General features: G+C 42.0%; 123 protein-coding genes, 11 tRNA genes, 3 rRNA genes, 1 pseudogene and 1 riboswitch (2 of these 139 cut by a window edge). Of the genes and pseudogenes, 35 read left to right on the top strand and 103 right to left on the bottom strand.

Going from position 1 to position 113,777, the window contains the following annotated elements; genetic code table 11:
* The 4 genes from MHH26_RS01045 to MHH26_RS01030 all read right to left on the bottom strand — a co-directional run.
* Positions 1-1,919 carry the 5' portion of a DUF4129 domain-containing transglutaminase family protein gene (locus MHH26_RS01045; RefSeq protein WP_340971836.1) on the bottom strand. 283 nt of this gene lie to the left of the window's left edge, so 1,919 of the gene's 2,202 nt are visible here — the first part of the coding sequence; the start codon lies at positions 1,917-1,919; the stop codon falls past the left edge of the window.
* Positions 1,920-1,928: 9 nt separating this feature from the next.
* Positions 1,929-3,119 (bottom strand): DUF58 domain-containing protein, encoded by a 1,191-nt coding sequence (locus MHH26_RS01040; RefSeq protein ID WP_060595664.1) that lies wholly within the window; start codon positions 3,117-3,119, stop codon positions 1,929-1,931.
* Positions 3,116-4,078 carry an AAA family ATPase gene (locus MHH26_RS01035; RefSeq protein ID WP_106048634.1) on the bottom strand — a complete coding sequence of 321 codons (963 nt, stop codon included), beginning with the start codon at positions 4,076-4,078 and terminating at the stop codon, positions 3,116-3,118. The genes MHH26_RS01040 and MHH26_RS01035 overlap by 4 nt, the downstream gene beginning before the upstream one ends.
* Positions 4,079-4,180: 102 nt before the next feature.
* Positions 4,181-5,080, bottom strand: coding sequence for a cation diffusion facilitator family transporter (locus MHH26_RS01030; RefSeq protein ID WP_060595662.1), 900 nt, complete (start codon positions 5,078-5,080; stop codon positions 4,181-4,183).
* A 481-nt stretch (positions 5,081-5,561) separates the two neighbouring features.
* On the opposite strand from MHH26_RS01030, the gene gabP reads away from it, so the two are divergent.
* The 3 genes from gabP to MHH26_RS01015 all read left to right on the top strand — a co-directional run bounded on the left by gabP (position 5,562) and on the right by MHH26_RS01015 (position 9,218).
* Positions 5,562-6,950, top strand: coding sequence for a GABA permease (gene gabP / locus MHH26_RS01025; protein ID WP_034664831.1), 1,389 nt, complete (start codon positions 5,562-5,564; stop codon positions 6,948-6,950).
* Positions 6,951-7,048: 98 nt separating this feature from the next.
* Positions 7,049-8,578, top strand: a complete 1,530-nt coding sequence (locus tag MHH26_RS01020; protein ID WP_340971829.1) for a multicopper oxidase family protein — start codon at positions 7,049-7,051, stop codon at positions 8,576-8,578.
* A gap of 265 nt (positions 8,579-8,843) precedes the next feature.
* Positions 8,844-9,218: a carboxymuconolactone decarboxylase family protein gene (locus MHH26_RS01015; RefSeq protein ID WP_034664837.1), complete on the top strand. Its 375-nt coding sequence runs from the start codon at positions 8,844-8,846 to the stop codon at positions 9,216-9,218.
* An 18-nt stretch (positions 9,219-9,236) separates the two neighbouring features.
* Here the strand turns inward: MHH26_RS01015 and MHH26_RS01010 are convergent, their stop codons facing one another.
* The 3 genes from MHH26_RS01010 to MHH26_RS01000 all read right to left on the bottom strand — a co-directional run bounded on the left by MHH26_RS01010 (position 9,237) and on the right by MHH26_RS01000 (position 10,924).
* The gene (locus tag MHH26_RS01010) at positions 9,237-9,461 is read right to left on the bottom strand and encodes a hypothetical protein (protein ID WP_034664841.1); all 225 of its coding nucleotides are present in this window, start codon (positions 9,459-9,461) and stop codon (positions 9,237-9,239) included.
* Complete coding sequence (locus tag MHH26_RS01005; RefSeq protein WP_066031250.1) at positions 9,433-10,482, bottom strand: hypothetical protein; 1,050 nt, start codon at positions 10,480-10,482, stop codon at positions 9,433-9,435. The genes MHH26_RS01010 and MHH26_RS01005 overlap by 29 nt, the downstream gene beginning before the upstream one ends.
* Positions 10,483-10,555: 73 nt before the next feature.
* Positions 10,556-10,924: an RlpA-like double-psi beta-barrel domain-containing protein gene (locus MHH26_RS01000; RefSeq protein WP_003213878.1), complete on the bottom strand. Its 369-nt coding sequence runs from the start codon at positions 10,922-10,924 to the stop codon at positions 10,556-10,558.
* A gap of 209 nt (positions 10,925-11,133) precedes the next feature.
* Here MHH26_RS01000 and MHH26_RS00995 point away from each other — a divergent pair, with 209 nt between their 5' ends.
* Both MHH26_RS00995 and MHH26_RS00990 read left to right on the top strand, forming a co-directional pair.
* Complete coding sequence (locus tag MHH26_RS00995) at positions 11,134-11,808, top strand: hypothetical protein (protein WP_034664848.1); 675 nt, start codon at positions 11,134-11,136, stop codon at positions 11,806-11,808.
* A gap of 124 nt (positions 11,809-11,932) precedes the next feature.
* Positions 11,933-12,397 (top strand): hypothetical protein, encoded by a 465-nt coding sequence (locus MHH26_RS00990; protein WP_340971827.1) that lies wholly within the window; start codon positions 11,933-11,935, stop codon positions 12,395-12,397.
* Between the two features lie 62 nt (positions 12,398-12,459).
* Here the strand turns inward: MHH26_RS00990 and MHH26_RS00985 are convergent, their stop codons facing one another.
* From MHH26_RS00985 to MHH26_RS00970, 4 genes are all read right to left on the bottom strand, one after another.
* Positions 12,460-12,876, bottom strand: a complete 417-nt coding sequence (locus MHH26_RS00985; RefSeq protein ID WP_106043807.1) for a hypothetical protein — start codon at positions 12,874-12,876, stop codon at positions 12,460-12,462.
* A gap of 170 nt (positions 12,877-13,046) precedes the next feature.
* Complete coding sequence (locus MHH26_RS00980; RefSeq protein WP_106037234.1) at positions 13,047-13,658, bottom strand: FMN-binding negative transcriptional regulator; 612 nt, start codon at positions 13,656-13,658, stop codon at positions 13,047-13,049.
* 21 nt (positions 13,659-13,679) lie between these two features.
* A complete protein-coding gene (locus MHH26_RS00975) occupies positions 13,680-14,198 on the bottom strand; it encodes a GNAT family N-acetyltransferase (RefSeq protein WP_340971823.1) in 519 nt (172 codons plus the stop codon).
* A gap of 22 nt (positions 14,199-14,220) precedes the next feature.
* Positions 14,221-14,673: a MarR family winged helix-turn-helix transcriptional regulator gene (locus MHH26_RS00970; protein WP_034664870.1), complete on the bottom strand. Its 453-nt coding sequence runs from the start codon at positions 14,671-14,673 to the stop codon at positions 14,221-14,223.
* A 493-nt stretch (positions 14,674-15,166) separates the two neighbouring features.
* Here MHH26_RS00970 and MHH26_RS00965 point away from each other — a divergent pair, with 493 nt between their 5' ends.
* Entirely contained in the window at positions 15,167-15,679 is a 513-nt protein-coding gene (locus MHH26_RS00965) for a DUF3231 family protein (RefSeq protein ID WP_034664874.1), read from the top strand.
* Between the two features lie 634 nt (positions 15,680-16,313).
* On the opposite strand, the gene groL is transcribed toward MHH26_RS00965, so the two are convergent.
* Both groL and groES read right to left on the bottom strand, forming a co-directional pair.
* Entirely contained in the window at positions 16,314-17,948 is a 1,635-nt protein-coding gene (gene groL / locus MHH26_RS00960) for a chaperonin GroEL (RefSeq protein ID WP_034320371.1), read from the bottom strand.
* Positions 17,949-18,004: 56 nt separating this feature from the next.
* Positions 18,005-18,289, bottom strand: a complete 285-nt coding sequence (groES, locus tag MHH26_RS00955; RefSeq protein WP_003214120.1) for a co-chaperone GroES — start codon at positions 18,287-18,289, stop codon at positions 18,005-18,007.
* A gap of 229 nt (positions 18,290-18,518) precedes the next feature.
* Here groES and MHH26_RS00950 point away from each other — a divergent pair, with 229 nt between their 5' ends.
* The 3 genes from MHH26_RS00950 to MHH26_RS00940 are packed head-to-tail and all read left to right on the top strand — an operon-like array spanning position 18,519 to position 20,044.
* Positions 18,519-19,253, top strand: coding sequence for a CPBP family intramembrane glutamic endopeptidase (locus MHH26_RS00950; RefSeq protein WP_034664883.1), 735 nt, complete (start codon positions 18,519-18,521; stop codon positions 19,251-19,253).
* On the top strand, positions 19,250-19,444 hold the full coding sequence (locus MHH26_RS00945) for a YdiK family protein (protein ID WP_034664886.1): 195 nt from the start codon (positions 19,250-19,252) through the stop codon (positions 19,442-19,444). Before MHH26_RS00950 ends, MHH26_RS00945 begins: the two co-directional genes overlap by 4 nt.
* Positions 19,445-19,501: 57 nt before the next feature.
* A complete protein-coding gene (locus MHH26_RS00940; protein ID WP_340971821.1) occupies positions 19,502-20,044 on the top strand; it encodes an NUDIX hydrolase in 543 nt (180 codons plus the stop codon).
* A gap of 122 nt (positions 20,045-20,166) precedes the next feature.
* Here the strand turns inward: MHH26_RS00940 and tatC are convergent, their stop codons facing one another.
* From tatC to moaC, 4 genes are read right to left on the bottom strand one after another with little or no spacing between them, the layout of a single operon-like run.
* On the bottom strand, positions 20,167-20,931 hold the full coding sequence (gene tatC / locus MHH26_RS00935) for a twin-arginine translocase subunit TatC (protein WP_034666769.1): 765 nt from the start codon (positions 20,929-20,931) through the stop codon (positions 20,167-20,169).
* 6 nt (positions 20,932-20,937) lie between these two features.
* Positions 20,938-21,117 carry a twin-arginine translocase TatA/TatE family subunit gene (locus MHH26_RS00930; protein WP_003214302.1) on the bottom strand — a complete coding sequence of 60 codons (180 nt, stop codon included), beginning with the start codon at positions 21,115-21,117 and terminating at the stop codon, positions 20,938-20,940.
* 27 nt (positions 21,118-21,144) lie between these two features.
* Positions 21,145-21,798, bottom strand: a complete 654-nt coding sequence (locus MHH26_RS00925; RefSeq protein WP_008355687.1) for a redox-sensing transcriptional repressor Rex — start codon at positions 21,796-21,798, stop codon at positions 21,145-21,147.
* A gap of 15 nt (positions 21,799-21,813) precedes the next feature.
* Positions 21,814-22,305 (bottom strand): cyclic pyranopterin monophosphate synthase MoaC, encoded by a 492-nt coding sequence (moaC, locus tag MHH26_RS00920; protein ID WP_340971818.1) that lies wholly within the window; start codon positions 22,303-22,305, stop codon positions 21,814-21,816.
* Positions 22,306-22,443: 138 nt separating this feature from the next.
* On the opposite strand from moaC, the gene MHH26_RS00915 reads away from it, so the two are divergent.
* Positions 22,444-24,366, top strand: coding sequence for an ABC transporter ATP-binding protein (locus tag MHH26_RS00915; RefSeq protein WP_340971816.1), 1,923 nt, complete (start codon positions 22,444-22,446; stop codon positions 24,364-24,366).
* A gap of 271 nt (positions 24,367-24,637) precedes the next feature.
* On the opposite strand, the gene tsaD is transcribed toward MHH26_RS00915, so the two are convergent.
* From tsaD to MHH26_RS00855, 12 genes are all read right to left on the bottom strand, one after another.
* Complete coding sequence (gene tsaD / locus MHH26_RS00910; RefSeq protein ID WP_034664904.1) at positions 24,638-25,666, bottom strand: tRNA (adenosine(37)-N6)-threonylcarbamoyltransferase complex transferase subunit TsaD; 1,029 nt, start codon at positions 25,664-25,666, stop codon at positions 24,638-24,640.
* Entirely contained in the window at positions 25,659-26,087 is a 429-nt protein-coding gene (gene rimI / locus MHH26_RS00905; protein ID WP_024424460.1) for a ribosomal protein S18-alanine N-acetyltransferase, read from the bottom strand. Before rimI ends, tsaD begins: the two co-directional genes overlap by 8 nt.
* 25 nt (positions 26,088-26,112) lie before the next feature.
* A complete protein-coding gene (tsaB, locus tag MHH26_RS00900; RefSeq protein ID WP_334750959.1) occupies positions 26,113-26,802 on the bottom strand; it encodes a tRNA (adenosine(37)-N6)-threonylcarbamoyltransferase complex dimerization subunit type 1 TsaB in 690 nt (229 codons plus the stop codon).
* A complete protein-coding gene (tsaE, locus tag MHH26_RS00895; RefSeq protein ID WP_106031432.1) occupies positions 26,783-27,259 on the bottom strand; it encodes a tRNA (adenosine(37)-N6)-threonylcarbamoyltransferase complex ATPase subunit type 1 TsaE in 477 nt (158 codons plus the stop codon). Before tsaE ends, tsaB begins: the two co-directional genes overlap by 20 nt.
* A gap of 12 nt (positions 27,260-27,271) precedes the next feature.
* On the bottom strand, positions 27,272-28,249 hold the full coding sequence (gene thiL, locus MHH26_RS00890; protein WP_340971813.1) for a thiamine-phosphate kinase: 978 nt from the start codon (positions 28,247-28,249) through the stop codon (positions 27,272-27,274).
* Positions 28,250-28,526: 277 nt separating this feature from the next.
* Positions 28,527-28,603 (bottom strand) — tRNA-Asp (locus MHH26_RS00885).
* Between the two features lie 4 nt (positions 28,604-28,607).
* Positions 28,608-28,684, bottom strand: a tRNA-Met gene (locus MHH26_RS00880).
* A gap of 18 nt (positions 28,685-28,702) precedes the next feature.
* Positions 28,703-28,818: ribosomal RNA gene (gene rrf, locus MHH26_RS00875) — 5S ribosomal RNA — on the bottom strand.
* Positions 28,819-28,879: 61 nt separating this feature from the next.
* Positions 28,880-31,810, bottom strand: a 23S ribosomal RNA gene (locus MHH26_RS00870).
* 182 nt (positions 31,811-31,992) lie between these two features.
* Positions 31,993-33,541 (bottom strand): 16S ribosomal RNA (locus MHH26_RS00865).
* The 16S, 23S and 5S rRNA genes sit together here with 4 tRNA genes alongside, the layout of an rRNA operon.
* A 177-nt stretch (positions 33,542-33,718) precedes the next feature.
* Positions 33,719-33,792, bottom strand: a tRNA-Gly gene (locus MHH26_RS00860).
* A gap of 11 nt (positions 33,793-33,803) precedes the next feature.
* Positions 33,804-33,880: transfer RNA gene (locus MHH26_RS00855), tRNA-Arg, on the bottom strand.
* A gap of 369 nt (positions 33,881-34,249) precedes the next feature.
* On the opposite strand from MHH26_RS00855, the gene gltP reads away from it, so the two are divergent.
* Positions 34,250-35,500, top strand: a complete 1,251-nt coding sequence (gene gltP / locus MHH26_RS00850) for a glutamate-aspartate/proton symporter GltP (RefSeq protein ID WP_034666069.1) — start codon at positions 34,250-34,252, stop codon at positions 35,498-35,500.
* Positions 35,501-35,536: 36 nt separating this feature from the next.
* Here gltP and MHH26_RS00845 read toward each other — a convergent pair whose 3' ends face one another.
* Both MHH26_RS00845 and MHH26_RS00840 read right to left on the bottom strand, forming a co-directional pair.
* The gene (locus tag MHH26_RS00845; protein ID WP_307499142.1) at positions 35,537-36,556 is read right to left on the bottom strand and encodes a S66 family peptidase; all 1,020 of its coding nucleotides are present in this window, start codon (positions 36,554-36,556) and stop codon (positions 35,537-35,539) included.
* An 80-nt stretch (positions 36,557-36,636) separates the two neighbouring features.
* Entirely contained in the window at positions 36,637-37,512 is an 876-nt protein-coding gene (locus MHH26_RS00840) for a DMT family transporter (protein WP_307499140.1), read from the bottom strand.
* Positions 37,513-37,808: 296 nt separating this feature from the next.
* Here MHH26_RS00840 and MHH26_RS00835 point away from each other — a divergent pair, with 296 nt between their 5' ends.
* Complete coding sequence (locus MHH26_RS00835) at positions 37,809-38,534, top strand: AzlC family ABC transporter permease (RefSeq protein ID WP_307499139.1); 726 nt, start codon at positions 37,809-37,811, stop codon at positions 38,532-38,534.
* Positions 38,531-38,851 (top strand): AzlD domain-containing protein, encoded by a 321-nt coding sequence (locus MHH26_RS00830; protein WP_034665961.1) that lies wholly within the window; start codon positions 38,531-38,533, stop codon positions 38,849-38,851. Before MHH26_RS00835 ends, MHH26_RS00830 begins: the two co-directional genes overlap by 4 nt.
* Before the next feature lie 94 nt (positions 38,852-38,945).
* Here the strand turns inward: MHH26_RS00830 and MHH26_RS00825 are convergent, their stop codons facing one another.
* Both MHH26_RS00825 and MHH26_RS00820 read right to left on the bottom strand, forming a co-directional pair.
* Positions 38,946-39,131, bottom strand: coding sequence for a CsbD family protein (locus MHH26_RS00825; protein WP_034665964.1), 186 nt, complete (start codon positions 39,129-39,131; stop codon positions 38,946-38,948).
* 152 nt (positions 39,132-39,283) lie between these two features.
* A complete protein-coding gene (locus MHH26_RS00820) occupies positions 39,284-40,273 on the bottom strand; it encodes an aldo/keto reductase family protein (RefSeq protein ID WP_340971807.1) in 990 nt (329 codons plus the stop codon).
* 203 nt (positions 40,274-40,476) lie between these two features.
* Here MHH26_RS00820 and MHH26_RS00815 point away from each other — a divergent pair, with 203 nt between their 5' ends.
* The gene (locus tag MHH26_RS00815; RefSeq protein WP_340971805.1) at positions 40,477-41,370 is read left to right on the top strand and encodes a LysR substrate-binding domain-containing protein; all 894 of its coding nucleotides are present in this window, start codon (positions 40,477-40,479) and stop codon (positions 41,368-41,370) included.
* Positions 41,371-41,497: 127 nt separating this feature from the next.
* Complete coding sequence (locus MHH26_RS00810; RefSeq protein WP_340971802.1) at positions 41,498-42,049, top strand: GNAT family N-acetyltransferase; 552 nt, start codon at positions 41,498-41,500, stop codon at positions 42,047-42,049.
* Positions 42,050-42,053: 4 nt separating this feature from the next.
* Here MHH26_RS00810 and MHH26_RS00805 read toward each other — a convergent pair whose 3' ends face one another.
* Positions 42,054-42,641, bottom strand: a complete 588-nt coding sequence (locus tag MHH26_RS00805) for a LysE family transporter (protein WP_095286277.1) — start codon at positions 42,639-42,641, stop codon at positions 42,054-42,056.
* 109 nt (positions 42,642-42,750) lie between these two features.
* Between MHH26_RS00805 and MHH26_RS00800 the strand changes: the two genes are divergently transcribed.
* Entirely contained in the window at positions 42,751-43,305 is a 555-nt protein-coding gene (locus MHH26_RS00800; protein ID WP_340971798.1) for a helix-turn-helix domain-containing protein, read from the top strand.
* 41 nt (positions 43,306-43,346) lie between these two features.
* On the opposite strand, the gene MHH26_RS00795 is transcribed toward MHH26_RS00800, so the two are convergent.
* The 5 genes from MHH26_RS00795 to MHH26_RS00775 form a co-directional block, all read right to left on the bottom strand.
* Positions 43,347-43,640: a hypothetical protein gene (locus MHH26_RS00795; RefSeq protein ID WP_307499131.1), complete on the bottom strand. Its 294-nt coding sequence runs from the start codon at positions 43,638-43,640 to the stop codon at positions 43,347-43,349.
* A gap of 348 nt (positions 43,641-43,988) precedes the next feature.
* The gene (locus tag MHH26_RS00790) at positions 43,989-45,041 is read right to left on the bottom strand and encodes an LLM class flavin-dependent oxidoreductase (protein WP_095286274.1); all 1,053 of its coding nucleotides are present in this window, start codon (positions 45,039-45,041) and stop codon (positions 43,989-43,991) included.
* Between the two features lie 17 nt (positions 45,042-45,058).
* A complete protein-coding gene (locus MHH26_RS00785) occupies positions 45,059-45,682 on the bottom strand; it encodes a nitroreductase family protein (protein WP_340971794.1) in 624 nt (207 codons plus the stop codon).
* Positions 45,666-46,139 carry a MarR family winged helix-turn-helix transcriptional regulator gene (locus MHH26_RS00780; RefSeq protein WP_034665998.1) on the bottom strand — a complete coding sequence of 158 codons (474 nt, stop codon included), beginning with the start codon at positions 46,137-46,139 and terminating at the stop codon, positions 45,666-45,668. Before MHH26_RS00780 ends, MHH26_RS00785 begins: the two co-directional genes overlap by 17 nt.
* A 109-nt stretch (positions 46,140-46,248) precedes the next feature.
* Positions 46,249-46,791 (bottom strand): dihydrofolate reductase family protein, encoded by a 543-nt coding sequence (locus tag MHH26_RS00775; protein WP_052004395.1) that lies wholly within the window; start codon positions 46,789-46,791, stop codon positions 46,249-46,251.
* Positions 46,792-46,983: 192 nt separating this feature from the next.
* Between MHH26_RS00775 and MHH26_RS00770 the strand changes: the two genes are divergently transcribed.
* Both MHH26_RS00770 and MHH26_RS00765 read left to right on the top strand, forming a co-directional pair.
* Positions 46,984-47,379, top strand: coding sequence for a VOC family protein (locus MHH26_RS00770; RefSeq protein WP_034666005.1), 396 nt, complete (start codon positions 46,984-46,986; stop codon positions 47,377-47,379).
* A complete protein-coding gene (locus MHH26_RS00765; RefSeq protein ID WP_034666010.1) occupies positions 47,376-47,915 on the top strand; it encodes a GNAT family N-acetyltransferase in 540 nt (179 codons plus the stop codon). The genes MHH26_RS00770 and MHH26_RS00765 overlap by 4 nt, the downstream gene beginning before the upstream one ends.
* Here MHH26_RS00765 and MHH26_RS00760 read toward each other — a convergent pair.
* Complete coding sequence (locus tag MHH26_RS00760) at positions 47,912-48,181, bottom strand: YesK-like family protein (protein ID WP_060595619.1); 270 nt, start codon at positions 48,179-48,181, stop codon at positions 47,912-47,914. The two genes, MHH26_RS00765 and MHH26_RS00760, sit on opposite strands and share 4 nt — an antisense overlap.
* 52 nt (positions 48,182-48,233) lie before the next feature.
* Between MHH26_RS00760 and MHH26_RS00755 the strand changes: the two genes are divergently transcribed.
* On the top strand, positions 48,234-48,707 hold the full coding sequence (locus MHH26_RS00755; protein ID WP_034666017.1) for a GNAT family N-acetyltransferase: 474 nt from the start codon (positions 48,234-48,236) through the stop codon (positions 48,705-48,707).
* Positions 48,708-48,789: 82 nt separating this feature from the next.
* Here the strand turns inward: MHH26_RS00755 and MHH26_RS00750 are convergent, their stop codons facing one another.
* The 4 genes from MHH26_RS00750 to MHH26_RS00735 all read right to left on the bottom strand — a co-directional run bounded on the left by MHH26_RS00750 (position 48,790) and on the right by MHH26_RS00735 (position 51,695).
* Positions 48,790-49,182, bottom strand: coding sequence for a GNAT family N-acetyltransferase (locus MHH26_RS00750; RefSeq protein WP_340971789.1), 393 nt, complete (start codon positions 49,180-49,182; stop codon positions 48,790-48,792).
* Between the two features lie 51 nt (positions 49,183-49,233).
* Positions 49,234-49,488: a hypothetical protein gene (locus MHH26_RS00745; protein WP_340971786.1), complete on the bottom strand. Its 255-nt coding sequence runs from the start codon at positions 49,486-49,488 to the stop codon at positions 49,234-49,236.
* A 370-nt stretch (positions 49,489-49,858) separates the two neighbouring features.
* Complete coding sequence (locus MHH26_RS00740) at positions 49,859-51,058, bottom strand: MFS transporter (protein ID WP_060595617.1); 1,200 nt, start codon at positions 51,056-51,058, stop codon at positions 49,859-49,861.
* Positions 51,059-51,089: 31 nt separating this feature from the next.
* Positions 51,090-51,695, bottom strand: coding sequence for a TetR/AcrR family transcriptional regulator (locus MHH26_RS00735; RefSeq protein WP_060595616.1), 606 nt, complete (start codon positions 51,693-51,695; stop codon positions 51,090-51,092).
* 223 nt (positions 51,696-51,918) lie between these two features.
* Here MHH26_RS00735 and MHH26_RS00730 point away from each other — a divergent pair, with 223 nt between their 5' ends.
* Complete coding sequence (locus MHH26_RS00730) at positions 51,919-52,371, top strand: MarR family winged helix-turn-helix transcriptional regulator (RefSeq protein WP_034666030.1); 453 nt, start codon at positions 51,919-51,921, stop codon at positions 52,369-52,371.
* Positions 52,372-52,425: 54 nt separating this feature from the next.
* Entirely contained in the window at positions 52,426-53,325 is a 900-nt protein-coding gene (locus tag MHH26_RS00725; RefSeq protein ID WP_334750840.1) for an alpha/beta fold hydrolase, read from the top strand.
* Between the two features lie 33 nt (positions 53,326-53,358).
* Here the strand turns inward: MHH26_RS00725 and MHH26_RS00720 are convergent, their stop codons facing one another.
* On the bottom strand, positions 53,359-54,507 hold the full coding sequence (locus MHH26_RS00720) for a type II asparaginase (protein WP_034666034.1): 1,149 nt from the start codon (positions 54,505-54,507) through the stop codon (positions 53,359-53,361).
* A gap of 460 nt (positions 54,508-54,967) precedes the next feature.
* On the opposite strand from MHH26_RS00720, the gene MHH26_RS19185 reads away from it, so the two are divergent.
* Positions 54,968-55,153, top strand: coding sequence for a hypothetical protein (locus MHH26_RS19185; protein WP_370876205.1), 186 nt, complete (start codon positions 54,968-54,970; stop codon positions 55,151-55,153).
* Positions 55,154-55,410: 257 nt separating this feature from the next.
* On the opposite strand, the gene MHH26_RS00710 is transcribed toward MHH26_RS19185, so the two are convergent.
* The 5 genes from MHH26_RS00710 to MHH26_RS00690 form a co-directional block, all read right to left on the bottom strand.
* Positions 55,411-56,172 (bottom strand): SDR family NAD(P)-dependent oxidoreductase, encoded by a 762-nt coding sequence (locus tag MHH26_RS00710; RefSeq protein WP_340971774.1) that lies wholly within the window; start codon positions 56,170-56,172, stop codon positions 55,411-55,413.
* Between the two features lie 104 nt (positions 56,173-56,276).
* Positions 56,277-56,642 carry an MmcQ/YjbR family DNA-binding protein gene (locus tag MHH26_RS00705; protein ID WP_106043511.1) on the bottom strand — a complete coding sequence of 122 codons (366 nt, stop codon included), beginning with the start codon at positions 56,640-56,642 and terminating at the stop codon, positions 56,277-56,279.
* 152 nt (positions 56,643-56,794) lie between these two features.
* Entirely contained in the window at positions 56,795-57,688 is an 894-nt protein-coding gene (locus MHH26_RS00700) for an alpha/beta hydrolase (RefSeq protein WP_340971770.1), read from the bottom strand.
* Positions 57,689-57,882: 194 nt separating this feature from the next.
* Complete coding sequence (locus tag MHH26_RS00695; protein ID WP_034666046.1) at positions 57,883-59,322, bottom strand: DHA2 family efflux MFS transporter permease subunit; 1,440 nt, start codon at positions 59,320-59,322, stop codon at positions 57,883-57,885.
* A 72-nt stretch (positions 59,323-59,394) separates the two neighbouring features.
* Entirely contained in the window at positions 59,395-59,973 is a 579-nt protein-coding gene (locus tag MHH26_RS00690) for a TetR/AcrR family transcriptional regulator (RefSeq protein ID WP_034666049.1), read from the bottom strand.
* Between the two features lie 358 nt (positions 59,974-60,331).
* Here MHH26_RS00690 and bglS point away from each other — a divergent pair, with 358 nt between their 5' ends.
* Positions 60,332-61,063: a beta-glucanase gene (gene bglS / locus MHH26_RS00685; RefSeq protein WP_066031276.1), complete on the top strand. Its 732-nt coding sequence runs from the start codon at positions 60,332-60,334 to the stop codon at positions 61,061-61,063.
* 42 nt (positions 61,064-61,105) lie between these two features.
* Here the strand turns inward: bglS and MHH26_RS00680 are convergent, their stop codons facing one another.
* A complete protein-coding gene (locus MHH26_RS00680) occupies positions 61,106-61,507 on the bottom strand; it encodes a MerR family transcriptional regulator (protein ID WP_060595605.1) in 402 nt (133 codons plus the stop codon).
* A gap of 214 nt (positions 61,508-61,721) precedes the next feature.
* Between MHH26_RS00680 and MHH26_RS00675 the strand changes: the two genes are divergently transcribed.
* Together MHH26_RS00675 and MHH26_RS00670 are read left to right on the top strand one after the other, a co-directional pair.
* Entirely contained in the window at positions 61,722-62,771 is a 1,050-nt protein-coding gene (locus tag MHH26_RS00675; RefSeq protein WP_307499114.1) for an NAD(P)-dependent alcohol dehydrogenase, read from the top strand.
* A gap of 271 nt (positions 62,772-63,042) precedes the next feature.
* Positions 63,043-63,504, top strand: a complete 462-nt coding sequence (locus MHH26_RS00670; protein ID WP_095286254.1) for a CarD family transcriptional regulator — start codon at positions 63,043-63,045, stop codon at positions 63,502-63,504.
* 287 nt (positions 63,505-63,791) lie between these two features.
* On the opposite strand, the gene MHH26_RS00665 is transcribed toward MHH26_RS00670, so the two are convergent.
* The 4 genes and pseudogenes from MHH26_RS00665 to MHH26_RS00650 form a co-directional block, all read right to left on the bottom strand.
* Positions 63,792-63,995, bottom strand: a complete 204-nt coding sequence (locus tag MHH26_RS00665; RefSeq protein ID WP_003214229.1) for a cold-shock protein — start codon at positions 63,993-63,995, stop codon at positions 63,792-63,794.
* A 369-nt stretch (positions 63,996-64,364) separates the two neighbouring features.
* Positions 64,365-64,871 carry a GrpB family protein gene (locus tag MHH26_RS00660; RefSeq protein ID WP_066031278.1) on the bottom strand — a complete coding sequence of 169 codons (507 nt, stop codon included), beginning with the start codon at positions 64,869-64,871 and terminating at the stop codon, positions 64,365-64,367.
* A 218-nt stretch (positions 64,872-65,089) separates the two neighbouring features.
* Positions 65,090-65,218 (bottom strand): annotated as a pseudogene (locus MHH26_RS00655) (alpha/beta fold hydrolase); the annotation flags it as partial.
* A 25-nt stretch (positions 65,219-65,243) separates the two neighbouring features.
* Positions 65,244-65,579 carry a winged helix-turn-helix transcriptional regulator gene (locus tag MHH26_RS00650; RefSeq protein WP_095286249.1) on the bottom strand — a complete coding sequence of 112 codons (336 nt, stop codon included), beginning with the start codon at positions 65,577-65,579 and terminating at the stop codon, positions 65,244-65,246.
* A 177-nt stretch (positions 65,580-65,756) separates the two neighbouring features.
* On the opposite strand from MHH26_RS00650, the gene MHH26_RS00645 reads away from it, so the two are divergent.
* On the top strand, positions 65,757-66,731 hold the full coding sequence (locus MHH26_RS00645; RefSeq protein ID WP_340971765.1) for an NAD(P)-dependent alcohol dehydrogenase: 975 nt from the start codon (positions 65,757-65,759) through the stop codon (positions 66,729-66,731).
* Positions 66,732-67,166: 435 nt separating this feature from the next.
* Here MHH26_RS00645 and MHH26_RS00640 read toward each other — a convergent pair.
* From MHH26_RS00640 to MHH26_RS00580, 13 genes are all read right to left on the bottom strand, one after another.
* Positions 67,167-67,250: transfer RNA gene (locus tag MHH26_RS00640), tRNA-Leu, on the bottom strand.
* A 48-nt stretch (positions 67,251-67,298) separates the two neighbouring features.
* Positions 67,299-67,381: transfer RNA gene (locus tag MHH26_RS00635), tRNA-Leu, on the bottom strand.
* Between the two features lie 7 nt (positions 67,382-67,388).
* Positions 67,389-67,464 (bottom strand) — tRNA-Lys (locus MHH26_RS00630).
* Between the two features lie 31 nt (positions 67,465-67,495).
* Positions 67,496-67,570 (bottom strand) — tRNA-Gln (locus MHH26_RS00625).
* Between the two features lie 20 nt (positions 67,571-67,590).
* Positions 67,591-67,662: transfer RNA gene (locus MHH26_RS00620), tRNA-Glu, on the bottom strand.
* Between the two features lie 9 nt (positions 67,663-67,671).
* Positions 67,672-67,762, bottom strand: a tRNA-Ser gene (locus MHH26_RS00615).
* A 4-nt stretch (positions 67,763-67,766) separates the two neighbouring features.
* Positions 67,767-67,841, bottom strand: a tRNA-Asn gene (locus tag MHH26_RS00610).
* A 210-nt stretch (positions 67,842-68,051) separates the two neighbouring features.
* The gene (locus MHH26_RS00605) at positions 68,052-69,899 is read right to left on the bottom strand and encodes a sigma-54-dependent Fis family transcriptional regulator (protein ID WP_307499107.1); all 1,848 of its coding nucleotides are present in this window, start codon (positions 69,897-69,899) and stop codon (positions 68,052-68,054) included.
* A gap of 108 nt (positions 69,900-70,007) precedes the next feature.
* Positions 70,008-71,387, bottom strand: coding sequence for a dihydrolipoyl dehydrogenase (gene lpdA, locus MHH26_RS00600; protein ID WP_334750836.1), 1,380 nt, complete (start codon positions 71,385-71,387; stop codon positions 70,008-70,010).
* A gap of 18 nt (positions 71,388-71,405) precedes the next feature.
* Positions 71,406-72,536, bottom strand: a complete 1,131-nt coding sequence (locus tag MHH26_RS00595; RefSeq protein ID WP_106038582.1) for a dihydrolipoamide acetyltransferase family protein — start codon at positions 72,534-72,536, stop codon at positions 71,406-71,408.
* A gap of 17 nt (positions 72,537-72,553) precedes the next feature.
* Complete coding sequence (locus MHH26_RS00590; protein ID WP_334750834.1) at positions 72,554-73,591, bottom strand: alpha-ketoacid dehydrogenase subunit beta; 1,038 nt, start codon at positions 73,589-73,591, stop codon at positions 72,554-72,556.
* A 20-nt stretch (positions 73,592-73,611) separates the two neighbouring features.
* A complete protein-coding gene (locus tag MHH26_RS00585; protein WP_307499104.1) occupies positions 73,612-74,589 on the bottom strand; it encodes a thiamine pyrophosphate-dependent dehydrogenase E1 component subunit alpha in 978 nt (325 codons plus the stop codon).
* Positions 74,590-74,814: 225 nt separating this feature from the next.
* A complete protein-coding gene (locus MHH26_RS00580; protein WP_307499103.1) occupies positions 74,815-75,288 on the bottom strand; it encodes a SprT family protein in 474 nt (157 codons plus the stop codon).
* 99 nt (positions 75,289-75,387) lie between these two features.
* On the opposite strand from MHH26_RS00580, the gene cmpA reads away from it, so the two are divergent.
* Positions 75,388-75,522, top strand: a complete 135-nt coding sequence (gene cmpA, locus MHH26_RS00575) for a cortex morphogenetic protein CmpA (protein WP_095286213.1) — start codon at positions 75,388-75,390, stop codon at positions 75,520-75,522.
* Between the two features lie 19 nt (positions 75,523-75,541).
* Here cmpA and MHH26_RS00570 read toward each other — a convergent pair whose 3' ends face one another.
* From MHH26_RS00570 to acpS, 14 genes are all read right to left on the bottom strand, one after another.
* Positions 75,542-77,701: a Tex family protein gene (locus tag MHH26_RS00570; protein WP_340971758.1), complete on the bottom strand. Its 2,160-nt coding sequence runs from the start codon at positions 77,699-77,701 to the stop codon at positions 75,542-75,544.
* Positions 77,702-77,777: 76 nt separating this feature from the next.
* Positions 77,778-78,377 (bottom strand): PP2C family serine/threonine-protein phosphatase, encoded by a 600-nt coding sequence (locus MHH26_RS00565; RefSeq protein ID WP_307499100.1) that lies wholly within the window; start codon positions 78,375-78,377, stop codon positions 77,778-77,780.
* On the bottom strand, positions 78,377-79,165 hold the full coding sequence (sigB, locus tag MHH26_RS00560; protein ID WP_340971755.1) for an RNA polymerase sigma factor SigB: 789 nt from the start codon (positions 79,163-79,165) through the stop codon (positions 78,377-78,379). The genes MHH26_RS00565 and sigB overlap by 1 nt, the downstream gene beginning before the upstream one ends.
* On the bottom strand, positions 79,131-79,619 hold the full coding sequence (gene rsbW / locus MHH26_RS00555; protein ID WP_095286217.1) for an anti-sigma B factor RsbW: 489 nt from the start codon (positions 79,617-79,619) through the stop codon (positions 79,131-79,133). Before rsbW ends, sigB begins: the two co-directional genes overlap by 35 nt.
* Positions 79,616-79,945, bottom strand: a complete 330-nt coding sequence (locus MHH26_RS00550; protein ID WP_034663950.1) for an anti-sigma factor antagonist — start codon at positions 79,943-79,945, stop codon at positions 79,616-79,618. Before MHH26_RS00550 ends, rsbW begins: the two co-directional genes overlap by 4 nt.
* A gap of 59 nt (positions 79,946-80,004) precedes the next feature.
* Complete coding sequence (locus MHH26_RS00545; RefSeq protein WP_106056749.1) at positions 80,005-81,012, bottom strand: PP2C family protein-serine/threonine phosphatase; 1,008 nt, start codon at positions 81,010-81,012, stop codon at positions 80,005-80,007.
* 10 nt (positions 81,013-81,022) lie between these two features.
* Positions 81,023-81,424 (bottom strand): anti-sigma regulatory factor, encoded by a 402-nt coding sequence (locus MHH26_RS00540; RefSeq protein ID WP_034663954.1) that lies wholly within the window; start codon positions 81,422-81,424, stop codon positions 81,023-81,025.
* A 2-nt stretch (positions 81,425-81,426) separates the two neighbouring features.
* Entirely contained in the window at positions 81,427-81,795 is a 369-nt protein-coding gene (gene rsbS, locus MHH26_RS00535) for an RsbT antagonist protein RsbS (RefSeq protein ID WP_003214235.1), read from the bottom strand.
* Positions 81,755-82,630: an RsbT co-antagonist protein RsbRA gene (locus MHH26_RS00530; protein WP_045210228.1), complete on the bottom strand. Its 876-nt coding sequence runs from the start codon at positions 82,628-82,630 to the stop codon at positions 81,755-81,757. Before MHH26_RS00530 ends, rsbS begins: the two co-directional genes overlap by 41 nt.
* Positions 82,631-82,747: 117 nt before the next feature.
* Positions 82,748-83,098, bottom strand: a complete 351-nt coding sequence (gene ndoA, locus MHH26_RS00525) for a type II toxin-antitoxin system endoribonuclease NdoA (protein WP_003214169.1) — start codon at positions 83,096-83,098, stop codon at positions 82,748-82,750.
* A 4-nt stretch (positions 83,099-83,102) separates the two neighbouring features.
* Positions 83,103-83,384 carry a hypothetical protein gene (locus MHH26_RS00520; RefSeq protein ID WP_012008995.1) on the bottom strand — a complete coding sequence of 94 codons (282 nt, stop codon included), beginning with the start codon at positions 83,382-83,384 and terminating at the stop codon, positions 83,103-83,105.
* Positions 83,385-83,677: 293 nt separating this feature from the next.
* Complete coding sequence (gene alr, locus MHH26_RS00515; protein WP_340971749.1) at positions 83,678-84,859, bottom strand: alanine racemase; 1,182 nt, start codon at positions 84,857-84,859, stop codon at positions 83,678-83,680.
* A gap of 136 nt (positions 84,860-84,995) precedes the next feature.
* Positions 84,996-86,012, bottom strand: a complete 1,017-nt coding sequence (locus tag MHH26_RS00510; RefSeq protein ID WP_106037124.1) for a LolA family protein — start codon at positions 86,010-86,012, stop codon at positions 84,996-84,998.
* Between the two features lie 160 nt (positions 86,013-86,172).
* Positions 86,173-86,538, bottom strand: coding sequence for a holo-ACP synthase (gene acpS / locus MHH26_RS00505; protein WP_106056745.1), 366 nt, complete (start codon positions 86,536-86,538; stop codon positions 86,173-86,175).
* A 94-nt stretch (positions 86,539-86,632) separates the two neighbouring features.
* Here acpS and MHH26_RS00500 point away from each other — a divergent pair, with 94 nt between their 5' ends.
* On the top strand, positions 86,633-87,238 hold the full coding sequence (locus MHH26_RS00500) for a rhomboid family intramembrane serine protease (RefSeq protein WP_060595589.1): 606 nt from the start codon (positions 86,633-86,635) through the stop codon (positions 87,236-87,238).
* A 56-nt stretch (positions 87,239-87,294) separates the two neighbouring features.
* On the opposite strand, the gene MHH26_RS00495 is transcribed toward MHH26_RS00500, so the two are convergent.
* From MHH26_RS00495 to MHH26_RS00465, 7 genes are all read right to left on the bottom strand, one after another.
* Positions 87,295-88,794 carry a PH domain-containing protein gene (locus tag MHH26_RS00495; protein ID WP_334750828.1) on the bottom strand — a complete coding sequence of 500 codons (1,500 nt, stop codon included), beginning with the start codon at positions 88,792-88,794 and terminating at the stop codon, positions 87,295-87,297.
* Positions 88,784-89,263: a PH domain-containing protein gene (locus MHH26_RS00490; protein WP_106031673.1), complete on the bottom strand. Its 480-nt coding sequence runs from the start codon at positions 89,261-89,263 to the stop codon at positions 88,784-88,786. Before MHH26_RS00490 ends, MHH26_RS00495 begins: the two co-directional genes overlap by 11 nt.
* A 112-nt stretch (positions 89,264-89,375) precedes the next feature.
* On the bottom strand, positions 89,376-90,866 hold the full coding sequence (cshA, locus tag MHH26_RS00485; RefSeq protein ID WP_060595587.1) for a degradosome RNA helicase CshA: 1,491 nt from the start codon (positions 90,864-90,866) through the stop codon (positions 89,376-89,378).
* A 165-nt stretch (positions 90,867-91,031) separates the two neighbouring features.
* Positions 91,032-91,370: a glutamate synthase gene (locus MHH26_RS00480; protein WP_034663966.1), complete on the bottom strand. Its 339-nt coding sequence runs from the start codon at positions 91,368-91,370 to the stop codon at positions 91,032-91,034.
* Between the two features lie 127 nt (positions 91,371-91,497).
* Entirely contained in the window at positions 91,498-92,190 is a 693-nt protein-coding gene (locus MHH26_RS00475; RefSeq protein ID WP_034663968.1) for an alpha/beta hydrolase, read from the bottom strand.
* Between the two features lie 26 nt (positions 92,191-92,216).
* On the bottom strand, positions 92,217-93,581 hold the full coding sequence (locus MHH26_RS00470) for a UDP-N-acetylmuramoyl-tripeptide--D-alanyl-D-alanine ligase (protein WP_106031671.1): 1,365 nt from the start codon (positions 93,579-93,581) through the stop codon (positions 92,217-92,219).
* Between the two features lie 81 nt (positions 93,582-93,662).
* The gene (locus MHH26_RS00465; protein WP_060595585.1) at positions 93,663-94,745 is read right to left on the bottom strand and encodes a D-alanine--D-alanine ligase; all 1,083 of its coding nucleotides are present in this window, start codon (positions 94,743-94,745) and stop codon (positions 93,663-93,665) included.
* A gap of 184 nt (positions 94,746-94,929) precedes the next feature.
* Between MHH26_RS00465 and MHH26_RS00460 the strand changes: the two genes are divergently transcribed.
* Positions 94,930-95,250, top strand: coding sequence for a thioredoxin family protein (locus MHH26_RS00460; protein WP_034663973.1), 321 nt, complete (start codon positions 94,930-94,932; stop codon positions 95,248-95,250).
* Between the two features lie 350 nt (positions 95,251-95,600).
* Positions 95,601-95,750 carry a Fur-regulated basic protein FbpB gene (gene fbpB / locus MHH26_RS00455; protein ID WP_340971741.1) on the top strand — a complete coding sequence of 50 codons (150 nt, stop codon included), beginning with the start codon at positions 95,601-95,603 and terminating at the stop codon, positions 95,748-95,750.
* Between the two features lie 103 nt (positions 95,751-95,853).
* On the opposite strand, the gene MHH26_RS00450 is transcribed toward fbpB, so the two are convergent.
* The 8 genes from MHH26_RS00450 to MHH26_RS00415 all read right to left on the bottom strand — a co-directional run bounded on the left by MHH26_RS00450 (position 95,854) and on the right by MHH26_RS00415 (position 104,548).
* A complete protein-coding gene (locus MHH26_RS00450) occupies positions 95,854-96,189 on the bottom strand; it encodes a hypothetical protein (RefSeq protein WP_008359528.1) in 336 nt (111 codons plus the stop codon).
* Between the two features lie 117 nt (positions 96,190-96,306).
* Entirely contained in the window at positions 96,307-97,074 is a 768-nt protein-coding gene (locus MHH26_RS00445; protein WP_340971738.1) for an ABC transporter permease, read from the bottom strand.
* Complete coding sequence (locus tag MHH26_RS00440) at positions 97,052-97,978, bottom strand: ABC transporter ATP-binding protein (protein WP_307499086.1); 927 nt, start codon at positions 97,976-97,978, stop codon at positions 97,052-97,054. The genes MHH26_RS00445 and MHH26_RS00440 overlap by 23 nt, the downstream gene beginning before the upstream one ends.
* Before the next feature lie 126 nt (positions 97,979-98,104).
* A complete protein-coding gene (locus MHH26_RS00435; protein ID WP_307499085.1) occupies positions 98,105-99,346 on the bottom strand; it encodes a dicarboxylate/amino acid:cation symporter in 1,242 nt (413 codons plus the stop codon).
* A 77-nt stretch (positions 99,347-99,423) separates the two neighbouring features.
* Positions 99,424-99,557, bottom strand: a riboswitch (cyclic di-AMP (ydaO/yuaA leader).
* A gap of 64 nt (positions 99,558-99,621) precedes the next feature.
* Positions 99,622-100,644 carry an AI-2E family transporter gene (locus tag MHH26_RS00430; protein ID WP_034663979.1) on the bottom strand — a complete coding sequence of 341 codons (1,023 nt, stop codon included), beginning with the start codon at positions 100,642-100,644 and terminating at the stop codon, positions 99,622-99,624.
* Between the two features lie 211 nt (positions 100,645-100,855).
* The gene (gene dctP, locus MHH26_RS00425; RefSeq protein ID WP_034666695.1) at positions 100,856-102,124 is read right to left on the bottom strand and encodes a C4-dicarboxylate transporter DctP; all 1,269 of its coding nucleotides are present in this window, start codon (positions 102,122-102,124) and stop codon (positions 100,856-100,858) included.
* 124 nt (positions 102,125-102,248) lie between these two features.
* Complete coding sequence (locus MHH26_RS00420; protein ID WP_060595580.1) at positions 102,249-102,932, bottom strand: response regulator; 684 nt, start codon at positions 102,930-102,932, stop codon at positions 102,249-102,251.
* Complete coding sequence (locus tag MHH26_RS00415) at positions 102,929-104,548, bottom strand: ATP-binding protein (protein WP_427847051.1); 1,620 nt, start codon at positions 104,546-104,548, stop codon at positions 102,929-102,931. The genes MHH26_RS00420 and MHH26_RS00415 overlap by 4 nt, the downstream gene beginning before the upstream one ends.
* 67 nt (positions 104,549-104,615) lie before the next feature.
* Between MHH26_RS00415 and MHH26_RS00410 the strand changes: the two genes are divergently transcribed.
* Positions 104,616-105,713 (top strand): DctP family TRAP transporter solute-binding subunit, encoded by a 1,098-nt coding sequence (locus MHH26_RS00410; RefSeq protein ID WP_034663982.1) that lies wholly within the window; start codon positions 104,616-104,618, stop codon positions 105,711-105,713.
* 25 nt (positions 105,714-105,738) lie between these two features.
* Here the strand turns inward: MHH26_RS00410 and MHH26_RS00405 are convergent, their stop codons facing one another.
* Positions 105,739-106,569, bottom strand: a complete 831-nt coding sequence (locus tag MHH26_RS00405) for an EcsC family protein (RefSeq protein ID WP_106031665.1) — start codon at positions 106,567-106,569, stop codon at positions 105,739-105,741.
* Positions 106,570-106,726: 157 nt separating this feature from the next.
* Here MHH26_RS00405 and MHH26_RS00400 point away from each other — a divergent pair, with 157 nt between their 5' ends.
* The 4 genes from MHH26_RS00400 to MHH26_RS00385 all read left to right on the top strand — a co-directional run bounded on the left by MHH26_RS00400 (position 106,727) and on the right by MHH26_RS00385 (position 109,491).
* The gene (locus tag MHH26_RS00400) at positions 106,727-106,987 is read left to right on the top strand and encodes a GlsB/YeaQ/YmgE family stress response membrane protein (RefSeq protein WP_034663984.1); all 261 of its coding nucleotides are present in this window, start codon (positions 106,727-106,729) and stop codon (positions 106,985-106,987) included.
* 224 nt (positions 106,988-107,211) lie between these two features.
* Positions 107,212-108,489 (top strand): Nramp family divalent metal transporter, encoded by a 1,278-nt coding sequence (locus MHH26_RS00395; RefSeq protein WP_034663985.1) that lies wholly within the window; start codon positions 107,212-107,214, stop codon positions 108,487-108,489.
* A gap of 70 nt (positions 108,490-108,559) precedes the next feature.
* On the top strand, positions 108,560-109,129 hold the full coding sequence (locus tag MHH26_RS00390; protein ID WP_340971731.1) for a GNAT family N-acetyltransferase: 570 nt from the start codon (positions 108,560-108,562) through the stop codon (positions 109,127-109,129).
* Positions 109,130-109,227: 98 nt separating this feature from the next.
* On the top strand, positions 109,228-109,491 hold the full coding sequence (locus MHH26_RS00385) for a hypothetical protein (RefSeq protein WP_034663988.1): 264 nt from the start codon (positions 109,228-109,230) through the stop codon (positions 109,489-109,491).
* A gap of 40 nt (positions 109,492-109,531) precedes the next feature.
* Here the strand turns inward: MHH26_RS00385 and MHH26_RS00380 are convergent, their stop codons facing one another.
* From MHH26_RS00380 to MHH26_RS00360, 5 genes are all read right to left on the bottom strand, one after another.
* A complete protein-coding gene (locus MHH26_RS00380; protein ID WP_003214145.1) occupies positions 109,532-109,756 on the bottom strand; it encodes a hypothetical protein in 225 nt (74 codons plus the stop codon).
* A gap of 135 nt (positions 109,757-109,891) precedes the next feature.
* Positions 109,892-110,038, bottom strand: a complete 147-nt coding sequence (locus MHH26_RS00375; protein WP_334750820.1) for a hypothetical protein — start codon at positions 110,036-110,038, stop codon at positions 109,892-109,894.
* 151 nt (positions 110,039-110,189) lie between these two features.
* Positions 110,190-110,501: a hypothetical protein gene (locus MHH26_RS00370; RefSeq protein ID WP_106043484.1), complete on the bottom strand. Its 312-nt coding sequence runs from the start codon at positions 110,499-110,501 to the stop codon at positions 110,190-110,192.
* Between the two features lie 14 nt (positions 110,502-110,515).
* The gene (locus MHH26_RS00365; protein ID WP_340973773.1) at positions 110,516-112,186 is read right to left on the bottom strand and encodes a T7SS effector LXG polymorphic toxin; all 1,671 of its coding nucleotides are present in this window, start codon (positions 112,184-112,186) and stop codon (positions 110,516-110,518) included.
* A gap of 194 nt (positions 112,187-112,380) precedes the next feature.
* On the bottom strand, positions 112,381-113,777 hold the 3' portion of the coding sequence (locus tag MHH26_RS00360; RefSeq protein WP_340971728.1) for a pyruvate oxidase. 325 nt of this gene lie beyond the right edge of the window; 1,397 of the gene's 1,722 nt are visible here — the last part of the coding sequence; its start codon lies beyond the right edge, outside the window — the gene reads right to left on this strand; it ends in the stop codon at positions 112,381-112,383.

Here is a 113,777-nt window from a genome sequence, read left to right as displayed (position 1 = left end):
CATCTTGCTCTGAATCGATAAAGCAGCCAGCTCATCAATCCAAGAAGGACCATAGCTCCTGCCGCAAAACCCAAGATTGAACCAACATGTACCATACTTGGCTTTGCTTGTGCTGTTTGTTTCTTTGGTTCTGCCGGCTGCTCTGTCTCCTGCTGCTGCGGCTGTTCTGCCGGCTGATCTTCGCGTGCATCAGAGCTAGGCTGATCTTCTTCCTTTTGATCATCCGTTTGATCGCTTGAAACGGCTTCATTCGTAAATGTCTGTGGGTTCGTAAATCCTTTAGTCGGTTCGAAGGTGACCCAGCCTCTGTTTGGAAAATACACCTCTACCCATGAATGCGCATTGTTATTGGTCACTTCATACACATTGTTTCCATCCATCTGTGTTTCATATAACTGACCTGACGTATATCCTTTCACCCATCTCGCCGGAATCCCGATCGAACGAAGCATCACAATCATAGAGGATGAAAAATTATCACAGTAGCCGATCATCGTATCAAACAAAAATTGATCCACATAATCTTCATTACGACTAGGCACTGCGACATTTTGCGTTTCATATGAAAACTTCGCTGACCCTAAGTAGTCCTCAATCGCTTTAGCCTTATCGTACATATTATCCTTCGTTTCCGTTAAGCTGTTTGCCAATGTTTTCACTCGCTCTGGTAATGAGGAAGGAAGCTGCAAGTATTCACGGCCAACCTCCTGATTTACCTGCTTCTTTGTTGGCACTTTAATCCTCTGCAAATCCTCAAGGATAAATGTAGGAGACAAGAAGGTGACTTGGTAGTTCCCTAAATTTTTCGGCGGATTTTGACTGGATGGGACAATTTTTTCCGTTTTCCCCATCATTTGCAGCGGAATATTTTCCATTGGCATCAGTGTGATCGTCCCAATCGGATAGACAGCATGATTAAATCGATAGTCCGTTTCCATATCGACTCTCGTTTCATGCACCTCTGTTTTCACACGCTCGGTAAACCACCGATTTGGCACATCATCGTCCTTTAGCCGAGTAGGCTTTGTATCATTTGAGGCATCCTCCCAGCCCTTTCCTGTGTAGATGCTTTTTGTTTCGACACGAAAGTAAGACGGCTCCTTTCCGCTCCATTTAAAGACCGGTGTGCGGTCCTCACTAAACGGTCCGCCAAGCGCTGAATCATCTGCACTATATCCCACCTTATTCTGCCCGGCTGCGTTATCTTGATTCGTCACCGCCTTAAAAAACGGGACAGGATCAGGCCATTTCGGATCAGACTTTGGCAAAGAAGCGCCGAGTGCCGCTGATAGAAGAACGAGCGCCAGCATGGGCAAAAACCATTTTAGACGCGCCTTCTGTGACACCCGGATGCCTTCAGCCGAACGCAGTCGATCGAAATACAGCAACCCAAGCAAACAAAAACCAAACACCATAATGCGAACGATCGCAAAGGCAGCATCATATGGCGTAAACGTATCCAGAATCGTGACATACACAATCGTCATGAGTAAAAAGAAAAAGATACGCTGCTGATAGACCACCCAATAATGAAGCAAGTAGACAAGCAGCCACAGCAAAATATAAAACAATAATGTGCGGAAAGAGGGGTACATGTCACTCCACATGCCTGTGCTCATGAAGGTGATATTATCTTTGATATCAGCAAATAATGCAGCCGGATAGCTTGGCTCTGCTTGATAAAAGATCAAATATAAGGCGAGCAAGATCATGCCAGTACAAATAGGAAACGTCACATACCACTTCAAACGAAAGAATGTAAACAAACACGTAAGCCCTATAAAAATGATGAAATAAGACGTATGACTCGTCTCTGTAAAATCTTGAAGCGGACGAAGCCACTCCCAAAGCAGCAGAAATGCTACAGCATAATAGATGAACAACTCAAAACGGCTTTGCCGCTGATGCGTATGCAGCATAAATGTTTGTCACCTCACAGTTCTTTCGTGCAGCCGGTCTTCAAATAAAAGGGTCGTGCGTATTCCAGATGCCTTGAGCCGGTCTACAAGCTGTTTTTCTTTTGGCGTGAATCGATCCAAGGCTCTCTTCACTAAAAGAACAGTGATGTTCTTTCTGTTTCGATTTCCAAGCAGGCTCGCAGCAAGCTCTTCTTGCAGCTGACCCGTGACGACATATTTTCCAGAGTGCTGGTACTCACTCGCTGCTAACGCCTTATATTCTTGTGCGCGAGAAGGTTGATGCTGCACCCTTGTTAAATAATAGAGCATGTCCTGTAAATGAAGTTCTCCTTGATCCACTCGAAAGGCACGCTGATCTCCTAGAGGTACAAAACCTGAAGGCACCCCTTTTTTCACTGCCGTTTGGAGAACAGAAGCTGTAATAGACACGACGGTCTCAAAAACCGCTTCATCTGTAAAATCAGCAAACACGACAAGATCCTTTGTTTGATTCTGTTCAAATTCCTTCGTCATCAGCTGATCCCTTCTAGCCGTCGTCTTCCAGTCCACCCAAGCAAAACGGTCTCCTTGCTGGTATTCCCGCACGCCTGTTGTCACATGGGTCGGTTCATTGAACCACGAGTGAACCGCTTTGCCTCCATTTTCATTCGCTGACTCAGCTGACTCCACCTGAAGATCCAGCATTTTCGGATAGACCAGCAGCTTTTTTTCTAACGGAATGATCACTTCTTTCTCCACAAAACCAAACATATCACCCGTTTTGATTCGAACCGCTGACAAATGATGTTCCCCGCGCTTGACATCATTCAATTGAAAGGAAAAACGCCACGTTTTCCGAAACCATGGAAACAGCATTTGCTTCATTTCAATTTGTTCCTGTAAATGAAAGGTGTCCGGCGGATCATCCTCAATCAAGACGTAAACGTATGGAAATGGATTTGTCCGCTTGATTTCAAGGTCAACGGACAGCACGTCTCCCGCCTTCAAGCGGGTTTGCTGTAATGTCCTTTTGGCTGTCGCTCGCAGCGGAATGAGCGCAAACAGCAAAGCATACAAAGTATATGGTAAAAATGCATAAAAAAGGAACCAACTCACAAACCCCCCCTGAAACATGGCATAACAAAAGACTGCCGCAGTGAGGATGATGAGCATCATTACCCGTAACCATAATGAAACAGCGAAACGATGACGTGACTTCATTGAGTCATCGACTTTTGAACTGGCACGCCAATTTGCTCAAGCATTTGTCGCAGCAGCGTCTCCGTCTTCTTCCCTTCATACGTCGCTTCTGATGTCAAAATCATTCGATGCGGCAATGTATATGGCGCCAAATACTGTACATCATCAGGAATCACATAATCTCGCTGATTCAACAGTGCATACGCCTGAGCCGCTTTCATGAGGGCGATCGATCCCCTTGGACTCACACCTAAATAAACAGATGGATGTTGACGCGTCGCTTGAGCGATTTCCACAATATATTCTTTAATGGATGCATCCACATGAATGGTCTGAACAGCTTGCTGCAACGCATGGATATGATCCTTTGTCATCACTGCTTGGAGCGTATTAATCGGGGACTGCTTTTCCTGCAAATTGAGCACCTCTAGCTCCTCCAGCATGGTCGGATATCCCATCTGCAGCTTGAATAAAAACCGGTCCATTTGCGCTTCTGGCAGCGGATAGGTCCCTTCATATTCCACTGGATTCTGCGTCGCCATGACGAAAAAAGGATCCGCAAGCGGCATTGTTTCTCCGTCCACTGTGACACTGCCTTCCTCCATCGCTTCGAGCAATGCCGACTGTGTTTTAGGAGAGGTCCGGTTGATCTCATCAGCCAAAATAATCTGCCCCATAATCGGTCCTTGCCTAAATTCAAATTCATTTGTCTTTTTATTATAAATCGACACACCTGTTACATCTGAAGGCAAAAGGTCAGGAGTGAATTGGATTCGCTTAAACTCACAGCCAATCGATTTTGCCAAAGCACGAACCATCATCGTCTTCCCAACACCAGGCACATCCTCTAGCAGCACATGCCCCTTCGCCAAAATCGCAACAAGGCTTAATATCGCAATGTCTTTTTTCCCAACCATGACTTTATTGATGTTATCTACGATTTTTTGTAAATCTGAATGCATCGGTTCATCAAATGCCATCCTGATCCTCCTATCACGTTTCCGTTAAATTTCATATAGTCTAACTTTACCATACAACGCGCATTTGCATAAAACATCAGCATGTAGAAAAAAGAAGCCTTCTCACGATGGAAAAGACTTCTTCTCTTCTTTTGTCTCACCTGCTGGCTCCATATGAACATGAGAGTGTAAAATATCATGTTCCTTCTTCATTCTACGTTCGATCTCATCTGCAATATCATGGCTTTCTGCAATGTTCAAGTGCGGCTCGACCTCCACTACTACATCCACATGGACCGTACTTCCGAGATACCGTGCCTTAATATCTTTCAAATCGCCCACTCCAGGTGTTGCTTCAATGGTCTCTTTATATTTGGACATATCTTTTATATGAAAACCGTCCGTTAACGAATGAGAAGCATCTCTGAAAATCTCCCACGCCGTTTTACAAATAATGAGGCCAATGACAAACGCTGCAAGCGTATCAATCCATGCCAGCTGAAATTGAGAGGCGATAATCCCTACAAATGTTCCAATACTCACATACGCATCTGATTTATTATCAGCTGCTGCTGCATGAAGAGCCTGGCTATTGATCCGTTTGGACAGATTGCGGTTGTAAATATACACGCCGTACATCACCACAGCACTTCCTGCTGCCGTCCAAGCTGCGATCATATCAGGCGTTTGATGCTCAGATGAGAAGAGCGACCGGCCCGCACTCAGCAGAACCTGAAGTCCAACAAGCATCATAATAAAGGACGCCACAAGAGACGCAATATTCTCTGCTCTAAAATGACCGTATGGATGATCTTCATCAGGCGGCTTTTGAGAAATACGCAGCCCAATCAACACAGCAAGGGATGCAATAATATCCGTCGTATTATTCAATCCATCTGCCGAAAGAGCCTCTGAATGAAACACATACCCAATTAGAAGTTTCACCGCTGATAAGATCACATAGGCAATGATGCTGACCCAAGCACCTGTTTCACCTTGTCTTAATTCGTTATAGCGCTCCATGTCGAACCGCGCCTCCTCACACATCACTTTTCTATTATTTATCTTACAAAGCAAAGCCCGTGTGGGTCTACAGCAACATGATTCGCTTGTGTCAGCAAAATAGGATACATAGAAATGTGTTGACCTAAGTAAACTTATTTTTATAAGGTCAATTGACCTCAAGACCTACTCCCATCAACCTTTTTCCAATTCACTCTGTGATGAACATCTGGCAATATCACTCTTTCTAGAAAATTGTCAGAATAATTTTATTTTGAGAGCCAACTTCTCCCCATCCTATCTTATGCTATTTTTAAGAATGAACAGAGGAAAAAGAGGGAACATAATCTCTCAAATCCTTTATACTTTTTAACATCATGTTAAGAGGTTTGAAATGTCAGTTTGATAACCTGTCCAATGCTGAATGACAATTCAGTATGATAAAATTTAAAATATTCTAAAAACAATTTCTCTATGAAGAGAAATGTTTGGAGGTAAAGACATGTCCAACATGACAAACGGTCTTCAAAAAAATCTGAAAACAAGACATATTTCAATGATCTCCATTGCTGGGGTTATTGGCGCAGGGCTATTTGTTGGTAGCGGCGCTGTCATTCATTCTGCAGGGCCTGGAGCCATTCTTTCCTATTCTTTTGCCGGACTTCTGGTGATCTTTATTATGAGAATGCTTGGAGAAATGGCATGCGCCTATCCGACAAGCGGTTCCTTCTCACAATATGCGAGTGATGCCATCGGTCCATGGGCCGGGTTTACAATCGGCTGGCTTTACTGGTTCTTCTGGGTGATCGTCATCGCCATCGAAGCCATTGCCGGTGCTGCCATTATTCAGTATTGGTATGGAGATGCACCTGTTTGGCTCACAAGTCTTATCCTCACTATCCTCTTAACATTAACGAATATCTTTTCTGTTAAATCTTTTGGCGAATTTGAATACTGGTTCTCATTAATAAAAGTCGTCAGCATTATTCTCTTTCTACTCATCGGTTTTGCATTTATCTTTGGTTTTGGCGGTCATCATACTGCAGGTCTTGCCAATTTAACGGGGAACGGTGGTTTCCTTCCAAATGGATTCAGCTCTGTTTTACTCGGAATTGTCGTCGTCATCTTTTCCTTCATGGGAACCGAGATTGTGGCAATAGCGGCCGGAGAATCAGCAGACCCAGTCAAGTCTGTGACAACAGCTACCCGCTCTGTTGTATGGCGTATCATCGTGTTCTACGTCGGATCCATCGCTGTCGTTGTGACTTTGCTTCCATGGAATTCAGCGAGTATTTTAACAAGCCCGTTCGTTGCGGTATTAGAATACATCGGCGTTCCATCAGCTGCTCAAGTCATGAACGTCATTGTTTTAACAGCCGTTCTATCTTGCTTAAACTCTGGGTTGTACACAACGTCCAGAATGCTTTATTCATTGGCAGAAAGAGGCGAAGCACCGAAACGCTTTATGAAAATCAGCAAACGTGGTGTTCCTGTAGCGGCTACAGTCGCAGGCACCTTCTTTTCCTACATTGCCGTCATGATGAACTACTTTTATCCTGAAACCATCTTTTTGTTCTTAGTCAATGCATCCGGCGCCATTGCCCTTCTTGTCTACTTGGTCATTGCTGTTTCACAATTAAGAATGCGCCGTAAAATCGAAAAAGAAAATCCAGAGCAGCTCAAAATCAAAATGTGGCTGTTCCCATATCTCACGTACTTTACCATTTTGGTCATTTGCGCCATCTTGGCATCGATGCTGTTTATCGAATCAATGAGACCACAGCTCATTTTGACAAGTATCATTACCTTCGGTGTGCTTGCCGCTTATTTCGTCTTTAAACCGAATAAAAAAGTGCCTGCAAATGCAGCGCTTGAAAATAAACACCCGTAATGCTCCCGCTGAAAAGCGGGTTTTTTTATTTTATTCACCTATTTTCATGTCCGCACTTATACTGTATCAAATTGGATTATAAGTGAGGATTAGACGACATGAACCTAGAAAAATTTGTTGACGAGCTTCCAATTCCAGAAGTCGCGAAGCCCGTCAAAAAGAACCCAAGACAAACGTATTATGAAATTGCTATGGAGGAGGTATTCCTAAAAGTTCATAGAGACCTGCCCCCAACCAAGCTATGGACCTATAATGGCAGTTTGCCTGGTCCAACCATTCAAGCGAATCGAAATGAAAAAGTCAAAGTGAAATGGATGAACAAATTGCCGTTGAAGCATTTCCTGCCGGTCGATCACACCATTCATGCCGGCCATCATGATGAACCAGAAGTCAAAACGGTCGTTCATCTGCATGGCGGCGTCACACCAGCAAGCAGTGACGGCTATCCAGAGGCTTGGTTTTCACGAGACTTTGAAGCAACCGGCCCCTTCTTTGAACGAGAGGTATACGTATACCCAAATCATCAGCAAGCCTGCACATTGTGGTATCACGATCATGCGATGGCATTGACACGATTAAATGTGTACGCCGGCTTAGCTGGGTTTTATTTGATCTCTGATGCGTTTGAAAAGTCCTTAGAGCTGCCGAAAGATGACTATGACATTCCTTTAATGATCATGGACCGTACGTTTCAGGAGGATGGCTCACTGTTTTATCCTAGCAGACCAAACGACACGCCAGAAGACAGTGACCTACCAGACCCATCCATCGTGCCCTTTTTTTGTGGAGAAACGATTTTAGTCAATGGAAAAGTATGGCCTTATTTAGAAGTAGAGCCGCGAAAATACCGCTTTCGTATCTTAAATGCGTCCAATACTAGAACTTACGAGCTGCATCTAGATAACGACGCCACAATCTTGCAAATTGGTTCCGATGGGGGCTTTTTGCCAAGACCTGTTCGCCATCAATCCTTTAGCATCGCACCTGCTGAACGTTTCGATGTCATCATCGACTTTTCAGCTTACGAAAACAAAACGATCACTCTCAAAAATACAGCCGGCTGCGGACAGGATGTGAATCCTGAAACAGATGCGAACATTATGCAATTCAAAGTCACACGTCCGCTAAAAGGGAGAGTACCTAAAACATTACGTCCGATTTTCAAACCGCTGCCAACGCTTCGGCCAAGTCAAGCTGATAGAGAGCGTACACTCACACTTAGCGGCACGCAGGATAAATACGGCCGCCCTATCCTATTGTTGGATAATCAATTTTGGAATGACCCTGTCACCGAAAATCCTCGTCTTGGCAGTCTAGAGGTTTGGTCCATCGTCAATCCAACCAGGGGCACACACCCTATTCATTTGCACCTTGTTCAATTTAGGGTTTTAGACAGAAGACCATTTGATACAGAAGTCTATCAATCGACAGGAAAAATCGTGTATACAGGACCAAACGAAGCGCCTCCTTTACATGAACAAGGCTACAAGGACACCATTCAGGCGCATGCTGGTGAAGTCATTCGGATCGTTGCTCGATTTGTTCCATACAGCGGCCGATATGTGTGGCATTGTCATATTTTAGAGCATGAAGATTATGACATGATGAGGCCGATGGATATCATTTAATAAAAATGAAACCACTCTTCCCGTAAATGCGTAGAAACTTGTATAAAACTTCTGATACACCAAAGGGCTAACGGACATCCATTCATTAGCCCTTTCAAAATGGAATAATAAATCGCATGAATGGTTTCTTTGAGCATTCAACACTTAAAATGTTGACGCAGCAAACCGATAATACTACTATATACCCATTGCATCTATCAAAAGGCACATAAGCCACAATGAACGAACAAATGGAAAATTGCGATAAAAAACGGAGGAGTTCAATTTGAATGAAGAAAAAGAGACTTGCCAGGTCACACAAGAAACAGCGGCAGGTAACATAGAAAAGCTTTCAATTCAGGAAAACGAGAGCATTTGGTCAAATATTGAACAGCTAACAATTGAACTCGGTGAACAAAAAGAATTCAACCACTTCATTTTAGATGAAAAACAAAAGGCCATCAGTACATTATCTGCCCTCATTACAAAAGGCGATTGTGATGAAGAATTAAAGACTCATTTTGAACAAGCATTACATATCGGACTTTCTGTCATAGAGATCATGGAGATTATTAAGCACTGTACAAAAGTTGCTGGATTCCCTCACTCCATTAATGCCCTGTTTATCTTTCAAAATTTATTAGACAATAACACCAAATAAATCAGTGAAAACGAGAAGTCATCTGTCCTCTCGTTTTTTATGTACACTCATATTACTCTCTTTCTTTTCCTCTGTCACATAAGCAAAATACGAAAATACCACACGTTTCCTGCTTAAAAATTGCTTTCCCTTCCATGAATTCCTCAATTTCACCATCATTTCAAGCGGCAAAATAAAAAAACGTCCAGTTATATCAAATAACTGAACGTACCCTTTATCGATTGACAGTGAAATTGTTAACAATTCCGCCATCCTTCTCCCAAGCGGCTTCCACTGTTTTCTTCTTGATATTGTATTCAAATATCGTTCTTACCTTTGCTTTTCGTCCGGTGTCATCCTTTAATTCCTTTGCGTTTTTAGCAACACCTAAGAAATAAACAGAAGATCCGTCCGTAGAAAATTGCGGCTGTGCGGCACTTAAAATATGCACATTCTTACTGTTCTTAACGAGTGTCGCCTGTTTTCCTGTTTCTACATCAAGCATTTTAATAGAGGATACTTCTTTTTCGTTTCGCACCTTCACTTCTGTATAAATCAATGTCTTATGATCTGGTGAAAATGAAATATCATTGATCGTTTGCGAGATACGTGTAATACGCTTCCCCTTCGCACCTGTTTGAAGGGTGATCTTCATGGTCGTTGGTTCAGGGTCTCTTCCCTTTTCATTCGCTTCATCGGTTTTCTTGTAATCTTCTTTTAAGGAATAATGCTGGATTGCCAGAAGGTTTGACGCCGGATCATAAGCAAAAGAACTCACCGTATCATCCTTGCTTTTTTCTGGATATAACACCTTCATTTTTTGTGTGTTCAAATCATAAGAAGCGACATAAAATTGTTCGCCAGAATCCTTATTATACCTGAGATATAACTGCTTCCCGTCCCCAGACAGCCTCATACTGTCGATGGAATCATCACTCGTAAACAGCGTTTTTTCTTCATCTGTTTTCACATTCAATTCTCGAATACTCACTTTTTGCGTGTCTTCATCCGTATACGTGTAATATAAAAGCTGTTTCGTAGAATCATAAGCAATCGAAGGATATGCTGTCAGTTTCTCCGTATGAAGCGCCCGGTCATGCAGGTAATACGTATTGTTTAACTGTTGATCTGTAAATGAAACGAGTAATTCGTCTTTTGCATCTTGATTTGTTTTCACTTTTCCTGCATGCTTTGCCTCTTGCCCCGGCTTCATCATGAAGAAAATGACTGCCGCAATCACTGCGACTCCGATGACCGTGATGATCCACCATGTTGATTTTTTCATTGCCTTTCAGACCCTCTCTACAAGAAAAGAAGCCAGAAAATGAACTTTTCCCGCTTCTCTGCATGCCTATGTATTAATAAGTGTAATGCCCTTTTACGACACCTTTACTTGTTTTATACCCTAGTGCTTTGAATGCTTTTGGACTGACGTCTAATACAGCGTTTGGCATTCTGCCTACATCATATTTATATACTGTAATCACTTTATGTGGTTTCGCTTTTGTTGTCACTCTAAGTTTTGTACCTTTTTTCGGTACGTCAAATCCCATTTTAGTTGCTGCATCCCAATGACCGAGTTTTTTTCCATCTGCGCCCTTTTTACCGACACCATTATACCAAGTAATATTGCCGCTTACTTTTTTTGCACTTGCTCCATGTGAGAAACTAAACGCCAAAAATAAACTAGCTACTGTTACGATTGTCGCGATAAGCTTTTTATTCATTAAAAAATCCTCCGTATTTGGTTTCTGCACTTATTATACATGAAGATGCCCCCAGTTATTTTACAGTCACATTACAATTCGGATACAAGTTGACCACTTTATGACCGATTTTGTTCACAAAAAATACCAAAATCGGCCAAAACAATGTAAGTAGCCCCTCTCTTTCATTTTATATAATAAAAGTGAATCCAATTTAAGGAGGAATTTTTATGAAAAAGTGGTTCATCGTTTTGAGTGTAAGTTTGGCCTTCGTTTTGATGCTATCAAGTATCCCTGCCTCAGCAGCTGGTCCCCGTCACGGTGCGATTGTGACACAAACGGATGAAGCCAAATGGTCAGGTATCTCTGCTGATATTGTGCTGCCGAAAACAGCCACTATTAAAAATGGCTATGCGGACTGGTACCTCGGTCTCGGCTCTGCCGTTGTAGAGAGCGGTATTTCAAAAACGTCTTCTGGCTATAAGGTCTTTCTTGGCAGCGGCTCACAAGGCGGCAGTCAATACTGGAACAGTGAGTACGATAAGAGCATTACGGATGGTGCACGTGTCAACTTAAAGCTCATCAACAATGGTGATGGCACAGTGTCACTATACGTCAATGGGAAATTGCGCTATAAGCAGCCTGTTTTCAACCCTAGTCGTCTGAAAAACCTCGATGTCGTCAAAATGGTTCACGGCGTCCAAGATAATGGAACAAACAGCTACTCACAAGCAAGTTTCTCGAATGTACAGCTTCGTGCGAATACTTCAGGAAGTGTCTATAAAAAATGGGATGGAACAATCAAATCATCGCTTTTACGTAAAAATTTAGAGTCTGGTGCTGCGGCTCCTAAATTCACCGTCATTTCTTCTGTTCCATTAAGTACAAGCCTTTCAGCACAATAAGAAAAAAGCGCCCTATTTTGGGTGCTTTTTATTGTTCACAGCTTATCAACACTTCTCTTTTAATCAAAACTAGGATTCGTGGTAACATAAACATACATACTTCGCAGAAAAAAGGAGAACGAACGTGAGAAAAAGTCTACTTGTTTTCATGAGCCTAGTTGCAAGTCTCTTCATACTAGCAGCTTGCTCGAATACGACAAACGAACAAAAAACAGAAACGAAGACACTTCCAACGATTAATGAACGCATTCAAAAAGAAACGAAAGAAGTCATGGAACAGTCTAAACTTATAAAAGACACGGATATCACTGTTGATCAAAAGAAAAAAGTCATTTCTTTAAATGTAACAGCTTCCTCTGATACCAATAGTGATTACGCTGAAGTCATCGGTTTAAACTTTGCCAAGACGCTGGCTATCGGGGCATCAACTGAAAAAGAAAACAATCTGCACAAACCAGAAAATGACAGCCTTGGCGCCCTCTATTCCTTTTACGACCTAAACATCACCGTAAAACAAGAAAACGGCAAAGTACTGGCAAAAGGAAAGAAAAAAACAAATGAAACAAAAATCACGTGGGAAAGAGCTTAATTTATGGTTTTTTACGATGAAAAAAGCTTGTAGAGGACTTCTCTACAAGCCTTTTTTCATGTTTATTCAGTCAAATCGTCTCTCATCGCATCGACTAGTGTGTGAATATCTGAGTGAGTCCTTGATGCTAATCGTACCAACAAATCATCTATACACTCATACAAATGATGTTCCCTCAAAATATACTCCTTATAAAATGGAATGACAAAGAAATAGAGCAAATCAGCCAATTCAAGTGCAACGTTATCGTCATCCTCATCTTCTAACGCCTGTCCAACACTTTCAATCAACCAAATCAAATCTGCTTTCTTTTCAATCGGGACATACATCAGTAAATGAATATCATCCGTATCCTTCGTTTGTAAAATCCGCTCAGCCGCTTCCTTTGACAGCGCCCCAATTTCTGTAGAAGATATATTAACAACCGCTAATTCATCCTCTGATCTCACTTGATTCATTTGCAGCAAGTTTTGGTCCATCTCGACTCACTCCCCATTCTCAGATACCTTTATTATAAGGAATTGATCTAATTTTTTATGGAAATAGTGGATTTTTTATGTAATTTTAAAGAAAATGTGACATTATAAGCCAAGATATCTCATTTCTCTCAAAACAAAAAAAAGCACTCTTGATCATAAGAGTGCTTTTCTCATACATCCTTTACTCTCTTTTTCATCGCCTCAGCCATTTCCACGTCACCCTCTGCTTCCAACTTTTCAATGATGTGAGCATAATCCCTTTCATGGCGATTTTGGCTTAGTTTAAAAGCAGCCTGAACTTCATCAATGATGATTTTAAAGCCCACAATCCCTTTCATTTGTTTCTCTAACAGTTCATCAGACAATGTATCCCATAAAACAGGCTGTTCTCTGTGACTTTCGTATGTTTCCAGCATCGTGGTTAATTCTTTTACCAGTTCCCCTTTTTCTAACAGCACAGCCTTTCCATATACATGGACAGCCTGATAATTCCATGTCGGTACGGCTTCTTTTTCATACCATGAAGAGGATATATAGGCATGTGGTCCTTGAAAGATGACGAGCACCTTCTCATTTTCTTCAAACGTTTTCCACTGTGGATTTCCAATCGCCATATGCCCTGTAATCACATACGAATCTTCAACTTGATGAAAACTCACTGGAATATGTGTCGCAATGGGTTTTTCATCCGTTGTGGTCACAACTGTTGCAAATGAATGTAATTGAATAAATGCTTTTACTTCTTCCATATCTTTCACTTGAAAAAAAGATGGAATATGCATATTCCCTTCCCCCTTATTGATTCAGCTAAGTGTTTTGGTCATAATGAAGTCCAATTGTTCTTCGTCTCCCATAAGGAATGCGTGCACCCCTGTTTGAACAAACCCAAGCTTTTGATAAAATGCGATGGCCGCTTTGTTGTGCTCCCACACCCCAAGCCAAACATCACGTTTATGATATTTCTTCGCGATCTCAAAGGCTTGATTGATTAAATATCGGCCTAACCCTTGTTTTTGAAAGGACTGCTTAATATAAATTCTTTCAATCTCTAACGCTTCACTTCCCATCTCTTCTGACTGCGCATCATCCATATTGAGCTTCAAATAACCAGCAACTTCGCCATTCACTTGAACAAAATAGAACTGTGAAGATGGATGATGTAATTCTTTTAACAGCTGGTTCGGATGAAAGGCTGTCTTTACGTAAACATCGATATGTTCCGCTTTGTTTTGATTCTGAAAGGTTTCTATAAATGTGTCGATACCGACTTTTTGCAGCTCTTCTATATGCTGTTCATTGCATGGAATAAAAGTGACGGTCATTGAAGTCATCACTCCTTATCATTTAGTAGCGTCTCTTATTTCCTTTTTTCACATAATCCCAATCTTTTTCGATATTTTTTCTCACCCTTAGAAGATACTCATATATCTGTTCTGCTTCCTCTTCAGAAAATCCATCCAGCGCTACTTGATTCGAATAATCATTTTCTCGTTTGATCATTGGATATACCGCTTCCCCTTTATCAGTGGGAAACAGCTTTTTGATTTTTTTATTCACTCGATCATCTTTCTTCTCAATAAAACCATGCAGTTCTAATTTTTTGATAGCACGAGCAGCCGTTGTTCGATCCACCTTGATCATTTCCGCCAGCTTTTCCTGAATGATGCCAGGCTCTTCACAGATACGCACAAGATACAAATACTGCCCCTTCGTTAAATCGTACTCTTTAAATTCAATATTACTTATAGAATCAAGCGCCCGAGCGATGACGCCAATCTCTCGCAAAATCTCTCTCATTTATCACGACCCCTTTTGTTGCATTTACAACATAAAACATAACAACATTATAGTTTATTTTTGTTGTAAACACAATAAAAAAACACCTTCATTTAGAAAGTGTTCTTTTCATTTTCTTTATTTCGCTCGTTTCTTTAATAGTGGTAATCGTTACAAAAAATAACGATCTCTGATCATCGCGAACGAAGGTGGTTAGGCAATGGGAAGAAGAAGAAGAGAGCCTCATAATATGCCACTACATTTTATCATATGTATATTCGTTGCTAGAAGATAATTTCCCTTTATGCAGCCGCCTCTTTTTATAACATAATCTCTCCAGTTTTATTAGCCATTATTCGTTAGAGTCCACATAGATTAAAATTAGAATTTTACCTTTAACAACCATCATTAAAATGATGAATATAATGGTTTAATTTAGGAACTATAAAAAGGTGACCAATCGTCAAGAAAGGAAGGTCGCTTAATGAATATTTTACAATTAGGGAGGATGACAATGGGAATTTTAAGTGGAAATCCAACGGATGAACCTATGCACTATGGTGAAGTGTTTGGTACATGGTCTTACTTGATGGTAGCTAAAGGTTTAGTTGCTGGTTATCAAACCCACTTAAACCATGCAGGTGACGAAGACTTACAAAAATTAATTGAAGAAGCTATTCAGGGTGGGCAACAAGAAATCAAAGAAATTGAAACTTTATTAAAAGAAAATGGAATTGGCTTACCTCCAACACCTCCTGAACGACCTAAAGCTTGTATAGACGATATTCCAGTAGGGGCACGTTTTCAAGATCCAGAAATAGCCGCTGGTCTTTCGGCGAACATTGCGGCAGGCTTAGTATCGTGTAGCACAATTATGGGGCAATCCATTCGAGAAGACATAGCTATGATGTTTGGACAGTTTCATGTTCAAAAGACAGCACTTGGAGCAAAAGTCCTTAGACTTAACAAAGAAAAAGGATGGTTAATTCCACCACCTCTTCATCATAGCAAAGCAGAAGATTGCTAATCATAAGATGATTAAACATTAAAGAGTAGACCTTTAGGGTTTACTCTTTTCTTGCTAAGCTTTAAACTTTCTACAAATTGAAAACTCTCCTTCACTCTCTTTACAGTCACTATATTTTGCCATTCCCATCGATTGCCTCTGAGCCAACATCATCAGCACTAGAAGATCAATTCCTTTAATATACCTAAAAATATCTTCCTCAGATTTAAAAGCTCCTATTACTATAGGTTCCTTAAACATTGATAGCAACTAACCAGTGGTAAAAACTTCGAGAGTAACCTTTCTCTATTATAGTCCTTGCAATTGCAGCATAAAGTCGGGCCCGTTCCGAGGTTCCATTTAATCAACAAGGTTGGTCATACCATACTGCTTGAGGTCGAATCGTCATTAATGAAAAACAATAGCATAGTGGACATAAGATTAGTCATACTACAAGGAATATCTATGCTCATATGACTGTTAATATGGAAGAAAAGGCCTCCCAACAGTTTTGCAAACTGATGAAAGGCCTTCTTCTATAGTTAGCTTATTTGTCACAGGTTGCCTTGTGTTTAATAACACAAGGACAAATACGACGACAAGAAAAGCATATTATTATTTCAGACGTTGATATAACAAGGTTTTGAAACCCTGATTACATCATGCCGCCCATACCGCCCATGCCGCCCATGTCTGGCATTCCGCCGCCTGAGCCGCCTTCTTCTGGTTTGTCAGCAACGACTGCTTCAGTTGTTAGAAGCATTGCTGCAACAGAAGCTGCGTTTTGAAGTGCAGAGCGAGTTACTTTTGTTGGGTCAACGATTCCTTTTTCGATCATGTTTACCCATTCGTTTGTTGCTGCGTTGAAGCCTACGCCAATTTCTTCGTTTTTCAAGCGCTCAACGATGACGGATCCTTCAAGACCTGCGTTGTGAGCGATTTGACGGATTGGCTCTTCAAGAGAACGTAGAACGATGTTTACACCTGTTTGAACGTCACCATCTGCTTCGATTGAAGCGACTTTTTTGTATACATTCACAAGTGCTGTACCACCACCGGATACAATACCTTCTTCAACTGCTGCACGAGTTGAGTTCAATGCATCCTCGATGCGCAGTTTACGCTCTTTTAGTTCTGTTTCAGTTGCAGCACCAACTTTGATGACAGCGACGCCGCCAGCTAGTTTTGCAAGACGTTCTTGTAATTTTTCTTTATCGAATTCAGAAGTTGTTTCTTCTACTTGCGCACGGATTTGGTTGACGCGTGCTGCGATTTGAGCAGAATCTCCTGAGCCTTCTACGATGGTTGTGTTTTCTTTTGTCACAACAACTTTAGACGCGCGGCCAAGCTGACCGATTTCAGTTGATTTCAGGTCAAGTCCTAGGTCTTCTGTGATTAACTCTCCGCCAGTTAGAACAGAGATGTCTTCAAGCATTGCTTTACGACGGTCACCGAATCCAGGTGCTTTGACTGCCACTGCGTTGAATGTTCCACGAAGTTTGTTCACAACAAGTGTTGCAAGTGCTTCGCCTTCTACATCTTCAGCAATGATCAATAATGGTTTTCCTTGTTGTACAACTTGCTCAAGTACAGGAAGGATTTCTTGAATGTTCGTGATCTTTTTATCAGTGATTAAGATATAAGGATTTTCAAGAACCGCTTCCATCTTATCAGAATCAGTCACCATGTATGGTGAAGCATATCCGCGGTCAAACTGCATTCCTTCAACCACTTCAAGCTCAGTTGTGAACCCTTTAGATTCTTCGATTGTGATAACGCCGTCGTTACCTACACGCTCCATTGCTTCAGCGATTAGGCTGCCTACTTCTTCATCTGCTGCAGAAATAGACGCAACTTGAGCAATTGATTCTTTGCCTTCGATTGGTTTAGAAATCTCGTGCAAGCCTTCAAGTGCTACTTTCACTGCTTCTTCGATCCCTTTACGAACGCCAACAGGGTTTGCACCAGCTGTTACGTTTTTAAGACCTTCACGGATCATTGCCTGAGCTAGAACCGTTGCAGTTGTTGTACCATCACCAGCTACGTCGTTTGTTTTGCTTGCAACTTCAGCCACAAGTTTTGCACCCATGTTTTCAAATGCATCTTCTAATTCGATTTCTTTTGCAATCGTTACACCATCATTTGTGATAAGTGGAGAACCGAATTTTTTCTCAAGAACCACGTTACGTCCTTTAGGTCCTAAAGTTACTTTTACAGCATCTGCAAGTGCATCTACACCACGTAACATCGCGCGACGTGCTTCTTCACTGAACTTAATATCTTTTGCCATAATAACGAAACCTCCTCAGTCTTTTTAAAAATATATCTCAATGTTTTTTTATGTGATTAACCAATAACAGCTAAAATGTCGCTCTCACGAAGGATTAAATATTCTTTGCCTTCATATTTCACTTCAGTGCCTGCATATTTTGAGAAGATAATGCGGTCGCCTGTGTTTACTTCTAACGCAACGCGCTCACCACTTTCAAGTACACGACCTGAACCTGCTGCAACAATTTTACCTTCTTGCGGTTTTTCTTTTGCAGAATCCGGTAACACAATACCGCTAGCGGTTTTTTCCTCAGATTCAACGAGTTCAATGATTACGCGATCGCCTAATGGCTTTAACATAAGAAACAACCTCCTCAATTTTTATATGTAGTCTTTTTTAGCACTCATCACCAGTGAGTGCTAACACATTTATTATAATAAAGAATGTCTTCTGTAATTTCAAGTAAAAACCTTTAAAAATTTTTACGCTTTCATGATCTTTTTTCAACTCAGATTCTTTCCTTTTCATCGAAAAAGAAGACTTGTGTTACAATAAATCTAGTTCTTTTAGTAAAGGGGTTTTCGTTACTTGAAAAAACAATATTGGTACATCATCTTAACGTATATATTGGTGCAGGTTTCTGCGTTTCCGTATGTGTTCATCATGAAGTGGTTAGGTTATATTCAGACACCGATGACACAAGCAGAGCTATCTAAATTGTCAGGTACATGGACAATCATTAGCTTCTGTATTGGACTAATCATTATTCTGCTCATCCTTCGGACTGTGCCAAAAGCTTCACTTCGAAATGAAGCACCGGCTTCAGTCGGCGCGGCAATCGCTTGGATCATTGGCGGTTTCTTTCTTTCGCTTCTCACCCAATCGATTGTAGGAATGATTGAACAATATGCATTCGGCATTGGACGTGAGTCAGAAAACACGCAAAATATCTTATCTATTATGGATGCTTTTCCTTTTCTGGTTGTTATTATTGCACTAATTGGACCGATACTTGAGGAGATTATTTTCCGAAAAATCGTTTTTGGTGTAATTTATGAAAGGTCGAATTTTTTTATTGCGGCACTTGTTAGTTCAGTATTTTTCGCTGCTGCACACTCTGATTTTGACCACTTCTTTCTCTATACCGCAATGGGCTTTACATTTGCCTTTTTATATGCGAAAACAAAACGTATCATCGTTCCAATCGGTGCACATATGCTGATGAACTCGCTCGTCATTCTTGTGCAGATTGAGCCAGTAAGAAAAATGATTGAAGAACAATCTCAAACAATGCAAATGATTATTGGAGGCTTTTTCTCATGAGAAACCCTGTCGTATGGGGCGTCATTTATTTTGCCGTAGGTGTTGCTTTCACCTATATGGCCATTCAAAATCCAGGTGACATGTGGTCATTTTACAGCATTTTGCTGATGGTGTTTGCGGCCTATAATATCAATATCGCGTTTAAAATGTTTGCCTTCTCTGTCAAACTCAAAAAACAGCAGCAAAAATAAATCAAAAACCATTTTCTAATCTCTGGAAAATGGTTTTTTTATGGAGGACAAGTTTTCATGGAACAAGAAAAACTGAACATCTTAAATGAGCAGCATGAAGCGATTGGAGTTGCACCCCGTTCAGATGTCCACGCGCAAGGCCTTTGGCATGAAACCTTTCATTTCTGGCTTCTCAAAAAGGAACTTGACACCGTGTATCTCTATTTTCAGCTAAGAAGCCCTGCAAAAAAGGATTTTCCTTCTCTGTTTGATATCACCGCAGCTGGTCACCTTCTCGCAAATGAACAGCCTTCTGACGGTGTAAGAGAGGTAGAAGAAGAGCTTGGTCTTACTGTCTCTTTTGAAGATCTAGCCTTTGCAGGTGTTATACAGGATGAAATTCATCTACCCGATTTTACTGATCGTGAATTTTGCCATGTCTATCTTTACGTCCATCAAGAAGAGCAGATGAACATTCAATTACAAAAAGAAGAAGTCGCTGGACTTTACAGAGCAAAGCTAATGGATGCACAGCAGCTTTCACAAGAAAATGTGAAAACATGCAGCTTGATGGCTTTGAAGTTGATGAATCCGGAGAACGATGTGAAGAAAGCAGAGTAGTCTGTATACAAGACTTTGTCCCGCATGAGCCTGCCTATTATCAACATCTATTTCAAGCGATCAATCAATTCCTTTTACAATAGAAAAAGCATCGTGACCCTTATTCGGATCACGATGCTTTTTTATGAGACATCATAATTTTTTTTCTCCTCTGTCTCTGTTTGCTGCATTTTGCGATAGGTCACTCTTGAAATGACAATACTCACTTCATACAAAACGAGCATCGGCAAGGTGACCATGAGGTGAGAAACAAGCTCTGGCGGTGTAATGAGTGCGGCAATGACAAGGAGGACAAAATAGGCATACTTCCGTATTTTTGATAAAAACATCGGTGTGATGATGCCAAGTCTTGTGAGAAACATCAACACAACGGGCATCTGAAACAAAAAGCCAAATGGAAGTGTTAACTGCATCAGAAATGTAAAATACTCATGAATCCCAATGACTTGCTCTACATTTAAATCATTCGACATTCGCATCATAAAATCAACGACAAACGGAAACAAAATAAAATAAGAGAAAGCCACACCGCTCAAAAATAAAAGCAGTGCAATCGGAATATAAGCAAGTGTCACCTTTCTCTCTTTTTCATATAAGCCGGGGCTGACAAACGCCCAAAGCTGATATAAAATCACGGGACACGTCAAAACCAAAGCAATGACAAATGCGAACTGCATAAACACGTACAGCGGATCTGTGAGCTTAAATGCATTCAGTGTCAGTGTGGCCGCTTCATCGGTATTTTGTAAATACACAATGACCGGCTTAGCAAGAAAAAAACCAGCCACCATAAAGGCGACAAAAAACATCGCAATGATCACTAAACGTTTTCGCAGTTCCACAATATGCTCCATAAGCGGCATATCTTTGACATTCATGAAGCTCATCCTATTCTACTGATCTTCTTTTTTCTTTTTTTCTTCCTGATCATCAGCTAAACCTTTTGTGGCATTTTTGAATTCACGTAATGTATCTCCTGCTGCTCTTCCTAATTCAGGAAGCTTTTTCGGCCCAAAAATAATGAGCGCAACAATCGCAATCAGAACCAAGCTTCCAGGACCGATCGGACCCATTTGCTCCACCCCCTTTACCCCTTTTCGTCAATCCTCCTGTGTAACAGAGTAATGCTTTAAGAAATACACAAGAGACTGAAGTTCAACCGCCAAATCTATATGATGAATTCGAATGTGTTCCGGCACATTCAATCGAGCCGGCGTAAAGTTAAGGATTCCTTTGATGCCAAGGGCAATCAAACGATCTGTAATGGATTGAGCTGCTACGGCAGGTACTGTCAAAATGGCAACAGGAATATCTCCTACCTCTTGAACATGCTCTTCAAGCTTATCCAAATCATAGACAGGCACGCCGCCTATCTCACTTCCTATTTTACTCTCATTGACGTCAAAAGCCATTGAAATTTTTGTATTATTATTTTTGATGAAATTATAGTGTAAAAAAGCAGTCCCTAAATTCCCGACACCGATGAGCATGACATTGGTCATTTCATCTTGGTCAAGTGTCTTTCTGAAGAAGGTCAAGAGGTAATCGACATTATAGCCATACCCTTTCTTCCCAAGTGCACCAAAGTACGAAAAATCTCGGCGAATGGTGGCAGAATCCACTTTGACTGCATCACTAAGCTCTGCCGATGACACCCTTTGTTTTCCTGATGCATGCAGATTTTTTAAAAAACGGTAATATAGCGGCAAACGTTTGGCTGTCGCTTGTGGAATTTTTGACTGATCTATATTCATATAAGGTCCTCCAACTTAAATATCAGATGCTCTGTGAAAATCACCGTTTTTCCCGCCTGTCTTTTCAATTAAATAGGTAGGACCGATGATCATGCCTTTATCAATCGCTTTGCACATGTCGTAAACGGTCAGTGCACATACTGAAGCAGAAGTGAGCGCTTCCATCTCCACACCCGTACTTCCTTTTGTTTTCACCTGTACTTGTATGTTCAGAATGTACGCATTTCCGTCTTCCTCCCAATCAAAGGAGATATCCACGCCTTTTAGTGCAAGCGGATGACACATTGGAATGATGGTAGATGTTTGCTTTGCTGCCATGATGCCAGCAACCTGTGCAACAGACAGCACATCCCCTTTTCCAATTTCACGTTGTTGTATTTTATGAAACACTTCTTTTATCATACGAACGCTTGAAGCAGCAACGGCGGTTCTCACTGTAGACGATTTGTTACTAATGTCGACCATCTTTGCTCTTCCCTGTTCGTTAAAGTGGCTAAATTGACTCATCTTTCAACGCTCCCTCACTCAAATGATACACTATTTTTTCCTATCTGTCTTTCATTTGAATATGGCGATTGTATGTAACATTTGCCGGTTTACTGCTGATAAGCTACACTTAACATATTATAGCAGAGGTGAATTTACATGATGATTCTACAAGTGAATCAGCTGTCCAAATCGTTTGGTGCTGATACTGTTTTAACGAATATAAAATTGGAAGTCAAAGCAAGGGATCGGATTGCCATTGTAGGTCGTAACGGCGCAGGCAAATCCACCCTTTTGAAAATCATTGCCGGTCAATTGTCTTACGAGCAAGGTGAGATCATCAAACCGAAAGACCTATCGATCGGCTATTTAGCACAGCATACCGATGTGACATCTACACGTACGTTAAAAGACGAATTATTATCGGTTTTTGATCATTTAAAAGGGATGGAACAAGAGATGAGAATCATTGAGGAGAAAATGGCTTCCTCCACAGGTTCTGAGCTGGATTCCCTCATGAAAACCTATGACAGACTGCAGCAGGAATTTAAAGATCAAGGCGGCTATCAATACGAAGCAGATGTCCGCTCCATTCTTCATGGGCTGGGCTTTAGTCACTTTGAAGATGAGACAACCGTTCAATCCTTAAGCGGCGGCCAGAAAACCCGTCTAGCGCTTGGAAAGCTCTTATTAATGAAACCAGAACTCTTAATTCTGGACGAGCCGACCAACCATTTAGATATTGATACCTTATCATGGCTGGAGCAATATTTGCAAAATTATACAGGCGCCATTCTGATCGTGTCCCATGACCGCTACTTCTTAGACAAAGTGGTAAACCATGTGTATGAAGTCTCAAGAACTGCCATGAAAAAGTTCGCAGGCAACTATAGTAAGTATCTTGAACTGAAAGCTGAGCAGCTAGAGCGTGATATGAAGCTCTACGAAAAGCAGCAAGAAGAAATCTCAAAGCTACAAGACTTCGTAGATCGCAACCTGGCAAGAGCCTCAACCACAAAGCGCGCTCAGAGCAGACGCAAGCAGCTGGAACGGATGGATCGTTTAGATAAGCCATTAGGTGATGAAAAATCCGCAAACTTTCATTTTGATATTACGAGACAAAGCGGCAATGATGTGCTGAAGGTACATGAACTCGACATTCGTTATGATGAAAAAACACCACTCCTATCCTCCCTTTCTTTTCAGATCAAACGTGAGGATAGCGTGGCACTCATTGGTCCTAACGGGATTGGGAAATCAACCCTTTTAAAAACGTTAACGAACACATTAACGCCTGTAAAAGGCGACATCACCTTTGGATCTCATGTCACGATCGGCTACTATGACCAAGAACAAGCCAAACTGACATCATCCAAAAAAGTGCTCAATGAGCTTTGGGATGACTATCCTCATATGAATGAAAAAGAAATTCGGACATGTTTAGGGAATTTCCTTTTTTCTGGTGATGACGTCTTAAAGCCCGTTCATGCATTAAGCGGTGGAGAAAAAGCCCGGCTTGCCCTGGCAAAGCTGATGCTTCAAAAAGCCAATTTCCTAATACTTGATGAGCCTACGAACCATTTGGACTTAGATAGTAAGGAAATTTTAGAGAATGCGCTGATCGATTATCCAGGAACCATCTTATTTGTCTCGCATGACCGTTATTTTATTAATCGACTAGCAACGAAAGTATTCGAGCTGTCGCGAGCGGAAACAAAAGAATACCTTGGTGACTATGACTACTACCTTGAAAAGAAAAATGAACAATTAGAGCTTGAGGCGCTTCAAGAAAATGAACCGCTTAAAAAACAAGCAGCAAAGCCAGTAGAAACAGCAAAGCTTTCTTATGCGGAAGAAAAAGAACTGAAAAAGAAAGAAAGACAAAAGCAGCGCAGAATCGAGGAAATTGAAAAGCGGATTGCTGTCATTGAAGAGAAACTTGGTGAAAATGAAGAGCTTCTATGTGATCCTGCTATTTTCCAAAATCATGAGAAGGTCCAAGACATTCAAACAGAAAATGATACGCTTAATCAAGAGCTTGAATCACTTTTCGCGGAGTGGGAAGAGCTATCCGAATCTTAAAGAGTGCCCAAATGGGTGCTCTTTTTTCTTTCAGTGGAAATTTATTATCCACATTAATATCCACAAAAACTTCTTTGTTATTCTTAAAAATTTTGGACTTATCCACTTTATTCACAGGTTTTTAATCACATATCCACACAAAAATTCTTTTTTATACACATTCTCTTCATTTCAAAACGAAATTTTCAAATAATTGTGGATATATAACGTTTACATGTGAATAAATCGCTTTCATTGAAAATGAAAAAAACCTGTGTATCCACAGGATTTTTCATTCATATGAGACAAGCGGTAAGCCCGGCTGGCCATTCATCGCCATATCGCCTCTTATTCCCTTTTCAAACGCAATGGTTCCAGCAGCAGCGATCATGGCTGCATTGTCTGTGCAAAGAGATAACGGCGGAATAATGACCTTCACGTCAGGTAGCTTTGTGAATGCTGTCGTCAAAGCTTCTCTCAGTCCTTTATTGGCAGCGACTCCACCAGCTAGGACAACCTGCTTTACGCCATAGGCCTCAGCCGCTTTTAATGTTTTCCCAACAAGCACCTCAATGACGCTTGCTTGAAAACTTGCTGCCAAATTCTCTGGAGCAATTGTTTCTCCCTTTTGAGATGCATTGTGTAATGTGTTAATTACAGCTGATTTTAATCCACTAAAGCTAAAGTGATAGGAACCTTCTTCAAGCCATGCACGAGGAAGTTTAATCGTTGGCTCTCCTTCATGTGCTAACCGATCAATATGAGGTCCACCTGGATACGGGAGACCCATCGTCCGAGCCACTTTATCGTAGGCTTCTCCAGCCGCATCATCTAATGTTTCTCCGATGACCTCAAAAGATCCATGCTCCTTCATTAGCACAAGCTCAGTATGTCCACCAGAGACAACAAGAGCCAAACATGGAAACTGTAATTCATCTACAAGCTGGTTTGCATAAATATGCCCAGCAATATGATGTACACCAACAAGAGGAATCTGATGAGCAAAGCTCAGTGCCTTGGCTGCGTTGACACCGATCAGAAGGGCACCGACTAAGCCCGGTCCTTCTGTGACAGCAATGGCATCTAAATCCTGAAAGCTCATATTGGCCTGTGTCATCACTTCTTCCAATACGATGGTAACTTGTTCCACGTGATGTCTTGAAGCGATTTCTGGTACAACACCGCCAAATCGTTTATGACTTTCTATTTGCGAGGCCACAACATTCGCCACAATTTCTTTCCCATTTTTTACAATGGATGCAGCTGTTTCATCACAGCTTGTCTCTATACCTAATATGAATCGATCTGTTTGTTCACTCATTTATATTCACCCACATGACCAATGCATCTTCCCCATTATCCGTATAATAATTCTTTCGAATAGAAGCTGGTCTGAAACCAAGCTTTTCATAAAGGGATTGTGCAGGTGTATTCGAAACCCGCACCTCTAAAGAAAGATGATCTGTCTTTTTTTCTTTGCAAAATTCCATGACATATCGCAGCAATGCTTCCCCGTAGCCCTTTCCTCTATGCTCAGGGAGAATCGCAATGTTCGTAATTTGTGCATCGTCCATGACGATCCAGACCCCGCAATACCCAACAGGCTGTTTATCTTCTTCAATGAGGAAATAATGGCTGTACTGGTTATGGAGAATCTCATAGACAAATGATTCTTTTTTCCAAGGTGCAGTAAACGAATGCACTTCAATCGTATACACCTCTGGAATGTCCGCTACCGTCATTTTTCGAATCTCTGTTATGTTGAGATTATTTTTGTCCTTCAAGCCATTTCACTTCCGCTTCTGCCAAACGAATATAGTTAGGAACAAGCTGATGAACATCTTCAGCAGGACGATCTGTCCCTAAAAACGCAAGCATTGAAGGTCTTGGGTTATGAAAAGCTCCCTCTGCTATCACAGCAGTTTCTCCTAAAATGGAGCGAATGCTCTCTTCATGAAGATGCACATCCTGCCCAAGAAATAGGACAGGCTTTCCTGTCTGCTTCAGCTCATGAAGCCAATCCGTGAGCAAGATATTTTGGTCTGGTTTGATCTCTTTGATTTTTTCTTCTTCAAACGTATATAGCCCAGTATAAACTTGTCCTCTTCTCGCATCAAATAGTGGCGAGATCCATCCATCAAAATATTGACCATTTGCCGCAAGTGTTTCTAAACTTGAAACAGCCGATATCGGGATAGACAGCGTCCACGCGAGTGTTTTTGCAATGGTCACACCAATTCGGACACCAGTGTAGGAACCAGGTCCTTTCGCTACAACGATTTTACTTAGTTCACTTGGCGCTACACCACATTCTTTCATTAATGCCTCAACAGTCGGCATCGCTCGAACGGAATGGTTCTTTTTTAAATACGTGATGCTCTCACCAATCACTGTGGAATCTTTTACAAGGGCAATTCCTAGTGTATGGTTAGACGTATCAATTGCCAGTATGGTCAAATTCTTTCATCTCCTTACAAAGGGTCTTATAGCGTTCCCCTTTTGCACTAAACGTGAGATGACGTTCTTCTTCACGTTCTGTTCTCAGCATTTCTATTTTCAAATAGGTGGAAGGCAATTGAGGTCCAATGAGATGTGCCCACTCAACCAAGCATACACCTTCGCCCTCAAAATATTCTTCGAGCCCAATATCTTCTTCCGCATCTTCCATGCGGTACACATCCATATGATAAAGTGGCAGTCTGCCATCGGTATATTCTTTAATAATCGTAAAGGTAGGGCTGTTGACGATACGGGTAATCCCTAAGCCTTCTGCAAAACCTTTTGAAAAAGTAGTTTTGCCTGCACCTAAATCCCCTTCTAATGTCAAAACATCGCCTGGCATCACAAGTTTGGCCAAAGCAGCGGCAATTCGTTTCGTCTCATCCGCACCTTTTGTCGTCCATGTTAATTTCACAGTTATGTCACCTCATTTCTTAAAATGATTATATCCTTTTTTCATTAACATTGTTTGCTGTTCATTGTCTTTTAATATAACGCTTGCTGCTTGATCACCTTTGACTTGTCCAATGCGTTTGACTTGAATGACTTCTTTTCTACATTGCATTTCAAAGCTTTCCCAATCAGCCTCTGGAATCGTACCAGTTAATACAAAGTCTTCCCCGCCAAATAACACCCATTCCAGCCAGTCTTTACGCAGCACTGGTAAATCTGGATGTGCGGGGAGCTTGTTTGCTTCTATCTCTATCGTCACATGACTCGCTTCGGCTATCTCATTCAGCTCACTCGCTAATCCATCACTCACATCATTCAAGGTGACCCGTGGGAAGCTTGAGCAAATATGTCCAGCAGCAATGTGAGGCTGAGGCTTTTTATGACGCTCAAGAAAAAAGGCTATGTCGACTGCCTTGGTAGGGGTTACTTCGTTCATTAAAAGTGATAAGCCAGCAGCTGATGAACCAAGCTCACCTGTGACAAAGACGACGTCTCCTGTCTGAGCACTGTGACGATAACAAGCTGTTCCCTTGGGAACCTCGCCAATGACCGTCACTGTAATGACAAAGTCACTGCGAGTGGCGACCGTATCTCCACCAATTAAATCCATATGATAGGTGTCAGCCAATGCTTTCATTCCCTCGTAAAGAGCTGAAACGATCGTCTCATCACCATGAGGGGGGATCGCAATCGATACAAGATAATACTTTGGGGTTCCTCCCATTGCGGCAATATCACTGACATTGACCGCTAGTGCTTTAAAGCCAATCTCAAAAGGTGTGGAAAAATCAAAACGAAAATGAACATACTCCACCATTGTATCAACACAAACGACCTCTTCACAATGTGAATGAGGTTGATAAACACTTGCATCATCACCGATGCCCATAACCAAAGAACGCTGATGTGTTTCTTTTGGTGTAATTCGGCGAATAAGATCAAATTCATCCATAAAAAGCAGCCCCTTCATGCAATCAATTGATTGAGTAGACACGATGTCAGACATAATTAGTATTAGTGTAAGCCAATATGAGTTTCAATTCCAATTAAAAATGATATAAAGAAAGCCTGGTATGAAAAAACCAGGCTGGGTTGAAGTGTTCTATCTTTTTCTTTTCACATAACGTGTAGCCAAACACAAACCAATTCATTGCATCTTGGATACGTACGAAAAGAAAAAGACATAAAAAAAAACGAAACTATACGTTTTCGTTTACAAGTCATAAAAATGGCGGTCCGGACGGGACTCGAACCCGCGACCTCCTGCGTGACAGGCAGGCATTCTAACCAACTGAACTACCGGACCATTTTGGTTGCGGGGGCAGGATTTGAACCTGCGACCTTCGGGTTATGAGCCCGACGAGCTACCGAACTGCTCCACCCCGCGATGATATAAATATGACAAGCTTGGCGGCGTCCTACTCTCACAGGGGGAGACCCCCAACTACCATCGGCGCTGAAGAGCTTAACTTCCGTGTTCGGTATGGGAACGGGTGTGACCTCTTCGCTATCGCCACCAAACCTGATGGAGAGAATGTTCTCTCAAAACTAGATAACAATGTTCAAGCTTCACATTAGAATATAGGTTAAGTCCTCGATCTATTAGTATCTGTCAGCTCCACGTGTCACCACGCTTCCACCTCAGACCTATCAACCTGATCATCTTTCAGGGATCTTACTTCCTTGCGGAATGGGAAATCTCATCTTGAGGGGGGCTTCATGCTTAGATGCTTTCAGCACTTATCCCGTCCGCACATAGCTACCCAGCGATGCCCTTGGCAGAACAACTGGTACACCAGCGGTGCGTCCATCCCGGTCCTCTCGTACTAAGGACAGCTCCTCTCAAATTTCCTGCGCCCGCGACGGATAGGGACCGAACTGTCTCACGACGTTCTGAACCCAGCTCGCGTACCGCTTTAATGGGCGAACAGCCCAACCCTTGGGACCGACTACAGCCCCAGGATGCGATGAGCCGACATCGAGGTGCCAAACCTCCCCGTCGATGTGGACTCTTGGGGGAGATAAGCCTGTTATCCCCGGGGTAGCTTTTATCCGTTGAGCGATGGCCCTTCCATGCGGAACCACCGGATCACTAAGCCCGACTTTCGTCCCTGCTCGACTTGTAGGTCTCGCAGTCAAGCTCCCTTGTGCCTTTACACTCTGCGAATGATTTCCAACCATTCTGAGGGAACCTTTGGGCGCCTCCGTTACATTTTAGGAGGCGACCGCCCCAGTCAAACTGCCCACCTGACACTGTCTCCCTGCCCGATAAGGGCAGCGGGTTAGAAGGTCAATACAGCCAGGGTAGTATCCCACCGATGCCTCCACCGAAGCTAGCGCTCCGGTTTCCAAGGCTCCTACCTATCCTGTACAAGCTGTACCAACATTCAATATCAGGCTGCAGTAAAGCTCCACGGGGTCTTTCCGTCCTGTCGCGGGTAACCTGCATCTTCACAGGTACTATAATTTCACCGAGTCTCTCGTTGAGACAGTGCCCAGATCGTTGCGCCTTTCGTGCGGGTCGGAACTTACCCGACAAGGAATTTCGCTACCTTAGGACCGTTATAGTTACGGCCGCCGTTTACTGGGGCTTCAATTCGCACCTTCGCTTACGCTAAGCGCTCCTCTTAACCTTCCAGCACCGGGCAGGCGTCAGCCCCTATACTTCGCCTTACGGCTTCGCAGAGACCTGTGTTTTTGCTAAACAGTCGCCTGGGCCTATTCACTGCGGCTTCTCGGGGCTTTAACACCCTAAGAAGCACCCCTTCTCCCGAAGTTACGGGGTCATTTTGCCGAGTTCCTTAACGAGAGTTCTCTCGATCACCTTAGGATTCTCTCCTCGCCTACCTGTGTCGGTTTGCGGTACGGGCACCTCTCACCTCGCTAGAGGCTTTTCTTGGCAGTGTGGAATCAGGAACTTCGCTACTAAATTTCGCTCGCCATCACAGCTCAGCCTTTACGGGAAACGGATTTGCCTATTTCCCAGCCTAACTGCTTGGACGCGGATATCCAATACCGCGCTTACCCTATCCTCCTGCGTCCCCCCATTGCTCAAATGGTGAGGAGGTGGTACAGGAATATCAACCTGTTGTCCATCGCCTACGCCTTTCGGCCTCGGCTTAGGTCCCGACTAACCCTGAGCGGACGAGCCTTCCTCAGGAAACCTTAGGCATTCGGTGGACGGGATTCTCACCCGTCTTTCGCTACTCATACCGGCATTCTCACTTCTAAGCGCTCCACCAGTCCTTCCGGTCTGACTTCACAGCACTTAGAACGCTCTCCTACCACTGTTCGTAAGAACAGTCCGCAGCTTCGGTGATACGTTTAGCCCCGGTACATTTTCGGCGCAGAGTCACTCGACCAGTGAGCTATTACGCACTCTTTAAATGGTGGCTGCTTCTAAGCCAACATCCTGGTTGTCTAAGCAACTCCACATCCTTTTCCACTTAACGTATACTTTGGGACCTTAGCTGGCGGTCTGGGCTGTTTCCCTTTCGACTACGGATCTTATCACTCGCAGTCTGACTCCCAAGGATAAGTCATCGGCATTCGGAGTTTGACTGAATTCGGTAACCCGGTAGGGGCCCCTAGTCCAATCAGTGCTCTACCTCCGAGACTCTTACCTTGAGGCTAGCCCTAAAGCTATTTCGGAGAGAACCAGCTATCTCCAGGTTCGATTGGCATTTCACCCCTACCCACACCTCATCCCCGCACTTTTCAACGTGCGTGGGTTCGGGCCTCCATTCAGTGTTACCTGAACTTCACCCTGGACATGGGTAGATCACCTGGTTTCGGGTCTACGACCACGTACTCATGCGCCCTATTCAGACTCGCTTTCGCTGCGGCTCCGCATCTTCTGCTTAACCTTGCACGGGATCGTAACTCGCCGGTTCATTCTACAAAAGGCACGCCATCACCCATTAACGGGCTCTGACTACTTGTAGGCACACGGTTTCAGGATCTATTTCACTCCCCTTCCGGGGTGCTTTTCACCTTTCCCTCACGGTACTGGTTCACTATCGGTCACTAGGGAGTATTTAGCCTTGGGAGATGGTCCTCCCGGATTCCGACGGAATTTCACGTGTTCCGCCGTACTCAGGATCCACTCTGGAGAGAACAACATTTCAGTTACAGGGCTGTTACCTTCTTTGGCGGGCCTTTCCAGACCTCTTCGCTTATATCGTTCCTTTGTAACTCCGTATAGAGTGTCCTACAACCCCAAGAGGCAAGCCTCTTGGTTTGGGCTGTTCCCGTTTCGCTCGCCGCTACTCAGGGAATCGCATTTGCTTTCTCTTCCTCCGGGTACTTAGATGTTTCAGTTCCCCGGGTATGCCTTCTCATACTCTATGTATTCAAGTATGGATACTACTCCATTACGAGCAGTGGGTTTCCCCATTCGGAAATCTCCGGATCAAAGCTTGCTTACAGCTCCCCGAAGCATATCGGTGTTCGTCCCGTCCTTCATCGGCTCCTAGTGCCAAGGCATCCACCGTGCGCCCTTTCTAACTTAACCATTTCTTACTTTAGAAAGAATCACTATGTGTGATGAACTTTGCATTGCATTCAATGTGAATGTATTACTTATTGTTATCTAGTTTTCAAAGAACAATCCTGTCTCGCTAGAGACATGTTTTGAAGGAATGATCCTTCAAAACTAAACAAGACGAAAACGTACGCTGCTCCATATATCCTTAGAAAGGAGGTGATCCAGCCGCACCTTCCGATACGGCTACCTTGTTACGACTTCACCCCAATCATCTGCCCCACCTTCGGCGGCTGGCTCCATAAAGGTTACCTCACCGACTTCGGGTGTTGCAAACTCTCGTGGTGTGACGGGCGGTGTGTACAAGGCCCGGGAACGTATTCACCGCGGCATGCTGATCCGCGATTACTAGCGATTCCAGCTTCACGCAGTCGAGTTGCAGACTGCGATCCGAACTGAGAACAGATTTATGGGATTGGCTAAACCTTGCGGTCTCGCAGCCCTTTGTTCTGTCCATTGTAGCACGTGTGTAGCCCAGGTCATAAGGGGCATGATGATTTGACGTCATCCCCACCTTCCTCCGGTTTGTCACCGGCAGTCACCTTAGAGTGCCCAACTAAATGCTGGCAACTAAGATCAAGGGTTGCGCTCGTTGCGGGACTTAACCCAACATCTCACGACACGAGCTGACGACAACCATGCACCACCTGTCACTCTGTCCCCGAAGGGAAAGCCCTATCTCTAGGGTTGTCAGAGGATGTCAAGACCTGGTAAGGTTCTTCGCGTTGCTTCGAATTAAACCACATGCTCCACCGCTTGTGCGGGCCCCCGTCAATTCCTTTGAGTTTCAGTCTTGCGACCGTACTCCCCAGGCGGAGTGCTTAATGCGTTAGCTGCAGCACTAAGGGGCGGAAACCCCCTAACACTTAGCACTCATCGTTTACGGCGTGGACTACCAGGGTATCTAATCCTGTTCGCTCCCCACGCTTTCGCTCCTCAGCGTCAGTTACAGACCAGAGAGTCGCCTTCGCCACTGGTGTTCCTCCACATCTCTACGCATTTCACCGCTACACGTGGAATTCCACTCTCCTCTTCTGCACTCAAGTTTCCCAGTTTCCAATGACCCTCCCCGGTTGAGCCGGGGGCTTTCACATCAGACTTAAGAAACCGCCTGCGAGCCCTTTACGCCCAATAATTCCGGACAACGCTTGCCACCTACGTATTACCGCGGCTGCTGGCACGTAGTTAGCCGTGGCTTTCTGGTTAGGTACCGTCAAGGTGCGAGCAGTTACTCTCGCACTTGTTCTTCCCTAACAACAGAGCTTTACGATCCGAAAACCTTCATCACTCACGCGGCGTTGCTCCGTCAGACTTTCGTCCATTGCGGAAGATTCCCTACTGCTGCCTCCCGTAGGAGTCTGGGCCGTGTCTCAGTCCCAGTGTGGCCGATCACCCTCTCAGGTCGGCTACGCATCGTCGCCTTGGTGAGCCATTACCCCACCAACTAGCTAATGCGCCGCGGGTCCATCTGTAAGTGACAGCCGAAACCGTCTTTCATCCTTGAACCATGCGGTTCAAGGAACTATCCGGTATTAGCTCCGGTTTCCCGGAGTTATCCCAGTCTTACAGGCAGGTTACCCACGTGTTACTCACCCGTCCGCCGCTAACATCCGGGAGCAAGCTCCCTTCTGTCCGCTCGACTTGCATGTATTAGGCACGCCGCCAGCGTTCGTCCTGAGCCAGGATCAAACTCTCCGAGGTATGCAGGATGCATATCACACATGCGTTGCTACACGATGTAGCGAACTTAGCATGTGATCATTTCCTGCCTCGCCAGTTTGACTGACTACCTATGATGTATCATAGGATTTTTTTATAAAAACTCGAATTAACAGGTACGTTTTGTCTTGTTTAGTTTTCAAAGATCACGTTTCAAAATGGAGCGGGTGATGAGAATCGAACTCACGACATCAGCTTGGAAGGCTGAGGTTTTACCACTAAACTACACCCGCGTGATTTGTATTGGCGCGCCCGAGAGGAGTCGAACCCCTAACCTTTTGATCCGTAGTCAAACGCTCTATCCAATTGAGCTACGGGCGCTTAATCAGGCGACTTAATTATCTTAACATATCGTTTTTATCAAGTCAACATCTTTTTAAAATTTGTTTGTCGCATGTGTTTGAATGTCTTTGTTTCAAATACGTCATCAGCGACGAATAAAAATATACCACGGATCACATAAATGGGTCAATACATTTTTCTAAAAAAGTTTCATATTTTTTAAGAAGTGGTTTTTTCTTAGATAAATAGAGATGCAATAGCCCTATTTTCTTCTCTTTCTTCATAATTCTAATGATTCTTAAATAAAATCTTTCTAAATCCAAAGGAGGACAAAACATGGTCACATAGAATTTTTATTTATTGGAAAATTCTTAATATTTTCCAAGCATTTAAAGGAGGTAGGAGATGATGAAAAAGTTCGTCGCTTTTCAAATCATGATCGCTTTGGTGATAGGAGCTCTTATCGGCCATTTCTTTCCTGACTTCGGGATGGCACTGCGGCCAATTGGAGATGGATTCATCAGATTGATTAAAATGATCGTTGTTCCTATCGTTTTCTCTACCATTGTTATTGGTGCAGCTGGCAGTGGCGGTATGAAGAAAATGGGCAGCCTAGGATTAAAGACGATCATTTGGTTTGAGGTCATCACAACCATCGTTCTAGGAATTGGTCTATTGCTGGCTAATGTTCTAAAGCCTGGCGTTGGCCTTGATTTCTCTAAATTAGCTAAGAAAGATATTGGTGAATTAGATGGCTATACGCAGAAAGTCGTCGACTTTAAACAAATGGTACTCGATATCATTCCAACGAATATCGTCGATGTTATGGCTCAGAATGATTTACTTGCTGTCATTTTCTTCGCCATATTATTTGGTGTAGCCGCAAGCGGCATCGGTAAAGCATCCGCTCCTGTTCTCACCTTCTTTGAATCAGTGGCACAAATTATGTTTAAGCTAACGCAGATGGTCATGGTGACAGCACCTATTGGAGTTCTTGCATTAATGGCTGCTTCCGTTGGCCAATATGGCATTGTTTTATTAATCCCAATGATGAAGCTTGTCGGGACTGTATTTTTAGGATTATTCATTATTCTCTTTGCTTTGTTCCCTCTGGTCGCACTGATCTTCCGTTTTAACTACTTCGAAGTTTTAAAAATGATTTGGGATTTGTTCTTGGTTGCCTTCTCTACTACAAGTACAGAAACTGTCCTTCCTCAGCTTATGTCACGAATGGAAAAATACGGGTGTCCAAAAAGAATCGTCTCCTTTGTCATTCCATCTGGTCTTTCTCTCAATTGTGATGGGTCCAGTTTATATTTATCGGTATCCTGTGTGTTTCTTGCACAAGCGTTTGGTGTCGACATGAGTCTGTCACAGCAGCTTTTGATGATGCTTGTTCTTGTGTTAACGAGTAAAGGGATTGCAGCGGTGCCATCTGGTTCACTCGTCGTTCTTTTAGCAACCGCCCATGCAGTAGGTCTTCCAGCAGAAGGCGTCGCCATTATCGCCGGTGTTGATCGAATTATGGATATGGCACGAACAGGTGTGAATGTTCCAGGGCATGCCGTTGCATGTATTGTCGTATCGAAATGGGAAAAAGTATTCCGTGAGTCCGCATGGGAAGTTCCAAAAGCAGGTGAGGAAACAAAAGGGATGTAATGTTATATGAAGGAAAGGGGTTCCCCTTTCCTTTTCTTATGATAAAAATGCTTGCTTTAGGACCGCTTTGCCTTGAGGTTGCAGCTGCACTTCTGCATATGCGCCATTAATCAGCGTCATTTGTGGCGGGACATGCCCACAATCTATATCGTAGAAAATGGGGATTTGTAATTCCTTTTGTAATTCTTCATATACGTCCCGATATTGATACCCTTCTACAGGCACATCAACTGCACTTCGCCCAAACATGATACCTGAACAGTGGTCAAACCACCCTGCTAGTTTTAATTGAACAAGTGATCTCTTCATGCTGGTAGCATTTAATGCGCAGTTTTCGAAGTACCAGAGAATCGGTTCACCTTTTATGAATGTTTCCTGAAAAGCTTTAACGTCTCCAAAAGGTGTCCCCGCTAAGTGACGTATGATATCAATGCAGCCTCCCATCAGTCTCCCCTTCACCGCCTTCTCCTGCGGATGAACAGTGCGCCATCTTGTAGGCTCTGTTAAATGAAAGACATGTTGACTCGGGGTGTCATGCTGCCATTCCTTTTGATACTTATATGAAGAAAACTGAGTAATGTCCATCTCCTCTTCTGTGGAAAGCACTTTTTCCCACATAGCAGTCGTTTGATCAGACTCTTCCCCTCGTAAATCCACTAAGTTTGGGCCATGTGCTGTAGCAATGCCTGTTTTTAATGTAAATGCCAGCAAGAGTGCACTCGTATCTGAGTAACCAAGAATCCACTTTTTGTGCATCGTTGAGAAATCAAGGTGCTCTAGCACTTCCATCAAAAGCTGTCCTCCCCATGGCGGGATGATGTGGTCAATCTCATTGCACGTCATCATATACTGAAGCTCGTTTGCTCGTTCTATGGCAGGCGCTGATTTTGCCTTTTCCTGGTGCCATACCGTCTCTCCACATATGACATCATAGCCTCTTTTTTTCATTCGTTCGCATGAGAGCTGAAACATGTCATGCAAGGATGGCTGTACACCTGAGGAAGGTGCTGTGACACCAATCGTTTGTCCTTTTTGTAAATGCGGAAATTGTATCATTCTGTTTCCCCCATCCTCTCTCAATCTCTCAAGCCTACCCATTTTAAAGAAGATGCCCCTTTTACAAGGGACATCTTCTCTTATTCCTTTTGACGTAGCACAGTATAGACACCTGCAAATATACATAGAATTCCAATGAATGAGCGTAATCCCATTTCTTCTCCCAAAAGCAGCCATCCAAGAATGGCACCTACGATCGGTTGAAAGAAAAAGAATAGACCTCCGCTTGAGGCATCCATCAATTGAAGCCCTCTATTCCACAAAAAGAATGCTAAAGCTGTTGAAATGATGCCTAGATAAAGAATACCGCCCCAAATCTCTGGCCTTGCCATCTGCTCCACATCTAGGTGAGGTAAACGAAATAATACTGGCGGTGTTAAAACAATGAATGCAATGATGATCGCATATGTGGTTGTCACCACCTGAGGGTATTTTCCTGGAACTCGTTTTAGCAAAACAGACATAAGCGCCCATGTTAAAGCAGCGATGACCAATGAAAGACCGCCAACAAATTCATCTGTTTGCACTGCGACTGGTCCAATCATGAGCAATACACCTGCTGTAGCAAGCAGGATGGATGCGCACTTTCGAACAGTCATGGCTTCTTTTAATAGAAAGAACGCAAACAGCACCATAAACGCAGGTGTTGCAGATGTGATAACGGCCCCCATTTGTGCAGACGTATACATCGTCCCGATTTCTTGGGTCACGATTGAAAGAAAATTTCCGGTCAGCCCAATCACCACTATAAGCGGGATATCTTTTTTATCTAATCGAAAGGAATAGCCCAAGCGCCAAATGGTGAACACCAAAACGACTCCTGCTACAGCATATCTCATCCAAACGAGCTCAAGTGGCGGAACAACCGCTACTGTTACTTTGACAACAACGTACATGCCGCCCCAAATACTTGCAGCGATTGCTAGGTAAAGGGCGCCTATATATTTTTCATTCATCTTTTTCCCTCCGTTACTGGATATTTTGATGACCATATCCACAAACGGAGATCACTCTCCGTTATGGACGGAGGGCATTTGGAACATCATGTTCAAACAAAGGCTTCCATAGCATTGCCGTCACTCCAATTATTTTTATTTTCTGATACTTTATAACAAATTCTGGTTGACTTCAATCCTTTTTTGTCACCTTTTTTCTTCATATAATAGAAGATGAGCGGCTATTGACATGCTGAATTCGTTTTCATATAGTAAGTAAAACTATAGGTGGTCACGCAGAAAAGGAGTAGAGGTCGTTGGATATTGAAGCTAGAAAACACATTCCCAGCACGGAGCATGAACCATTTCTCGAGGGAATAAAAGATTGTGTGCCAACCCTGCTTGGTTATATGAGTATTGGGTTTGCCTTCGGAATTGTTGGAATTAGCGCACAGTTGAGCTTATGGGACATTGCGCTTCTATCAATCTTTATTTATGCAGGTGCTTCACAGTTTATTATCTGTGCACTGCTTGTCACTGGAAGTCCCCTTTCCGCTATTATTCTCACTACATTTATTGTGAATCTGCGTCATTTATTGCTCAGCCTGACGCTGGCTCCTCATTTTACACGCTACTCTGTGAAACAAAACATTGGATTCGGTCTATTGCTGACTGATGAATCCTTTGGCGTAGCCATGAATAAATTAGCTCAGCATGGCAAGCTGAATAATCGGTGGATGCATGGGCTAAACATAACGGCTTATTTGTGCTGGATTGCTGCCTGTATACTTGGCGGCATTTTTGGACACTGGATTTCAAATCCTGAAGCCCTTGGTCTTGATTTTGCCCTTTCCGCTATGTTTGCTGCGCTGTTGGTTCTTTCATTGCAAACTGTGCCTAAAAATAAGTTAACCCATCGCCTGTCACTTGTTTTGTATATGGTCGTTGCAATGTTTGTTCTGCTTCATTTTGTTCCCTCACACGTGGCTGTTCTGTTAGCCACCATGATTGTCGCAACCATTGGGGTGGTGACAGATAAATGATCAGCAGTTTTATGATATGGCTGATTCTCGGCTGTATGATTGTAACCGTCATTCCAAGGGTCGTTCCCTTTTTATTTGTACGAAGTATCGAGCTGCCTGAAGTGGTGCTTAAGTGGTTATCGTTTATTCCCATTTGTATCTTTACGGCTTTGATTGCAGAGCATCTGTTCATTCATACCACAACAGGCGTCACCATTCACTGGATGTACCTTGCTGTCTTAGTTCCGACCGTACTGATCGCTATTTGGACAAAAAGCTTGTCACTTACTGTTCTTGTAGGCGTCATGCTGATGGGAACTGCTAGATGGTTTTTCTAAAAGAAAAAGCTTAACCGCATGTGGTTAAGCTTTTTTCTTATCAGGAATTCATCATCAGGGCATGCCTTAGATGGTTTATGTAGCTTTCTGAAAGCTACTCGTTTAGTTTATTCTTCACATCCCCTTTTTTATCTTGAAGCTTTCCTTTGGCTTGATCCTTTTTCCCTTCTGCTTTCAGGTTTTGATGATCTGTTGCTTCGCCAAGCTTTTCTTTCACTTGACCTTTGACTTGATTTGTTTTTCCTTTCGCTTTATCCATATGTCCTTTTTCTTCACTCATTTGTTCCACCTCCACGTTTGATACTATTCATTTAGCCTTTTTGAGAGATACAAAACATCTGAGTGTGCGATCCAAGAAACTACAGCAACATGAAAATCCAGCCAAGGTCGGCTGGATTAAAAATAATGATCTATAAGATAGGCTTAAAAGCTTTAACCTGTTTTACTCTGATCGTATTCAACCAGATCACCTAGAATTTCGTCAATCTGATTCATCATCTCAGTTTCAATTTTCACCTCAGATGCTAAAGCATTCTCCCTCACCTGTTCTGGACTAGAAGCACCGATAATTGCTGCAGAAACGTTCTGGTTTTGCAGTACCCATGCTATCGCAAGCTGAGCGAGAGTAAGATCAACCTCTTGTGCGACGGGCTTAAGCTTTTGGATCGCCTCTAAGGTGTTATTATTCATCCAGCGTTGAGCAAGGTTTTTAAAAAAAGGTTTTCCAGCAGATGAGTTAGCACGCGAATTAGTCGGAAGTAATTTTCCTGGGAGATACTTTCCAGTAAGGATCCCCTGGGCCAAAGGCGACCATACTACCTGGCCAAGTCCTTCACGCTGGCAGGTCGGTATTACATCACTTTCAATGATTCTCCATAACATGGAGTATTGAGGTTGGCTGGCGATAAGGGGGACATTTAGCTCTCGTGCAAGCGCTGCCCCTCGAGTAATTTGTTCTGCTGTCCACTCACTTACACCAATATAGTTCACTTTACCCTGTCTTACTAGATCTGAGAAAGCTAACATCGTTTCTTCCAGAGGTGTAGTTGGATCAAACCTGTGTGCATAGTAAATATCAATATAATCCATTTGTAAACGTCGCAAAGAGGCATGACAGTTTTCCAAAATATGCTTGCGTGATAATCCTCTATCGTTTTTCCCAGTACCAGTTGGATGACATACTTTTGTACAAAGTTCAATACTCTCCCGCCGGATCCCTTTTAAAGACCTGCCTAGTATCTCTTCAGCCTTGGTGTCTGAATAAACATCAGCAGTATCAAACGTCGTAATACCAACATCAAGAGCGGCTTTCACACAATCATGGGCAGTTTCTTCATTTATCTTACCACCATGATTAATCCAGTTTCCGTAAGCAAGTTTACTAATTGTTAATCCACTAGATCCAAGTTTACTATACTCCATAACAATGCCCTCCTTTTAAAAGAATACTTTCATTATAAAAAGAGGTCGTTAATATGTATAATATATATATTCAGATAAATATATATATATTTTATATAATTAAAAATATTTCCATTAAAAAAGCGCAAAACTGTTTAATAACAATCCTTCGGAATCATTTTACACAATAAGCAAGTATGAAATTTATAGGGGGGGCATAAAAAATGGATCTGAGACAAATACGTTATTTTATAATGGTTGCTGAAGAACTAAATTTTAGCCGGGCAGCTGAACGTCTTAAAATGGCACAGCCTCCATTAAGTCAAGAAATTCGTAAATTAGAAGAAGAGTTAGGTGTTACGCTTTTTCATAGAACGAAAAGACAGGTTAAACTTTCAGATACAGGGAGAGTATTTTTAGAAGAAGCCCGCCGTACGCTTCTTCAAGTAGATAGAACGATTAAAGCAACACAACTTGCAGATGATGGAAGGATAGGTCAGTTAACGATCGGTTTCGTAGATTCTACTGATATTGTGATTGATATTATTAAAAGGTTTCGAGAAAATTTCCCTAACATCCATCTTGTCTTATGTGAAATGGCTACAGAACAGCAGTTAAAAGCACTATATAAGAAAGAAATTCAAATAGGATTTATTCGTTCTAACCAAAATAATAAGATACTTACCTCAGAAATTTGTTGTGAGGAATCATTAAGCTTGGTTTTGCCAGAAAATCATCCTTTAGCTTCATTTCCCAAAGTTCCAATTCATTTATTAGCCAATGAACCATTTATCATGTTTCCACGTCATCTAGGTGCAGCATTTTATGATTTAATTATCAGCTACTTTTGGGAAAATAGCATAAGTTTAAACGTAGTTCAGGAAGCTATTCAAATGCATACGATTGTTAATTTAGTTGCTGCAGGAATGGGAATCTCTGTGGTTCCATCTTCAGTAGAAAGCGTAAAACGCGCAGGGGTTGTTTATAGAAAAATCCAAGAAACTACACCAAAAGTAAATTTATATGTTTCATGGAGACAAGATGATACATCAACCGTTGCTGACCACTTTTTAACAGTTGTGAGAGAAGCTTATTTAAGTTCTCAGTCTAAATCATGAAGATCCAGCCAGGGTCAGCTGGATTAAAAAATACTTATCTATAAGACAGGCTTAAAAGCTTTCACCTGCTATGTACACGTTTCAGGTATGATAGACATAATGGAAAGAAAGGTTGGTGCTCTGTTCAATGATCATCTCTGAAAACATATTCACCGTTCGTGGTTTGACCTATCGTATTCGGTCTGCTGCAATTGGCGATGCCAAGCAGTTATCAGCTCTCAGACTGAAAATTGATGGTGAAACAGAATATTTAGACCGTGAACCAGGCGAAGCCTTTCTTCATGAAAAAGATTTTGAGGTTTTGATTCAAGAGGATGCCAAGCAAAGCAGGCATTTATTTTTGGTCGCTGATATTGAAGGAGAGATTGTCGGTTTCTCTAGATGTGAGGGACATTCACTCAAGCGCTCTGCTCACAAAGTGACATTTGGCATCGCCATACAAAAGGATGCCTGGGGCTATCACATTGGCAAAGAGCTTTTAGCCGCTTCTATTGACTGGGCTGATCAGCAAGGCATCCAGAAAATGTCACTTCACGTGCTGGAAACCAACCAAAAAGCCATTCGGTTATATGAGCGCCATGGCTTTCTGGTTGAAGGGGTATTAAAAAATGATAAACGGCTGGCAGATGGACTTTATTACAATACTGTTGTGATGGGCAGGCAGAGGCCAAGCTTCTGACTACTTACATCACATAGCCCCATACCATTGAAATCGCACTGTATATCAGAAGCAGCCCCATGACAAACTGGAACGGTTTTTCGTAAGCAGTCAAAAAGCGCTTATATAAAGAGCCAAATAGGCTCCAGCTGAATGTACCGAGAAAGCCAATAAGTGCGAGAATCAATGTCCATATCACATAATGCATATTAGATTGTCCATATGGCAAAACAAAGGTTGAAATCACGGTCAACCCATACAAGATCGCTTTTGGGTTGATAAATTGCAGCATCATACCAGGAACAAAATGATTGTAGCGGTCAAGGGTTTCGTCATCCCCGCCTTTACTTTTCATGATTTTGACAGCTAAATAAATCATGTATGCGGCTCCGATGAACGCCATGACCCAGCCTATTTTCGGCATCACTTGATAAAGAATGATATTAAAGAAGCAACTCAAACACAAAATGACGAGAAATCCGATACCCACACCTAAACAAAATCGAAATGTTTGCTTGACCCCATACTTATTCGTAAAGACCATGGCCATGATGTTGTTTGGCCCCGGGGTAAAGCTGCTCACAAAAGCATAGATCAACATAGAAAGAATCAAGTTGCCGCCTCCCTCGTGCGTTATTAAGACTTTAATTACTTCATTGCGTATGTTACGTTTTATTGTAACGTTTGGTCTTTATAAAGTAAATAGAGAAAGGAGTTTTTTCATGGAAGATGTACAATCGATTATTTCTAAAAATGTGAGGCTTCTTAGAGATCAAAAAAAATTAAGCCTAGAAAAGATGGCAGAATTAACTGGTGTCAGTAAAACCATGATTGGACAAATTGAAAGAGGAGAATCAACCCCTACCATCACGACTTTGTGGAAAATCGCCAACGGATTAAAGGTATCTTTTAGTGAGCTCATTCACGCACCACAGCCTGAAATCAAAGTAGTACGCAATGAGGATGCACAGATTTTAACGGAAGATGACGGGAGATATCGCGTGTATACGACTTTTCCCTTTGATGACCGGGGAAAATTTGAAGTGTACCGAGTAGAAATTGATCCTGGCGGGTCGCTGCATGCGAATGAACATATTGGCGGAACAGAGGAATTGATCACTGTTTTTGAGGGAGCGCTTGATATATCCATTGGTGATGAGCAATACAGCTTAAAGGCCGGCGACTCCATTCGTTTTAAAGCGGACCGTTCGCATGCATATAAACAAACCGGAGAGCAAATGATCCGGCTGCAAATGATTCTTTATTATCCGCAATAAAAAAGCTGACAGGCTTGTCCACCTGTCAGCTTTTCATTTATTTAATTAAATCCCGGATCACGTACAACCGTTCCAGTAAATGTGACTCTGTATTTTCCTAATCCTAATTCTTCAATAGAGGTTTGTTTTAAAATACCGACCCAGCCATCCTTTGCATAGACAATACTTTCTGGGATGTTCGATGTCGTATACGTTCTTGTTTCTGAGACAGTTCGACTTGCCTGAACCGTTATTTCACTTTTTGTTTGTTCCTTTGCTTCCACCGGAGCGGTTGTGACCCCGGCACCTGTTAAGACAATTGCTCCAACCAAAACAGAAGACATGACCTTTTTCATAAAAAAATCCCTCCCTTTTTTTGTTGAACATATTAACCATACCATAATTTAGTCCTTTTATAAGTTATTTTTTCATTTTTTTGAAAATTATGATATGATTGTCTTATGTTGGATAGAGAGTGTTCTATACTTCTATGCTTTTATCCTCATCTCATTCCGTCAAACAATTGTGAACGGAGGTGATTTCATGAAAAAATGGCTCATCTGTTTTCAACTTGTTTTCCTCTTCACCTTGACGACCACACCACTTGCTTCTGATGCTTCATGCCCTACAGTGAAACCTTGTGTCATTGATCCTTAAGCATAAGAAAGGTCGATCAAGCCTATTCACTTGATCGACCTTTTTCGTTATGCTTGCTCTGCTTCCCAGCGGGCAACCTCTTCTCTTACTTTAGGAGCGACTTCTTTTCCAAATAACTCAATGGCTTTTAATACTTGATCATGCGGCATTGAACCAACCGGTACATGAAGCATAAAGCGCGTGATTCCTACATTTTTTCTAAGGTGAATCACTTTCTCTGCCACTGCATCTGGATCTCCTACATACAGCGCGCCTTCTAACGTTCTCGCTGCATCAAATGTAGAACGAGTATATGGACCCCAGCCTCGCTCTCTTGCTAATGTGTTCATCACATGCTGTGTGGAAGGGAAGAATTGGTCTGCTGCAAGATCTGTTTCTTCCGCAACAAATCCATGCGAATGTGACGCTACGGTTAATTTCTCTGGGTCATGTCCAGCGTGCACTGCCGCTTGCTTATACAGCTGTACAAGCGGTGCGAACTGTCTAGGACTCCCGCCAATGATGGCAAGTACTAGCGGCAGCCCCAATAATCCAGCACGTACAACAGATTCACGGTTTCCCCCACTGCCGATCCAGATTGGAAGCGGATCTTGAACGGGTCTTGGATATACCCCAACATCTTGAATAGATGGGCGATGCTTTCCGCTCCATGTTACACGCTCGGACTGCTGTAATTTGAGCAGCAAATCAAGCTTTTCTTCAAATAATTCTTCATAATCATTCAGGTCATAGCCAAAGAGCGGAAATGATTCAATAAATGAACCACGACCTGCCATGATCTCTGCACGCCCGTTTGATAGTCCATCTAATGTTGCAAAATCCTGAAAGACACGAACAGGATCTGCTGATGAAAGGACTGTCACTGCACTTGTCAGGCGGATATTCTTTGTTTGTGTTGCCGCAGCCGCTAAGACGACAGCTGGATTCGATGCAGCGAAATCTTGTCGATGATGCTCACCCACTCCAAATACATCAAGGCCGACTTGATCTGCTAAAATAATTTCTTCGACTACTTCTCGAATACGCTGTGCGTGACTGACTGTTTTTCCTGTTTGAAAATCAGGTGTTGTTTCTACAAATGTACTTATTCCTAGTTCCATGAGTGGAACCCCCTATCTTATAAGTATGTTACGAATTCAGAGACTGGCTTTCTGTAGCCTCTCGCTTGTCTACTCTCTACTTTTTCTTTTCCGAGTGTGATCATTAACACAGGAACCAAATCCGACTCGATATTTAACACCTTTTTCATGACATCAGGGTCAAAACCGATCATTGGGCACGTGTCCCATCCCTTGTTTTTGGCGGCGAGCATAAACAGCATCGCAGATAATGAAGCATTGCGGATCGCCTCTTCTTTCTGAAAATCCGCTCCTCTCTGTTCATAAAAGGTCATCGTCTCTCTGACCATTTCTTCGTATTGCTGCGTGTTTAAAATGCCAAGCATTTTCAGACCTTCATAGATGTTCCCCGCTTGCTGATAAGCATTTGGGTCTCCAAGTACAATAATTGCTGCTGAGGCGGAATGCACTTTATATTGTCCAAATGCAGCTTCTCTTACTTGTTCTTTGAGACCTTCTGTTTGGACGACGACATATTGTGTGTGCTGTAAGTTAAAAGCAGATGGTGCCATTTTGACTTCTTCAAATATGCTGTTAAGCTCTTCTCTCGAAATCGAGATATTTGGCAAAAAATTTGATGCGGATCGTCTTTCACGTACCAATGTATCAAAGCTGAGTGTCATCTTGTTTCCCCTTTTCGTGAAGTTGTTTTGCACCTAAACCGACTTTTTTTAGTAATTCAATGAGCTGTTCTTTTTCTTCTTTTTCAATAAAGGATAGGTTTTGCGAAATGACATCTGTGTGTTTAGGAAAAATGTCATCAAACAATTGCTTTCCTTTTTCCGTCAGCAATACATGAAATACACGTTTATCAGAGGGTGCACATTGCCTTTTCACCAGCTCTTGTTTTTCTAGTTTGTTCACGACATATGTCATGCTTCCACTTGGGATTGACAGGATGTCGCTGATCTTTTGGACAGGATGCGGCCCCTTACTATAGAGCAATTCAAGGATCTGAAAGTTCTCAAATCCGATATCATACCGTTCAATGTCTTTTTGGATATTTGTAAAAAGAGCTTGATAGGCTTTCATCCACACGCGGAATAGCCTTAAGTCTAATTCATGTTCATGCTGCACCATGGCAACTACTCCTTTTTTCAATAAATCCTAAAAATAGGATAAATTTATCCTAACACTAGGATATTTTATTGTCAACGAGTTTGTTTCATAAAAAAAAGACCACCTCAGGTCAGTGATCCTCTTCTTTTAAGACAAAATGCATTTCAGCTATCTGCTTGTATTGTTGTACTTCTTTTAATGAAAACCTGGATTCCATATCCGCTGGGGAAAACAGAGGAATGCCTCTCCCAATCATGACAGGTGCGATTTGAAGGTAAAGCTCATCAACCAATCCTGCTTTTATGAAAGACTGAAGCAGTTCCCCGCCGCCGACAATCCAGATATGCTGACCTGGTACATCTTTTAATTTTTTCACAAATGATAAGATATCTTCTCGAATGATATGAGTTCCTTTCAGACTGTCTTGTAAAGTTCGTGACATGATATAACAAGTCTTTCCTTCGTAAGGAAACTCATCTGGTGACAGCTGAAGAACCTGCTCATATGTATTTCGCCCCATGATCAGCGTATCAACTGACGCATAAAAGTCATCATAGCTCGTTTCTTCCTCGCCCTCTGTTCCTATTAGCCAATCGAGCCGGTGATCCTCTCTCGCTAAATAGCCATCGATACTCATCGCCCCATAAAAAAGCAGCTTCCTTTTCTGACTCAATCCCATCACTCCTTACCCTAAATAAGAACATATATTCTATCCCCATTGTATCAGAAAGGAAAGACAAAGGATACATGGGTTTGCCATCTTCCATTTTCATGTCTTCAAAACCGTGATTCAATAAGGTATCCTCTTCAGGTAATGATATAATAAAATCAGTTCAATCAATGATCATACTTGGAGGAGAGACTGATGATACGACGACTTGATCATATCGTGTTGACTGTACAACATATGGAGGACACCATTCGCTTTTATACAAACGTATTAGGAATGAAGGAAGAAACCTTTGGAGAAGGCCGTAAAGCGCTTCGTTTTGGTTTACAGAAGATCAACCTTCATGAAGCTGGTCATGAATTTGAACGGGCAGCGGCTCACCCACTTCCTGGCTCTAGTGATTTGTGCTTTATCACCGATTTAGATATGGATAGTCTGCTGCTGCACCTTCGCAAGCAAGTGGTTCCTATTGAAGAAGGGCCAGTCAGGCGCACAGGTACATTAGGTCCGATTGAATCTGTTTATATCCGTGATCCTGATCTGAATTTAATTGAAATTTCTCGATATATAGAGGAGGGTGATCCGTCATGACCCGCTTATTTTTGAGACCGATTGAAGAGCAGGATTATCCTGGTATTCAAAGAGGATGCCAGCATGCAGAAACTCTTTATATGACTGGCACACGCAAAACGTTCACACTAGAAGAGATTCGTTCAGCCTATACCCGATTTTTACAAGATGACAGCAGACGAGATTTCGCCATTTGTCTGCTAGACACGAAAGAAATGATTGGGGATGCGGCGATTGTGGACATTGATCCAATTAATCATACGGCAAGCTTCCGCATTGCGCTTCATGGACCAGAACATTTCCAAAAGGGCTATGGTACAGAAGCTGTCCGGATGGTTCAAGCATTCGCCTTTGATACATTAGAACTCAATCGTCTTGAGCTCGAAGTCTTTTCCCATAATCCAAGAGCCTTCAGAAGCTATGAGAAAGCCGGATTTCAATATGAAGGGAAAAGACGCCAAGCACTCTATTTCAATGGAACCTACTCAGATGTGATCATCATGGGCATCCTTCGTGAAGAATACAATCAGATGAACAGTGGAGATGCCCCCGCTTAAGAAGGGTCATCTTTTTTAAAAAATTGAATCGCTGTGACGATGATCAAACAAATCATGGAAGAGAGAACGATAGAGATGCTTGATATACTAAGCGCCATGCCTTCCCATCTGCCAATGAAGAAACTGGATATCAATAAAACCAATCCAAATAGAATGAAGCATATAGGGAGGATTAGCCCCGCATGACGGTGTCTGCGTCTTTTCCCTGCCCACCATGAGAGACACAATACAACGATTGTAAAAATAGCGGTTTGCAGCCAAAACATGTTATTTCACTCCCATTCTCTTTTTTATCTTATAACAATGGAGGTACTACCAATGAACATTAGACCCATTGAGCAAAAAGACAATCCGTATATCGCAGCGATTATCCGCCAGTCACTAGAATCGGCGAATTTGGCGATTGAAGGAACCGCCTACACTGATCCCCACCTTGACCAGCTTTTCGAATACTATCAATCATTGACTCATGCAGCCTATTGGATTGCTGAAGAGAATGGTGACATTGTAGGCGGCGTAGGCATTGCTCCATTTACAAACGACATCTGTGAATTACAAAAGCTTTATTTAAGTCCAAAGGCACAAGGAAAAGGTGCGGGCAAAAAACTGATGGATACGGCGCTGCAATATGCCTCTACATACTACGAAGCATGTTATTTAGAAACCCGCCAGGAATTAACTGCAGCCACCGGCCTTTATCAGCGATATGGCTTTTCTCTTCTCTCTGAACCGATTGATGGCTCTGAGCATTCTGCGATGGATGCTTGGTATCTCAAAACCTTCTCATCATGAGCCATAAAACACTCGATAGGTTTTTGTCCGCTGAAAGCCTAGCTTCTCTGCCAGTTTGATCGAAGCTAGGTGATGGACATCGTCAATCCCAATGCGGTGTCCTCTTATTTTCAAGACAGCTCCTGATCATATGCTGACCTGCCAGCTGCGCCAAACCTTTCCCCCGGCAGGCTTCTTCTGTCCAAATATCTATCTCCACACGATCTTCACTTGAAAAAATGGAGACACATTCACTCACCACGTTCTCTCCATCTAAGATGGCAACTCCGATTCCTTTTGATAGAAAGCAAGCCGCTTTCCCCCAATAGACTTCGTAATAGCTAGGTGGAAAAACCCTGCTTGCATTGATCACCAGTTCATTTGTCCGCTCTACTCTATAGCCCGGATGAGGCGCATGGACATAAGAATGTGCCTGCAGAAAAACGTACGCATGTCTTTCCATCTCATTCAGATGTGAACCAAGACATTTTTTCATCATCACATCTGTTGATTGATTCGCTGAAAATACGGTAAACCGGCCGTTTTGTCATCTCTGTCTTTCGTAAACATTCACAATGAAGGCCAAGCAGCGTGACAGCTCCGCTTCTCTCTTGCCTGCAACATAATAAATGCCGCATGCAGCTTCAAGAAAAAAAACAAGAGGGTGCTCTACATCATCTACATAAAGTTGTCCTTGTATGAAACCATCCATGACCGCATCTACAAACACTGGATATGCCGGGTCAATCTGGCGAATTCCTTCTTTCATCGATGGTGACCTTTGCTTCTCCAAGAGATGCACAGTGCTCCCTCCTTTCACGAACATGTTCTTTCCTTCCATTATAAATAAAAAGCTGCGCGCATGCAGTGACTCTTTTTACCCTTTACTGTGGAACTACTTTACCATCCCTGCACCTGTCAACATTCTCATCTCCACCGCCATCAATTTAGCCTTTCAATTAGGGGCGGCCGCGTTATATTCGACTGCTTTACTGCAATTGATTATGTTATTTCATCGGCATTGCCTTTCTGACACTGACTGGTCATATCATCGCCTTTCTGTTTTACAAAAAAGCATCAAAATCAAAAAATGGCAGAAGCATTGAATCATTTGAAGCCGCAGTCTTAAAAAAAAGAGACCTCGTTTGAAAGGTCTCTTACTTCTTCATTCATTATTCTGCCGCAGGCTCTTCTGCCTTCCCCTTCCAAATAAGGGTTAAGCCTAACCCAAGAAATAAGACAACACCTGCGAATAGAAATGGGAAATGTATATTTTGATCGAATAAAATGCCGCCAAGTGCTGGGCCGAAAATCGTACCTAGGCTTGTGTAGGTGGAGTTCATCCCTGCGACAAATCCTTGCTGGTTTCCAGCGATTTTGGATAAGAAGGTCGTTAATGCTGGTCGCAATAAATCAAACGCAAGGAAAATGACACATGTGACAATCAGTACAACCAAAAAGCCTGAAACGACTGTCGAAACGAAAGCAAGGACCGCTCCGACAATCAGGCATAGCTGAATGACTCTTTTCTCCCCTAGGGCATTAACCAGTTTACCAAACACAAGTACTTGGATGATGACCGCCACAATCGAGCTGACGGTAATGATGACGGCAATATCTTTTGGTCCAAATCCAAACTTATGATTTGTAAACAAGCTAAAGACTGTTTCATACGCAGATAGTCCAAAAGCGAGGACAAACACAATGATAAAGGCGATGAGATAGCTTGGATGAATCGATTTTTTCAAATCTTTAAAGAAAGTAGATTCCTTCACTTGACCCATTTGTTTCGCTCGCTCTTCTTTTGTTAATGGCTCCTTCAGCATAAACATAGACGAAATGACGGCAATAAACGCAATCCCTGCTGCAAAGAAGAATGGCAGGCGTACGCCATATTCTGCGATAAATCCGCCAATGCCCGGGCCAATAATAAAACCGGTACTAATGGCCGCTGACACATAGCCCATTGCCTTTGATCTTTCTTGAACGGTCGTGATATCTGCGACATAAGCAGTGACAGCCGGCATGATAAATGCCGCACTAATGCCGCCTAGCAGCCTTGCAAAATACAGCACATACACGTGTGTCCCAAGACCGAAGACGAGTTCTGATAACGCAAATAGAAACAGCCCTGACACAATCATAATCTTTCTTCCGTAGCGGTCTACCCATCTCCCTGCAATAGGTGAAGCAATGAGCTGAGCCACGGCAAACGCCGCCACAAGGTATCCCATCGTACTTCCTGTTAGATGCATCACATTCATGAATAGCGGCATGACAGGAATGATGAGGCCGATGCCTAAAAACGCAATAAATATATTACTTAATAAAATAACGAGTACAGCTTTTTGCTCACGAATCGGTTTTTGCATGATGTTTGTTTCTCCTTTACTGACTCACTTGTTACTCATGATGGTTGATTCCGTGAATAAACAATGAGATCGCCTCTTTTTGTAACTCTTTCTTCTGTTGGATGGTGTCACTTTTATATAACACGTCTAATCCGTAAAAAACGGAAAGTAATATTTTCACTTTTGACTCCACATGCTGAATTGACCAGCTGCCATCTTCGTTTCCTTCAAGTAAGATGTCTCTCATCACATCATCAAAGTCGGCATCAATCTTGTTCAGCCGTTCCATGACCTCGTCTGATGTAAAGGCACTTGCACAGAATTCCTCACTCGCTCTCATTAATGGGTAGTTAATCCCCATTTGACTGAGCAGCTCTGCAAATCCGGCGAGCTTATCAATGGCCCGGTGCATCGTTTGTTTCTCCTGATGCCACGTCTCCATCATCAAACGGTGATCCTCTTCCATGATATGAAGGAACAAGAACTCTTTTCCTTTAAAATGGTGATAGAGATTGCCTTTACTAACCTCAGCAGCCTCTAGAATATCCCGCACGGATGTTTCTGAATATCCTTTTTTCGCAAATAAATCACGAGAAGCGGTGACGATTTTTTGCTTCGTCTTCTCGCTCTTTCCAGCCCCGCTTTGTGTACTTGTCATCTTTCACAATCCCTTCTACCTTGCTTTTCTTTGCAAGGACAAATCAAAACCGACCAGTTGGTTTATTTTTTTATTATAAATGGATCTTTTTCAAAATACAATGAAAAAGTCATCGAATTCATAAGAAGTGAATCATGTGAAAACAAACAATACTCATCATTTAACATCTCTTAATATTTAACTTCACTTAACAATAAGGATTGCCTATAATAGAATAGAGGTGATGTCATTGGATGAGGAAATCATTCATTACGGTAAAAAAATCATTGAATATTCGAATGCACTAGGCTCTATCTATGTAGAAGAGTATCAACGATTTTTAAAACATGAGTATGCAGATTTATCAGCCAAACAAGAGCTGACACTTGAATTATTACGGACAAAAACGAGAACAATCAACGAACTAGCTGATTACTTTTCAATTTCGGCAAGTGCCGCTAGCCAGCTTGTCTCAAAGCTTGAGCAGCTTGGCTATGTCAAACGAGAAATTAATCCACATAACCGAAGAGAAATCATTGTTGATTTTGCTCAAAAGGGTCATGACTATCACAAGAATACGGAAGAAATTCAATTGCACCTTATTCAAAAATACTATGCAAAGCTTCCAAAAGAAGATTTAAAAACATTATTATCTCTATACGAAAAAATCTATCAGATTGCGAAAGAAGCGCCTTAATCCGGTGTTTTTCTCCAACATTTAAGTTAGATAAACTATTAAGGGGATGAAAATATGGGTAGGATTCATTTACAAGATGGACGTCATATTGGTTTGTGTGAATACGGTGATCTTGAAGGATTTCCAGTATTCTTTTTTCACGGAACTCCTGGATCAAGAGTCATGTTTTTAGAAGATGACCCAATCTCTAAAGAGCACGGTGTTCGCCTCATCTGTTTAGACAGACCTGGATTTGGTTTATCTACCCCTCAACCTGACCGTACGATTTTAGACTGGGCAAAAGACGTGCTGGAAGTAGCAGATCATCTAGGCATTCACCATTTTTCAGTGATGGGTGTATCTGGAGGCGGCGCATTCGCTGCTGGCTGTGCTTATCAATTGCCGAATCGAGTCCTTTCAGCCGCTCTGATCTCAAGTACAACGCCATTTCAGGACGGAAAACCGCCTAAGAGTATGCTCAAAGAGAACAAATTGGCTTTTTTCCTCAGTAAGAAGTTCCCTTGGCTATTGAAAGCAAGCTATCGTTCCCAGAAAAAAATGATTGAGAAAAAACCAGAGAAATTTAAGAAGCTGGCCAAAAATGGGAACAAACATTTACATCCATGGGACCGTCAATTCCTTCAAACCGATGAGCAGCTCGAGATGATGATGACGCATTTACACGAAGCCACTCGTCAATCGGTGGATGAATGTATTCATGAACCATATTTGCTCTCGCAGCCATGGGCATTCGATATGAAAGATATACAAATCCCTGTTGATGTATGGCATGGAAAAGAGGATACGATGGCTCCATTTGTAGAAATAGAAAAAATGGCTCCTAGTATTCCAAACGTCAAAACCTATTATATAGATCAAGCGGGACATTTTCTTACAGATGTAGACGATATATGGCGAGATATTTTACTCTCTTTAAAAACACGTGCTGAAAAGTATCATCAGGAACATGCATAAAAAAAGACCCGAAGCTTCGGGTCCCTTTCTTCATTAATATTTTTCATAATATGTCTGTACTTTATCTGGATCTTTTGTCTTCGTTAGAGCGAGCATAAGCAGAATGCGCGCTTTTTGTGGATTTAATGAATCCGATGACACAAAGTGATGTTCATCATCCATTTTTTCGTGGGTCACAATTCCATTTCCCGCACGGCTTGATCTCACGAGGACCACATCTTTCTTCACTGCATCTGTTGCCCCTTTGATGGCTTCTGTTGACATCGTTCCATTTCCTGCTGCGGCAACGACAATGCCTTTCGCTCCTGCTTTTACAGCTGCATCATACACATATTTTTGATCATTTTGATAGCCATATAAAATATCGACTTGTGGCAATTCTTTTATTTTCGATACATCAAATTCACTATCAGTTGTATGTTTTCTTGTCGTTTCGTTATAGAAGGAAACCACTTCACCAGCAATTTCTCCAATGTAGCCTTGCTCAAGTGATTTGAAGGAATCGGTTGTGGTCGTGTTTGTCTTTGTAATAAATCGAGCTGAGGCAATTCGGTCATTTAACGTGACCATGACACCTTTGCCCTTTGCTTCTTTTATAGAGGCAATTTTGACAGCATGATACAAGTTCAGCGGACCGTCCGCACTGATAGCAGACGCTGGTCTCATTGAGCCAACGACCACAACTGGCTTATCACTTTTGACAACCAGATGTAGAAAGTAAGCTGTTTCTTCAAGTGTGTCTGTTCCATGCGTGATGACTATGCCATCCACCTGATCATCATTTAAGAGTTGATTCACTCGTTTGGCTAATTTTAAAAGAAGGGCATTATCAACATTTTCACTGCCAACATTCGCTACCTGCTCACCGGTAACGTTTGCAATATCCTTTAGCTGAGGAACTGAAGCAATGACTTTATCGATGCCAAGTGAACCGGATTTATATCCTGTCGTATCTGTATCACTGTCCGAACTGCCAGCAATCGTCCCACCTGTCGCTAATACCTTAATATTAGATAAGGACTTATTCCCTGTTTCTACGGCTGTCGTTTTGTCCTTTGATTCATTAGTTGCGCTTTCTTTTTCGCTTTGATTTTTCTCTTGGGTACTTGTATTGGCACAAGCTGCTGTCGACAGTAATAAAGCAGAAAGAAGGACAGCACCTAACCATTTTGTTACGTTCATTCGATCATCTCTCTTCTTAAATGTGATGGATTCAAAGCTAGATCTCTTTCTATAGGGTTTACTTTATACCATTCCTTCATTCATCGGCATGAGGCGAAAGATACAGAACCAAATAAAGGAAAAAAGATATTATCACAATTACTTCTTTACATCTAAATACCTAACTTTACTTTTAAAAAAGGAGATATTGAGATTGTTCAATCAATAAAAGTAAACAATACTAGATCATCAATTTATGATAAAATATAGTAAATTTTACAAAAAAGGAGTATACGTATTGCAAATGCTTCAATCATTTCACAAAATCCTAATAACACTATTTCTTAGTTCGATTTTACTCAGTCTGTTCGTATGCTTCTATCCACCGATTCAGGGAGAGCCTGCGTTCCTGGTATTTTACATTCCCATCTTTTTTGTTTATTATTTCGTTTTTGCGGTTCCTTTGCAGTTGTTGTTTTCTTTGCAGCCAAAGGCTTTCCATCCTCTTTATTTAGCCGCTTATTTACTGATTGCAATGGTTGTCATGCTTTTTGTCATTGATGGTATTGGGAGCTCGGCATCTGTGCCTATCGTCATCATGAGCAGTCTCATCTACTGGATCTTTGATTCTTTGCTTTATCAAAGAACATATGAAAAAAACACCTAATGTGAAGGTGTTTTTTTCATCAAATAATTGTTATCCATTTTGAGTTTGAGCGGATTTCGCAGGGCGGACGAGTTCCTGTTCTATATAATGACGAGCGTATACTTTGTGATGTTCAATAGCTTACATACTTCTCCACTTGTTACATACGTCACTAGATTCCCTCCTTGTGTACACATTCTAAACCATGTGGTTACCACACAGTCAATCATGCCATAAAAAAATCACCGAGGAAATCTGCCCTCAGTGATGTGTCATTTCTATTTCATACTTGGACCAGCATGTGAAAAAATCGGGTCTTTCAATTCAAAGTCAAATGTCTTGCCGTCAACAATACCGACTGGTTTTTCATGATCATAAAGCTCGAGCAGACAAGCTGCCATTTCATTTGATGTATGATATTTCTTGATATTGCCTTCATATTCAAATTGGTCTACATCTAATGAACGCTTTGCAAATTCTGATTCTGTCGCGGAAGGCGCTAATACTTTTGCCTGTAAGTTAGCTCCTTTTTCTTTCAACTCTAGTGCCAGTCCTTCTGTAAAGGCGCTCACGTAAAACTTCGTGGCTGAATAGGTGACGGCATTGCCGACGACTGTATAGCCCGCTCTTGAAGAAATGTTGATCAGCTGCGCCCCTTCTACTTGCTCATAATCACGAACAAATAAAGTGGATAAAATCGTTAAGGCTTCGATATTCAGATGAAGCATATCTCCAATTTTTCTTACATCCTGTTCTCCTATTGAACCAAAATGGCCGAACCCTGCATTATTAATGAAGGTGTCAAGCTCATATTCAGCCAACGATTCATAAAATGAATACACTTGCTCCATGTCGGTTAAATCGACAGACTGTATGTTTACTTTGATATCGGGATATTGATCAAGAATCTCTTTCTTCAGTTCTTGAAGTTTCTCGAGCCGGCGTGCTGCTAAAATAAGGTTTTTGCCTCGTGCTGCAAAGGCTAGCGCCGCCTCATACCCAATACCTGAACTTGCTCCTGTAATGACTGTATAGCTCATTTATATCCCCCTATTAACGTCTTCTAACTGGTTAAATTATAACGACAGCACTTCGCTCTAGTCAATTTTGAAGAGAATCACAGGGTTTATTAACTTGTCTCACTTCATTCATCATGTTGGAGGATGTCATGTTGAGATTTTTTTGTTAATTTGTGAAAAACCAATTGGTAGGAATGTTCGATTAACTCCTCTACAAATGAAGATGGAATGTCCGCATCAAGGTAAATCGAATTCCAATGAGTCTTATTCATATAATAGCCCGGAATAATCCCCTCATGCGCCTCTCTTAGTTCTTCAGCACGTTGAGGGTCACATTTTAAAGTGATGACAGGTTTTCGATTCGCATCTCCGCCCATCATAGCAAACATCTTTCCACCAATATGATAACGATCTGCCTGCCATTCTGGCTGATAATCATGGGTTACTCCTTTTAAAGAAAGACAAAATGCCTGTAGTTTCTCTTTTTCCATTAGATTCGCTCCTTTTTTAAGTCGTCTTCTATTCTTTCTATTATATCGACAATGAAGGCAGATATCTGATCTTTTGTAACCCACTTCTTTCTCAAGCAACAATAAAAGCACAGTCCCGCTGGGCTCTGTGCTTTAACATCACTGTTCCTTTCTTATTCAAATGCCTTCTTCAATTGATCACTCATCAGATGCCAAGCCTCTTCAGCTATTGCTAAATCTCCGGCATGCGTGAAGGCGTGAGGGACTCCTTTAAACTGTCTGTACGTGACGTCTACCCCTGCTTCTTTTAACTTCTCCGCATATTGTTCGGCTTCTTGAGCTAGCGAATCTCTTTCAGCTGTGATAACGAGAGCTGGTGGCATTTGTGCCAAGGATGAACGATCAGCAAAGATCGGAGAAACGAGCGGATTGTGCGGATCTTGGTCTTGCAGATAGAAGGCATTAAAGAGTCTCGCCATTTCAACTGGGATCGCTTCTTCAAACGCTGGCTTTTGTGCTGGATCAGTGGCTAAATCAAGCGGCGGATAATCAAGCACTTGATAGACAATAGGAAGTTGGTGCCCTTTTTGAATATTTAAGAGACAAGCAGCCGTTGCCAAGTTTCCTCCTGCGCTATGTCCGCCAATGGCTATTGCTTTGGGATCTATTTGAAGCTCATCAGGATGTTCATACAGCCACTTCAGCACATCGTAGCATTCATGAAGGGCGGCCGGGAAAGGGTGCTCTGGGGCAAGCTGATACTCCACATTGACGACGATACATTGCGCTCGGTCTGCAATGACCGGACACCAATGGTTATCCATTTCAGCACTGCCTAGGATAAATCCTCCGCCATGTAAATTCACAAAAACAGGAAGCGGCTGCTTTGATGTGTTGACCGGCTTAAATACCCATACCTTTGTTTCGCCAGCACTTGTTGGAATGTCATATTCCATTTTGTTTACTTCAGGAGGATGGACTGGTTTTAGTTCCGATTGACTCGGTAATGAACCTTCAGCTGGTTGACGTAATGACGCAGCGATTTTGATTTGTTCTTCTAAGTTCATGATCTCAGTCTCCTATCTTATTCATTTCTTCTAACCTCATTCGTTCCTTTTTCCTCTTTTCCTTCTACTGAATCAGCAGCACATTCTCATTGGTTCACTTTTTATCTATCTCCCCATTTTCGCTCTCTTTGAAACAAGCATTGGGCAAATAAAAAAGCACTGCGGCGCTAGGTCCTCAGTGCTTTTCATCTATTTTATGAAACTTGCTGTTCTACTTTCACTCGTTTAATGAAGAAAGCGATGATCAAACCAATGACGGTCATGATCACAGCAAAGATAAATGCATGCTGGACGCCATTTGTAAAGGCGAGCAGCTGGTTCATCGGATTTGCAGGATCAGCCACATTTTCCATAAAGCTGCGGGTCCCTGATGAAAGGATCGAAATACCGACCGCAGTACCAATAGCTCCTGACACCTGCTGCAATGTATTCATAATCGCTGTACCATGCGGATATAGCTCTGGCGGCAGCTGATTTAATCCATTTGTTTGTGCAGGCATCATGATCATCGCGATTCCGACCATTAACGTAATATGAAGGGTCACAATGTATCCAATCGATGTATTCACACTTAAATTCGTGAAGCCAAACATCGTCGCTGCGACAATGACAAGCCCTGGAATCACAAGCCATTTTGGTCCAAACTTATCAAATAGCCCACCCATGATTGGAGATAACAGACCGTTGATAATTCCACCAGGCAATAGCATTAAACCTGCTGTAAATGTCGTTAGTGCCAAGGATGTTTGCAGATACAATGGCAAAATCATCATAGCAGACAGCATCACCATCATACACACTAAGATCAGCAGTAACCCAATGACAAACATCGGATATTTAAACGGGCTTAAGTTCAGCATCGGTTCCTTCATATTCAACTGTCTGAGAGAGAATACAAGAATCCCAATGACACCTACTACAATTGCAACGATAACATGCATACTGCTCCAGCCGCCGCCTTCACCGGCACTGCTAAAGCCATACACAATTCCTCCGAAACCAATGGTTGAAAGCACAATCGATAAAATGTCGATTTTTGGTCTTGTTGGCTCCGTAATATTTTGCATAAAGATAAAACCAAAGACGAGTGCAGCTATTAATAACGGAAGTGAAATCCAGAAAATCCAATGCCAAGTCAGCGATTTCAAAATAAGACCAGAGACTGTTGGACCAACAGCTGGTGCAAACATGATCACAAGACCTATAATCCCCATTGATCTGCCTCGTTTATGAGGCGGGATGATCACCAAAATCGTATTGAACATCAATGGAAGAAGCAATGCTGTACCGACTGCCTGCACGACACGTGCCACCATTAAAATACTAAAGACTGGCGCAACCGCTGCAATAAATGTTCCAATGATCGAAAAGATGAGCGACGTAATGAAAAGCTGTCTTGTTGTAAACCATTGAAGAATGAGTCCTGAAATTGGTACGAGAATACCAAGTGTTAATAAATATCCTGTTGTCAGCCACTGAGCTGTCGTTGCTTCAATACCAAAGTCTAACGTTAAGCTTCTCAGCGCCATATTTAGTGCCGTTTCACTGAACAGGCCAATAAAACCAGCTGTAATAAATGAGATAATAATGGGCAGCGTTCGAATATGAGAAGCTGCTGCTTGCTGTTTGTTCATAGTAGGTTGGCTCCTTTTCTTTTTCAATTTAGATCAATCATAGGAAGTCAGGCTGGTCAGAAATGAGCCACTTCAATGTCTATTGAAAACAGATAAAATCTGTTTCTCTGCAGCGAATTGAGCGATTTTTTCGATTGAATAACCAGATTCACAAATATAAAACATCAGTTCAGGCGTCATCGGAGAGGACATACATAATGTCGTCAGCTCAATATCCTGTATGTTCGCTTCCCCTTTTTCTTCTGCTTCCTCCAGCAAATCACGAATGATTTGTTTAAGCGATTGACTGTAATGACAATCATACACTTTACTTGTCTGTTCTAAATTCCCAGAGATTGTAAGCATCCGAATCCAGTCTAAGTGATGACCGACGATGAGATGAATTTCTTCGAGCACATAACGCAAACGTTCACGAACCGGCTGGTCACTGATTTTGCTCAAGTAAAGATGCAAAGCAGGGATCAGCTGTTCAAATCTTTCTCCAAGGATAGAAAGGCATAAATCACTTTTATTGGCATAGCGGCGGTAAAGAGTGCCCTGCCCAACACCAGCTGTTTTGGCAATTTTATGCATGCTGACATTTTCCACGCCAAATTCCTGAAACAAAGAAAAAGCGACCTCTTCAATTTCCTTTCCAATATCCTTTTCCATGATGCCTCACCTTCTTTACCTTCATCCATATTGCACTTATCTCTATGTGTTAAATCTCATCTCTTTTGATTCTCATTAGGACAATTGTCCCGATATTATCTTACGGACAACTGTCCGCTTTGTCAATCATTCTTTATTAAATGGCATGAAAAATATCAAAAACTCAATTTTAACGAATGAGTTTTTGATGACCTTTTGCTGTTTATACCATTTTCTTTAGTAACTTCCTATGAAATAAGAGAAGAATCTAGCAAAAAATCCTCTTTAATATCATATATTAGACCGATTTTCCATTTTGAGAGAATCATGTATGATCAATTAAGAAAACGCTTTCAAAAAAGGAGAGGGGAATGCCTATATGTCTTACCGTGTGAAACGAATGTTGATGCTGCTTGTCACTGGATTAGTCTTGAGTTTGTCCACATTTACTGCGGGTGCCTCGGCACAAACAGGCGGGTCGTTTTACGAGCCTTTTAACAACTATAATACGGGGTTATGGCAAAAAGCCGATGGGTACTCGAATGGAAACATGTTTAACTGTACGTGGCGTGCAAATAATGTCTCCATGACGTCATTAGGTGAAATGCGATTATCGCTCACAAGTCCCTCCTATAATAAGTTTGACTGCGGAGAAAACCGCTCCACTCAAACATATGGCTACGGGCTTTATGAAGTCAGCATGAAACCAGCCAAAAATGTAGGGATCGTGTCTTCGTTCTTTACTTATACGGGACCGACTGATGGTACGCCTTGGGATGAAATTGATATCGAATTTCTAGGAAAAGATACGACAAAGGTTCAGTTTAACTACTATACCAATGGTGTAGGAAATCATGAAAAAATCGTCAACCTTGGTTTTGATGCAGCAAACTCTTATCACACGTATGCATTTGACTGGCAGCCTAACTCGATTAAATGGTATGTAGATGGACAATTAAAACATACTGCCACTACTCAAATCCCTCAAACTCCAGGAAAGATTATGATGAACCTCTGGAATGGTGCAGGTGTCGATGAATGGCTCGGCTCCTATAACGGTGTTACACCGCTCCACGCACATTATAACTGGGTGCGTTACACAAAAAGATAACCACATCACAAAACCTGTGAAAAGTCACAGGTTTTTCTTCATTTAAATTGAGCTGGTTTTTAGTTGATGAACCAGCTTTTGTTCATAGCTGTGGATAATATCTTCATAACTTTCTATCTTGTAATCTAACCGCTTAATCGTCTCTTCGATTTCCTTTTGTTTTTCTACAAGTCTTTCTCTCTCATTGACCAAAATACTTTTCCGCGAGGACAGGGTACGATCCTCGCCCTCGATAAATAAAGCCGTATATTCTCTAAGTGCATCAATTGAGAGACCCGCATTTCTCATACATTTGATAAATTCAATCCACTGAATATCTTCTTCTGCATAATCACGAACACCGTTTTCATCACGCCGGATCGGTCGAATTAAACCAATATTCTCGTAGTATCTGAGCGTGGCAGTAGATAAATCGAGCTGCTTGGCGGCTTGTGCTATTTTCATTGTTTTCACCCTTCTCTTCTTCTCTCACCTTATGAAAAATGAAATTCCTTCTTCCCATCATCTCCAATTTGATAGAGAACGCAAGATGCTTTTGGCTCAATTCTTTATTTAAGGATGTTGAAAAGCTTGAAGAGGGTTCTCTATTGACTTAGAGTTCACTTTAAGACGTACAGTATAGAAGTAAAGAATCTTACTTTTGAAAGGATGATCAAGAATGTGTCAGACGCACCATTCAAACGTTTTAAGTGTTTCACATGCAAAAGCGAGCTTTGAACGGACAACCATTGAACGAAGAGCGCTTCGTCCACATGATATTTTAATCGATATTCAATTTAGCGGGATATGTCATTCAGATATCCACAGTGCCTTTGATGAATGGGGCGGCGGTATTTTCCCAATGGTTCCGGGTCATGAGATCACTGGAGTCGTTGCCGCTGTTGGTGATGATGTGACGAAATTTCAGATCGGAGACCGTGTAGGTGTTGGCTGCTTTGTTGATTCCTGCGGCACCTGTGAATATTGCCAAAATGGAGACGAGCAATATTGCACGAAAGGGGTCGTCCAAACCTATAATAACCTCGATTATGACGGGGAACCGACTTACGGCGGCTATAGTCAGAAGATTGTCGTGACAGAGCGCTTTGTCGTCAGCATTCCAGATCAACTATCCCTTGATGCCGCAAGTCCTCTTCTCTGCGCTGGAATCACAACTTATTCACCGTTAAAGCACTGGAAAGCAGGGCCAGGTAAAAAAGTTGCCATCGTCGGGATGGGCGGACTCGGTCACGTGGCCATTCAATTCGCACGTGCACTTGGCGCTGAAGTCACGGTATTGAGCCGCTCTTTGAATAAAAAAGAAGAGGCGCTGTCATTTGGTGCAAAAGATTATTTTGCTACAAGTGATCCTCATACCTTTCAGTCACTAGCCGGTCAGTATGACCTCATTCTCAACACAGTTTCTGTCAATATCAATATAGACGCCTATTTGTCCCTACTTCGTGTGGATGGAACCTTGGTGAACGTCGGTGCACCACCTGAGCCAGATCAATTCCACGTCTTTTCATTGATTACTGGCCGCCGCAGCATTGCCGGTTCACTCGTTGGAGGCATACAAGAAACACAAGAAATGCTCGATTTCGCAGCTGCTCACAATATCGCACCACAAATTGAAGTGATCAACGCAAGTCAAGTTGATGAAGCGTATGAACGTGTGCTGAAAAGTGATGTGCGTTATCGGTTTGTCATTGATATTTCGACATTATGATCGGATTCTATTTTGAAAGACTAGCTCAATGGCTGGTCTTTTTTAATGGTGGATATCCTGTTTTTCTTATAGCGAGGATTCTAGAGGATATGTTCAAAAATCATGGATAATAAAAAAAAATCACACCCAAAATTTCTTCAAAATAATCTCTCTTTTTTAGAACTAAATTTATTGACAAAAAATAAATAAACATGTTATTATTAAAAATTTGATTATTTCGGATCGATTTGTGGTACCCTTATAGTAGGTACTTAATATGGAGGTGGATGATATGTTTCAAATTGGTGATAACATTGTGTATCCAATGCATGGAGCAGGTATAATTGAAGCCATAGAAGAAAAAGAATTTTCTGATGAAAAACAACAGTATTATGTGATTAATATGTCAATCAGTCATATGAAAGTGATGATTCCAACACGGAAAATGTCGGGTTCACGTATTAGACCTGTTACAGATATACTGGCATTAAACAGTGTGATACACATTTTCCAGCATGGCAAATCAGATCAAATACTGACATGGAAAGAACGGCATACAATTAATACAAACAAAATAAAAACGGGTAGCATCCAAGACGGTGCTGAAGTTGTACGTGACCTGATGCGTATGAAGAAAGAGAAAGCACTAAATGCAAGTGAAAAGAAAATGCTAGATGATGCCCATGAATTTTTGCTAAGTGAATTAGAAGTCATCAAAGGGATTACAGAAAAGCAAATAAAAAGTTTCTGTTAAGAACTCTGCCGCTCTTTTGGGCATCCCTCACCATTTTTGAATACATGTTCTCTAAGAACCTATCCACCCTTCAACTTATGAAAGAAAAAAGAATTTATTTAGGCAAATTCCGCATATTGTAAATCCAATATGCTATACTGTTGATAAACCTTTGAAGCATGAATTTTTTTACGATTACCTTGTAACATCTCCCTACTTGTACGCTGAGTAGGGTTTTTTATTGAAGAAATAATTGGAAACACAAAAAAACAGGCTCTCTACAGAGAACCTGTTTTTAAAAATGAAGATTAAGCAGTTTTTTGAACGTTAGCAGCTTGAGCTCCACGAGAACCTTGCTCTACGTCAAATGTTACTTTTTGACCTTCGTCTAAAGATTTGAATCCGTCACCTTGGATAGCTGAGAAATGTACGAATACATCGTCGCCTTCTTCACGTTCGATAAATCCAAAACCTTTTTCTGCGTTAAACCATTTTACTGTACCTTGTTCCATGTTTGTTGCCTCCTAGTGCGTTACCACACAATGTATTATACTATCCTTGCCCAAAGTATCCTCAAGACGAAAAGTCTTTCTTCATGCTATCCTTTACGCCGAACAAAAATAATTATTCTTATTGTAACATGAATCGGAAATAATTGCAATTTAGGATTTAAAAGAGCACCAAACGTGATATAGTGACACAAATAAGACAGGGGGTTTAATGATGAAACGAATAAACAAATTTCATATCCCTCACCCTTGTTAATTTAGCTATGTTAAAGAATAATGTTGATTTTGGTTAAAAAGAAGAAACTTCCCTTTGCAGCGAGTCCACTTGTGCATAAAATCAGTTAGTTTGATCACCAAAAGAGAGAATCTTTTCTAAATTCTCTCTAAAATCGACTGAACAAAGTCAGTTTTCCCCTCTGCATATTTGTGTTTTTCATTTTTATTTAAAATTGATAGGTTCAGTTTGAGCTGCTCGTACTCACTTCTTACTAGTTCGTTACTTCTTAAATAATCCCTGAAATTTAACTGTTCGAGTAAATACCTATTGCCTGTTTGATACATATGGATTTGGTGTGTACGTGGTTCTCCTTTGTTGAAATAGTGTCTTTCAGGTAAAACATTGGTTCCTTTATATGAATAACCTAGCCCTTCCAAAGCTGTTACGCACTGTTCTCCGTCAAGAAAATCATCTATTTCAATTGCAATATCAATAATTGGCTTCGCACTTAAACCCTTTACTGCTGTACTTCCAATATGGTGGACATTCACTGTGTACTGACCGATAACCTCTACTATTCGTTTCTTTTCCATTTCAAATTCTTTGACCCATTCAACAGACCAAGGAACTAAAAAAACCTCCCCTCTTGGTAATCCAAGCATTTACTCAACCCGCCTTATGATTGTTTAGTTAGACTTTTTAACATAGGTCAAATCGGTAGAAAACATATAAATCTTACTAATAGTTGAAGCATTTCGATGGATAGCAAAAAAACCTTTCAAACGGTATGGGGATGATTGGACTGCATTATATAAAAATATTATTCTCAAACAAAAACGTCCACTTACTTAAGATGAGTGGACAGTCATTTAGAGAAAAACTACTTAACATTTTCCGACTCAAGTCTGTTTAACCAGTTATGGACTAATGAGTTAAATACATCGGGTTGTTCAATTTGCAGGTTGCGGCCAGACATATCAAGCACTGCAAAAGTTACCCTTGGATAATCTAGTTTTCTTTTTATATTCATTTTATTATGATTTTGATTTTTCTAATTGGTTTTCGCCCCATAAAAGAAGTTGTTCAAATATAGGGATCAGCTCTAGTCCTGCCCCAGTCAATGAATATTCTACTCTTGATGGAACTTCATTATACTGAACTCGTTGAACAATTCCGTTTTCAATCAGATCCTTTAATGATTGATTGAGCATTGTTCCTGTAATTCCATACACTTTACGCTTTAACTCATTATATCGAATATCATTGTAACTACATAGTACAGCTAAGATTTTTAAATTCCATTTTCCCGCTAATATATTTAAGGCATAACTTGCTGGAGCTATCGCTTTATTTAGCTCACTTTCAGTCATATTTTATCCACTCCTTAGTCAGTTTTTCCTTACTTAGTCAGTTTATATTGAGTACTTGTTAAATCAATTCCATTTATTATAATCAAATATGTAAACCATGTCACCCATGTATTAGAGAGCTAAATTGATTTTAAAACCCTTCAAGTTCATACTTTTTCTAGGAGATGGAGTGAGTAAATGAAAAATGAAAAGATGCGTGCTGCACAATATACTAAATATGGATCACCGAATGTTCTTTTTGAAGATTCTATATCAAAACCTGTTATAGAAACTGGAGAAGTACTCATTCGTGTACATGGGTCGAGTGTAAACTCTATGGATACGCTTTTTCGATCAGGCAAGATGAAACTATTAACGGGTAATCGATTCCCTAAAGGAACAGGGGCAGACTTTTCTGGTGAGGTTGTTGAGGTAGGATCGAACGTAAAAAATTATCAATTAGGTGATAGAGTGTGGGGAGTTCTTCCTATGAAATTAAGGAGCCAAATTGGTAGTGCCGCTGAATATGTAGCTATATCACCTGAGAAAATATCTAAAATTCCTACAAAGGTTGATCTCTTACAAGCTGCGGCATTGCCTGGCGTAGGTGCTACTGCAATTATTGCTTTAAAATATAAAACTAAACTTAGAAAAGGCGAAAAGTTACTTGTACGTGGTGCAAGTGGAGGAGTCGGAAGCATTGCGATTCAAATTGGCAAAATGTTGGGTGCTCATGTAACTGCTCTTGCAAACGAAAAACATCTTACTTTTCTTCAAGAGCTAGGTGCAGACGAAGTATTTGATTATAAAAAAACATCTCCTACTGATCTTAAAAAGTTTGATGTAGTCATGGACACAGTGGGAACTGACCTCAAACATTATAGGCGCTTGCTTGCAAAGAACGGTAGAATGGTTACTATTGGATTTCCTAGTTTTTCGTCCTTAATATATATATTAGCTTCAACTACTTTCGGTTCTCGTAGAGTTCGCACATTCAGTGCAAATCCCAAAAATGAACTTCTAAAAGAATTAGCATCTTATGTAGATTCCAACAAGGTCAGACCAGTTATTGATAGCATTTATTTTTTATCTGATGTTGCCAAAGCTCATCATTCCTTAGAAGCTGGAGGTGGACGAGGAAAACGCATCATAAATTTACTTGATAAAAAATAAGCCATCATTTCAGGATAAAATGGACGCTCGTTTCTTGTAAAAGGCGTTGCTCCATTTGCGGCGTTATTAGGCGGGGCTTTAGATGGATTGAGATCAACTCAATTTGCTGATGCATTCAGGACTTTAGCCGCTAAAATATAGATCGTCTTTTCACCAGTACCAAGACTAGCTATTGGAGGTACATATAAGTTTGTTTCCAAATTAATCAGAGACTATAACTCTTTCAGTAGGATATACTAGATCTAAATCCTATGACATAGCGTTTGATTATGCTAAAAGATATTATGAAAAAAAACCGTTACTACTTTACTAGCAATATTCAATATTTCTGCTGTAAAAGGTGCATGGTTTTGGTAAGCAAGTCTTCTCCCATAGCTGTATTTTCCGCACAAAAAAATAATACCAAAGGTGGTTAAACCCTTGGTATTATTGGGATGCGGCCGAGAGGACTTGAACCTCCACGGGTTATTCACCCACTAGGCCCTCAACCTAGCGCGTCTGCCATTCCGCCACGACCGCGTGTATGATGTGCTCTTATATTCATAAGTGCACTGTTTGAAAAAACAATGCGGGTGAAGGGACTTGAACCCCCACGTCATAAAGACACTAGATCCTAAGTCTAGCGCGTCTGCCAATTCCGCCACACCCGCGTGACAATGGTGAGCCATGAAGGACTCGAACCTTCGACCCTCTGATTAAAAGTCAGATGCTCTACCAACTGAGCTAATGGCTCATCTGCTATGCAGAAAAACATATATAAAAAATGGCTGGGCTAGCTGGATTCGAACCAACGCATGACGGAGTCAAAGTCCGTTGCCTTACCGCTTGGCTATAGCCCAACGAATCAAAAAACAAAACATGACCCGTACGGGATTCGAACCCGTGTTACCGCCGTGAAAGGGCGGTGTCTTAACCGCTTGACCAACGGGCCATACAATAATGGCGGAGAAGGAGGGATTTGAACCCTCGCGCCGCTTACGCGACCTACACCCTTAGCAGGGGCGCCTCTTCAGCCACTTGAGTACTTCTCCATTATGGCTCCGCAGGTAGGACTCGAACCTACGACCGATCGGTTAACAGCCGATAGCTCTACCACTGAGCTACTGCGGAATAATAAGACATGTTTCATTATATATATGCCAGAAAAATGTGTCAAGAATTTTTAAGCGTTTCATTCCTGCCCCATTGCGACGGCTTTTATAATTTAACATATACTAATATAACAGTCAAGCCTTTTTCCATGCCATTTGTTTAACTTGGCAGAAAGCCCCCGACCTCTTAACGTAGACCAAGGGCCTTGATGCAGCCTTCCTCAGGAGACTAAGACAGCTTAAACTTTCGCATCCACTTATAAAAAGTACTTCTTGGCACCCCTGCTAACTTCGCTGCTTCTGACACATGACCTTTCGTATTATGCAGTGCTTCTATCACTGTTTGCTTTTGAATGCGCTCCCTAAACGTGAGTTCTTTTGGAATCTCGGTACACTCTTCTGGATGCAGCTTCTGCTTTTTCTGATCAATCGTCTCTAATACTGAAGCATATTGCGATTCACCAATCCATCCGCCTTTAGGAAAGAGGACCCTTAGATGTTCAAACAGATTAAAAAGCTCTCGTATGTTTCCCGGCCAGTGGTATTCCTGCAATGTCTGAAAAAATGATTCAGGAAATACCGCATTCCAGTGGTACTTCTTTTGGTAATAACGATATAAATCATGAATGTCTTCTTTTCTTTCTCTAAGCGGCGGGATGTTGATCGGATAGACATGAAGACGGTAATACAAGTCTTCTCGTATTTTTCCTTCCTTCAGTAGTTCGTTCATATTACGGTGTGTCGCTGTAATGATTCGAATATCCAAAGGAATTTCGTATGTCCCGCCGAGCGGTACGACTTTCCTTTCTTCTATCACCCGAAGAAGTGCTACTTGCATCGCATATGGGATTTCGCCAATTTCGTCTAAAAAGAGTGTTCCTTTATGAGCTTGTTCAAATTTCCCTTTAGCTCCGTGACGTTTTGCCCCTGTAAAAGCCCCTTCAGCATAGCCGAATAATTCGCTTTCTAACAGGCTTTCAGGAATGGCTCCGCAATTAACAGCAATAAACGGTCCTCTATGCCTTTCACTGGCTGAGTGAATAGCTCTAGCGGCCAGTTCCTTCCCTGTACCTGTTTCGCCCCAAATATATACATTGGCATCTGTTTGTGCCGCTCTCTTCATCTCACTGAGCGTCTGTTGAAACACCTTACTTGTTCCAGATTCCCCGGGAAATTGAGCAAAGGAAACGGTGATGCTGCTTTTCGCTGCTTCTTCAAGGGAAAGGGACATGCCCAGCATCTTTCCATCTTGCTCTGATTGAATGATCTGCGTTCCCCGGATAACAAATGGATGACCCTTAAGCCGCTCGACATCCATTCCGTACCAGTCAGAAAATCGTTCTCTAATCGACCGGCTTGCAGAAACAATTTGCTTTTTTTCATTACAGATCACATACGGTTCGTCTGCTTCCACCTGCTGGAGACAATGAGTGATCAGCTCCATCTCTCTCCTTTTTTGCTGGACTTGAATTTCTCTCTCTATGGCATAAGCAACCGTTGAAGCCATTCCAAGCATAAAAGGGTGCTTGTTATCCGCCATACAGGAGATATCAATCACCCCTATGATCGTACCGTCTGCATCACGAATAGGAGCGGCTGAACAACTCCAATGGTGAGAGGCGACAGAAAAATGCTCAGTTCCGTTGATCGTCACAGCTTCCCCGATGACGAGTGCCGTTCCAATAGCGTTCGTGCCTACATCTGTTTCGGTCCAGCGCGACCCCTCCATAAAATTAATTTTTCTTGCTTCCACCATCGTTCTTTGGCTTCCTGTCAGACTTAGCACATAACCGTCTGCATCGATAAGTAAGGCCAGCATGTCAGATTCTTTTAATTGCTGACTGATTTTATTTAAGTAAGGAAGAGCGGCATTTAGGAATAATGAGTATTTCTTTTTTTGGGCACTGAATAATTCCTTTTCTAAGAACGACTGTCCTTTATCTAAATACGGATTAACATTTGCCTGTTTACATCTGTGCCATGATTCCATCACTCTCTTATTCAGACGAGACTTATCAAGCAAACCTTCACGAACAAAACGTTTCCACGTATTTAAATAACAAGGCGTCGGATTCATTCCATCCTCTCCTCTGGGGGCTTTTTATTCATTATAGATAATTATAAAAGCGCTTTCAATTAACATTGGCTAACCCAAGAAGTCAATCGGATAGAAATAGAGTCTTTTTCAGCAGTGCACCGCTCGTCCAATTGTTTGCAGCAAGGCTTCGTGTATCGCCTCTGAAAGTGTCGGATGTGCCGCAATAAACTGCTCTAATGTATCAGCGGTCAGCTCTGTATGCATCATCACCGCCGCTTGTCCAATCAGTTCTGTTGCATTCGGTCCAATGATTGATACACCTAAAATTTCTTGATATTGCGGTTCTACAATGACCTTTACTTGACCGGCTGGTTGATTTAAGATTAATGCTTTTCCATTTGCAGAAAATGCACATGTCCCTATCCGAATCTCCTCATATTGTTTTCTAGCACTCTCTTCATTTAAACCAACACTGGCGATTTCTGGAGAGGTGTAGATGCATCTTGGAATCACTTGTTCATTGACTTTTACATGTTCACCCGATGCATGGGATGCCGCAACCGTTCCTTCATGAAAAGCAGTATGAGCAAGCTGGACCCCACCTGTCACATCACCGCACGCATAAATATGCGGGAGATTGGTTTGCATATGTTCATTGACGTAGATTCCGTTTCTGTCAAATTCAATGCCGACCTGATCAAGATTCAACTCTCCAAGCTGCGGAGTTCTGCCAATTGCCACTAAGCAAAGATCAGACTGGATTTCACACTGCTCTCCTTGATTTTTCTCTACCACTACTTTTCTTGAAGAAGAATCAAGCTGTTTGACTGCAGCGGACGTCAAAATGTCTACACCCGTTTCTTCGAGTTGCTCGTGAAGACATTGTGCTATATCACAATCTTCTTCAGGTAAAATGTGCACTGCCCGCTCAACCATGACAACTTTTGTCCCCATTCTGCTAAATATGCTTGCAAACTCACAACCGATCACCCCTCCCCCAATAATACAAAGCGAATCTGGTATCGAAGAAAGTGACATGGCATCCTTGCTGTGAATGATCCATTCCCCATCAAAAGGTGCAAAAGGTAAAGCAGCAGGCGCTGCCCCTGATGCAATAATGATTTGTTTTGCTTGAATGATTTCAGACTTCCCTTCACTTTCTATCAATAGCTCATGTGCCGATAGAAATGATGCCTTCCCATTCACCACGCTGACTTTGTTTTTATTCATCAAGTAGCGAACGCCATCAGTCAGCTGCTTGACGACAGACTGTTTCCGTTTTTGGACGGCATCCCATTGGATGATAGGCTCATGTTCTGGAAGCTCAATTCCAAAATGTACAGCCGATTTCACATGCTCAAACATATCGGCGCTTTGCAAAAGCGCTTTCGTCGGAATACAGCCTTCATTGAGGCAGGTACCCCCCAGCTGACCTTGGTCAATTAACACAACCTCCCTGCCAAAACGGGCGGCTGTTATGGCCGCCACATAACCTGCTGGTCCGCCTCCTATAATGACCAGTGTCATGATACTTTCACCTTCTTCCTATAAAAGAATGGATATTGGTTCTTCTAAATATGCTTTGACCGTTGATAAAAATGCGGATGCCGGCGCTCCGTCCAGCACGCGGTGATCAAACGTAAGACTGAGTGGCAGGATGGTCCCTTTGCACAATTCATCCTCTCGATAAACAGGGGTTTCATACATTGTTCCGACGCCAAGGATACCGGCTTCCGGCGGATTCAAAATCGGAGTAAAATGCTCTACACCATAGGCACCTAGGTTGGTGATCGTAAAGGTAGAGCCTTCGATTTCATCGTGAAGAAGTTTGCCTTCACGTGCTTTTTTGCCATACAATTTGATGGTCTTCGCTAGCTCAATGAGCGCTAGTCTCTCCGCATGTCGAATAACTGGCACAGCTAAGCCGTTTTCTAAAGCAGCAGCTATCCCAAGATGAACATACTCAAAAGTTTCCACTCTTTCATTTTGATATTGACTGTTCATCGCAGGGTGTTCGAGTAATGAAAGGATCGTTGCTTTGGCCACAAAATCGGTCATGGTCAATTTTGTATCGTGACGGGCTATGGCTGTTTCATTCAGCTGTTGTTGTAAGTTTGTAAGTTTTGTCACGTCCGCTTTCATCGTAATGGTTAATTGTGCACTTGTTTGCAGGCTTTCCATCATTCTTGAGGCAATTGTTTTCCGCATCGTGTTAACAGGTTGATGCTCTGTCTCATTTTGTTTTTTCTCTGCCCGTTCAGGAAGCGCATGAAGCACATCCGCTTTCGTAATTCTTCCCCCCGGTCCTGTCCCCACCAGCGTATCAATGTCTAGGTTTGCGCTATTCGCAATTTTACGAGCAACAGGGGAGATTTTCTTTCTCTCTTTCTTTGGTTTTGACTGGACGTCTCTTTCTTTCTTTTCCTCCACCTGTTCATTTCCTTCACCGATATAGCAAATGACCGTGCCAGGCGGTACACCTTCTCCCTCAGACACTTTTATATCCAATATGGTTCCTTCAGCAGGTGATTCGATCTCCATTTCAATTTTTTCGGAGTTGATGCTTGCAATGCTTTCCCCTTTATTTACGGTCTCACCGACCTCCTTATTCCAGACAGATACCGTTCCTTCTTTCATCGACATACCCAATTTAGGCATCACAACTTCGACAGCCATCTCCCTCTCTCCTTTCTTTAGTTCAAGATCTTGTCATGATTCTTGCCAATCATCTCTAATACGGTGTTCACAACCTTATCAGGTGTCGGCAGATATATATCTTCAAGAGGTGGTGAAAATGGTACTGGTGTATGAGGAGCCGTCACTTTTTTGATTGGAGCATCAAGTAAATCGAATCCTTTATCTGCAATCAAAGAAGAGATATCTGCGGCAATTCCGCACCTTGGATTTGCTTCATCCACAATGACAAGCCGATTTGTTTTTTCTACCGAAGTCAGAATGGCCTCTTCATCGAGCGGCGACAAGCTTCTTGGATCAATCACTTCCGCTTCAATACCTTGAGCAGATAATTGCTCTGCCGCTTCGAGTGCTGTATGCACTTGTTTGCCTACTGCAAAGATGGTTACATCAGAACCCTCTCTCTTCACATCTGCTTTACCAAGCGGCAGTGTGTAATACCTCTCCGGCACATCTCCTGTGATATTGTAAAGCGTCTTGTCTTCAAAAAAGATGACAGGGTCCTGATCCTCGATGGCTGCCAGCAGCAGCCCTTTGGCTTCATAAGGTGAAGAAGGCACAACTACTTTTAATCCAGGAATGCTTGTAAATAACGCATACAAACTTTGCGAATGCTGGGCTGCTGCTCTAAAACCCGCCCCATGTGTCGTTCTAATCGTGATCGGCACCTCTGCTTTTCCGCCAAACATGTATCGAAATTTTGCGCCTTGATTCAGCACTTGGTCCAGACAAGTACCGATAAAATCATTAAACATAAGTTCCGCAATTGGTCTTAGCCCTGTTGAAGCAGCTGCCATAGCCGCGCCTACATAGCCAGCTTCACTAATCGGTGTGTCTAGGACACGCTCACGTCCAAACTCCTGTACGATTCCTTTTGTTACTCCAAGAACTCCGCCCCATGCTTCATCATCCTGTAAGTGATCTACATGAGCGCCTCCCGCAACATCTTCCCCCATTAAAATGACATCTTCGTCTCTTCTCATTGCCAGTTTAATCGCTTCATTCAAAGCACTAGACATGCTGATTTCTCTTGTCATTTTCCTCTCCCCTTTCTGATTTATTGATACGAAACATACACATCGGTCAGTAATTCGGTATGATCTGGATATTCACTTTCTTCACTGAATCTAACGGCTTCATCTATCGCTTCTGCTACAGCCGCTTCAATACTTGATATCTCTTGATTCGTCAGCAGCTGCTTCTTTAATAATTCATTTTTAAAAAGAGCGATGGCATCTTTCTCTTCTTGGTGTTCTGTTTTTTCTTGATTTGTTTTGTAGCGCTGAGCGTCTCCTTCAAAATGACCATAATTCCGATATGTCATGCATTCAATCAATGTCGGACCTTCACCATTTTTTGCTCGTTCTATCGCTTGTTCTGCTGCTTGATAAACGGCTGTCACATCTTTTCCATCTACTTGAATACCCGGAATGCCATAACTGGCGGCTCGATCCACGATCGATTTGCAGCTTGAAGCATAGGAAAATGGCGTCGCTTCCCCGTAACCATTGTTTTCTGCGATGAAAATGACAGGCAGTTTCCAGATGGCGGCGAGATTGATTCCTTCGTGAAAAGTCCCTTGATTGTTTGCACCATCCCCAAAAAAGCAAACGCTTACATTATCTGTCTTTTTATATTTAGCCGTGAGGGCTGCCCCGCACGCAAGTGGAAAGCCGCCTCCAACAATTCCGTTAGCACCGAGCATTCCCTTATCAAAATCTGCAATGTGCATGGATCCACCTTTTCCTTTACAAAGACCTGTGGCTTTTCCATAGATTTCTGCCATCATTCCTTTTAGATCACAGCCCTTAGCGATACAATGGCCGTGGCCGCGGTGTGTACTTGTAATACTGTCTTGTTCATTCAGATGAGCGCAGACTCCTACAGCAACAGCTTCTTCGCCAGCATAAAGATGGACAAAGCCTGGCAAAATCCCTTTTGTAAAAAGCGTGTGTACTTGATCTTCAAATTGGCGGATTTCCTGCATTTTTTGATACATCCAAACGGCTTTTTCTTTTGTGAGTGCCATTTCCATATGGTAAAACCTCCTATCTTTTTTGCTTGCACTTATATACAAGCAAAAAACGTGCCAACATCATGGCACTTGAAAACTTAGGTTTTGAACGATTCACACCGATCAAAAAAGAGACAAAATGAGACTTGCGTCTCTATTTGTCTCAATATGTCTACTTCATCTTCTATATATCACGATGATCAGTTCCATTGGACACAAAAAAAGCATCCCATAAAGGAATGCTTTTCACTCTGAATCGATTGTACGCCGCCATTTTAATTTTCCTTTGCAGACGCCGCACACATAACGAGAGGTATCAAATCGTCTTTTCCTAATAAAATACTGACCGCATCCTGTGCAGACATATTCATGCCATTTCTGTAAACACCGTTTATTTTGTACGGTCTTTAGCGATGTACAAAAACGTGGGGCTCCTACTTGTTTTAATAACTCTTTAAAATCGCGGTCCCGATGCTGATAGCCCTTCCCCTCAAGGTGCAGATGATAATGACACAGTTCATGCTTAATGATACCGATCAATTCGTCTCTTCCATGCTCCTCTAAATATCGGCGATTTAACTCAATATTGTGTGTACCAAGCAAATATCTTCCGCCTGTCGTTTTGAGACGGTCATTAAAAACAGCTTGATGGCGGAATGCCTTACCAAAGAACTGCTCAGAAATATGCTCTGTTAACTGCTGTAACTCTCTCTCCTTCAATCAAGATCGTTCCTTTCTATAAAAACCTCGAACGGGACAATTTCCCCTTTGCATACATTGAAGGTACACCCACTGTTTCGATCAAAGGAGGAATGGGCGATGCCCAACTGGCTGAAAAATCAGATGCAGAAGGCATTTTTTGAAAAAAATCATTACCAAATCAAATTGCTGAATCAATGCTGGTACTTCTACAGAAAAAAACATTCAGTCACATCAAGGCACACCCCATCCTAAGGTGCGCCTCGTTTTTTGTTTACTCTGGTTTCAGCATGGAGAGGGCAACGCGGCCTTTTGCCTGGTCAACGGAGTCCACCCATACAGTTACAATGTCACCAACTGATACAACGTCAAGCGGATGCTTCACAAAACGGTTGCTTAGCTTTGAAATATGTACAAGCCCGTCCTGCTTTACACCAATATCAACGAATGCGCCGAAGTCTACGACGTTTCTCACCGTTCCTTGCAGCTCCATTCCTTGCTTCAAGTCCTCCAATTTCAACACATCTGTTTTCAAAAGAGGTTTTGGGACTTCATCGCGCGGATCACGCTCAGGTCTTGTCAGCTGATCGATGATATCCTGAAGTGTAATGATACCAATATCAAGCTGCTCTGCTGCTTCGTCCAGTTTGACCTCTGCGATTTTCTCCTTTAACTGCTCTGTGCCAAGATCGTCTGGCGTCATCGTGATCATGCGTAAGAATTGTTTTGTTTCTTTATAGCTCTCTGGGTGAATGCCTGTACGATCAAGTGGATCTTGTCCGTCTGCGATGCGCAGGAAGCCGATACACTGCTCATAAGTCTTAGCACCAAGTCTTGGAATATCCTTGAGCTCTTTTCTGCTTGTGAATCTCCCAATCTCTTCGCGGCGCTTGATGATATTTCCTGCGACGGCTTTTGAAAGGCCTGACACATATTGCAGCAGCGCCTGTGAGGCCGTATTGACGTTCACACCGACTTGGTTGACGACAGTCTCCACCACGAAGGTTAACGAGCTGTTTAATTGCTTTTGGCTCACGTCATGCTGGTATTGGCCCACCCCGACAGACTTCGGATCAATTTTCACAAGCTCTGCTAAAGGATCTTGTAATCTTCTAGCAATTGATATGGCACTTCGTTCTTCGACTTGCAGGTCTGGAAACTCTTCTCGCGCCAGTGCAGACGCAGAGTATACACTTGCCCCTGCTTCATTCACAATTAAATAGGACACCGGCTGATCCAGCTCTTGAATCAGGTCTGCGATGAATTGTTCGGTCTCTCTTGAGGCTGTTCCATTTCCAATCGCAATGACTTCAATGTTTGATGATTGAATGATCTCTTTCACTTTTTGTTTGGCTTCCGCTTTTTTCTGCACAGGCGGGTGCGGGTAAATGACGCCAATATGATGGACTTTGCCCGTATCATCCACGACGGCTAACTTACAGCCTGTACGAAATGCAGGGTCGACTCCTAGTACACGCTTCCCTTTCATCGGCGGCTGAAGAAGCAGTTTTCTTAAGTTTTCAGCAAAAATATGAATCGCTTGCTCTTCTGCCTTTTCTGTCAGCTCTTTGCGTATTTCTCGTTCGATCGAAGGCTGAATGAGGCGCTTATAGGCATCATCAATTGCCGCTTCAATAAACGGCCTCGCCGTCGTCTGCTTGCCTTTTATGACTTGCTTGTCGAGATAGAAACGAATATTTTCAGCAGGTGGTTCGATGGCTGCCTTTAAGATGCCTTCTTTCTCTCCACGATTGACCGCTAGTACACGGTGGGGCACTATCTTTTTGATGGGCTCTTGATAATCGTAATACATTTCATAGACGTTTTTCTCATCGCTCTCGATGTCTTTTCCTGATGTGACCAGACTGCCCTTTTGGTACGTTTCACTGCGAATCCATTTCCGCATATCAGGATCATCAGCCAGCTGTTCAGCAATGATGTGCTGCGCGCCTTCAAGTGCCTCGTCTACACTTCTTACTTCCTTTTCTTCGTTGATAAAAGAAGCAGCCTTCTTCTCGATCTCATCGCTTGGCAGCGCGAGTACATATTCCGCCAGCGGCTCGAGCCCTTTTGCTTTGGCTACATTCGCCTTTGTTTTACGTTTTTGTTTGAATGGCCGGTATAAATCTTCGACCTCTTGCAGTTTATGAGCTTGTTCAATTTTTTGTTTTAATTCATCCGTCAGTTTGTCTTGTTCAGCGATTAAGCGAATGACTTCTTCTTTTCGGTTCATGACATTTTGGATATATGTATAGCGCTCTGAAATGGTTTGAATTTGCACCTCATCCAGTGAGCCTGTCTGCTCTTTCCGGTAACGGGCAATAAACGGGACGGTGTTGCCATCCTCTAAGAGCTTGATGACACTTTCAATTTGTTTTGTTGAAAGCTTTAATTCTGTTGCAATTTGTTTCAATAAAAAGTCAGATGTCTTCATACTTTGCATCCTCTCACTGTGTCTTCTCTTTTAGTGTATCAAAAAAACCGGCAAAACAGAAAAAAGGTCAGCTATTTTACATGAGCTGACCAAGTACATAGGTGAGATCGTCTTTCTTGTCTTGTGTGTATGCTTCAAGCTGTTTGGCAATGTCAGCAACTGAATGACTATGCTTTAAACACATTCTCATGTTTGGCACATTCAGTCCGTCTGAATACATAATGAATGTCGATCCTTTTTCGTAGGAATAGGTGTAAGTTTTATATTTTCTAGGTTTCCCTGATAAGTATCCTGATGTCGGAAGTGGATAAATATAGTCGCCAGAAGGGGCATTCAAGATAAACCGAATATTACCAACCGAACAATAGGTAAATTGCTGCTGGGAAAAATTCACCTTTAAGATCGCAACTGTGGCCCCGCGTTTATTTTTCATAGCCTGATTGCATCTGTCGATGAGGGTCGTCATATCCTCATGTCCATATTCTTCGACAATTTCGCTGACTAAAGAAGATGATTCATTGGCGAACTGACCGCTGCCTAATCCGTCTGCCACAGCACAAATTAGTTCTTCATCATCTGCTTTAATAAAAAAACTGTCCCCGCAGCATGATTTCCCTTCTTTATTCGATTGATAGATAATAACATTCACATGCTCATGCTGTTCAATCTGCTTCATTAGCCTAGCTCCATAGACGCATCTTCTGATAATGCATCTCGTAGCTTTTTAACTGCCTTCCGTTGCAGTCTCAATACATGCATTTGGGATATCCCGAGTAAATCGCCTGTTTCTTTCTGACTCTTATTTTGTAAATAAGTCAGATTGATAATCTCTTTTTCTCGATCTGTCAGAACATGAAGCACACTCTCAAGCATCATTTTTTGGTTCACGCGTTCGTAGCCTTCTTCCTGTGAGCCGACGACGTCTAAAATGGTAACGGTACTTCCTTCAGAATCAGCCTCAACGCCTTGGTCTACAGACAGCGCTTGATAGCTTTTGCCCATCTCCATTGTTTCAAGTACTTCTTCTTCTGTCACATCTAGATATTCTGCAATTTCTTGTACTTTAGGTGACTTTTGTGTCTCCGTTGTCAGATGGTCAACTGCCATCTTGATTCTTGGGCCAAGCTCTTTTATCCGTCTTGGTACATGGACACTCCATGTCTTATCACGTAAAAAGCGTTTGATTTCCCCGATAATGGTTGGAATCGCAAAGGCTTCAAATGATTTACCGACGAGCGGGTCATAACGCTTAATGGCACCGAGTAAACCAATCATTCCAACTTGTCTGAGATCCTCATGAAAACTTTTCCCTTTGGAATATTTTTTCGCCAGCATATCGACCAGATTTGTATAACATTCGACAAGCGTGAGCTGCGCCTGCTCGTCTTGATTGGTTTGATAGCTTTGGATGAGGCGATCCACTTCATCTTTAGTTAGTTTCATAGTTTTGGATGGTTGTGTCATGGTCAACTCGCTCCCTGTTTAAAAACTTTGTCATCGCAACGGTAACTCCGGAGTTTGCTTGCACCTCGACTTCATCCATCAATGTTTGCATCAAATATAAACCAAGACCTCCTTCTGCCAATTGATCCACCGTATGAGCAGATGTGTAAGGCCCTAGTCCTTCCTGCTTTTGCTTAAAGTCAAAGCTACCGCCTTTGTCAGAGACAATGATTTCTAGACGATCCTCATAGACAAGAAAGCGAACAGCTACCTCTCCATCTTCGCCATGTTCACCTTTGTAGGCATGCTGAACTGCATTTGTACAAGCCTCACTGACGGCAATTTTTAAGTCCTCAATCTCTTCGTAGGCATAGCCCATACGGCTTGCTACGCCTGAAAGAGTCAGACGAATGATGCCTACGTATTCTGGTTTCGCCGGGATTTTCATCTCGATTAAATCTACTGATTCGTTCATTGTACCCCACCCTCTGTCTTTGCAGAAATGTCAATGATGTCCTTTAGTCCAGTAATTTCAAACAATCTTACAAGCCGATCCGATAAGTTCTCAAGCTTTAATGTTCCGCCTGCTTTTTGAGCCGCTTTAAACAGCCCAACAAATACACCTAAACCCGTACTATCCATATAAGAAACATCCTTCAAGCAGATTTCAAGATGATCCCCTTGCTCCGCTTTAGGCATAAGCTTTTCTCTTAGCTCAGGAGCGGAGTATACATCGATTTCTCCGCTGACGCTAATTTTCGTCTTATTATCTATTTGATGCTCTTTCATAGACATATTCATTATGCATTCACCTCGAAATTCTTGTTTCCTAGAATTTTATATACCCGCATATTTACTTTCTAAACCTTTCTTTTCAGAACAAGTAATGTAAAGTCATCATGAAGCTGAAAATCTTGCAGCTTCAGTAAGCTGGCATAGATAGCATCGACCATTTCCTGAGCTGAATAAGATAGGTGCTCTGCTATAAGCGTTTTGATATCCTCCCGCTCTAAAAAACCGTCCTCTGACTTGGATTCTGTCACGCCATCTGAGAATAAGATGACCATATCCCCGACGTCCAAATACTTCTCATACTGCCGGTAGTCAAAGTCTGGTGCGATCCCAAGGACAAGTCCCTTAGCGTCTAAATCGTAAAATTGATTCTCTTTTTTGCAATAGAAAAAGCCCGGCTCATGACCAGCCGATGCATATTTAAATTCATGCGTTGCTTTATTATAGCTGCCATAGAACATGGTAATAAACATGCTCGGGTCTACGTTTTGCTCGACAACACGATTAAGGGTTTTTAACACCTTTGTGGGACCGCTTCCTGACTCCGGCAAGGAATCCATCGCATACTTAATCATCGACATACAGAGCGCAGCCGGGATGCCTTTCCCAATCACATCTGCGATCGCGATATTAATCGTATCGTGATCGGTGACAAAATGGTAATAATCTCCACTCATCTGTTTTGCCGGCACACTAATAGCCCCGATATCAAATGTGTCTCCTTCTGGAATTTTCGTTTCCAGAAGGGTTTGCTGAACATTAGCAGCAATTTCGATTTCTGATTTAATTTCTTGCTGGATGCCTCTAAGTGTTAAATGTTCCTGGTAAGCTAGTCCGTACCCAATCATGACTTCAATTAAGAAGTCTAGTGAATGAAAGACATCTTTCGGCAAATCAGGGTATAGCTCCTGAATCACTTTTCGGTGAACACTCACTATTTCTTCAGGAGGTATTTGATGCTCAATGGTTTTTCGGCTAAATTTTTGAGCTTGATAAAGCGATGTTTCAGTTAAATCACTGATATAACGACTGAGCAGCTGATGATACCGCTGCTCCATTACCTCCTTAAAATCCATGGTTTCCCTCCTAGCGAAGCCACTTAACAGCTTTTATCTCCGTTCCTTGTTCTTGTGTAGAATCTAATTCAAAATCATCCATCAGTCTTCTGACTCCCGGAAGACCTGCTCCGAGTCCGCCTGATGTAGAAAAACCGTCTTCCATCACTTTACGTATATCCATGATGCCAGGCCCTTCATCGGCTGCAATGATTTTGAGTCCACGCTTTCCGCGCTCCATCACTTCTTCTATACAAATCTGACCTTTACCAGCGTATAAATAGATGTTTCGAGCTAGTTCAGAAATGGCCGTCGTAATTCTTGCTTGGTCAACTGTTCCAAATCCTAATTCTTTAGCAACATTTCGCCCCAGTTGTCTTGCCGCAACTATGTCCCATTCCGTCAAAATTTTCACACAGGATTGGTCTTTCATATCTATTCCCCCAATTCCCGCTTCAATGTCTCAAGCCCTTGTTCAAGATCTAATGCTGTCTGAATTTCTTCCAGTGATATACCAAGTTCAATCAATGTTACAGCGACTGCCGGCTGTATTCCTGTTAATACAACTTTTGCCCCCATGAGCTTTGACATCGTGATGACATCGCCTAATACTTTTGCGATAAATGAATCGATCATATCAACAGATGTTAGGTCAATGACAACGCCGTTCGCTCCTGTTTCATGAATTTTATTCAGCAAGTCTTCTTGAAAGTGAAGGGCTGTTTGGTCATCAAGCTCCCACTGTATCGAAATTAGAAGACAATTATATAATTTTAAGATTGGAATCTTCGGGTGATTTCTCACTGGGTTTCCCCTCCAATGAAACAATTTTTCGATTTGTCATTTCTAAAGCAGTTTGAATTCCTTTTTGAAGGGTATTCTTTGTTGTAACTTGAGATAAATCAATTCCAAGGGTGACGATGGTTTGGGCGATTTCTGGGCGAATACCGACCAATAAGCATTTTGCACCTACTAATCTCACAGCCTCTGACGCTTGAATGATATGGTGTGCCACCATTGTATCGACGACAGGTACACCGGTGATGTCGATTAAGACCACCTGTGACCGATGCTTCACAACGCCATTTAACAAATTCTCCATGATCTTCTTCGCACGGTCTGTATCAATTGTTCCGACAAGAGGCATGACAGTGATGTGCTCAAACACCGGAATCAGCGGAGCAGAAAGTTCCTGTAACGCAATTTTTTGAAGGTTGACGGTTTTCTCCCATGAGATGGAGTAGTGATTCAATATTTCGTTATGAACTGGTGAGATGAACCGATCAATTTCCCATATGAGCTCATTACTTCCTTGTTCAGTATTTTTGTCACTGTTCATTTTGTGATATAAGTGTGAACGGATTTCCGTTAGCCCTTTTGCCAGTAACTTAAGTGATATACCCATTTGTACAATTTTTAAAGCAAAAGATTGCACTTTTTCTTCAAAATCCTCAGCATTCGCCTCTGAAAGGGATGCCAGAATAAGCTGGACATATTCGGAACAAATCGTTTCATACATTTTATCGTTTAGCATCATGTCCGTTTCTTCTTCTCCGAGTCGTTTGAAGATGTCAGTCCATTCTTTTTCTAATTCCTTTTGGTGCGCTCTAGCAAAAGCTAACACGATATGATTCGACATAATTTACCCCCTACATACATAAAAAACAATAACTTTCATTCTCTCTCCATTATAGCCTTAATAAAAAATGAACACAAAAAAAAGTTGCTCACAGGAGAGCAACCAAATATCACCATATTAAAAATCAATAAGAGCCAAACTAACTTGTAAGGCTTCATCAACCTTCTCCATCATCTCATCATCAAGATGTGTGATTTTATCTGTCAATCTTTGTTTATCGATTGTACGAATCTGTTCCAAAAGAATGACAGAATCTCGTTCAAAGCCGTAGCGCTTTGCATTGATTTCGACGTGAGTCGGTAATTTCGCTTTTTGTATTTGGGCTGTTATGGCTGCAACGATAGCAGTCGGGCTGAAGCGATTTCCAATGTCATTTTGAATCACCAATACCGGGCGAACCCCGCCCTGCTCGGAGCCAACAACAGGAGATAAATCAGCAAAGTAAACATCACCGCGTTTAACAATCAAATGTTTAACCCCCGCTGACTAATCGCTCAACTGTATTCTCAGCCTCAAACTCTGCGTATTGTGCCTCTGAAGAGATATTCAGATTAATTTTCGCCATCTCCATGTAGCCGCGTCTCATCGATTCACGATTTTGTCGAATATTACGTTCACGAATATACGTTTTTGTCGCTCGGTAGATCAATTCATTTCTTGTTACCTTATCCTGCTCTGCTACTCGTTCGATCTCAGACATTAAAGTCTCCGGCAGTCGAATCTTCATTTCGTTTGTTGCGCTGGATTCAGACAAAAAACATACACCTCCACAAAACTTACGGATACCGTATCGATCCATTCCAAGACTAATCATACCATTATTCAATGCACAAGCAAAGCTGTTTTTTCATGATTTCTTATTAGAACATGAAGCGGCTCGCCACCCGTAAATCAAGATGATAATGGAGTTCCTCTTTCCCATTATACGCTTTTTTCCGAAAATCATACGGTATTTCCAAAATCTCTAAAAAAGGGAGAATGTTTACCCTACTTTTGTCGAATAAAAAAGAACGAAGTCAGTTTGACCATCGTTCTTTTGAACACTGTTTATAAAAAGCTTGGCCCGCTTTGAAGCAGCGGATTCCGTACATGCACTCTTTTGCCGTCCTCCATATATACTCTTGGGATGCGGTGGCCAATCGAGCAAGTGACTTCATAGTTAATGGTTTCAAGCCTTTTTGCGATTTCATCGACTGATACCATGTCTTCCCCTTGCTTACCAATTAAAACGACCGGCTCCCCTACTGGAAGATTGTCTTTCAGTTCAATCATGAATTGATCCATGCAAACCCTTCCTGCGATCTTCCGGCGCTTTCCGCCAACGAGCACTTCCGTTCCTGCCAGCTTCCTGATCCACCCATCTGCATAGCCGACTGGAACCGTGCCGATCCACGTATCTTGATTGGCTGTATACGTCGCCCCGTAGCTGACACTCTCACCCTTTTGAATGTGCTTCACATGGGCAAGCTTTGTATGAAGAGACATGGCTTCTTCCAGCTTGAAAGGCAATTCATCCTTGATTTCTTCTGACGGTGACAGCCCGTACATACTGATGCCGAAGCGAACCATATTAAACAAAACGTCTTTAAACCTTTGACCCGCTGCACTGTTGGCGCAATGAACGAGCAGCTTGTCCGTATGAAGCGGCTCGAGCAGTGTTTGAAAGGTATCGACCTGCCGATCAAAGTAGGCCTCATCCCTTTCATCAGCTGTCGCAAAGTGAGTAAATACGCCTTCCAGCTGTAAATAAGAGTGTTCACTGACAAGCTTTTTCACTTCGTTCACTTGCTCTATCGTTTTCACACCTAATCGGTTCATTCCGCTGTCTATTTTCAAATGAAAACGTATAGGTTGTCCCATCTGCCCTTTCACCATTGTGGTGACTTCTCTCAGCCAATCGATGGAGTAAGCGGTCATGATGACATTGTATCGAACGGCGGCTTTGACATATTCCGGCGGTACGGCGCCGAGTACAAGAATCGGTGCTTTGATGCCTTTATTTCTTAAAGAAACGGCCTCATCTAAAAAGGCTACGGCTAATAAGTCTGCTCCTGCTTTGAGGGCAGCTCTTGCCACTTCTATATCTCCATGTCCATATGCATTGGCTTTCACCACAGCCATCAGTTGAACACTTTGACCAATATGATCTTTCATATGTGAAACATTATGCTTAATTGCTGTTAAATTAATTTCTGCCCATGTGTCTCTATAAAAGGCATTTGTGTCCATCCGTCACACTTCCCTATTGAATGATTCAATACCTTTATTATGATACTAAAATTCAAGAATAATGTGAAACAAATCAAAGAAAATCAGCCCTTGCATAGGGCTGATGTTTCATTTCCAAGGCTCTCGCCTGAGATATTTATTTAGCTGACTGGCCTTCTACACTCTTTGCAACCATCAAGAGCTCTTCCTTCGATAGATCACTTGAAGAAATCAAGTAGTCCACTCCGTCAGATGTCCATGAAAGGGATTGATCTGTGAGAACCCCAACTGTCATGCCAAGGTCGACTGGCTCGCCGTTCATCGTCACAGGCGTAGATGCTTCAGCTACTCTCGCTTTTTCCTGAATGAGTGTGAAGGATTTCTTACCGCCATACGTCATCACATAACGTTTCCCAGCATCTGTCATCATTTCTTTCTCTTCCATCTTCTTCACGCCCTCTGGCATATCAACTGGCGTTTTCACCGCAAAGCTGTCAGATGAGTCTGCACTTGTGGCTACATCCATTTGAGAGAGTGTCATGTTTTTCTTCTCATCAAATGCATCTTTGTCAAAGGATTTATTGAATTCAAAGTGAGAGAATTCCACTTTCACCATTGGCTTTTTGTCGCTATCCAGTACTTTCACACTGGCAGGCGCCATTGTTTTTTTATGAAAGGTAATCTCTTGGGTAGGCAGCATTTGGTTGTGCTGATAATTGGTTTTGGTTTCGAACACATACTTTGAATCTTTCGCTTTGAACTGAGCTGCACTGTCATTTTTAATGTCCTTCACGAGTGACTCAAATAAGTAGACCTGACTGCTATTATTTGGCCAATCACTGTGGAAACGGAAGCTCTTGTTCAATGAAGGTGTCAGCACAAACACACCATTGCCATTTCTTAAAATGACTTGACTCTGATCCTTTTTCGGATTTTCTAAATAGACACGGTAAAGTTCCGGCTTCTTGTACCAAATCTCTACTCGATACTCCTGCGGGTCATTTCCTGTCTCAATGGTCATTTTTGCTTTGGCTTTGTATGATGTCATTTCCTCTGCCTTTTTGTTTAAATCTCCAACGATATCCTGCTGAGATTTTTGACCGCATGCGGAGAGAATCAGTACAAAAAGGATTCCCGTTACAAGCAAAACAAAGCTTTTTCTCACCCTTTTCAACCCCTTCGTTAATTGTGTTAAAAGGAAGAAACCGCTTGTTTGACTTTAACAGTACGCCTCAAGAGTTAACTGCGTACCGCGAACCATCAAAGCCTGTTAGCAACTCGCCCTTCCTTATCGCACTACCCAATATATGAAGGGGGGACAAACAATATGCAGACTAGCTTGACAACCTTTCAATTAAAACTTGTGCAGCAGCATATTCTTTCGTGTGAGTGATGGACACATGAACCTGGTCGCCCATCGTTTTCTTGCTTTTGATGAAAGGTTTTCCATGTTCGTCTTTCTGGATTTCCAAGTCATGAAAGCTTAAATGCCGTCCGATTCCCGTTCCGTAAGCTTTAGCGAAAGCTTCCTTTGCTGCAAACCGTCCCGCCAAAAATTCCAGCTGCCTCTTTTCACTGAGTTCGTTAAAGATGTCTTGTTCACTTAACGTTAAAATTCGTTCTGGTAAACGAGGCTGTCTGTTAAGCACTCGCGCGAGCCGGTTGATTTCTACAATATCAATGCCTATTCCTTTGATCATGAGGTACCTCCTATGATACTCGTACTAATTTGGATGTTCTCTTCATAAACGTGTTACTATAAACTTACCATTATCTAGTCAAAAGGGGTTTGTTATGTTTATTCGAACGGAGAGCTTTCAACAATTTATTAGATCGTATCCAATCGTAACAACGATTCTTGCTTTGCAAATTGGTCTGTGGCTTATATTTGCGATTCCTATTCCTCTTATACAGCTTGGTCACGATCATCTCGTCGGTTTCAATTATGGGGTAGCTGCCGGAGAATGGTGGCGGCTCGTCACACCTATTTTCCTTCACGGAAGTCTGACCCATATTTTGTTCAATTCTATGTCCTTGTTCTTATTCGCTCCAGCGCTTGAGTATTTGCTTGGGAAGGTTCGATTTCTGATCATCTATCTTGGTGCAGGGTTCATTGGCAATCTCGGAACCTATTGGGTAGAGCCTTTAGAGTATGTACATGTCGGCGCTTCTGGTGCCATCTTCGGTTTGTTTGGCGTTTATTTATACCTTGTTCTATTTAAACCGCACATGATGGACCGCGGCAATTCTCAGGTGATCATAACGATTCTTGCAGTCTCTGTCATCATGACTTTCGTTAACTCAAACATCAATATTATGGCTCACTTATTTGGATTGATCGGCGGCATGCTTTTAGCACCTCTTACGCTATTTTTCCATTCAAAAAAAAGACGCTACTAACCTCATAAAAAATGTCGATCACTCCTATGAACGGGAAGCTGATCGACATTTTTTGTTTAAGAAGATTTATTTTTTTCATACGAATACCAATCCATTACACGTGCAGCATCTTCTTCCTCAAGGTGATGCACACCAAAGGAATCAAGCAGTGCAGAGGATTTCACAAAGGTGTGAATACTCGCCAATCGGCCTTTCTTTTGGAAGAAAGATTGCGTCATCGTATAGTTTTGCATTCGTTTTCTCAAGACAATGCCAGTGGTTTTGCCAATGCCTCTTGATGTCAGTTGAATCAATGGATCTTTGATCGTATAGCCTGATTGTTTATAAGCTAAATAGCCAAAAACCAAAGCAATAGGAAGTGGAATGAGTGCCAAATACCCCCATGGTGGAAAACGTACAGATAGGATCACGCCGACAAGTAATGGCACAAAGCCGTAAGAGATCAGGTAGCGTTTGAGTGAACGCTTTGGCACCTTTTTCAGTTCAGCTTCTGGCGCCAAGTGATAATGATCTGTGAATTGAGACAGCAGTTCGTTGATTTTTTTCTTCCGAATCAGCGGAAATAAGACGGAAGAGGTTTCTTTTTCTGTAATAGAACCTCCTGCACTCACAAGCATCACCGTCGCAAAGCCAAAAGGCTCACGGAGAATATTTTCTTTGATTTTCACTGCTTGAATTCTCGCAAGTGGAATGGTCATTTGATGCCTCTCGATGAGCCCTCTTGTGATAATGATGTCTTTCCCTTTTCGTTTTGCGGTAAAATTCGCATATTGAAGGGCTGTTACCCCAACACTAAGAATCCACGCAATCAATACGGCAAGAAATATGAGAATCGCATAAATCTCAACACTCGCATGACTTAAAAAAGAGAACCGCTTGACGAATCCGTCCAAAGGAAGAATTTCATCTATTTGTGTGTAAATGGCGAGACACCCGGAAATAATGACTCCGATTCCGCTTGAAGTGGTCGCAGCCAAAAGCAGCTCTGGTACACCCATCCGATAGGAAACATTCATTTCTTCTTCTACAGGTTGTTGCGCTGTCAGAGGATCATGCGGAACATCCCCATTTTCATCCAACATCTCTTCTTGCTGCAAGCTTTTCTTCCGGTTGAAAATCGATTGCTTTAATTGTTCCGCTTCTGCTTTTGTAATCGCCGTCAGGCTCACTTCCGGACCGTCCGTTCCGCCTGCTGTTTCGATTTGGACCCGCACCAAGCCGAAAATCCGCTGGAAGATACCTTCACTTGTATTCACGGTTTGAATTCGTTCTAACGAAATATATTTTTTCTTTTTTGTGATGACGCCCGATTCCACGCGAAATTCATCATCTTCCATCCGGTAGGTGAATCGCCTCCATGCTAAAACGGTTGAAACAGCTTTCCATAAAAGAAGCACACCAAGAATGATAAATGCATAAAAACGAATGCTCGAATTCGAGTTCACAAAAATAAGCACGAAAAAAGGGATAATGAAGTTTTTGATCATGGATACGGCATCTGATATAAAATCAATGAACATCGAGATTGGATGTACACGTTTTGGTTCAGACATCATCTTCCGTCACCCTTGCTAAACGAGATATGTAATCACGAAGCTCATCTGCTTCTTCTAATTCTAGCGCCGGTATATCATGAACTGTAGCAGCAGTCGATATTTGAACAGATGCCAAACGGTAGCGCCTTAAAAGCGGCCCTTGCGATGTATCGACATGCTGGACTCGCACCATCGGTACAATCACACGTGTGATGCGAATGAGTCCATGCTGAATTTCAATTTCATTTTCGAATACTTCGTAGCGCCAGATGCGATGACGGATTTTCGGTATAAGCCAAATGCCAAAAATGACCTGTAAGACCCATAAACCGACGAGGATGGCCCCAATCCAATATGGCCATTGAAAATAATAACTAGCAATAAATACCCCAATGATGATGAGTAAGAAAATCAATGAGATAATTCCATTTTGAAGACGCCATACCTTTAATCCATTTAAGCTAATTTGACGTTGCGGCTGTTTTCTCACATTCTTCCCCCATTCTCTTACTTTTCTATCAATATATTACGAAACAGAGCCTAAAAAGTTTCAATAAGCCTGTTAAAAAAAGCGAACCCTGCAAAGGATTCGCTCTTGTATGTTAGTTGTTATAAGATTTCTTTTGACGACGATCGTTAGAAGAACGATTGCGGTCATTTGATGAACGCTTTTTATCACCGTAAGATGAACGGCTTTTCCCGCGATAGCCGCCTCCTCCGCCGCCGTCTCTACGTTTAGAAGAGCTGCGGTTGTTGCGATTGCGTTTTGAAATCATTGGTGCTTCATCTGTCAAACGAACAGGCGTTGCATCTGGCTCTTTTGTCATCATTTTGATGGCAGCCGCAACCACTGTGACAGAATCATTATCTTCTAGCAATTCAGCAGCAGCTGTCATGTAGAAGTTTAAGTTGTTTTCACTGATGATTGTGCGCAGACGATCAATGGTTACTTGCTGTTGACCTTCAATTGCTTCATCTAGAGTTGGTTCTTTCATACGTTCCATTTTACGTTTAGTCGTTTGCTCAATGGCACGAAGCATATCTTTTTCACGCGGTGTGATAAATGTCACCGCCATACCTGTACGTCCAGCACGGCCTGTACGTCCAATACGGTGTACGTAGCTCTCTGGATCTTGTGGCACGTCAAAGTTATACACGTGTGTTACGCCTGAGATATCAAGTCCACGTGCTGCAACGTCTGTTGCTACAAGCACATCGATTGAACCTTCTTTGAATTTACGAAGCGCAACCATACGTTTCGCTTGTGTCAGGTCACCATGAATTCCTTCAGCTGTATAACCTCTAAGGTTAAGTGCTTCTGTCAATTCGTCAACACGGCGCTTCGTACGGCCGAAGACAATTGAAAGCTCAGGCGATTGAATGTCAAGAAGACGAGTCAATGTATCAAACTTCTTACGCTCGTGGATATCCAAGTAGAACTGTTGGATGTTAGAGACAGTCATTTCTTTTGCTTTTACTTTTACGTGTTCTGGGTTTGTCATGAAACGTTCTGCAATGCGCTTAATTGGTGCAGGCATTGTCGCAGAGAATAAAAGTGTTTGGTGTTCACTTGGTACATTTGAAAGGATCGATTCAATGTCTTCGATGAAACCCATGTTTAGCATTTCGTCTGCTTCATCTAGCACAACAGTTTCAACATTTTGAAGACGCATTGTACGACGGTTAATGTGATCGAGTAAACGTCCTGGAGTCCCTACGATGATATGAGGATTTTTCTTGAGCGAACGGATTTGGCGGCCGATATCTTGTCCACCGTAAATCGGAAGTACGCGCGCACGCTTGTCTTGGCCAATTTTGTATAGCTCTTCCGATACTTGAATCGCTAGTTCTCTTGTTGGCGCAATGATAATCGCTTGGATATTTGGAGACGCTGGGTCGATTTTTTCTACAAGAGGAATACCAAATGCTGCAGTTTTTCCTGTTCCTGTTTGTGCTTGTCCAATGACATCTTTATTCTGAAGACCGAGAGGAATTGTTTCCGCTTGAATCGGTGTTGCTTCTTCAAATCCCATGCGGTTAATAGCTTTCATGAGACTTTCGCTTAATTGAAAATCTTGAAACGTTATAGTCAAATTATTCAAACTCCTTCTAATTGCTGTTTCAGTAATCTCGTGAATGATCATTAAAAACTGCCCTTTTCCGAAAGGACAGGTCCATTATATACAAAGCCCGAATTACCCTACCTTATATCTTACCATTACACTATTTGTTTTTCAACAAGACAGAAATGGATATATCTACTGTTCCACAATGACAGATTCACCATCACTTTGATCTCCATCCATCCATTTCCACTTTTCGAACAGTTGAATTTTTCCGTTATCCAACTGCTTAGGTGTAGAATTGCAAGACCCGCTTCTCATGCTGCCGTCTTTGCTGACATGGTGGTACCTAAAATGAAGTGTTCCATCCTCATTCACAGTTCCTACAAGTACACCAGATACAATACTGCCGCCTTGATATGTGCCCGTTAATATATTCCCGTCCTGACGATATTGAAATATGGTTCCTGCCGATACTTCTCCGTTACTCGAATTAGACTGCGGGACAAAGGTTTTTCCGTCATAATGAAACAACCGAATCAACCACCTTTTCTTTCCTATTGTACCATAGGCTTGTCACTCATTCGACAAAAATGATGCAATTTTTAACAAGTGGGATTCAATTTATATTAGTTTAGCCACATTTTCGCTTTTCTATAGATTAAATTGTTTTTTTTAGAAATTGCTCTACTTTTTCAAACAATTGCTGTGCACATGGCTCGTGACAAACATGGTGTTTACAATCAGGTAAATAAAACATTTCTTTCTGACGAGACGGGATTTTATGATCAATAAATTCTGCACTTGAAGCGGGCACAATCCCATCACTTTCACCTTGAACAATTAACACAGGGAGGTGAAGCTTCTCAAGGGAGCTCTTCGTTTGCTTCACCAGCTTCATAAATTCTACAGCAGCTGACAGCGGCGTGCTCGTTAGCTTATGGCGGTATCTATCATACAAAGGATTCGTATCAATCAGCCCAGACAATGATTCCTTCAGCATCTGCCTTGTGTCTTGAATCATTTGTTTTGGATTCACATATTTAGCCGCAGCACTTAAAAGGACGAGACGAGCAACCGGATACTTCGCTGCAAGATAAGAAGCGATCATTCCTCCCATGGAAAAGCCGATCAAAAAAATGGTGTCGCATGTTCGGTAAAGAGATAGAAGTTCTAATTCAGCTGTTGCAATCCATTCTTGATAGAAAATGCCTTTGAGCTGAAGCTCATCCCCATGCCCCGGAAGCGTGACTGACTGAACGTTCCAATCTGTCTTCTGCTTTAAATATTGCGCCAGCGGTTCCACTTCATAGGGGGCGCCAGTGAATCCATGTATACATAGACAGCCAATCATTCTGTCACCTTCTTTGCGCTCACTCTTTATAGTGCAGTAATGACTTCTTCTAATCTCATGCCGCGTGAGGCTTTGACTAGAACAACATCGTCAGGACCTGCTACGTCAGCAAGTTTTTTCTTCAGTTCCTCTTTGTCCATAAATGAGAACACGCGCGCGTCACCGAATGATTGCTTTGCTCCTTCAGCGATGAATGCACCTAGGCGGCCATACGTCATCACATGATCAATAAATTCAGGCTTGATGTAGCGGCCTAGTTCATAATGATACGTTTCTTCTTCGCTGCCCATCTCGAGCATGTCTCCAAGGACAAGAATGCGATTAGCGAAGCCGTCCATATCTCCTACAAGATCAATTGCAGCTTTCATGGAAGTAGGACTTGCATTATACGCATCATTGATAACAGTGATTCCTTTCTCTGTTTTAAACAGCTCAAGACGCATCCCTGTCAACTTTGTTTGCATGAGTCCTTGGGCGATTTGTCTTTCATTCAGTCCAAAGTGCTGGCCTATGGCAATTGCCGCAAGGGCATTCTTCACATTATGTTTCCCTAATACAGGAATGAGAAACCCCTGAGCATACCCTTCGACTTGAAATTCAGTTCCTTCTGCAAGCTGGTTGATATGCGTTACCTTGATATCACAGTCCTCTGCTTCTCCAAAGGTTTTCACACGCTGCGAAAGTGCAGTCGCTCTCTCGCGCAGCAAGGGTTCATCTCCTAAGTAATAAAAGATGCCATCCTCTTTTAATCCTTTTGTGATTTCACATTTTGCATCAGCAATGGCTTCTCTTGATCCCAAATCTTGCATATGAGATTCTCCAATATTGGTGATGACTGCTGCATCAGGCTCAGCGAGTTTTGACAAAAACTCGATCTCACCTTTTGCACTCATCCCCATCTCCAACACAGCAATATCTGTTCCTTCCGGCATTGCAAGAATGGTGAGAGGTAGACCGATATGATTATTAAAGTTACCATCTGTTTTATGAACTTGGTAAGCCGTTTGTAAGACGGAATGAATCATGTCTTTCGTTGTGGTTTTCCCATTACTTCCTGTAATACCGACAACACGAGGTTTTTCTTCTTTCAAGTATGATTTTGCCAGCTGTTGAAGTGCTGCCAGTGTATCCTCTACAAGAATGACAGGTACACCGAACGGTGGATTGGCTTCTTTTTGATTCCAAAGAACAGCTGCGGCTCCAAGCTCCACTGCTTTAGAAGCAAATGTGTGACCGTTAAAATGTTCTCCAATTAGGGGGATAAACAATGCACCTTTTGATACTTTTCGTGTATCTGTTGTCACTCCGAGAATTTGCTCTTCGCCAAAAGCTTGATTAGATAGTGTCCCACCAGCCATTTGGGCGATTTGTTTCACTGTACGTTTGATCATGATTTTTTCGCCTCTCTTTCTCATTTCACGTTTGAAGGAAAAGAGACACTACCTAAGGATAGTGTCTGCTTGTTGCTCACATTAAAAAGTCGTTTTAATGGTTTGTTTTTCTTGATGGCGTTCAATTGCAAGTGACACTAGCTTTTCAATCAGCTCTGGATACTCTACACCAGTGTGTTTCCAAAGCAGCGGGAACATACTAAATGGTGTGAATCCAGGCATTGTATTCACTTCATTGATCAACACTTCGCCTTTTTCTGTGAGGAAGAAGTCTGCACGTACAAGACCAGAACCATCGAGGGCTTTAAATGCCTTAATCGCCATATCATGAATCGTCTTGTATTCATCCTCTGACACACTTGCAGGAATGATCAAATCTGTATCGCCATCTTCATATTTTGCTTTGTAGTCATAAAAATCTGTTTTAGGTGCAATTTCACCAACGACAGAGCATTTCGGCTCGTCATTTCCTAATACACCAATTTCGATTTCTCTTCCAACGACGCCTTCTTCGACGACCACACGACGATCATATTGGAAAGCCAAATCGAATGCGGTTTGCAGCTCTTCTTTGCTGCGGCATTTGCTAATTCCAACACTTGACCCCATGTTGGCAGGTTTCACAAAGCATGGATAGCCAAGTATTTGTTCCACCTGTTCTAAGCTGTCTGGTGTGGCCTTTTCATAGTCTTTTTTATTGAAGGAAAGGTGCTTTGCTTGTGCAAGTCCTGCTTGAGCAAAAACATCTTTCATCATGACTTTATCCATACCCGCGGCAGAAGCAAGAACGCCGTTGCCGACATACGGGATATTTAGCAGTTCAAGTAATCCTTGCATCGTTCCATCTTCACCATTTGGCCCGTGCAGCAATGGGAAGACAACATCAATCTTCTCATCAGCAGATGCAGGCTGCGGAAACATGCTCTCATTTAAAGAAGTTGGTAAAAACGTCTTTGCGTTCTGTTCAAATTGAAGCATTTTGACGTTTGAAACTGGTTCAGTGAGTTTTTCTCCTCTTAGCCATTCACCCTCTTCTGTAATATAAATTGGATGTATATCGAACTTCTCAGTGTTAAGTGCTTTTGTAACTGCAAGGGCTGTTTGCAGTGATACATTATGTTCGGCTGACTTTCCGCCGTAAATCAATCCTAAACTTATTTTCAATGGATACTCCCCCCACTAAAATTCATCTTTACTATCTTATCACTTTCAAGCAAAAATGCTCTAATTAATTTTTGTTGTTACGGAATTGAAATGATTTGTAAAGGTTGTAAGCGCCTCCCGAGCATTTGTATGTCATTCGCCATTATTTTATATTAAAATGACATTGAAAAGGAGTTGTGACAAATTGAAAAAAATCACAAGTACTGAACAATTCAATGAAATCATTCAATCTGACAAAGAAGTCATCGTTAAATTCTTTGCAACATGGTGTCCTGACTGTACAAGAATGGACATGTTCATTCCAGACATCTTAGAGGCTTATGCTCACCATGAATGGTTTGAAATAAACAAAGATGATTTCCCTGAATTAGCAGAAACGTATCAGGTCATGGGTATTCCAAGCCTGTTGATTTTCAAAAATGGCGAAAAAACAGGTCATTTACACAGCGCAAACGCAAAATCACCTGAAGAAGTGACAGAGTTTCTTCAAGGGCACGTTTCTTAATGGGTTAAACGAAGGACATCAGCAAACGTTTGCTGGTGTCTTTTTTCTTCTCCATCTCTTACATCAAATCTCTCCATAAGACGAGTTGCACATCCAAAACGTTTCAATGAGCGAAAGAATGTTTTATATAGATGTTTCACTTACGACAAGAAATAACAGGAATTATTTCCTGGGAAAGAATGAGCGTCGATTCGGCTTGGAATATGTCGGTTACGTGAATTTTCTGAATTGAATCTTTACTTCTGACATTTCGCTTTGTATAATAGAGTTGCCAATTGATAATGATTATCAATTTCATCTATGTGAAATCCTATAGACGTCTATACTTATATAAAGGAGCGATGAGTCACATGTCTAAGAAGAAAATCAAAACATATCAGCAATTGATTGAAGAGAACAAGAAGGCCATCATGCGCGACCCTAAAATGATGGAAAGTATATACGAAAACATCGACAAAAAGCATCAGAAGCAGCTTGCAGCTGCTGGACGTGAATCATAAACATAAGACGAGCAGTCACAGCTGGCTGCTCGTCTCTTTTGTCTTTTTGAACAGAAATAAAAAAGCCGATAAAATCGCATCATAGATTTTATCGGCTTTTGTTTTAATGTGATTTCGCTACACGGTCCTGCTTCATTCCTAAATAAATGAGCATATATGTGAGATAACCCATTGTCATTGTTAAACCACCGAAGAAGAACTGAGAAAAGACAGGCTCCTCAAATGTTGTGACGGCAGCAAGAATGATCCAGCTCGCATATAAATAAACCATGAACCATTTCATGTTTCTTTTAAGTGTATACAGAAAGAAAAGACCCGCTAACGAAAAGATCCCCAGCGCTAGTCTGAAATAAACAAGATGATCAAACTGGAAGGCAAAAGACACAAACGAAAACGACAGCAGCAACAAAATTGGTAAAGCCGTAATGAAATTTTTCACGATAGTGCCACCTCCAAGACTCCATCTTATTATAAGACAAAATCAGCCGGTTATCGTGAAATACAGACTCGTTTTCACAAATATGTCACGAATTTTTCTTGTTATTTGACACAATTTTTACACATTTACATCACGTTTCCAAAAAAGAACCCAAGCCGTGCCAACAAAGAAAACAAAATGCGCCCCCACTATAAATAGAGAAAACAAAGGGCTCATGCCATGGAAGGGCGGCGGTCCTTGAAAGCTGTACTGAGTAAAGTCCGTATTAGCAAAAAGCAGGATTTTCCCCCATTGATTTTCTAAAAGAGACATTATAGGCACAAGTGATTTCGCTGCATATAAAACAAAAAACGAGGTCACAAGCGCAACGAGGCTGTTCCTAAACAAGCTGGAACACATAAAAGCGAAGCTTGCCATCATGATTACTTCCACCCACTGAGATCCGATAACAGCATACGTATGCTGAAATAATCGTCCCGTACTTTCATCAAATTCAGTACCAAAGAAAATAAGGCCAAATAAAAAAGCTAATACATAATAAAAAACAAACAAATATATGATCGTCAGCACAAGTGTGATGTATTTTGACAGAAAAATTTGCAGCCTTGTTTTGGGCCGGATCAATAAAAACTTGATCGTCCTTTTTTGAAACTCTGTTGAGATCAAGGTTGCGCCAATGACAACAGCGAGCACCTGTAAAATAAACACGACGTTCGTGGAATAAGCAAAATAATTGGCGAGAGTGTCTTGTCCACCAAAGCTGGAAATGACTCGTTTCAACGCTAGAGCCATCGCCAATTGAAAAACAACGATCAATCCAAGAGCAATGAATGTGATCTTTTTCCTCATAATTTTCTTATGCTCATTCTTGATGAGTTGAAGCATCTGCCGTCCCGCCTTCCGTCCATTTTATAAATGCCTCTTCAATTGATGGCTTTTGAGGCGTCATTTCAAGTACATCAAACCCAGCCAGAACAAGCTGTTTGTTCAGCTCAGGCACTTGTTCTTTGTTCAATTGAAGTAATACACGCGCTCCATTTCGTTCATATGTATAGGCCTGCGTGTCGAGCCACGAAACCACCTTTTCCACTGGCTGAATATTCATGAGTATCTGTTCTTTCCCCTCCATGTCCCGGAGCTTCGCACTGGCTTTGATCTGTCCTTTTTGAATGATGATCATGCGGTCACATAGCTCTTCTACCTCATGCAATAAATGTGTGGCAAATAAGACGGACGTTCCTTCTTCTCGTACTAGTGTTTGCAAGTGCTCCCTGAATTCCTTCATACCTGCAGGATCAAGTCCATTTGTCGGTTCGTCTAAAATCAGCAGGTTCGGCTGATGTAATATGGCTTGTGCAATCCCAAGCCTTTGTTTCATCCCCAGTGAATACGTCTTCACCTTCTGATGAATGGCGTGCTCCAGACGAACTCTTTTCACCACTTCCTGCATTCGTTCCTCAGTCACTCCATCGTGCATCGCCGCATACAGTTCAAGGTTTTCAAAGCCTGTTAAATAAGAATAAAATTCGGGATTTTCTATAATTGCACCAACAGATGACATCGCGTGTAGAAAATCCTCATCCTGTGAATATCCATTGATTATGATTCGGCCATTGTTTTTTTTCATCAAGCCAACGATCAAACGAATCAAGGTTGTTTTTCCAGACCCATTTGGCCCAAGTAAGCCGACGATTTCTCCCTTCCCTATTTCTATAGATATATCTTGTAAGATCATTTTCCGGCCAATTCGTTTATCGACTTTCTCTACTTTTAGAACAGCAGACTCCAACGTGGTTCCTCCTTCTGATGTAAAGCCTATGGCGGTAAATAAGACCGCTCATTCTGTTAAAAGTATACCACGCAAGACAAGGGGCCCATGAAAAAAAGGACTGATCGAGTCAGCCCTTCTTTTACATTACATGGATAGGTTCGGTGATGCTGCGTCTTTCTCGTGTTTTTTCTCCGTTTCTGTCACAATCACCGCACATGCTGCGTCACCTGTAATATTGACAACGGTTCTTGCCATATCTAATAAGCGGTCTATGCCAAGGATGAGCGCAATGCCTTCAACAGGCAGATTCACAGAGTTCAGTACCATAGCGAGCATGATGAGCCCAACTCCTGGCACACCCGCTGTGCCGATACTTGCTAAGACAGCCGTTAAGACAACCGTCAGCATTTGGACAAGCGTCAGTTCAACTCCATATACTTGCGCGATAAAAATGGTCGCGACCCCTTGCATAATCGCTGTGCCGTCCATATTAATGGTTGCACCAAGCGGCTGTACAAAGCTTGAAATCGGCTCTGGCACCTTCAAACGTTTCTGGGCTGTTTCCATTGAGACTGGCAGGACTGCGTTACTGCTTGATGTACTAAATGCGACAACCATTGCTGGAGAAAATCCTTTGAAAAACGCCATCGGATTTCGCTTCGCTAAAATGGCGACAGTTGACCCATAAGTCAGGAAGAAATGCAGCACGAGCGCAACTAATACGACCGAGAAATAGAGGCCCATCGCTTTCATCGCATCAAATCCCTGGCTGCCAATTGCGGTTGCGATCAAACCGAATGTTCCGTACGGTGCGAACTTCATCACTATGCCGACAAGAAACATCATTAATTCATTTCCTTGTTCAAACAGCTTTAGCAAACCTTCCGTCTTCTTCCCAAGCATGGCAATGCCAAGGCCTAAAAACACACAAAAGACGATGATTTGAAGCATGTTTCCTTCAACTAAAGATTGGACTGGATTGGTTGGAATGATGTTGAGTAGTGTTTCTGCCATTGATGGGGCTTCCTCTGCGGAATAATCAGCCGCTTTCGTATCAAAATTACCGAATGCTCCCGGCTTGATCAATAAGGCTAATGAAATGCCAATGATGATGGCAAAAGTAGTAGTAAGTAGAAAATAAGTAATGGTTTTTGCGCCGATTCTGCCAAGCTTTTTCGGATCACCTAGACCTGCTACACCTAGTGTGATGGAAAAGAATACGATCGGCACTACTAACATTTTAATCAAGTTTAAGAAGATTTGACCTAGAGGTGTGAATAGATAAGGATCTAACACTTTGAATACATTTGGAGCGAAAATGTTAAGCAAAAGTCCCGTGATTGCACCTACAATAAGGGCAATAATAATTTTTGTAGCCAGCTTCAATAAAATCTCCCCTTCCTCGTCAAAAAGACCCACGAGAGAGTTTTCTCGTGGGTCTGCGTGTCCTTACATATACCACCGTTTACTCTCTTCACGCCGATGAGGTTAGCTGACGGGTTAGGACGAAGAGATGTCCTTTTTTCTCAACAGAGAAAAATTCACCCCAAAATAGTGGGTCCCCCATTCCTTTAGAAGGATTAAGCGTGTGGTTATTATGATATTTTCATACTATTTATACCTTATTTTTAGAAAATTGTAAACAGGTTCAAATGAACTTTTTAACTACTTTCCTCCTTGTTGGTGACCTCCAAAATATCTAGGATAAACACAAAGATTGGTATACCAATAATGAGTCCCCAAATCCCGATGTAGTGTTCAGAGAAGATCAGCACAATAAATGTGAAGAAAATAGGGAGTTCTGTTTTTGCTGACATGAGCTTCGGGTTTAAGAAGTAGGCTTCAATGGCATGGATGATGACGATCACCAGCACAATATAAAGGACATACATGCCGCCTCCAAGGGTATACGCAATGATGCTGAGTGGAATAAGTGAGATGACCACACCCGCTACTGGGATTAAGCCTAGCAAAAAGACCATAACCGCTAATCCAAATAATTGCGGGAATCCCATAATGCCTAGCGCAATGGTTGTTAAGACACAGTTAACGGTTGCAATAATAAACTGTGCTTCGAGTACCTTTCCAAACGTTCTGGAAAATTTACGTCCAAAGAAGGCTATTTCATGATAGAACACAGAGATTTTACTCGTTTTGAACTTGTTCATGAATTGAATGAGGCGTTCCTTTTCGAACAGGAAGAACATGCTTAATATTAAGGACATAATGACCTGGATACTGAACGTGCTGAAATCTGTTAAGTATGTATAGAGGAAATTAAACCCTTTCTCAAAGTAAGCTGATATTTTAAAATCTCCGAATACGTTGGTGATGACATCAAAGAAGGGTAAATCTTGTGGATGATCTGCAATTTTCTTTCCTAAATGAAATAGCTGCTCCACCTGTTTGGCGATAATTGGCACAAAAACGAATCCGCCAAACGTCAATCCACCAGCCAAAAGAATATACAAAATGGTGATAACCGATTTCTGTCCTATTTTCAGGAAGTGACTTAAAAAACCTCTAATGACCTCTTCTAACCGATTCATCAAAAAGGTGAATATGAAGGTCAAGAGAATTAAATTCATCATTCCTCTTAATAGATATAAGGCTGTGGCTAATACTACAAATACAGAAAACCGCTTAACACCGGGTTTTTCGAACAATTTAAAAAATGCCGCCATTACGTTACACACCTGCCAGGACTAAAGTCTATTTTTCATCGGATCTGATATACATTATATCGGATCTTTCTGTAAATTATATAATAAAAGGTCAATAAGGTCTTACGATTCGTTTTAATTTTATCAAGCTTTAATGTTTTTTCTTTTCAGCACAAGAAAAAACCGAACCCCATGTAGAACATAAGGTTTCGGTTTTTAGGTTGTTTTTATACTATACAGCCTGCTTCATATTGCGCATTTCTTGAAGTGCTGTTTTGCTCTTCGCTTCGTCAAATTCACCTTCACTTTTCGCAACAACGATTGTTGCAATTCCATTTCCAATAAGATTTGTAATGGCTCTTCCTTCGCTCATGAATCGATCTACCCCAAGCAGCAGTGCAAGCCCCTCTAGCGGAATGACCTGTAGTGCAGCGAGTGTAGAAGCCAGCACGATAAATCCGCTTCCTGTCACCCCAGCCGCTCCCTTTGAGGTGAGCATCAGGACAAGGATGATGGTGATCTGCTGACCGATGGACAAGTCTACACCAAACACTTGTGCCAAGAAGACCACAGCCATCGATAAGTAGATCGAGGTTCCATCTAAGTTAAAGGAATACCCTGTTGGGATGACAAGACCAACCACAGACTTAGAGCACCCGTAGCGTTCCATTTTATCCATCATTCTTGGCAGCACGGATTCTGATGAGCTTGTGCCAAGAACAATTAAAATTTCATCCTTGATAAATCGCAGGTAACCGAACAGGCTGAAGCCATACATTTTACAAATGATGTTCAGCACAACGAAGATGAACAGGAACATGGTCATATAAACGGAGAGCATCAGACTTGCGAGCGGTTTAATCGATGCCAAACCAAAGTGTCCGATCGTATAAGCCATTGCCCCAAATGCACCGAGCGGCGCAGCACGCATGATATATCCAATGATTTTAAAGAAAACAAGTGACAGCTTATCAAGCCACTCAATGATTCCTTTCCCCTTCTCGCCAAGTGCAGCAAGCGCAACACCGAATAAAATAGAGAAGAATAAGACCTGTAAAATATCACCCTTTGCAAAAGCATCTACCATATTAGATGGTACGATGTGTGTGACAAATTCCATCCAGTCGATACCCTGTCCCCCATTTTGGGTATACTGTGAAACATCCCCTTTTTCAAGCTTGCTATAGTCCAGACCTGCACCTGGCTTCATGATATTTACCACAAAAAGACCGATGACCAAAGCAAGCGTCGTGACGACTTCAAAATAAATAAATGCTTTTCCCCCAACTTTTCCAACCTTTTTCATATCCCCCATCTTGGCAATACCAAGAACAATGGTTAAGAAAATGATTGGCGCGATGACCATTTTAACGGCATTGATAAAGGTGTCACCAAGCGGCTTCATTTCTTTTCCGACGTTTGGCCAAACCATCCCGACAATGATCCCGATAATGACAGCTGCAATCACCTGAAATGTCAGGTTCTTCAAAAGCCTCTTCATAAAAAATCAACTCCCTCACCCTTTGATGTAAACGCTTAACTGTTATCTGTAGATAAATGATAGCGATTTCATCAAAGGCTGTGAAGCTTATGAACATATCGTACATTTTGGTCTTTTTGGTCTCTTAGTCAGAATGTACGATATATTTATTGACAGGCCGGCCAACCCCGCCATATTGCATATCTAATTTCAGCTCGCCTTCTTTCACTAAGAAGTCTAAATACCGGCGTGCCGTGACACGGGCAATGCCGAGTGCATTGGCAACTTCCTCTGCAGACTGCGGGCCTTCCTGCAAGCCCATATAGGCTTTAATTTCATTCATCGTATGCACATTCAGCCCCTTAGGGAGCCAAGTATCCTCCTGCTTAACAGCAGGCTTTCGTATGATATCATCCAGCATCTCCTGAGAAAATTCTGCTGCTGTGCGAATTTTAGATTTAAACGCTTTATAGTTTTCAAGTGATTCTTTCATACGTTCGAACTTAAACGGCTTGATGATATAATCTCGTGCGCCATTTTGAAGCATGATGCCAATGGTCTCTTTGTCCTTTGCCGCAGAAATAACGATCACATCCACCTGTATCTTTTGCTTTCTAATGTCTTGAAGCGTCTTCACGCCATCTTTTTTTGGCATATATACATCGAGGACAACAAGGTCTGGACGAATTTCTTTGATCAGCTGGATGCCCTGCTCCCCATTACCTGCGACTGCCGCAACTTGAAAGCCAGGAACACTCTTAATGAACTCTTTATTCACTTCTTGCACCATCGGGTCATCTTCAATTAATAGCACCTTAATCTGAGTCATCTGTCTCTCTCCTCTATTGTCATTGGGAATTCGATTGAGAAGGTGGTACCAATGCCGATGCTTGATGTGACTTCTACATTTCCCATTCCTTTGTCGATAATCGTTTTTACAATATACAGGCCATAGCCTGTTCCGCCTTCTTTACCGTGTGTGAAACCTTTATCGAAAATATAAGGAATCATTTCCTCTTCAATCCCGGAGCCATTGTCTTCAATTAGCATCGCGAGGACATCCTCGGTTTGATCAATACTAATAGAAATGCGTTTTGTGTTTCTTTCTACAGTATCATACGAGGCAAAGGCGTTCTCGATCAGATTGCCAAGCAGCTTCGTCATATCATGCTGATCTAGACGCTCAGGGAAATCACGCAGACAGCTATGTTCGTCTACTTCGACCTTTATGCCTAGCTCCTTGCCCCTTCTGATTTTGCTCATCAATAATCCCGCAACGGCATCATGCTGAATGACGCGGTGAAGAAAGTCCATCACATGTTCCTGTTCTTCCGTCGTTTGAAAGGCTAGATCGAGCGCCTGATCGGGTTTACCAAGCTGAATCAGCCCGGCAATCGTATGAAGCTTGTTCATATGCTCATGGTTTTGCACCCGCAGACCGTCAACAAAGTTCTTGACTCCGGTTAACTCCTCTGCTAATTTTGCCGCTTCTGTCCGGTCCTGAAAAATGGCGACCGCTCCGATAATTTTCTTTTTCATGACAATCGGAATCCGGCTGCTCATAATCCGCTTTCCGCTCATATGAATTTCTTCATTGTAAACGGGTTCAGCGCGATCAATGATCTCAGGGAGTCTTGTGTCAGACAGCACATCCCAAATATTCCCGCCTACGACATCCCCTGTCACACCAAAAATTTGCTTCGCCTTTTCATTAAAAATGGTGATCATGTGCTGATTATCAATGGCGATGACCCCTTCATTAATAGAGTGAAAGGTTGCGGTGCGCTCCTCTAGCATTCTGACAATCTCATGCGGCTCCAGCTTAAACATTTGCTGTTTAATATGACGGGCGAGCAAAAATGAGCCTACAAGCCCAAAGCTGAGCGTCAGCAGAAGGATCATGAGGATATCCCGCTTCATTTCTCCTAATATATCGATCATACTTGGCAGCGTTCTCCCTACAAGGACAACCCCTGTTTGATTAAATTGATCATCCTTCACTGGATAAAAGGCTCTGATGGCTGTCCCAAGCTCTCCCTCTGCTTCTGAGAAATAAATATGCTCTGCAAAAGCAGGCTCTTCATCTGTCCCCTCCGAGCGCTGACCAATCCTTGTTTTTACTGGATGCGTTAATCTCACATGATCCATATCCATGACGACAATGTAGTCAGCATCTTGAATAATCCGAATCTCTTCGATGGCATACTGTAATCGGTTACGTTCCTTTGTTTGATCAGCTAACGCCTGCTTCACCTCATTCATCTCAGCCACTGTTCTCGCCGTGTTCATGAGCCTTTTTCGAAGCTCTCGTTCCTCTGTTTGCTGGATTCCCCCAACAAGGACAATTCCTCCGATTAAAAGGGCGAAAATGACAACGAAATATGTGAGGATGGTGAGCTTCCATCTAATAGATAATTGTTGTAATTTCAATCGATTTCTCATCATTTTTTCACCTGTATCTTTACGAATTCTTCCTCGGTCAAGTATGCTTGACATAAGGGGGATCGGACGCATGAAGAATTTACTCGCCTATACACTATTGCTCATAATCGGTTTTGTAACCGCTTTATACTTTGGTTTTTATCATATGATGCCAAAATCAGCGACGACCTTTGATGATGAACAGACAGGGCTGAAGGATCAGCTTGTGTTCAAATTTAGCCATGTCGTGGCAGATAATACACCAAAAGGACTTGCCGCAAAGAAATTTGCTGAGCTTGTGCACGAAAAATCTGATGGGAAGATCAGCATTCAAATTTTCTCCAACGGGAGTCTTTATTCTGATATAGAAGAAATTAATGCACTCAAAGAGAATCAAGTTCAATTTATCGCCCCGTCTACCTCGAAGCTCGGCATGCTGTCCCCTGAGTGGCTGGCGCTTGACCTTCCCTTTGCTTTTTCTAATTATGATGCGGTTCAAGAAGGCCTACACGGTGCAATTGGACAAAGATTGTTTGGCACCCTGCAAAAAGACGGGCTAAAGGGAATGGCCTATTGGACAAATGGCTTTAAGCAAATCACCTCTAATAAAGGTCCAATCAAACAGCCTGGTGATTTAAAAAACCAATCTCTCCGCATTATGCAAAGCGATATGATTGAAAAACAATTCAAACTTCTTGGCGCAAAGCCCTATCAGGAATCGTTTAATTCAACGTTCCAGCTATTAGAGACAAAAAAAGTAGACGGTGAAGAAAATACCATTTCAAATATTTATTCAAAAAAATTCTATCATATACAAGACTATATGACGATCAGTAATCACGGGTATTTGGGCTATGTGGTCTTAACAGATCAATCCTTCTTTGAACGCCAGACACCTGAAACGAAACGAATTTTACTTGAAGCCATGGAAGAAACAACAGCTTGGAATGAAAAACATGCAGAACAGATGAACAAAGATCAGCTAGAGGACATTAAACGGGAATCGCCGATTGCCATTCATGAATTGACGCCAGCAGAAAGACAAAAATGGGTGAAAGCCCTCGATCCTTTGTATGAGGAAGCCGAAAAAACCATTGGTTCCACCCTAATCAAGCAGATTCGCGAGCTGCGTGCGCGTTATGAACATTCTCCTATCCATGCTTTTCAAGATGAGGATGAGACCAAATAAAAAATCCCTTTGAGAAAGGGATTTTTTATGCACCAGATTCACTCTGTTCTTGCTGCGTGAGCTCTTCTAATCTTGTGACAATTCTTCGCTTTCGGTATTGCATCATGCCTGTTTCGGCAATACCTTTTAGTTGTGAGCGGTTGGAAACTGCGCCAAACAAAATGCCTGCTATGGGAACAAGCTGAAACAGCTTCTTCCAGCCAAACGAATCCCGGTAATTATACACCACTTCACGCCACCCTTGGATTTGGGAAATCATGTTTTCGTGCTTTCCTTCTGAAGCTTGATAGCTCCTCAGCTCTTTTAATATAGATTTCTTCCCCACCACATCAGCAGAGTTCAGCTGTAAGCATTTTATGATGAAGACCCGCTCTTCCTTGTTTTTAGGATCATAGCCATAGGTGACGGCAATATCCTGTAATGTTTTAAGGGAGAGCCCCAGTACCGCAGGAATATCTGCTGCCAGCGTAAACATACCGCCGACACCAGTTGTCGCACCTTGTACCGTGGCGAGGTTCGTCCTGTTTTTCCCCATATGTTCACTAATGGCATCCATGATTTCAATAGGAGCTTTTTCAATATCTTCTATGCGCTGAATGGAATCATCAGCACATTTCTTTTGAAATTGATGGATGATGCCTTTTTCTGATGTCAAATAGGCACCGCCTGATTGAATGTAATGCCCCATTTCATCAAGCAGCACACCGATTTTTTTCTGAATAAAGGCAGGCGTCAGCTTGTCCAGCATTTGAAATGGAAGGCGGCTGAGTTTCTCCCAAAACCATACCTTTTGCTGGTCTTTCTCCCACTGTTCAATCTCCTTTAATTGTGCTTTTAGCCACTCTTTTTCCTCCATGCCATTTGCCTCCTTAGATGCCGCTCAAGTATTTGTTTGTTATTATACACAATCCTTGTCCATCATACGTATAGAACATTGAAGCGGTTTCGAAAGGTTTGAAACTTTTTCAAAACGGTTATTGCTTAATACACAAACAAAAAGAGGAGTGATCAACATGTTAGGATTTCTGATTTCATTAGTTGTGGCGATTGTCATCGGCCTTATTGGCAGTGCACTCGCTGGAGGTAGTGTACCAGGAGGATGGATCGGTTCAATGATTGCCGGGCTTGCAGGTGCTTGGATTGGTCATGGATTACTTGGAACGTGGGGTCCTAGTCTGGCAGGCTTTGCGATCTTTCCAGCAATCTTAGGAGCAGCGATCTTTGTCATTATCTTAAGCCTGATCTTCCGTAGTGTGGGATCAAGGGTATCTTAAAAAAAAACGAATAACAGAGGAAGCAGTAGGGACACCGTCTAAGTGGCGGTGTTTTTTATGTGATGGATTGACAAGGTATCTATTTTTTTCACTTACATATGATAAACAAACCTATTAGTTCAGATAGTTGACTTTTCATGAAGATGGGCATATGATGATTAAAAATTGCATCAAGGAAACTTTTTGTGCCAAAGCAAAACTTTGTAGAATCTAGGTGATGACATATGACAAACAAATACATCGAGGCACAGGCACACATGTCAGCGGCAGCTGAACGTGCACTTGAAGGAAAGGTCAAAGGATTTAGAAGGCTCCTTCCTTTTCTCGGCCCTGCTTTTATCGCAGCCATTGCATATATTGATCCAGGAAATTTCGCCACCAACATTGCGGCTGGCTCCAAATACGGATATCTCCTTTTATGGGTCATTCTCATATCAAATCTCATGGCTTTGCTCATCCAGTCCTTATCCGCAAAGCTTGGAATCGCGACAGGTAAAAACTTACCTGAAATCGCACGTGAAGAGTTTCCAAAACCCGTTTCAATCGGTTTATGGATTCAGGGAGAGCTCGTCATTATTGCCACGGATTTAGCTGAGTTTATCGGGGCGGCACTTGGTTTATACTTGCTTTTTCGAATCCCTCTGCTTGAAGCATCTATTATCGCCGCTATCGGTTCATTTGCGATATTAGAGCTGCAAAGACGAGGCTATCGAGCATTAGAAGCAGGTATTACAGGCATGCTGTTCGTTGTCGTGATCGCTTTCGCTGTGCAAACCTTTGTCGCCAAACCAGATATCGCAAGTGTCGCTGGCGGACTTTTCATTCCAAAATTTGATGGCGCAGACAGCGTGCTGCTTGCAGCTGGAATTTTAGGTGCCACTGTGATGCCTCACGCAATCTACTTACATTCAGCTTTAACCCAAAGAAGAGTCGTCGGCAGAACGGAAAAGGAGAAAAAGCAGATTTTCCGCTTTGAGTTTTTAGATATCCTCATTGCGATGATAGTCGCCGGGGCCATCAATGCCAGCATGTTGATTGTGGCAGCCGCTTTATTTTATAAAAATGGTCTCTTTGTTGAAGATCTGGATGTTGCGTTTCAGCATTTTGGTACACTCGCAGGGCCTGTATCAGCCATCTTATTTGGTGTAGGTCTGCTTGTAGCCGGACTATCCAGCTCTTCTGTTGGTACACTGTCAGGCGATATCATTATGCAGGGCTTTATTCAATACCGAATCCCGCTATATGTCCGCCGGCTGATTACCATCATTCCCCCTATTGCGATCATTGCATCTGGGGTGAACCCGACCTCCGCGCTTGTGATGAGTCAGGTCGTCTTATCCTTTGGTATTGCCTTTGCTTTAATTCCGCTCATTTTATTTACAAGTAAAAAGCGAATTATGGGCGAATTAACGAATGCCCGCTGGGTGACAGGAATATCTTGGGTGATAGCAGCTCTTGTTGTAGCACTTAATCTTTTCTTAATTGTAGATACGTTTATGTAAAAGACAGTGTTGAGCTGTCTTTTTCTTTCCATTTGGTTATGGTAGAATTCCCCTGAGAGGATGTGGGTTCATGTTTGTTTATCAGGATCAAGAGATATCCATGCGGCTGCTTGAGCCAAGAGACGCAAGAAGTCTGTATTTGCTCATTCAGCGGTCGAGAGAGCATTTACGTGAATGGATGCTTTGGGTGGATTCAACGCAGACAGAGGAAGACAGTATGGCGTTTATCCAAGGCGCCATGCAGCAAGCGATGCAGAACAACGGTTTTCAAGCGGGCATCTGGTCACATGGAGAGCTCGTCGGCATCATTGGCACCCATCAAATTCATTGGATCAATAGAACCGTTTCAATCGGCTATTGGCTCGGAGAAGGCTATCAAGGAAAAGGCATCATGACAAAAGCCTGCAAAGCGGTCATTCGCTATTTATTTGAAGAGTGCGGACTGCACCGTATTGAGATTAGGGCTGCTGTCGACAATCAGAAAAGCAGACGCATTGCAGAGAGATTATTCTTTTCGCTTGAGGGAATATTAAGGCAATGTGAATGGCTGGGCAATCGCTTTACCGATCATTGTGTGTACGCCCTTTTACAGCCTGAATATATGAAACAAAAAACGCATTCGATGAATCAGCCTACTTAATTGTGTCGATTGCATGAATTATTTTACAAAGTGAAGCTTTGTAGTATCCGTTGTGATCGGCATCTGATAAAATAGAAGGAAAAATCGAGGTATGATGTATGTCTCTTATTATTTTATTTTACTTATGGATTGTCCCTTTGGTATTTGGTATTTTCTTCTCATTCCTAACAAAGAAAGCCACCTACAAACGCCGCTTTGTCCCATCCTATAGCATGGTAGGACTCAGCATCGTTTTTCTCATTCTGGCACTCGTCTTTTCAGCCAGCCATTTTCTATTTATTTGCGGTATGTTCCTATTTGCCACAACCCTTGTCGGCACAGGCATCCCTTTATTCTTAGCCTTTGGAAAAACACCATCCTAAACAAAAACCACCTTTTCACGATGAAAAGGTGGTTTCTTTTTTATTGAAGTGGCATTCGGTATGTCATCGTGGCATTTGGATGTTCTTCAATCGTCTTCATCATGTCTTGAAGAATCTCTGCTGCGCGATCATTTGAGTCATACTTGCCGAGCATCTTTGCCCAAGAAGTACTTCCCAAGATCATCCCTTCAATTTTTTTCCCGCTTACTGAGACTTCTTGTACATGAATTAGAGTTTGCTGGTTTTGTGTGAGGATCCATAGCATGGTTTTTTCTCCTTTTTTGTGGTGGTTGGATTAGTTTAACATATGATTTCCAATTATGTGTGGAGTGATTTGTTTTGCAAGTGCAATTGCAGTTTAAAAAACCTTGGTTCTATTAGAAAAATCAAGGTCAGAGTTTCATTCCGGCTTATTATATTTCTGAATGTATTGCTGAATGCCTGAAAACATCAAATCCTTTATTAATTCCGTATATTGATTGTAAGCATCTTCTTTTTCAATAATAATATCTAACATACTTTTTAATTTACCATCTATGATAATCACTCATTTTTTCTCCTCCTTTGCTTTCAAAAAAAGAAACAAAACCACTTTATTCTTTTATCATATCAATCTTTACATGCCTGAAATTATTATCATTAATAAAACGATGAACCTTAATTCATCGTTTTATCTAAGCTCTCTAGTTATTTAAAAATTAATCTTCAATATAGCTTTCTGCTAGATCAATATCTTGTGTCATCTCTAATTCAGGATATTTTTCATCCAATTTACGCAAACATTTAATTAATTCCTTACTTTGTAAAATTTCTGATATGTCTTCAAACACTTCACTTATCCAATATAAATCTTCTTTACTGCAACGATCTAAATATTCTAGCGTTCTCTCTTCGTTTTCCCCAAGAATTTCTATTATTTCATCCCAACTTTTCTGTATACCATAATCATCATTTAAATCTAATTTTTTTCTTTTATCTAATACTATCTTTAATGCATTCTCAATATCCATATTGTTCCTCCATATTAAGGTTGTTTTGTAGCATCAGGAAAAATAGTTCCTACTTCCCCATTGGTTTTAATAACTCCAACCCTTACACCTTTATACTCACCAAAAATAGTCACTCCGTTTTCCACTTTTGAAAAATCAGGTGATTTAACAATTTTGGCACCAGCTGCCGCAATATCAGATTCTGTCCAGTTTTCTGGGAACCAAGATTGGTTGGAGCCTGTCCGTTTTGCTTTCACCTTATGACCAGGTACATTCCCTACCCTAACACCGTTCTCATATACTTTATTTATATTATATTCTATATTATTTTCTTGTAAGAATTTTATGTTGCTTTGTCCGTGTCCTCCACCCTTCATTTTTGAAATATCACCTGTTTTAGGGTTTGTTGTGAAATCTCCTTTATTAGAATGATTAATGCTATTTTCAGGTATTTTATTTAAACCACTTGTTCTCTTAATCCCCATCTTCCCATGAAACCCTTTCGCCCCAAACGGCAAAAGCATTCCAAGCGCCGCGTTCATACTCGCTTCCTGCTGTTCTTTCGAGACCTTATTTCCAAACATGTCTCGCCCAGTAATCGCTTCACTGAAGCCGTTTGTTGCGGTGAGACCATATAAGCCTTTTTGAGAGGTTTTTAAGGCGTCAAAGGACTTTTGTGACGTCTTGTAGACGTCGACTGCCCTGACTGCGGCTGATGTGGCTTGAGTCGTTTTATAGACGGCTTTCCCACCTTTGAAAATGCGTCCTGCCCAACCGACGATAGGGATATATCCTGCTGCTGCCATGCCGCCTGCGGCGACGCGCTGTCCTGCGGTAAGTTCTTCGCCTGTGATCGGGTCAACGCCCGTTGCGGCGCGTTTTGCATCGTTTACTCCAGTCAGTTCATTCACGATATTTCCACCATAATCAAGTGCTTTTTCATACCAAGGGCGGTTGGCGAGTGCTTCTTGTTCCTTTGCGATTTCTCTAGCTTCTTCTTGTTCTTTTTTAATTTTGAGATATTCAGCAGTTTGCTTCTCAATATCGCTTTTTGCCTTGTAGATTTCGCTATTTTGATACGCTTTCTTGTCAAAATTCATCGGCGAAATGGATTTTCCGTCATTTGTCGCATTCATCATTTCTGCGTACAATGCCATTGTAGCTTGCTGCTCCGTCTCTGACAAAGCATATTCATCTTTTAAATTTTGATCAAACTCTCTTAGGTCTTTTACTGTCTTTTTTCGCTCGTCTTCCGCATCTGCAATCTTTTCATCAAAGCTTTGACTATCAAATACTTCTAGAGAGATGAGGTCGTCGATGTCTTGAAAAATCGTTTTAAGCGCCTTTTTTTGATCCTTCACAATGCTTTTGGCATTTTTGATGCCCATATGTACAGCGTTGTCTAAAAAGTGTTCTTCTACGAAGGTATCGCCGCCAAAGTTTGTATCATCGAGTGTCCCAGAAACACCTTCATGAAAGGCTTTTTGCTTATCAATGAAGCTGATAAACATATCTACATTTCCAGCGAGCTCTTTGTAGAAGCTTTTAATGTTATCGGCACCTTTCCCAGTGAAGTCGTCACCAAGATTAGAAACACCTTGTAATGCTTTTTTTAAATCTACCATTTGTTCGCGGAGTTCCTGGTAGTGTTTTACCCTTGCGTCCATGGCACTTGTTAGTGCTTTTGCATCAAGTATCTTGCCCAGAAGAAGTCACTCCCTCCATTATTGATCATAAAGTCTATTTTACCTTTCTCATCGAATTGGAAAAATAGGCTTTAAGTTACAAAATTAATTTCCAAATATTTTAATAGAGATGAAGGCAAGTGACAATTGAAATGATTTCCCTAATCATCACAAAAAAAGTCAGCCTTCTTTTCAGAAGACCGACTACCTTGTGTTTAGAAAAAGCGTTTGAGGCTTTTCTTGAGTGGAGGGATATCCAGCTCACCTTTTTCAAAGAATTTTTTCAATAAATATTTACTGAAGCCTGCTGCTTGGGTGTACGTGATTTTTCCAGGTAACGGGGGTTCATTGGCGACAGTGACATCAATAATGACTGGTTTATCCGATTGAAGGGCTGTATCAAAGGCTGGAGCTAGTTCTTCATGTGATGACACGGAGATTCCTTTGCCGCCACATGCTTCTGCAAACTTAGCAAAATCAATATCCTCTAGCTCTATACCATAATTGATGTTTCCTTTTACCTGTTGTTCATATTCAATCATTCCCAGGTTGTTGTTGTTTAAGATCACGACAACGATCGGCAGCTTATATTTTACAGCTGTCACAAAGTCTTGCATGACCATTGTGAAGCCTCCATCACCACAGACAGCAATGGCTTGTCGGTTCGGTTCATTTAACTTAGCCGAAATCGCACCAGGTAAACCACAGCCCATTGTGGCAAGCCAGCTGGAGATAATGAAATCCTGCTGTTTCATTTCGAAATGACGTGCCATCCAGACCGTCACATTACCAACATCAACTGAAAGAATAGCGTCGTCTTCGACTGCTTCTTCTAATCTAGCAATGACTTGCTGTGGTTTAATCGGTGAAGTAGCAACGGATTTTTCCTTATCCATTTCTTCTCGCCACTTCATCATATGCTCTGTACAAGCTTCAAGAAAACCACGCTGCTCTTTATATTCAATGTAGGAAGTCAGTTCATGCAAACCACTCTTGCTGTCGCTCACGATTCCCACATCTACCGGATATCTTTTACCGATTTGATCTGGTTTAATATCCAGTTGAATGGCTGGCGTGTCCTCTGGTAAGTAGTCTCTATATGGAAAGGAGGTTCCAAGCATAATTAAGAGATCACATTCTTCCATCGCTTCATATGCCGGCTTCGTTCCAATTTGACCTAGGTTACCTAAAAAGTATGGATGCCTGTCTGGCACAACCCCTTTTGCAGGGAGTGTGATGACGATAGGAGCAGCTGCCTTTTCTGCAAATGAAAGAAGCTCTTCTTTTGCATGTCTTAATCCTTTACCTGCTAAGATGACTGGCTTCTTCGCATTGTTAATCAGCTGAGCTGCCTTTAGCAGTTGATCTTTCTTTGGCCGTACTTCTCCCTCAACATAAAGAGGAGATGTATAAACGGGTTTACGCTTAATTTTTTGAGAAAATAAGTCATCCGATACGGTGAGAACTGCCACACCTTTATGGGTATAAGCTGCTTTGATGGCTTGATTCAATAAGTCAGGCAGCGCTTCTGCCGTCTGTACCTGCTGATTAAAGACAGCGACATCATCAAACATCCGCTCTAATTTGATTTCTTGGAATGCGTCTCTGCCTA

The sequence above is a fragment of the Bacillus sp. FSL K6-2839 genome (genome assembly GCF_038003365.1).
GTDB lineage: Bacteria > Bacillota > Bacilli > Bacillales > Bacillaceae > Bacillus.
This window is presented reverse-complemented; position numbering and strand designations above follow the sequence as displayed.

Coding starts and splice junctions, on each gene's coding strand:
- MHH26_RS01040 (WP_060595664.1), bottom strand. CDS start 3,119: ATGAAGTCACGTCATCGTTTCGCTGTTTCATTATGGTTACGGGTAATG.
- MHH26_RS01035 (WP_106048634.1), bottom strand. CDS start 4,078: ATGGCATTTGATGAACCGATGCATTCAGATTTACAAAAAATCGTAGAT.
- MHH26_RS01030 (WP_060595662.1), bottom strand. CDS start 5,080: ATGGAGCGCTATAACGAATTAAGACAAGGTGAAACAGGTGCTTGGGTC.
- gabP (WP_034664831.1), top strand. CDS start 5,562: ATGTCCAACATGACAAACGGTCTTCAAAAAAATCTGAAAACAAGACAT.
- MHH26_RS01020 (WP_340971829.1), top strand. CDS start 7,049: ATGAACCTAGAAAAATTTGTTGACGAGCTTCCAATTCCAGAAGTCGCG.
- MHH26_RS01005 (WP_066031250.1), bottom strand. CDS start 10,482: ATGAAAAAATCAACATGGTGGATCATCACGGTCATCGGAGTCGCAGTG.
- MHH26_RS01000 (WP_003213878.1), bottom strand. CDS start 10,924: ATGAATAAAAAGCTTATCGCGACAATCGTAACAGTAGCTAGTTTATTT.
- MHH26_RS00995 (WP_034664848.1), top strand. CDS start 11,134: ATGAAAAAGTGGTTCATCGTTTTGAGTGTAAGTTTGGCCTTCGTTTTG.
- MHH26_RS00985 (WP_106043807.1), bottom strand. CDS start 12,876: ATGGACCAAAACTTGCTGCAAATGAATCAAGTGAGATCAGAGGATGAA.
- MHH26_RS00980 (WP_106037234.1), bottom strand. CDS start 13,658: ATGCATATTCCATCTTTTTTTCAAGTGAAAGATATGGAAGAAGTAAAA.
- MHH26_RS00975 (WP_340971823.1), bottom strand. CDS start 14,198: ATGACCGTCACTTTTATTCCATGCAATGAACAGCATATAGAAGAGCTG.
- MHH26_RS00970 (WP_034664870.1), bottom strand. CDS start 14,673: ATGAGAGAGATTTTGCGAGAGATTGGCGTCATCGCTCGGGCGCTTGAT.
- MHH26_RS00965 (WP_034664874.1), top strand. CDS start 15,167: ATGGGAATTTTAAGTGGAAATCCAACGGATGAACCTATGCACTATGGT.
- groL (WP_034320371.1), bottom strand. CDS start 17,948: ATGGCAAAAGATATTAAGTTCAGTGAAGAAGCACGTCGCGCGATGTTA.
- groES (WP_003214120.1), bottom strand. CDS start 18,289: ATGTTAAAGCCATTAGGCGATCGCGTAATCATTGAACTCGTTGAATCT.
- MHH26_RS00945 (WP_034664886.1), top strand. CDS start 19,250: ATGAGAAACCCTGTCGTATGGGGCGTCATTTATTTTGCCGTAGGTGTT.
- MHH26_RS00940 (WP_340971821.1), top strand. CDS start 19,502: ATGGAACAAGAAAAACTGAACATCTTAAATGAGCAGCATGAAGCGATT.
- tatC (WP_034666769.1), bottom strand. CDS start 20,931: ATGAGCTTCATGAATGTCAAAGATATGCCGCTTATGGAGCATATTGTG.
- MHH26_RS00930 (WP_003214302.1), bottom strand. CDS start 21,117: ATGGGTCCGATCGGTCCTGGAAGCTTGGTTCTGATTGCGATTGTTGCG.
- MHH26_RS00925 (WP_008355687.1), bottom strand. CDS start 21,798: ATGAATATAGATCAGTCAAAAATTCCACAAGCGACAGCCAAACGTTTG.
- moaC (WP_340971818.1), bottom strand. CDS start 22,305: ATGAGTCAATTTAGCCACTTTAACGAACAGGGAAGAGCAAAGATGGTC.
- MHH26_RS00915 (WP_340971816.1), top strand. CDS start 22,444: ATGATGATTCTACAAGTGAATCAGCTGTCCAAATCGTTTGGTGCTGAT.
- tsaD (WP_034664904.1), bottom strand. CDS start 25,666: ATGAGTGAACAAACAGATCGATTCATATTAGGTATAGAGACAAGCTGT.
- rimI (WP_024424460.1), bottom strand. CDS start 26,087: ATGACGGTAGCGGACATTCCAGAGGTGTATACGATTGAAGTGCATTCG.
- thiL (WP_340971813.1), bottom strand. CDS start 28,249: ATGGATGAATTTGATCTTATTCGCCGAATTACACCAAAAGAAACACAT.
- gltP (WP_034666069.1), top strand. CDS start 34,250: ATGAAAAAGTTCGTCGCTTTTCAAATCATGATCGCTTTGGTGATAGGA.
- MHH26_RS00845 (WP_307499142.1), bottom strand. CDS start 36,556: ATGATACAATTTCCGCATTTACAAAAAGGACAAACGATTGGTGTCACA.
- MHH26_RS00840 (WP_307499140.1), bottom strand. CDS start 37,512: ATGAATGAAAAATATATAGGCGCCCTTTACCTAGCAATCGCTGCAAGT.
- MHH26_RS00830 (WP_034665961.1), top strand. CDS start 38,531: ATGATCAGCAGTTTTATGATATGGCTGATTCTCGGCTGTATGATTGTA.
- MHH26_RS00825 (WP_034665964.1), bottom strand. CDS start 39,131: ATGAGTGAAGAAAAAGGACATATGGATAAAGCGAAAGGAAAAACAAAT.
- MHH26_RS00820 (WP_340971807.1), bottom strand. CDS start 40,273: ATGGAGTATAGTAAACTTGGATCTAGTGGATTAACAATTAGTAAACTT.
- MHH26_RS00815 (WP_340971805.1), top strand. CDS start 40,477: ATGGATCTGAGACAAATACGTTATTTTATAATGGTTGCTGAAGAACTA.
- MHH26_RS00810 (WP_340971802.1), top strand. CDS start 41,498: ATGATCATCTCTGAAAACATATTCACCGTTCGTGGTTTGACCTATCGT.
- MHH26_RS00800 (WP_340971798.1), top strand. CDS start 42,751: ATGGAAGATGTACAATCGATTATTTCTAAAAATGTGAGGCTTCTTAGA.
- MHH26_RS00795 (WP_307499131.1), bottom strand. CDS start 43,640: ATGAAAAAGGTCATGTCTTCTGTTTTGGTTGGAGCAATTGTCTTAACA.
- MHH26_RS00790 (WP_095286274.1), bottom strand. CDS start 45,041: ATGGAACTAGGAATAAGTACATTTGTAGAAACAACACCTGATTTTCAA.
- MHH26_RS00785 (WP_340971794.1), bottom strand. CDS start 45,682: ATGACACTCAGCTTTGATACATTGGTACGTGAAAGACGATCCGCATCA.
- MHH26_RS00780 (WP_034665998.1), bottom strand. CDS start 46,139: ATGGTGCAGCATGAACATGAATTAGACTTAAGGCTATTCCGCGTGTGG.
- MHH26_RS00770 (WP_034666005.1), top strand. CDS start 46,984: ATGATACGACGACTTGATCATATCGTGTTGACTGTACAACATATGGAG.
- MHH26_RS00765 (WP_034666010.1), top strand. CDS start 47,376: ATGACCCGCTTATTTTTGAGACCGATTGAAGAGCAGGATTATCCTGGT.
- MHH26_RS00760 (WP_060595619.1), bottom strand. CDS start 48,181: ATGTTTTGGCTGCAAACCGCTATTTTTACAATCGTTGTATTGTGTCTC.
- MHH26_RS00755 (WP_034666017.1), top strand. CDS start 48,234: ATGAACATTAGACCCATTGAGCAAAAAGACAATCCGTATATCGCAGCG.
- MHH26_RS00750 (WP_340971789.1), bottom strand. CDS start 49,182: ATGAAAAAATGTCTTGGTTCACATCTGAATGAGATGGAAAGACATGCG.
- MHH26_RS00740 (WP_060595617.1), bottom strand. CDS start 51,058: ATGCAAAAACCGATTCGTGAGCAAAAAGCTGTACTCGTTATTTTATTA.
- MHH26_RS00735 (WP_060595616.1), bottom strand. CDS start 51,695: ATGACAAGTACACAAAGCGGGGCTGGAAAGAGCGAGAAGACGAAGCAA.
- MHH26_RS00730 (WP_034666030.1), top strand. CDS start 51,919: ATGTCATTGGATGAGGAAATCATTCATTACGGTAAAAAAATCATTGAA.
- MHH26_RS00725 (WP_334750840.1), top strand. CDS start 52,426: ATGGGTAGGATTCATTTACAAGATGGACGTCATATTGGTTTGTGTGAA.
- MHH26_RS00720 (WP_034666034.1), bottom strand. CDS start 54,507: ATGAACGTAACAAAATGGTTAGGTGCTGTCCTTCTTTCTGCTTTATTA.
- MHH26_RS00710 (WP_340971774.1), bottom strand. CDS start 56,172: ATGAGCTATACAGTCATTACAGGAGCAAGTTCAGGTATTGGGTATGAG.
- MHH26_RS00705 (WP_106043511.1), bottom strand. CDS start 56,642: ATGGAAAAAGAGAAACTACAGGCATTTTGTCTTTCTTTAAAAGGAGTA.
- MHH26_RS00700 (WP_340971770.1), bottom strand. CDS start 57,688: ATGAACTTAGAAGAACAAATCAAAATCGCTGCGTCATTACGTCAACCA.
- MHH26_RS00695 (WP_034666046.1), bottom strand. CDS start 59,322: ATGAACAAACAGCAAGCAGCAGCTTCTCATATTCGAACGCTGCCCATT.
- MHH26_RS00690 (WP_034666049.1), bottom strand. CDS start 59,973: ATGGAAAAGGATATTGGAAAGGAAATTGAAGAGGTCGCTTTTTCTTTG.
- bglS (WP_066031276.1), top strand. CDS start 60,332: ATGTCTTACCGTGTGAAACGAATGTTGATGCTGCTTGTCACTGGATTA.
- MHH26_RS00680 (WP_060595605.1), bottom strand. CDS start 61,507: ATGAAAATAGCACAAGCCGCCAAGCAGCTCGATTTATCTACTGCCACG.
- MHH26_RS00675 (WP_307499114.1), top strand. CDS start 61,722: ATGTGTCAGACGCACCATTCAAACGTTTTAAGTGTTTCACATGCAAAA.
- MHH26_RS00670 (WP_095286254.1), top strand. CDS start 63,043: ATGTTTCAAATTGGTGATAACATTGTGTATCCAATGCATGGAGCAGGT.
- MHH26_RS00665 (WP_003214229.1), bottom strand. CDS start 63,995: ATGGAACAAGGTACAGTAAAATGGTTTAACGCAGAAAAAGGTTTTGGA.
- MHH26_RS00660 (WP_066031278.1), bottom strand. CDS start 64,871: ATGCTTGGATTACCAAGAGGGGAGGTTTTTTTAGTTCCTTGGTCTGTT.
- MHH26_RS00650 (WP_095286249.1), bottom strand. CDS start 65,579: ATGACTGAAAGTGAGCTAAATAAAGCGATAGCTCCAGCAAGTTATGCC.
- MHH26_RS00645 (WP_340971765.1), top strand. CDS start 65,757: ATGAAAAATGAAAAGATGCGTGCTGCACAATATACTAAATATGGATCA.
- MHH26_RS00605 (WP_307499107.1), bottom strand. CDS start 69,899: ATGAATCCGACGCCTTGTTATTTAAATACGTGGAAACGTTTTGTTCGT.
- lpdA (WP_334750836.1), bottom strand. CDS start 71,387: ATGACACTGGTCATTATAGGAGGCGGACCAGCAGGTTATGTGGCGGCC.
- MHH26_RS00595 (WP_106038582.1), bottom strand. CDS start 72,536: ATGGCTGTCGAAGTTGTGATGCCTAAATTGGGTATGTCGATGAAAGAA.
- MHH26_RS00590 (WP_334750834.1), bottom strand. CDS start 73,591: ATGACAAGAGAAATCAGCATGTCTAGTGCTTTGAATGAAGCGATTAAA.
- MHH26_RS00585 (WP_307499104.1), bottom strand. CDS start 74,589: ATGGAAATGGCACTCACAAAAGAAAAAGCCGTTTGGATGTATCAAAAA.
- cmpA (WP_095286213.1), top strand. CDS start 75,388: ATGCCCAACTGGCTGAAAAATCAGATGCAGAAGGCATTTTTTGAAAAA.
- MHH26_RS00570 (WP_340971758.1), bottom strand. CDS start 77,701: ATGAAGACATCTGACTTTTTATTGAAACAAATTGCAACAGAATTAAAG.
- MHH26_RS00565 (WP_307499100.1), bottom strand. CDS start 78,377: ATGAAGCAGATTGAACAGCATGAGCATGTGAATGTTATTATCTATCAA.
- sigB (WP_340971755.1), bottom strand. CDS start 79,165: ATGACACAACCATCCAAAACTATGAAACTAACTAAAGATGAAGTGGAT.
- rsbW (WP_095286217.1), bottom strand. CDS start 79,619: ATGAACGAATCAGTAGATTTAATCGAGATGAAAATCCCGGCGAAACCA.
- MHH26_RS00550 (WP_034663950.1), bottom strand. CDS start 79,945: ATGAATATGTCTATGAAAGAGCATCAAATAGATAATAAGACGAAAATT.
- MHH26_RS00545 (WP_106056749.1), bottom strand. CDS start 81,012: ATGGATTTTAAGGAGGTAATGGAGCAGCGGTATCATCAGCTGCTCAGT.
- MHH26_RS00540 (WP_034663954.1), bottom strand. CDS start 81,424: ATGAAAGACCAATCCTGTGTGAAAATTTTGACGGAATGGGACATAGTT.
- MHH26_RS00530 (WP_045210228.1), bottom strand. CDS start 82,630: ATGTCGAATCATATCGTGTTAGCTTTTGCTAGAGCGCACCAAAAGGAA.
- alr (WP_340971749.1), bottom strand. CDS start 84,859: ATGGACACAAATGCCTTTTATAGAGACACATGGGCAGAAATTAATTTA.
- acpS (WP_106056745.1), bottom strand. CDS start 86,538: ATGATCAAAGGAATAGGCATTGATATTGTAGAAATCAACCGGCTCGCG.
- MHH26_RS00500 (WP_060595589.1), top strand. CDS start 86,633: ATGTTTATTCGAACGGAGAGCTTTCAACAATTTATTAGATCGTATCCA.
- MHH26_RS00495 (WP_334750828.1), bottom strand. CDS start 88,794: ATGATGTCTGAACCAAAACGTGTACATCCAATCTCGATGTTCATTGAT.
- MHH26_RS00475 (WP_034663968.1), bottom strand. CDS start 92,190: ATGATTGGCTGTCTATGTATACATGGATTCACTGGCGCCCCCTATGAA.
- MHH26_RS00470 (WP_106031671.1), bottom strand. CDS start 93,581: ATGATCAAACGTACAGTGAAACAAATCGCCCAAATGGCTGGTGGGACA.
- fbpB (WP_340971741.1), top strand. CDS start 95,601: ATGTCTAAGAAGAAAATCAAAACATATCAGCAATTGATTGAAGAGAAC.
- MHH26_RS00445 (WP_340971738.1), bottom strand. CDS start 97,074: ATGCTTCAACTCATCAAGAATGAGCATAAGAAAATTATGAGGAAAAAG.
- MHH26_RS00430 (WP_034663979.1), bottom strand. CDS start 100,644: ATGGCGGCATTTTTTAAATTGTTCGAAAAACCCGGTGTTAAGCGGTTT.
- dctP (WP_034666695.1), bottom strand. CDS start 102,124: ATGAAGAGGCTTTTGAAGAACCTGACATTTCAGGTGATTGCAGCTGTC.
- MHH26_RS00420 (WP_060595580.1), bottom strand. CDS start 102,932: ATGACTCAGATTAAGGTGCTATTAATTGAAGATGACCCGATGGTGCAA.
- MHH26_RS00415 (WP_427847051.1), bottom strand. CDS start 104,548: ATGATGAGAAATCGATTGAAATTACAACAATTATCTATTAGATGGAAG.
- MHH26_RS00410 (WP_034663982.1), top strand. CDS start 104,616: ATGAAGAATTTACTCGCCTATACACTATTGCTCATAATCGGTTTTGTA.
- MHH26_RS00405 (WP_106031665.1), bottom strand. CDS start 106,569: ATGGAGGAAAAAGAGTGGCTAAAAGCACAATTAAAGGAGATTGAACAG.
- MHH26_RS00400 (WP_034663984.1), top strand. CDS start 106,727: ATGTTAGGATTTCTGATTTCATTAGTTGTGGCGATTGTCATCGGCCTT.
- MHH26_RS00395 (WP_034663985.1), top strand. CDS start 107,212: ATGACAAACAAATACATCGAGGCACAGGCACACATGTCAGCGGCAGCT.
- MHH26_RS00390 (WP_340971731.1), top strand. CDS start 108,560: ATGTTTGTTTATCAGGATCAAGAGATATCCATGCGGCTGCTTGAGCCA.
- MHH26_RS00385 (WP_034663988.1), top strand. CDS start 109,228: ATGTCTCTTATTATTTTATTTTACTTATGGATTGTCCCTTTGGTATTT.
- MHH26_RS00380 (WP_003214145.1), bottom strand. CDS start 109,756: ATGCTATGGATCCTCACACAAAACCAGCAAACTCTAATTCATGTACAA.
- MHH26_RS00370 (WP_106043484.1), bottom strand. CDS start 110,501: ATGGATATTGAGAATGCATTAAAGATAGTATTAGATAAAAGAAAAAAA.